Source organism: Sphingobium sp. AP49 (genome assembly GCF_000281715.2).
Lineage (GTDB): Bacteria > Pseudomonadota > Alphaproteobacteria > Sphingomonadales > Sphingomonadaceae > Sphingobium.
Genome location: NZ_CP124576.1, coordinates 289,335 through 403,924 on the forward strand (window position 1 = coordinate 289,335; position 114,590 = coordinate 403,924).

The 114,590-nt window shown below is 62.7% G+C and carries 99 protein-coding genes, 2 tRNA genes, 4 pseudogenes and 1 riboswitch (2 of these 106 cut by a window edge); of the genes and pseudogenes, 41 read left to right on the forward strand and 64 right to left on the reverse strand.

Features of this window, described 5'->3' with window-relative positions; all coding sequences use genetic code 11:
- On the forward strand, nt 1-437 hold the 3' portion of the coding sequence (locus PMI04_RS01380) for a CDC48 family AAA ATPase (RefSeq protein WP_193378287.1). The gene continues 1,852 nt to the left of window position 1, outside the view; the window shows 437 of its 2,289 coding nt (coding positions 1,853-2,289); the start codon falls outside the window, past its left edge; it ends in the stop codon at nt 435-437.
- Here PMI04_RS01380 and PMI04_RS01385 read toward each other — a convergent pair.
- A complete protein-coding gene (locus tag PMI04_RS01385) occupies nt 434-706 on the reverse strand; it encodes a hypothetical protein (protein ID WP_238535884.1) in 273 nt (90 codons plus the stop codon). The genes PMI04_RS01380 and PMI04_RS01385 overlap by 4 nt on opposite strands.
- Here PMI04_RS01385 and PMI04_RS01390 point away from each other — a divergent pair.
- The 3 genes from PMI04_RS01390 (at nt 657) to PMI04_RS01400 (ending at nt 4,056) form a co-directional block, all read left to right on the forward strand.
- On the forward strand, nt 657-1,223 hold the full coding sequence (locus PMI04_RS01390; RefSeq protein ID WP_238535882.1) for a methyltransferase domain-containing protein: 567 nt from the start codon (nt 657-659) through the stop codon (nt 1,221-1,223). The two genes, PMI04_RS01385 and PMI04_RS01390, sit on opposite strands and share 50 nt — an antisense overlap.
- A 113-nt stretch (nt 1,224-1,336) precedes the next feature.
- Nucleotides 1,337-2,437 carry a helix-turn-helix transcriptional regulator gene (locus PMI04_RS01395; protein WP_007706796.1) on the forward strand — a complete coding sequence of 367 codons (1,101 nt, stop codon included), beginning with the start codon at nt 1,337-1,339 and terminating at the stop codon, nt 2,435-2,437.
- A gap of 353 nt (nt 2,438-2,790) precedes the next feature.
- Nucleotides 2,791-4,056, forward strand: coding sequence for a glutamate-5-semialdehyde dehydrogenase (locus tag PMI04_RS01400; RefSeq protein ID WP_007706798.1), 1,266 nt, complete (start codon nt 2,791-2,793; stop codon nt 4,054-4,056).
- A gap of 117 nt (nt 4,057-4,173) precedes the next feature.
- Here the strand turns inward: PMI04_RS01400 and kdsA are convergent, their stop codons facing one another.
- On the reverse strand, nt 4,174-5,001 hold the full coding sequence (gene kdsA / locus PMI04_RS01405; protein ID WP_007706803.1) for a 3-deoxy-8-phosphooctulonate synthase: 828 nt from the start codon (nt 4,999-5,001) through the stop codon (nt 4,174-4,176).
- A gap of 5 nt (nt 5,002-5,006) precedes the next feature.
- On the reverse strand, nt 5,007-5,300 hold the full coding sequence (locus PMI04_RS01410; RefSeq protein ID WP_004209421.1) for a hypothetical protein: 294 nt from the start codon (nt 5,298-5,300) through the stop codon (nt 5,007-5,009).
- 21 nt (nt 5,301-5,321) lie between these two features.
- Here PMI04_RS01410 and PMI04_RS01415 point away from each other — a divergent pair, with 21 nt between their 5' ends.
- The 3 genes from PMI04_RS01415 to PMI04_RS01425 all read left to right on the forward strand — a co-directional run bounded on the left by PMI04_RS01415 (nt 5,322) and on the right by PMI04_RS01425 (nt 8,294).
- Complete coding sequence (locus PMI04_RS01415; protein ID WP_007706806.1) at nt 5,322-6,449, forward strand: hypothetical protein; 1,128 nt, start codon at nt 5,322-5,324, stop codon at nt 6,447-6,449.
- The gene (locus PMI04_RS01420) at nt 6,446-7,813 is read left to right on the forward strand and encodes a cytochrome P450 (protein ID WP_007706809.1); all 1,368 of its coding nucleotides are present in this window, start codon (nt 6,446-6,448) and stop codon (nt 7,811-7,813) included. The genes PMI04_RS01415 and PMI04_RS01420 overlap by 4 nt, the downstream gene beginning before the upstream one ends.
- Nucleotides 7,814-7,895: 82 nt before the next feature.
- Complete coding sequence (locus tag PMI04_RS01425) at nt 7,896-8,294, forward strand: Rap1a/Tai family immunity protein (protein WP_157178087.1); 399 nt, start codon at nt 7,896-7,898, stop codon at nt 8,292-8,294.
- Nucleotides 8,295-8,341: 47 nt separating this feature from the next.
- On the opposite strand, the gene PMI04_RS01430 is transcribed toward PMI04_RS01425, so the two are convergent.
- The 7 genes from PMI04_RS01430 to PMI04_RS01460 form a co-directional block, all read right to left on the reverse strand.
- Nucleotides 8,342-8,524, reverse strand: a complete 183-nt coding sequence (locus tag PMI04_RS01430; RefSeq protein ID WP_007706813.1) for a hypothetical protein — start codon at nt 8,522-8,524, stop codon at nt 8,342-8,344.
- Nucleotides 8,521-9,426 (reverse strand): transglutaminase family protein, encoded by a 906-nt coding sequence (locus PMI04_RS01435; protein WP_007706815.1) that lies wholly within the window; start codon nt 9,424-9,426, stop codon nt 8,521-8,523. The genes PMI04_RS01430 and PMI04_RS01435 overlap by 4 nt, the downstream gene beginning before the upstream one ends.
- Entirely contained in the window at nt 9,423-11,906 is a 2,484-nt protein-coding gene (locus tag PMI04_RS01440; RefSeq protein WP_007706818.1) for a circularly permuted type 2 ATP-grasp protein, read from the reverse strand. The genes PMI04_RS01435 and PMI04_RS01440 overlap by 4 nt, the downstream gene beginning before the upstream one ends.
- Before the next feature lie 3 nt (nt 11,907-11,909).
- Entirely contained in the window at nt 11,910-15,254 is a 3,345-nt protein-coding gene (locus tag PMI04_RS01445) for a transglutaminase family protein (protein ID WP_007706821.1), read from the reverse strand.
- A gap of 222 nt (nt 15,255-15,476) precedes the next feature.
- A complete protein-coding gene (locus tag PMI04_RS01450) occupies nt 15,477-17,573 on the reverse strand; it encodes a prolyl oligopeptidase family serine peptidase (RefSeq protein ID WP_007706824.1) in 2,097 nt (698 codons plus the stop codon).
- A 19-nt stretch (nt 17,574-17,592) separates the two neighbouring features.
- Entirely contained in the window at nt 17,593-17,862 is a 270-nt protein-coding gene (locus PMI04_RS01455; protein WP_007706828.1) for a hypothetical protein, read from the reverse strand.
- Nucleotides 17,859-18,248: a helix-turn-helix domain-containing protein gene (locus PMI04_RS01460; protein ID WP_007706830.1), complete on the reverse strand. Its 390-nt coding sequence runs from the start codon at nt 18,246-18,248 to the stop codon at nt 17,859-17,861. The genes PMI04_RS01455 and PMI04_RS01460 overlap by 4 nt, the downstream gene beginning before the upstream one ends.
- Nucleotides 18,249-18,353: 105 nt before the next feature.
- Here PMI04_RS01460 and PMI04_RS01465 point away from each other — a divergent pair, with 105 nt between their 5' ends.
- The 10 genes from PMI04_RS01465 (at nt 18,354) to PMI04_RS01510 (ending at nt 26,370) form a co-directional block, all read left to right on the forward strand.
- Nucleotides 18,354-18,977, forward strand: coding sequence for a flavodoxin family protein (locus PMI04_RS01465; RefSeq protein WP_007706833.1), 624 nt, complete (start codon nt 18,354-18,356; stop codon nt 18,975-18,977).
- A 178-nt stretch (nt 18,978-19,155) separates the two neighbouring features.
- Entirely contained in the window at nt 19,156-20,445 is a 1,290-nt protein-coding gene (locus PMI04_RS01470) for a hypothetical protein (RefSeq protein ID WP_283184837.1), read from the forward strand.
- Complete coding sequence (locus PMI04_RS01475; RefSeq protein WP_283184838.1) at nt 20,370-20,780, forward strand: DUF4261 domain-containing protein; 411 nt, start codon at nt 20,370-20,372, stop codon at nt 20,778-20,780. The genes PMI04_RS01470 and PMI04_RS01475 overlap by 76 nt, the downstream gene beginning before the upstream one ends.
- A 28-nt stretch (nt 20,781-20,808) precedes the next feature.
- Nucleotides 20,809-20,917, forward strand: a riboswitch (TPP riboswitch).
- 62 nt (nt 20,918-20,979) lie between these two features.
- Nucleotides 20,980-21,387 carry a DUF2065 family protein gene (locus PMI04_RS01480; protein WP_007706836.1) on the forward strand — a complete coding sequence of 136 codons (408 nt, stop codon included), beginning with the start codon at nt 20,980-20,982 and terminating at the stop codon, nt 21,385-21,387.
- Between the two features lie 11 nt (nt 21,388-21,398).
- Nucleotides 21,399-23,294, forward strand: coding sequence for a phosphomethylpyrimidine synthase ThiC (thiC, locus tag PMI04_RS01485; RefSeq protein WP_007706838.1), 1,896 nt, complete (start codon nt 21,399-21,401; stop codon nt 23,292-23,294).
- A 75-nt stretch (nt 23,295-23,369) separates the two neighbouring features.
- On the forward strand, nt 23,370-24,650 hold the full coding sequence (locus PMI04_RS01490; RefSeq protein ID WP_007706840.1) for a hypothetical protein: 1,281 nt from the start codon (nt 23,370-23,372) through the stop codon (nt 24,648-24,650).
- Between the two features lie 82 nt (nt 24,651-24,732).
- On the forward strand, nt 24,733-24,960 hold the full coding sequence (locus PMI04_RS01495; RefSeq protein WP_017500002.1) for a transcriptional regulator: 228 nt from the start codon (nt 24,733-24,735) through the stop codon (nt 24,958-24,960).
- Complete coding sequence (locus tag PMI04_RS01500; protein ID WP_007706845.1) at nt 24,960-25,352, forward strand: type II toxin-antitoxin system death-on-curing family toxin; 393 nt, start codon at nt 24,960-24,962, stop codon at nt 25,350-25,352. The genes PMI04_RS01495 and PMI04_RS01500 overlap by 1 nt, the downstream gene beginning before the upstream one ends.
- Before the next feature lie 50 nt (nt 25,353-25,402).
- Nucleotides 25,403-25,699, forward strand: a complete 297-nt coding sequence (locus tag PMI04_RS01505; RefSeq protein WP_007706847.1) for a hypothetical protein — start codon at nt 25,403-25,405, stop codon at nt 25,697-25,699.
- 269 nt (nt 25,700-25,968) lie between these two features.
- Nucleotides 25,969-26,370, forward strand: a complete 402-nt coding sequence (locus PMI04_RS01510) for a hypothetical protein (RefSeq protein ID WP_007706849.1) — start codon at nt 25,969-25,971, stop codon at nt 26,368-26,370.
- Nucleotides 26,371-26,398: 28 nt separating this feature from the next.
- On the opposite strand, the gene PMI04_RS01515 is transcribed toward PMI04_RS01510, so the two are convergent.
- Both PMI04_RS01515 and PMI04_RS01520 read right to left on the reverse strand, forming a co-directional pair.
- Entirely contained in the window at nt 26,399-27,058 is a 660-nt protein-coding gene (locus PMI04_RS01515) for a hypothetical protein (RefSeq protein ID WP_007706851.1), read from the reverse strand.
- Between the two features lie 141 nt (nt 27,059-27,199).
- Entirely contained in the window at nt 27,200-27,640 is a 441-nt protein-coding gene (locus PMI04_RS01520; RefSeq protein WP_037485666.1) for a hypothetical protein, read from the reverse strand.
- 147 nt (nt 27,641-27,787) lie between these two features.
- On the opposite strand from PMI04_RS01520, the gene PMI04_RS01525 reads away from it, so the two are divergent.
- Complete coding sequence (locus tag PMI04_RS01525) at nt 27,788-28,330, forward strand: hypothetical protein (protein ID WP_007706856.1); 543 nt, start codon at nt 27,788-27,790, stop codon at nt 28,328-28,330.
- Here PMI04_RS01525 and PMI04_RS01530 read toward each other — a convergent pair whose 3' ends face one another.
- Entirely contained in the window at nt 28,331-28,651 is a 321-nt protein-coding gene (locus PMI04_RS01530; RefSeq protein ID WP_007706859.1) for a hypothetical protein, read from the reverse strand.
- Nucleotides 28,652-28,922: 271 nt separating this feature from the next.
- On the opposite strand from PMI04_RS01530, the gene PMI04_RS01535 reads away from it, so the two are divergent.
- Complete coding sequence (locus PMI04_RS01535) at nt 28,923-30,767, forward strand: ABC transporter ATP-binding protein/permease (RefSeq protein ID WP_007706862.1); 1,845 nt, start codon at nt 28,923-28,925, stop codon at nt 30,765-30,767.
- 51 nt (nt 30,768-30,818) lie between these two features.
- Here PMI04_RS01535 and PMI04_RS01540 read toward each other — a convergent pair whose 3' ends face one another.
- The 3 genes from PMI04_RS01540 to PMI04_RS01550 form a co-directional block, all read right to left on the reverse strand.
- A complete protein-coding gene (locus tag PMI04_RS01540) occupies nt 30,819-31,424 on the reverse strand; it encodes a hypothetical protein (protein WP_007706865.1) in 606 nt (201 codons plus the stop codon).
- An 88-nt stretch (nt 31,425-31,512) separates the two neighbouring features.
- Nucleotides 31,513-31,911 (reverse strand): acyl-CoA thioesterase, encoded by a 399-nt coding sequence (locus PMI04_RS01545; RefSeq protein WP_007706868.1) that lies wholly within the window; start codon nt 31,909-31,911, stop codon nt 31,513-31,515.
- Nucleotides 31,911-33,983 carry a S9 family peptidase gene (locus PMI04_RS01550; protein ID WP_007706870.1) on the reverse strand — a complete coding sequence of 691 codons (2,073 nt, stop codon included), beginning with the start codon at nt 33,981-33,983 and terminating at the stop codon, nt 31,911-31,913. Before PMI04_RS01550 ends, PMI04_RS01545 begins: the two co-directional genes overlap by 1 nt.
- A 110-nt stretch (nt 33,984-34,093) precedes the next feature.
- Between PMI04_RS01550 and PMI04_RS01555 the strand changes: the two genes are divergently transcribed.
- On the forward strand, nt 34,094-35,875 hold the full coding sequence (locus PMI04_RS01555) for an aminopeptidase P family protein (RefSeq protein WP_007706873.1): 1,782 nt from the start codon (nt 34,094-34,096) through the stop codon (nt 35,873-35,875).
- A 6-nt stretch (nt 35,876-35,881) separates the two neighbouring features.
- Here PMI04_RS01555 and PMI04_RS01560 read toward each other — a convergent pair whose 3' ends face one another.
- Complete coding sequence (locus tag PMI04_RS01560; protein ID WP_157178088.1) at nt 35,882-36,019, reverse strand: hypothetical protein; 138 nt, start codon at nt 36,017-36,019, stop codon at nt 35,882-35,884.
- Nucleotides 36,020-36,133: 114 nt separating this feature from the next.
- Here PMI04_RS01560 and PMI04_RS01565 point away from each other — a divergent pair.
- Nucleotides 36,134-36,208: transfer RNA gene (locus PMI04_RS01565), tRNA-Thr, on the forward strand.
- 21 nt (nt 36,209-36,229) lie between these two features.
- On the opposite strand, the pseudogene PMI04_RS21250 reads toward PMI04_RS01565, so the two are convergent.
- The 5 genes and pseudogenes from PMI04_RS21250 to paoA form a co-directional block, all read right to left on the reverse strand.
- A pseudogene (locus tag PMI04_RS21250) lies at nt 36,230-36,592 on the reverse strand (DUF1294 domain-containing protein).
- Nucleotides 36,510-38,522, reverse strand: coding sequence for a TonB-dependent receptor (locus PMI04_RS01575; RefSeq protein ID WP_283184839.1), 2,013 nt, complete (start codon nt 38,520-38,522; stop codon nt 36,510-36,512). Before PMI04_RS01575 ends, PMI04_RS21250 begins: the two are co-directional and overlap by 83 nt.
- A 59-nt stretch (nt 38,523-38,581) precedes the next feature.
- The gene (gene paoC, locus PMI04_RS01580) at nt 38,582-40,798 is read right to left on the reverse strand and encodes an aldehyde oxidoreductase molybdenum-binding subunit PaoC (RefSeq protein ID WP_007715112.1); all 2,217 of its coding nucleotides are present in this window, start codon (nt 40,796-40,798) and stop codon (nt 38,582-38,584) included.
- On the reverse strand, nt 40,795-41,751 hold the full coding sequence (locus tag PMI04_RS01585) for a xanthine dehydrogenase family protein subunit M (protein ID WP_007715110.1): 957 nt from the start codon (nt 41,749-41,751) through the stop codon (nt 40,795-40,797). Before PMI04_RS01585 ends, paoC begins: the two co-directional genes overlap by 4 nt.
- Nucleotides 41,748-42,386 (reverse strand): aldehyde dehydrogenase iron-sulfur subunit PaoA, encoded by a 639-nt coding sequence (gene paoA / locus PMI04_RS01590; protein ID WP_007715108.1) that lies wholly within the window; start codon nt 42,384-42,386, stop codon nt 41,748-41,750. The genes PMI04_RS01585 and paoA overlap by 4 nt, the downstream gene beginning before the upstream one ends.
- Before the next feature lie 336 nt (nt 42,387-42,722).
- Here paoA and PMI04_RS01595 point away from each other — a divergent pair.
- The 5 genes from PMI04_RS01595 (at nt 42,723) to PMI04_RS01615 (ending at nt 49,589) form a co-directional block, all read left to right on the forward strand.
- Nucleotides 42,723-42,797 (forward strand) — tRNA-Gly (locus tag PMI04_RS01595).
- A gap of 380 nt (nt 42,798-43,177) precedes the next feature.
- On the forward strand, nt 43,178-43,780 hold the full coding sequence (locus tag PMI04_RS01600; protein WP_230588653.1) for a sigma-70 family RNA polymerase sigma factor: 603 nt from the start codon (nt 43,178-43,180) through the stop codon (nt 43,778-43,780).
- Nucleotides 43,777-44,775, forward strand: coding sequence for a FecR domain-containing protein (locus PMI04_RS01605; RefSeq protein WP_007715103.1), 999 nt, complete (start codon nt 43,777-43,779; stop codon nt 44,773-44,775). Before PMI04_RS01600 ends, PMI04_RS01605 begins: the two co-directional genes overlap by 4 nt.
- A 96-nt stretch (nt 44,776-44,871) precedes the next feature.
- Nucleotides 44,872-47,418, forward strand: coding sequence for a TonB-dependent receptor (locus PMI04_RS01610; RefSeq protein WP_238536012.1), 2,547 nt, complete (start codon nt 44,872-44,874; stop codon nt 47,416-47,418).
- Nucleotides 47,418-49,589 carry a prolyl oligopeptidase family serine peptidase gene (locus tag PMI04_RS01615; protein WP_007715099.1) on the forward strand — a complete coding sequence of 724 codons (2,172 nt, stop codon included), beginning with the start codon at nt 47,418-47,420 and terminating at the stop codon, nt 49,587-49,589. Before PMI04_RS01610 ends, PMI04_RS01615 begins: the two co-directional genes overlap by 1 nt.
- A gap of 8 nt (nt 49,590-49,597) precedes the next feature.
- Here PMI04_RS01615 and PMI04_RS01620 read toward each other — a convergent pair whose 3' ends face one another.
- The 15 genes from PMI04_RS01620 to PMI04_RS01690 form a co-directional block, all read right to left on the reverse strand.
- A complete protein-coding gene (locus PMI04_RS01620) occupies nt 49,598-51,250 on the reverse strand; it encodes an asparagine synthetase B family protein (protein ID WP_238536011.1) in 1,653 nt (550 codons plus the stop codon).
- A 68-nt stretch (nt 51,251-51,318) separates the two neighbouring features.
- Complete coding sequence (locus PMI04_RS01625; RefSeq protein ID WP_007715095.1) at nt 51,319-51,957, reverse strand: lasso peptide biosynthesis B2 protein; 639 nt, start codon at nt 51,955-51,957, stop codon at nt 51,319-51,321.
- A gap of 65 nt (nt 51,958-52,022) precedes the next feature.
- Nucleotides 52,023-52,160 (reverse strand): benenodin family lasso peptide, encoded by a 138-nt coding sequence (locus PMI04_RS01630; protein WP_004209709.1) that lies wholly within the window; start codon nt 52,158-52,160, stop codon nt 52,023-52,025.
- 317 nt (nt 52,161-52,477) lie between these two features.
- Complete coding sequence (locus tag PMI04_RS01635) at nt 52,478-52,690, reverse strand: DUF2274 domain-containing protein (protein WP_007715089.1); 213 nt, start codon at nt 52,688-52,690, stop codon at nt 52,478-52,480.
- On the reverse strand, nt 52,690-53,961 hold the full coding sequence (locus tag PMI04_RS01640; RefSeq protein ID WP_007715087.1) for a TrbI/VirB10 family protein: 1,272 nt from the start codon (nt 53,959-53,961) through the stop codon (nt 52,690-52,692). Before PMI04_RS01640 ends, PMI04_RS01635 begins: the two co-directional genes overlap by 1 nt.
- A complete protein-coding gene (gene trbG, locus PMI04_RS01645) occupies nt 53,961-54,968 on the reverse strand; it encodes a P-type conjugative transfer protein TrbG (protein ID WP_007715085.1) in 1,008 nt (335 codons plus the stop codon). Before trbG ends, PMI04_RS01640 begins: the two co-directional genes overlap by 1 nt.
- The gene (trbF, locus tag PMI04_RS01650; protein ID WP_007715083.1) at nt 54,965-55,648 is read right to left on the reverse strand and encodes a conjugal transfer protein TrbF; all 684 of its coding nucleotides are present in this window, start codon (nt 55,646-55,648) and stop codon (nt 54,965-54,967) included. The genes trbG and trbF overlap by 4 nt, the downstream gene beginning before the upstream one ends.
- 4 nt (nt 55,649-55,652) lie before the next feature.
- Nucleotides 55,653-56,942, reverse strand: a complete 1,290-nt coding sequence (gene trbL / locus PMI04_RS01655; RefSeq protein ID WP_007715081.1) for a P-type conjugative transfer protein TrbL — start codon at nt 56,940-56,942, stop codon at nt 55,653-55,655.
- Nucleotides 56,943-57,182: 240 nt separating this feature from the next.
- The gene (trbJ, locus tag PMI04_RS01660; protein WP_007715079.1) at nt 57,183-57,869 is read right to left on the reverse strand and encodes a P-type conjugative transfer protein TrbJ; all 687 of its coding nucleotides are present in this window, start codon (nt 57,867-57,869) and stop codon (nt 57,183-57,185) included.
- Nucleotides 57,866-60,352, reverse strand: coding sequence for a conjugal transfer protein TrbE (gene trbE / locus PMI04_RS01665; RefSeq protein ID WP_007715077.1), 2,487 nt, complete (start codon nt 60,350-60,352; stop codon nt 57,866-57,868). The genes trbJ and trbE overlap by 4 nt, the downstream gene beginning before the upstream one ends.
- Nucleotides 60,349-60,618 carry a VirB3 family type IV secretion system protein gene (locus tag PMI04_RS01670; RefSeq protein ID WP_007715075.1) on the reverse strand — a complete coding sequence of 90 codons (270 nt, stop codon included), beginning with the start codon at nt 60,616-60,618 and terminating at the stop codon, nt 60,349-60,351. Before PMI04_RS01670 ends, trbE begins: the two co-directional genes overlap by 4 nt.
- Nucleotides 60,618-60,920, reverse strand: coding sequence for a TrbC/VirB2 family protein (locus PMI04_RS01675; protein ID WP_230588660.1), 303 nt, complete (start codon nt 60,918-60,920; stop codon nt 60,618-60,620). The genes PMI04_RS01670 and PMI04_RS01675 overlap by 1 nt, the downstream gene beginning before the upstream one ends.
- A 29-nt stretch (nt 60,921-60,949) precedes the next feature.
- Entirely contained in the window at nt 60,950-61,936 is a 987-nt protein-coding gene (trbB, locus tag PMI04_RS01680; protein WP_007715070.1) for a P-type conjugative transfer ATPase TrbB, read from the reverse strand.
- 416 nt (nt 61,937-62,352) lie between these two features.
- Nucleotides 62,353-62,997, reverse strand: a complete 645-nt coding sequence (locus PMI04_RS01685) for an SOS response-associated peptidase family protein (protein ID WP_081491054.1) — start codon at nt 62,995-62,997, stop codon at nt 62,353-62,355.
- Nucleotides 62,998-63,120: 123 nt separating this feature from the next.
- Entirely contained in the window at nt 63,121-63,780 is a 660-nt protein-coding gene (locus PMI04_RS01690; protein ID WP_007715063.1) for an SOS response-associated peptidase family protein, read from the reverse strand.
- A gap of 130 nt (nt 63,781-63,910) precedes the next feature.
- Here PMI04_RS01690 and PMI04_RS01695 point away from each other — a divergent pair, with 130 nt between their 5' ends.
- The 3 genes from PMI04_RS01695 to PMI04_RS01705 are packed head-to-tail and all read left to right on the forward strand — an operon-like array spanning nt 63,911 to nt 69,454.
- Complete coding sequence (locus tag PMI04_RS01695; RefSeq protein ID WP_007715061.1) at nt 63,911-64,639, forward strand: hypothetical protein; 729 nt, start codon at nt 63,911-63,913, stop codon at nt 64,637-64,639.
- Nucleotides 64,563-66,104 (forward strand): DUF6504 family protein, encoded by a 1,542-nt coding sequence (locus PMI04_RS01700; RefSeq protein ID WP_081491053.1) that lies wholly within the window; start codon nt 64,563-64,565, stop codon nt 66,102-66,104. The genes PMI04_RS01695 and PMI04_RS01700 overlap by 77 nt, the downstream gene beginning before the upstream one ends.
- Nucleotides 66,101-69,454 (forward strand): error-prone DNA polymerase, encoded by a 3,354-nt coding sequence (locus PMI04_RS01705; RefSeq protein WP_007715057.1) that lies wholly within the window; start codon nt 66,101-66,103, stop codon nt 69,452-69,454. The genes PMI04_RS01700 and PMI04_RS01705 overlap by 4 nt, the downstream gene beginning before the upstream one ends.
- A gap of 24 nt (nt 69,455-69,478) precedes the next feature.
- On the opposite strand, the gene PMI04_RS01710 is transcribed toward PMI04_RS01705, so the two are convergent.
- Together PMI04_RS01710 and PMI04_RS01715 are read right to left on the reverse strand one after the other, a co-directional pair.
- The gene (locus PMI04_RS01710; protein WP_007715055.1) at nt 69,479-69,679 is read right to left on the reverse strand and encodes a DUF5818 domain-containing protein; all 201 of its coding nucleotides are present in this window, start codon (nt 69,677-69,679) and stop codon (nt 69,479-69,481) included.
- 1 nt (nt 69,680) lies between these two features.
- On the reverse strand, nt 69,681-70,511 hold the full coding sequence (locus PMI04_RS01715; protein WP_007715052.1) for a S1/P1 nuclease: 831 nt from the start codon (nt 70,509-70,511) through the stop codon (nt 69,681-69,683).
- Nucleotides 70,512-70,856: 345 nt separating this feature from the next.
- On the opposite strand from PMI04_RS01715, the gene PMI04_RS01720 reads away from it, so the two are divergent.
- The 3 genes from PMI04_RS01720 to PMI04_RS01730 are packed head-to-tail and all read left to right on the forward strand — an operon-like array spanning nt 70,857 to nt 74,673.
- Nucleotides 70,857-71,363: a 2Fe-2S iron-sulfur cluster-binding protein gene (locus tag PMI04_RS01720; protein ID WP_007715050.1), complete on the forward strand. Its 507-nt coding sequence runs from the start codon at nt 70,857-70,859 to the stop codon at nt 71,361-71,363.
- Nucleotides 71,360-72,343 carry a xanthine dehydrogenase family protein subunit M gene (locus tag PMI04_RS01725; RefSeq protein ID WP_007715048.1) on the forward strand — a complete coding sequence of 328 codons (984 nt, stop codon included), beginning with the start codon at nt 71,360-71,362 and terminating at the stop codon, nt 72,341-72,343. The genes PMI04_RS01720 and PMI04_RS01725 overlap by 4 nt, the downstream gene beginning before the upstream one ends.
- Nucleotides 72,340-74,673, forward strand: coding sequence for a xanthine dehydrogenase family protein molybdopterin-binding subunit (locus tag PMI04_RS01730; protein ID WP_007715038.1), 2,334 nt, complete (start codon nt 72,340-72,342; stop codon nt 74,671-74,673). The genes PMI04_RS01725 and PMI04_RS01730 overlap by 4 nt, the downstream gene beginning before the upstream one ends.
- A gap of 410 nt (nt 74,674-75,083) precedes the next feature.
- Here the strand turns inward: PMI04_RS01730 and PMI04_RS01735 are convergent, their stop codons facing one another.
- Nucleotides 75,084-76,586: an arylsulfatase gene (locus PMI04_RS01735; protein ID WP_007715037.1), complete on the reverse strand. Its 1,503-nt coding sequence runs from the start codon at nt 76,584-76,586 to the stop codon at nt 75,084-75,086.
- 527 nt (nt 76,587-77,113) lie between these two features.
- Nucleotides 77,114-77,758, reverse strand: coding sequence for a response regulator transcription factor (locus PMI04_RS01740; protein ID WP_007715035.1), 645 nt, complete (start codon nt 77,756-77,758; stop codon nt 77,114-77,116).
- A gap of 236 nt (nt 77,759-77,994) precedes the next feature.
- Between PMI04_RS01740 and PMI04_RS01745 the strand changes: the two genes are divergently transcribed.
- Nucleotides 77,995-78,714, forward strand: a complete 720-nt coding sequence (locus PMI04_RS01745; protein ID WP_037487425.1) for a hypothetical protein — start codon at nt 77,995-77,997, stop codon at nt 78,712-78,714.
- 783 nt (nt 78,715-79,497) lie between these two features.
- On the opposite strand, the pseudogene PMI04_RS01750 reads toward PMI04_RS01745, so the two are convergent.
- Nucleotides 79,498-79,923, reverse strand: a pseudogene (locus PMI04_RS01750) (IS66 family transposase zinc-finger binding domain-containing protein); the annotation flags it as partial.
- Nucleotides 79,924-80,308: 385 nt separating this feature from the next.
- Between PMI04_RS01750 and PMI04_RS01755 the strand changes: the two are divergent.
- Nucleotides 80,309-81,874, forward strand: a complete 1,566-nt coding sequence (locus tag PMI04_RS01755; RefSeq protein WP_007715030.1) for an arylsulfatase — start codon at nt 80,309-80,311, stop codon at nt 81,872-81,874.
- Between the two features lie 351 nt (nt 81,875-82,225).
- Nucleotides 82,226-83,601 (forward strand): annotated as a pseudogene (locus PMI04_RS01760) (IS1182 family transposase).
- 69 nt (nt 83,602-83,670) lie between these two features.
- Here PMI04_RS01760 and PMI04_RS01765 read toward each other — a convergent pair.
- A complete protein-coding gene (locus PMI04_RS01765) occupies nt 83,671-83,940 on the reverse strand; it encodes a hypothetical protein (protein WP_007715025.1) in 270 nt (89 codons plus the stop codon).
- 410 nt (nt 83,941-84,350) lie between these two features.
- Between PMI04_RS01765 and PMI04_RS01770 the strand changes: the two genes are divergently transcribed.
- A complete protein-coding gene (locus PMI04_RS01770; RefSeq protein WP_007715024.1) occupies nt 84,351-85,166 on the forward strand; it encodes an alpha/beta fold hydrolase in 816 nt (271 codons plus the stop codon).
- Nucleotides 85,163-86,806 (forward strand): c-type cytochrome, encoded by a 1,644-nt coding sequence (locus PMI04_RS01775; protein WP_007715023.1) that lies wholly within the window; start codon nt 85,163-85,165, stop codon nt 86,804-86,806. The genes PMI04_RS01770 and PMI04_RS01775 overlap by 4 nt, the downstream gene beginning before the upstream one ends.
- A gap of 8 nt (nt 86,807-86,814) precedes the next feature.
- On the opposite strand, the gene PMI04_RS01780 is transcribed toward PMI04_RS01775, so the two are convergent.
- From PMI04_RS01780 to PMI04_RS01810, 7 genes and pseudogenes are all read right to left on the reverse strand, one after another.
- Nucleotides 86,815-87,792 (reverse strand): hypothetical protein, encoded by a 978-nt coding sequence (locus tag PMI04_RS01780; RefSeq protein ID WP_007715022.1) that lies wholly within the window; start codon nt 87,790-87,792, stop codon nt 86,815-86,817.
- A complete protein-coding gene (locus PMI04_RS01785; RefSeq protein ID WP_007715021.1) occupies nt 87,789-88,883 on the reverse strand; it encodes a GNAT family N-acetyltransferase in 1,095 nt (364 codons plus the stop codon). The genes PMI04_RS01780 and PMI04_RS01785 overlap by 4 nt, the downstream gene beginning before the upstream one ends.
- The gene (locus PMI04_RS01790) at nt 88,880-90,019 is read right to left on the reverse strand and encodes a hypothetical protein (RefSeq protein ID WP_007715020.1); all 1,140 of its coding nucleotides are present in this window, start codon (nt 90,017-90,019) and stop codon (nt 88,880-88,882) included. The genes PMI04_RS01785 and PMI04_RS01790 overlap by 4 nt, the downstream gene beginning before the upstream one ends.
- Nucleotides 90,016-90,885: a ThiF family adenylyltransferase gene (locus tag PMI04_RS01795; protein ID WP_007715019.1), complete on the reverse strand. Its 870-nt coding sequence runs from the start codon at nt 90,883-90,885 to the stop codon at nt 90,016-90,018. The genes PMI04_RS01790 and PMI04_RS01795 overlap by 4 nt, the downstream gene beginning before the upstream one ends.
- Nucleotides 90,875-91,825, reverse strand: coding sequence for a hypothetical protein (locus PMI04_RS01800; RefSeq protein WP_007715018.1), 951 nt, complete (start codon nt 91,823-91,825; stop codon nt 90,875-90,877). The genes PMI04_RS01795 and PMI04_RS01800 overlap by 11 nt, the downstream gene beginning before the upstream one ends.
- 341 nt (nt 91,826-92,166) lie before the next feature.
- A complete protein-coding gene (locus tag PMI04_RS01805; protein ID WP_007715017.1) occupies nt 92,167-93,267 on the reverse strand; it encodes an MBL fold metallo-hydrolase in 1,101 nt (366 codons plus the stop codon).
- Nucleotides 93,268-93,593: 326 nt separating this feature from the next.
- Nucleotides 93,594-94,211 (reverse strand): annotated as a pseudogene (locus tag PMI04_RS01810) (IS110 family transposase); the annotation flags it as partial.
- A 106-nt stretch (nt 94,212-94,317) separates the two neighbouring features.
- Between PMI04_RS01810 and PMI04_RS01815 the strand changes: the two are divergent.
- Nucleotides 94,318-95,577 (forward strand): cation:proton antiporter, encoded by a 1,260-nt coding sequence (locus tag PMI04_RS01815; RefSeq protein ID WP_052028120.1) that lies wholly within the window; start codon nt 94,318-94,320, stop codon nt 95,575-95,577.
- A 285-nt stretch (nt 95,578-95,862) separates the two neighbouring features.
- On the opposite strand, the gene PMI04_RS01820 is transcribed toward PMI04_RS01815, so the two are convergent.
- The 9 genes from PMI04_RS01820 to PMI04_RS01860 are packed head-to-tail and all read right to left on the reverse strand — an operon-like array spanning nt 95,863 to nt 106,313.
- The gene (locus tag PMI04_RS01820; RefSeq protein WP_007715014.1) at nt 95,863-97,788 is read right to left on the reverse strand and encodes a PAS domain-containing hybrid sensor histidine kinase/response regulator; all 1,926 of its coding nucleotides are present in this window, start codon (nt 97,786-97,788) and stop codon (nt 95,863-95,865) included.
- 2 nt (nt 97,789-97,790) lie between these two features.
- Nucleotides 97,791-98,414 (reverse strand): chemotaxis protein CheX, encoded by a 624-nt coding sequence (locus PMI04_RS01825; protein ID WP_238536010.1) that lies wholly within the window; start codon nt 98,412-98,414, stop codon nt 97,791-97,793.
- Between the two features lie 14 nt (nt 98,415-98,428).
- Complete coding sequence (locus PMI04_RS01830) at nt 98,429-98,812, reverse strand: response regulator (RefSeq protein ID WP_007715010.1); 384 nt, start codon at nt 98,810-98,812, stop codon at nt 98,429-98,431.
- A 49-nt stretch (nt 98,813-98,861) separates the two neighbouring features.
- Nucleotides 98,862-99,125, reverse strand: a complete 264-nt coding sequence (locus PMI04_RS01835; protein WP_007715008.1) for a hypothetical protein — start codon at nt 99,123-99,125, stop codon at nt 98,862-98,864.
- A complete protein-coding gene (locus PMI04_RS01840; protein WP_007715006.1) occupies nt 99,122-101,047 on the reverse strand; it encodes a chemotaxis protein CheA in 1,926 nt (641 codons plus the stop codon). Before PMI04_RS01840 ends, PMI04_RS01835 begins: the two co-directional genes overlap by 4 nt.
- Nucleotides 101,031-101,876, reverse strand: coding sequence for a protein-glutamate O-methyltransferase CheR (locus PMI04_RS01845; protein WP_283184840.1), 846 nt, complete (start codon nt 101,874-101,876; stop codon nt 101,031-101,033). The genes PMI04_RS01840 and PMI04_RS01845 overlap by 17 nt, the downstream gene beginning before the upstream one ends.
- Before the next feature lie 17 nt (nt 101,877-101,893).
- Nucleotides 101,894-102,997 carry a chemotaxis-specific protein-glutamate methyltransferase CheB gene (cheB, locus tag PMI04_RS01850; protein ID WP_007715002.1) on the reverse strand — a complete coding sequence of 368 codons (1,104 nt, stop codon included), beginning with the start codon at nt 102,995-102,997 and terminating at the stop codon, nt 101,894-101,896.
- Nucleotides 102,994-104,391, reverse strand: coding sequence for a chemotaxis protein CheW (locus PMI04_RS01855; RefSeq protein WP_007714999.1), 1,398 nt, complete (start codon nt 104,389-104,391; stop codon nt 102,994-102,996). Before PMI04_RS01855 ends, cheB begins: the two co-directional genes overlap by 4 nt.
- Nucleotides 104,392-104,393: 2 nt before the next feature.
- Nucleotides 104,394-106,313: a methyl-accepting chemotaxis protein gene (locus tag PMI04_RS01860; RefSeq protein ID WP_007714983.1), complete on the reverse strand. Its 1,920-nt coding sequence runs from the start codon at nt 106,311-106,313 to the stop codon at nt 104,394-104,396.
- A 186-nt stretch (nt 106,314-106,499) separates the two neighbouring features.
- On the opposite strand from PMI04_RS01860, the gene PMI04_RS01865 reads away from it, so the two are divergent.
- Both PMI04_RS01865 and PMI04_RS01870 read left to right on the forward strand, forming a co-directional pair.
- Nucleotides 106,500-107,260 (forward strand): IS5 family transposase gene (locus PMI04_RS01865; RefSeq protein ID WP_086014455.1). Its coding sequence is split into 2 segments (ribosomal slippage): nt 106,500-106,824 and nt 106,824-107,260, totalling 762 coding nucleotides; the frame shifts between segments, so codons are not numbered across the junction.
- 150 nt (nt 107,261-107,410) lie between these two features.
- Complete coding sequence (locus tag PMI04_RS01870) at nt 107,411-109,771, forward strand: DUF3772 domain-containing protein (protein ID WP_007714977.1); 2,361 nt, start codon at nt 107,411-107,413, stop codon at nt 109,769-109,771.
- Nucleotides 109,772-109,784: 13 nt separating this feature from the next.
- Here the strand turns inward: PMI04_RS01870 and PMI04_RS01875 are convergent, their stop codons facing one another.
- The 4 genes from PMI04_RS01875 to PMI04_RS01890 are packed head-to-tail and all read right to left on the reverse strand — an operon-like array spanning nt 109,785 to nt 113,358.
- Nucleotides 109,785-109,985 (reverse strand): hypothetical protein, encoded by a 201-nt coding sequence (locus tag PMI04_RS01875; protein ID WP_157178191.1) that lies wholly within the window; start codon nt 109,983-109,985, stop codon nt 109,785-109,787.
- A gap of 26 nt (nt 109,986-110,011) precedes the next feature.
- The gene (locus tag PMI04_RS01880; protein ID WP_007714974.1) at nt 110,012-111,358 is read right to left on the reverse strand and encodes an Nramp family divalent metal transporter; all 1,347 of its coding nucleotides are present in this window, start codon (nt 111,356-111,358) and stop codon (nt 110,012-110,014) included.
- A 38-nt stretch (nt 111,359-111,396) separates the two neighbouring features.
- Entirely contained in the window at nt 111,397-112,386 is a 990-nt protein-coding gene (locus PMI04_RS01885) for a ferritin-like domain-containing protein (protein WP_007714972.1), read from the reverse strand.
- 24 nt (nt 112,387-112,410) lie between these two features.
- Nucleotides 112,411-113,358 (reverse strand): ferritin-like domain-containing protein, encoded by a 948-nt coding sequence (locus tag PMI04_RS01890; protein WP_007714970.1) that lies wholly within the window; start codon nt 113,356-113,358, stop codon nt 112,411-112,413.
- A gap of 167 nt (nt 113,359-113,525) precedes the next feature.
- On the opposite strand from PMI04_RS01890, the gene PMI04_RS01895 reads away from it, so the two are divergent.
- Nucleotides 113,526-114,236, forward strand: a complete 711-nt coding sequence (locus PMI04_RS01895) for a Crp/Fnr family transcriptional regulator (RefSeq protein ID WP_157178190.1) — start codon at nt 113,526-113,528, stop codon at nt 114,234-114,236.
- A gap of 105 nt (nt 114,237-114,341) precedes the next feature.
- On the opposite strand, the gene PMI04_RS01900 is transcribed toward PMI04_RS01895, so the two are convergent.
- A protein-coding gene (locus PMI04_RS01900; RefSeq protein ID WP_007714953.1) for a fasciclin domain-containing protein crosses the window boundary here: on the reverse strand, nt 114,342-114,590 show its 3' end. The gene runs 321 nt beyond the window's last position; only the last 249 of its 570 coding nucleotides appear in the window; the start codon falls outside the window, past its right edge — the gene reads right to left on this strand; its stop codon occupies nt 114,342-114,344.

Here is a 114,590-nt window from a genome sequence, read left to right on the forward strand (position 1 = left end):
TCGTCATCGGCGCCACCAACCGGCCGACCCTGGTCGATCCGGCGCTGTTGCGGCCGGGCCGGTTCGACGAGCTCATTTATGTGCCCGTTCCCGACCAGGCCGGGCGACGGCATATCCTGGCGATCCATACCGCCAAGATGCCGCTGGCCGCGGATGTCGATCTGGATCTGCTGGCGGCCCGTACCGAGCGCTTCACCGGCGCGGATCTGGAGGATCTGTCCCGCCGGGCCGGCCTCATCGCCCTGCGCCAGTCACTCGGCATCGAAGCGGTCACCATGGCCCATTTTGAAGCCGCGCTCGACGATACAAGGGCGTCGGTAACGCCTGAAATGGAGCGTGAATATGAGCAGATTCAGGCGACCTTGAAGCAAAGCGCGATGCAGATCGATCCGATCGGTTTCGTCTCGCCCGGGATGCTGCGCGCCCGCGAGAGCTAGGATAAGCGCTTCAGCGCGCGGCCAATGGAGTGAACCCATCCGCTGGCCGCGCGTTTCCTTGCCATGGCGCGCAATGCCGCTTGCCAGCGGCCGCCAATTTTGCGACGCCGCGAGGAATAGTCACACAGGCGGATATTGATGGCCTCCACTCCCTTTAAGGACAAGAAGAATACGGTGTCGAAGCCTAGGCAAGGCACCTCCTTTATCGGCCAGTGGGCCATGTTCTTCCGACAGTTCGTTAAACATCCCGGCATGATCGGTTCGGTCATCCCCTCCTCGCCGACGCTGGTCGCGCGCATGCTCGATGGCGTCGATTGGCAGCGCACCCGCCTGTTCGTCGAATATGGCCCGGGGCTGGGTACCTTCACCCATTCGATCCTGGAACGGCTGCATCCCGATGCGACCCTGCTGGCGATCGACCTCAATCTCGATTTTGTGGCCTATCTGGAATCGGAAATCCGTGATCCCCGTCTGCGCGTGGTCCATGGTTCGGCTGCCGACGTTCGCCGCTTCGTGATGGAAGCCGGCTATCAGCAGGCGGACTATGTCCTCTCGGGCATACCCTTCTCGACCCTGCCCGATGGCGTGGGTGACGCCATTTGCGCTGAAACCCGCTCGATCTTGCGCAACGGCGGTGCATTCCTCGTCTATCAATATTCGCGTTATGTCCGCCGGCTGCTGGATCCGCTGTTTGATCAGGTCAGCGACGAACTGGAATGGCGCAACATTCCGCCCTGTCGCCTGTTTCACGCCATCAAGGCAGAGGCGTTGGCCAAAGCGGCCTGAATCTGTCTAATCTGCATCAATATGGCCGTTGTCCGGCCGTTTTGTCGGGATCTGTCATTTGACACGCCCTTGATATTGGGCAAGCCTTTTCCGGGGGGAAAAGGGGTTTCGACATGGCGTCATACGCCGAAGGCAATGATCCGTGGGCCGATCTCTTCCTGTCGGCTGCGCTTGAGCCGGATCGATGGGACGATGCGATCCGGGCGATGGCACAGGCGACCGGCTCCCGGCATGGCCAATTGATCGGATTTGGTCCCGGGGCGGTCGCGTTCAACTGGATCAGCGATATTGACGACGGCATCATCGCCAAGACGGCGGTGATCGATACGGGGTCGCCCGATCTCAATTTCCGCGTCGCTGCCGATGCTATCCCCAATCGGCCGGATGTCGTGCACGAGGCGCATTACGACATGGCGCGCCAGACCCTGCGCAGCGATGACTATCTCGATCTGTGCGCCGATTATGACATTTTCGACGGATGCCAGACCCGCTTGTTGCGCGGTTCCGATATGATGATCGGTCTGGCGCTGCTGCGCGATCGCAAGGATGGCCGGACGAGTCAGGACCAACGCGATCTGTTCGCCCATATTGCGGGCCATGCGCGCACGGCGGTCCAGCTCCAGCGGGCAATCGAGCAACAGGGCTTCGCGCTGCTGGCCGGCACGTTCGAGGCCATGGACCGGGCATGCTGGCTGCTCGATGCGACCGGTCGGGTCAGCGGCATGACGCCGCGGGCCGAGGATATTCTGTCGACCAGCCGCATTCGCCTTGCCGATCGCTGGCTGGCGAGCGACCGGGCGGATGAAACCCGCGCGATCCTGCGGTCGGTGCGGGCGGTGGTCGATGCCCCGGCTCGCGTGGCCGATCCCATTGCCCTTGCGGATGATGAGGGTGGCGTCGGCATCATGCTCGAATTTTATCCGTTGCCGGCGCGGCCCTGGTCATTGCCGTTCGCCCCGCGTGCGATCGTGGTGGCGCGGGTGGGGGCGCCGACGGATCGCCATGTTCGTCTGCTGATGCGCATCTTTCGCCTCACCCCGGCCGAGGCCGATATTGCGATGCACCTTGCGGCGGGATTGTCGCGGGCGGAAATCGCCCGCCGGCGAGCGGTGTCGACGGAGACGCTCAAAGTCCAGCTACGCAGCATCTACGACAAGACGGGATGCAGTCGGGAGTCGCAGCTCGTCCGCATCGTCGGGCTGATCAGCAGCTGATCATTGCGGATAATATGTAATTTTAACCAGGCTTACCCCCTTTGGGGTATGTGCGGCGGCGATACAGCGCGTAGGTCGGCGGACGGAGGCAAGATTCTCTTGCCCGCCGGCGGCCGATCCATATGCGACCCATGGGTCGGCCGCCGGCAATCCCGTTGCTTCGCCAGGGTTCCGTTCCGCGACATTTTCGTGCTAAGCCGCTGCCGGATTTGAAGCATCATGCGAAAAAGTGGGCGAGCCGGAGTCGAGTACCTCCAGCTCGGGTTTTTCGCTTCAAACGATGCGACAACCAAAAGATGGATCACGCGACCTGCGTTGGATTTGACGCAGCGCGCGTTAGCGCGAGATTACCGATGAACGACCTGACGCAGACCCCCGAAATGCTGATCGCGCAGATGGGCGCGCGTGCGCGCCGCGCCGCCGCCCTGCTCGCGCCAGCCGGGGACGCGCAGAAGGTCGATGCGCTGCGCCGCGCGGCCCAGGCCCTGCGGGATCAGGCGCCCGCCATCCTCGCGGCCAATGCGCGCGACATGGACAATGGCATCGACAATGGCCTGTCCGCCGCGATGCTCGACCGGCTGCGGCTGGACGCGGACCGGATCGCCGCCATGGCCGCCGGCGTGGATCAGGTCGCGACGCTTGACAATCCGCTCGGCAGCGTGATCGACAGCAGCCTGCGGCCCAATGGTCTGGAACTCAGCCGGGTGCGCGTGCCGCTGGGCGTCATCGGCATCATCTATGAAAGCCGCCCCAACGTCACCGCCGACGCCGCTGCGCTGTGCCTGCGCGCCGGCAACGCCGTGATCCTGCGCGGCGGCAGCGAGGCGAAGGAAAGCAACCGCGCCATCCACGCCGCCATGGCAGAGGGGATCGCCGCCGCCGGCCTGCCCGCCGAAGCGGTGCAGCTTGTCCCCACCACCGATCGCGCGGTGGTCGGCGCGCTGCTGCGGGCGTCGGATTTCGTCGACCTGATCGTGCCGCGCGGCGGCAAGAGCCTGGTCGCGCGCGTGCAGGAGGAAGCGCGGGTGCCGGTGCTCGCCCATCTGGACGGCATCAATCACAGCTATGTCGACGGCGCCGCCGATCCCGCCATGGCGGAAAGCCTGGTGCTCAATGCCAAGCTGCGCCGGACCGGCGTCTGCGGCTCGACCGAAACGGTGCTGATCGACCGGGCCTACGCCCATGCCCCCGCGCTGGTGAAGGCGCTGCTCGACGCCAAGTGCGAAGTGCGCGGCGATGACGCGGTGCAGGCGATGGACGATCGCGTGCTTGCCGCATCGGACGAGGATTGGGACACCGAATATCTCGACGCCATCGTCTCGATCCGGCTGGTCGACGGCGTGGAAGAGGCGATCGCCCATATCGCCGCCCATGCCAGCCACCATACCGATGCGATCATCACCGAGGATGCGGCGGTGGCCGAACGCTTCCTCAATGCGGTCGACAGCGCGATCGTGATGTGGAACGCCTCGACCCAGTTCGCCGATGGCGGCGAGTTCGGCCTCGGCGCGGAAATCGGCATCTCGACCGGCCGCCTCCACGCCCGCGGTCCGGTCGCGCTCGAAGGGCTCACCACCTATAAATGGATCGTCCGCGGTCGCGGCCAGGCCCGACCCTAGGGGCCTTTTTCCGTTCGGGCTGAGCGAAGTCGAAGCCTCTGCCTGAGCTTGGCGAAGGCTTCGACTTCGCTCAGCCTTTTCCTTCGACAAGCTCAGGACGAACGGAGAGCGGGAAACCTACCCCTTCACCACCGTATCGATCGCCTTCAACTGCTTCAGCATCGGCCCGACCCAGTCGAGCTTCAGCATCACCGGCCCGTCCGACGGCGCATTGTCCGGGTCTTCATGCGCTTCGGCGAAGATCGCCGCCACGCCGGCCGCCACCGCGCTGCGCGCCAGCAGCGGCGCATAGTCGCGCTGGCCACCGGAGGCCGATCCCAGTCCGCCGGGCTGCTGCACCGAATGGGTGGCGTCGAACACCACCGGATAGCCCGTCTCCGCCATCACCGGCAGCGCGCGCATGTCGCTGACCAGCGTATTATAGCCGAAACTCGCGCCGCGCTCGGTCAGCAATATGCGCTCATTGCCGGTCGACGCGACCTTCTGCGCCACCGCCGCCATGTCCCAGGGGGCCAGGAACTGCCCCTTCTTGACGTTGATCACCGCGCCGGTCTTCCCCGCCGCGATCAGCAGGTCGGTCTGGCGGCAGAGAAAGGCCGGGATCTGCAGGATATCCACCGCCTGCGCCGCCGCCTCGACCTGTTCGGGGCCATGAATGTCGGTCAGCACCGGGCAGCCCAGCGTCGCCTTCACCTCGGCCAGGATCGCCAGCCCCGCATCGATGCCGACGCCGCGCTTGCCCGATACCGACGTGCGGTTCGCCTTGTCGAAGCTGCTCTTGAAGATGAAGGGCACGCCCGCATCCGCCGCCGCCTTGGCCAGCGCATCGGCCATGAACAGCGCATGGTCGCGGCTTTCGATCTGGCAGGGGCCGGAAATCAGGACGAAGGGCAGGTCGTTGCCGAAGGTGACCGGGCCGACCTTCACATGCTTGGGATCGCTCATGCCGCTCACTTGGGCGCCTTTGCGAAGCGGCGCAACAATTGTCCGCGCCACAGACCCTTGCCGGGATGATAATTCCAGCAGAACCAGCCAAAGGTCAGGCAGGCGAGCAGCGAGGGCAAAGCCATTGGGTCGCCATTGGCCTTCATATGGCGATAGAAGGTCATGTCGGCGCGCCAGCGGTCGCGTTCGCTGCCGCCGCCATTGATGCCGTACATATTGTCATGCTTCCTGCAACCGACATTCCGGTTGTATTTGCGATGGTCTATGAAATAGCAGTAGTCGCGTTCGGGCGTGGTCATGTCCCGATTAGGACCGGGGCAGTGCAGAAATTCAAGCGTAAAGTCTTTTATCTGGGTGGTTTCGATCCGCGCGGCGTCCGTTTCTATCACCAGCTCTATCGCGATCAGGCGGCCCGCTACACCGCGCTGACCGGCGACGCGGTGGAGGTCAGCGCGCGCCGCGCCGGCCCGGCCAACTCGGCGATCTGGACCGTCGCCAACGCCAGTGCCGGGGTCGAGACCGACTATGAATATCTCCGCTGGGAAGATTTGATCGGCAAGGTCTGGATTCGCCATCCCTTCACCCTCGCCTGGCGCGCTGCCCGTGCCTATGCCGGCCATGCCCGGCTGATGCAGTTCGGCCGGATGCGCAAATTGCGCCGCGGTCCGGTCATCACCATCCTCTATCCGCCGATCCTGGCCGTGCTGATCCCGCTGCTGCTGGCGCTGGTCCCGGCGCTGCTGCTGTCGCTCCTGCTGCCCTTCTGGGCCAGTGCGCTGGTCGGCATCGGCATCAGTGCCTTCTTCTCCGGCCGCATCCTCGACAAGCTGGTCGTGCCCTGGCTGCTGCGCTTCATGACCTATCATGGCGCGCTCGCGGCCGACGGGCCGGGCGACGAGCTTAATGCCCGGCTCGACCAGTTCGCCGCCCGCATCGCGGCGGAGCTGGACGGCGACTGGGACGAGGTCCAACTCGTCACCCACAGCGCCGGCACCATATTGGGCATGAGCCTGATGCGCCGCATCTTCGCGCTGCGCGGCGCCGCGCCGCTGCCCGACCATTTCGTCATGGTCGGCATGGGGCAGGTGGTGCCGGTGATCGGCCTGCGCCGCGACGCGCGCTGGTATCATGCCGATCTCAAGGCCCTGTCCGACCAGCATTTCCGCTATGTCGACATCAGCTCGCCGCCCGACGGCGCGGCCTATTACAACGTCAATCCGCTGCGCCTTGTCGCCGATCAATTTGCCGCGCGGGTGGACATGCTATCGCCGCGTTTCCATCTCTTCTACGAGCCGGAAAATTATCACGGGGGCTGGTCCAACAAATATGAGGCGCATTTCGATTATCTCAGGGTCGGCGACCGCCTGTCGCCGCTGGATTTCGTGAGCCTGACCGCCGGCCGCCGCACCGTGGACGAGGCTGTCGCCGCCTTCCGGACGATCCCATGAGCACGCCCTTCACGCCCCCCTATCCCGAGCCGCCCAAGGACAAGCGCGGCCTCTTCAAACGTTTCCTGCGTGGCTGGCACAGCTGGATCCATGTGCTGTTCGACAAAAGCTATACGATGAAGATGGGCGAAATCCGCATGCCCGGCCGCATCATGTATATCGCCAACGAACTGCCGCTGGTGGACAGGATCCTCAAGGGCGGCACCGCCTTCCCAAAGCATAGCGAACTGGTCCGCAATCTCGATCCGCTGATCGGCAATTCGGTCTTCTCCGCCAATGGTGAGGATTGGGAAAGCCAGCGGGCGATGGTCAATCCCGCCTTCGCCCATACCGCGCTCAATCGCTCCATGCCGCTGATGGTCGCCGCCGCCGACGATCTGCTCGCCCGGCTCGATGCCGCCGATCGGTCAAAGCCGGTCGATATCGACCCGATGATGACCCATGTCGCGGCCGACATCATCTTCCGCACCCTCTTCTCGCAGACGCTGGACGAGGAACGCTCCAACATCATCCACACCGCCTTCGGCCGGTTCCAGCGGCTCGCCCATTCCGCCTCGATGCTGCGCCTCTACGGCATCCCCGCCGGCTGGTTCGAGAAGCGCTCGAAAGGCCCGGCCCGCGCCATCCATGACGTGTTCCGCCCGATCGTCGAAGCCCGCTACGAGGGCTATCATGGCCGGGGCGAGGCGCCCCATCGCGACATTCTCCAGTCGCTGATCGAGGTGCAGGATGCGCAGACCGGCGCCCATTTCACCTGCGAACAGGTGATGGAACAGGTCTCGACCATCTTCCTTGCCGGTCATGAAACCTCGGCCAGCACCATGACCTGGGCGCTCTACATGCTCGCCGAATGCGCCCATATCCAGGATCGGGTCCGCGTCGAAGTGGCCGGCATCGCCGGAGCCGAAGCGCTGACCGCGCCAATGCTCAAGGATATGAGCCATGTTCGCAACATCTTCCGCGAAACGCTGCGCCTCTATCCGCCGGTCGCCTTCTTCCCGCGCGAAGTCACCTGCCCGATGGAAATGCGCGACAAGAGCCTTGAAGAAGGATCGATGCTGGTCGTCGCGCCCTGGCTGACCCAGCGCAACAAGGATAATTGGGCCTGCCCGCACGCCTTCGATCCCGACCGTTTCGATGATCCGGCCAATGCCGACATGGTGAAACAGGCCTGGTTCCCCTTCGGCCGCGGCCCGCGCGTCTGCGTCGGCGCCGGCTTCGCCCAGCAGGAGGTGATGACTGTGATCGCCTCGGTCATCCGCCGCTACAGGCTGACCATGCCCGCCGGCTTCAAACCCGAACCCATCAGCCGCCTCACCATCCGCCCAAGGACCGGCATGAAACTGTTGTTCGAGCGGGAGTGAGGACGGCCATATTCTCATCTGTTCGATCTGGCAGACTTGAGCCAGTTTGCCGCTTTTAATGATATACTATTGGGATCAACTGATGATTCTTGCCGTCGCCATTTCGATACCGTTGATTGCATTAGCCCAAGTGACCGATGTTAACGCGGAACCGAGTACAGACCTGATCGCTCAATGTCGGCAGGAGCAAGTTGAGAAGCGCACCGCTCGTTGTTCTGCCGATATTTCGCATATTCAGCGGTTATTTATGACCAAGTTTTACCGTGAACGTTTAGCGCCTCCGTTTTGTGTGCCGGAGGGCAGCCATCCGGCAACCCGCAGAGATGCGTTGCTGTTGGAGATTAATGAGCGGCCTCGGTTAGAAAAACTGTCCAAGGTGATGCTGGTTTTTGAAGTTTCCAAACGGCGGTTTCCATGCCCTAAGGGCAATAGTTGGTCACCCTATTATGTTATGGGGACGAAGGCTTTGGAGGTGCGCTAGACCGTTCTTGGGTTAAAGTTCCTGCCATGGCCGGTTGATGGCGTCGATCACTTCCCACCCTGAGCGGCCGGCAATTCCACCTGTACCTGCGTCGGGATCGGCGCGGCCATGATCGCGATCCCCGCGACGATCCCCAGCACGCCCCACACCCAGCGCTTCGCGCGCAAATCCATGACGCCGCGCGCCAGGCAGTAAAGGCCGGCCAGGACCAGGATGATGGCGGCGATCATGCGACTTCCTCTTTTGCTGTCTCGTCCTCGGGCACGACATCGACGGCAACGCTGATGCTCTGGCCCGATCCGCCGACGAACAGCCCGTCCATCGGCGCGACATCGGCATAGTCGCGGCCCATGGCGATGAACAGATGATCCTCGCCGGTGATGACGCCATTGGTGGGGTCGAAGCCGATCCAGCCGCGCGTCGGCCCGCACCACAGCATCACCCAGGCATGCATGGCGTCGGCGCCGACCAGCCGGGGCATGCCCGGCGGCGGATAGGTGCGCAGATAGCCGCTGACATAAGCGGCAGGCAGGCCGACGAGGCGCAGCGCCACCACCATCACATGGGCGAAATCCTGGCACACGCCGTGGCGTGCGGCAAAGGCGTCGGCCACCGGCGTCCCGGCATCGGTGGCGCTGGGGTCATAGGCAAATTCCGCCTTGATCCGCTGCGCGAGTTCCCATGCAGCCGCGACGATCGGCCGATCGGGCGCCAGCATCGCGCCCGCCCAGCTACCGATCGCGTCCAGCATCGGCGCGCGGGGCGAGGCATAGAGGAATTGCGCGGGGGCAGAGGCGCTGATGTCGCGATCCGCCAGCGCCGCGCGCGCCACCATGGCGATGCTGGGGTCGTCCGCCTGCGGCTGGATCGGCGCGCCGCCCGTCACCCCGGCGCGGAACCGGCTCTCGATCGTCAGTTGCCGCAATGGCTGGTCGATCACCAGTCGCTCGACATGCACCGGCCAGGCGCCCGGCCGCGCCTCGATCGACAGCGGCGCGGGATCGACGCTCAAGGCATAGTCGGCGGTCCATTGCCCGGCCCAGGCCATCGGCCGCAGCCGCAGATTGAAGCGGGCGACCCGCACCGGCGCGCTATAGCGTAATATGCTTTTGTGCCGGACATGGTAGATCATGACAGCAGTTCTGCGCCCTCGACCTTTTCCGTCTTGCGGACCTGCAGGAAATAGCGCTGGCCGATCGCGTCGGACAAGGCGAGCAGCCGGCTTTCGATATCGGTCAGCGCCGCCATGGTCAGCATGTCGCCGGTCAGCGGCGCCAGCGTCGCCGCCAGCGCGCCCGCCAACCGCTGCGGTTCCTCCGGCAGGCCGTCGCCGCGCAGCGTGGGCAGGGCAGCGACATGTTCGGCGATGCGCTGCGCCTGATAGGCGATCGAGCGGGGATTCTGCGGCTCCAGCGCGACCAGATCGCGCACCGGCGGCAGCGACGGGCCGGTCAAATAGCGGTTGCGATAGCTGATCTGGCTGTCATGCAGGTCGAGCAGCACGGTCAGGTCGTCGGCCGACGCCCAGTCGCTGCCCAGCAGCAATGTCAGCCGGCATCCGGTGATCGCCCGCTCGATCCGCCGCCCCATGTCATGGAAGCGCCAGCCCTCGGTGCGTGCCATATTCTCCGCCGCCAGCCCCGACAGCGCCGAAATCCGCTCGATCATGCGCGATGCCGCGTCCAGCAGCGTCTCGGTCACCGCCCCGTCGAAGGCGGGCAGCGGCAGGCGCACCAACCGCCAGAAATCGGTCGCCAGCCTGTCGCGCAGCCCCTCGCCGATATTGGCGGCCACGCCCATCAGCGCGCGCACGCTGCCCGGCCGGCGCGCATCGCCCAGCGCCTGCGCGCACAGCGCGCCGACCGGCTGCGCCGCGTTTCCGGTGGCCCCCCACAGCGCCAGCTGCCCCGCCAGTCGCGCCATGGTCGGCGAATCCGACGACGGCCCCATATCGACCTCAATCGATTCGCCCACCACCGCGCGGATCACGCGCAGCGTCATTTCGGTCCGTTCGATATAGCGGCCCAGCCAATAGAGATTGTCCGCCGCCTTGGCCGGCAACAGCCCGCCGATCCGCCGGATCGCCGGCGCGCCGCCATCGCCCAGCAGCGTGTCGGGCGGCACCGGCTGGCTGTCGATCACGCACATGTCGGCCGACATGTCGCCTTCGCCCATCAGCGCGGCGCGGATATCGCCATGGGCGGCCAGCCGCGCGAAGGCGCCCGGCATGATCCGCCATTGCCCGAGGCCATCGCGCGCCACGAACACGCGCAGGGTGAAGGGCAGGGGGGCCAGCCGCCCGCCGACGATCGCCGGGGTGGTGGACAGCTTCACCACTTCCTGCCCGACATAGTCCATCGGCCGCCGCGCCATTGCCTCCAGCAAGGTCGCGCGCTGGTCCGCGTCCAGCGTCGATCCCTGCACCGATCGCGCCGGGCCAAGCCCCGCCGCATCCCGGTCGAACGCTGAAGCCACCAGCAATGCGTCCAGATGGCCGGTCACATGGCCGCGCTCACGCTCCTGTCCGCACCACCAGGTGGCGATATTGGGCAGCAGCAATTCGGTGCCCAGCAGGGCCTTGGCCAGTTGCGGCAGGAAGGCGGCAAAGGCGCGCGCCTCGATCACGCCCGCGCCCGGCCAATTGCTGACCATCAGCCCGCCGCGCGCGCAGGCATCATACAGGTCGGGCACGCCGATCCGCGATTCCCCGTCGAACGCCAGCGGGTCGAGGAAGCGGCTGTCCATCCAGCGCCACAGCCCGTCGATCCGCTTCAGCCCCTCGATCGTGCGCACGAACAGGCGGCCGTCGCTGACGATCAGGTCATCGCCCTCGACCAGCATCAGGCCCAGATAGCGGGCCAGATGCGCCTGTTCGGCATAGCTCTGGTTGAACCGGCCCGGCGTCAGCAGGCCGATGCGCGGATCGGCGCGCTGGCAATCGACCGCCAGGCCCCGGCGCAGGTCGGCGAAGAAGGGCGCCAGCCGCCGCGTGTTCATCGCACCCAGCAGGTCGCCGGTCGCGCGCGACAGCGCCAGCCTGTTCTCCAGCGCATAGCCGACGCCGACGGGCGTGCGCACCCGGTCGGCCAGCACGCGCCATTCGCCGTCCGGCCCGCGCCCCAGATCGGCGGCATAGAAATGGAGATAATGGCCGCGCGGTGGCGCCGCCCCGGTCATCACCCGCCAATAATGCGGGCTGCCGGTCACCACCGCGGCGGGCAGCTTGCCCTCGCGCACCAGGCTCTGGCCGCTGTAGATGTCGCTGATCACCCGCTCCAGCAGCTCGGCCCGCTGCATCAGCCCCTGTTCGATCCGGGTCCATTCGCCCGCGCCGATCAGCATCGGGATCGGGCTCAGCGGCCAGGGCCGTTCCTGCTCGTCGCCGGTCAGGCGGAATGCCAGGCCCAGATCCTGCGCCTGCCGCTCGACATTGCCGGCCAGCGTCGCCGGATCGCCCTGTCCCTGTTCCGACAATCGATCCAGCATCGCCCGCCAGCGGGGCGCCATCTCCGCCGGCGCCCCGGCGAACAGGTCGCCGCCCGACGCGCGCGCCAGATAGTCGCCGGCCCAGCCGGACGCTTCGAGACCCGGCAGGACAGGCGAGTCGGTCATCGTCTAATATTCGGGATGCCTGAACCGAAGGTCCAGCGTCATCGGAAATTCGCTTGGGCTTTCGGTCGGCGGCATGTCGACGGGGCCGGGCGTATGGCCATGATCCTGGAACCGCGCCTTGCGCCGCGCCTCCGCCTCATAGCTGTTGATCGGCACATCGTCATAATTGCGCCCGCCTGGATGGGCGACATGATAGACGCAGCCGCCCAGCGACCGCCCGCTCCAACTGTCGAATATGTCGAAGGTCAGCGGCGCATTGGCGGGCAGATTGGGGTGCAGGCAATTGGCCGGCGCCCATGCCTTGTACCGCACGCCGCCCACCGCCTCGCCCGGCACGCCGGTCGGCGTCATCGGCACCCGCCGGCCGTTGCAGCTGACGATATGGCGCCTGGCGACCAGGCCGGACACGCGCACCTGCAATCGCTCGGTCGAACTGTCGACATAGCGCACCGTGCCGCCGATCGCACCGGTCTCGCCCAGCACGTTCCACGGCTCCAGCGCATGGCTGATTTCCAGCCCGACGCCGCCGGCCTCCACGCTGCCATGCACCGGGAAGCGGAACTGGCGCTGCGCCTCGAACCAGTTGGGATCGAAATCATAGCCCGCCTGGCGCAGATCGTTCAGCACCTCCAGGAAATCGGCCCAGACGAAATGGCCCAGGAAGAAACGATCGTGCAGCGCTGTGCCCCAGCGCACCAGATTGCCCTGCTGCGGTTCGCGCCAGAACCAGGCGGTCAGCGCACGCAGCAGCAATTGCTGGGCCAGGCTCATCTGCGGGTCTGGCGGCATCTCGAACCCGCGAAACTCGACGAGGCCCAGGCGCCCGGTCGGCCCGTCGGGCGAGAACAGCTTGTCGATGCAGATTTCGGTGCGATGGGTATTGCCGGTCACATCGACCAGCAGGTTGCGGAACAGCCGGTCGACCAGCCAGGGCGGCGGTAGCTTGTCCTCGCCGTCGCGCACCGGATTGGGCACCTGCGCCAGCGCGATCTCCAGCTCATACAGGCTGTCGTGCCGCGCCTCGTCGATGCGCGGCGCCTGGCTGGTCGGGCCGATGAACAGGCCGGAAAACAGATAGGAGAGGGAGGGGTGCCGCTGCCAGTAGAGGACGAAGCTCTTGAGCAAGTCCGGCCGGCGGATGAACGGGCTGTCGTTCACGCTCGCCCCGCCCAGCACCAGATGATTGCCGCCGCCGGTGCCGACCGACCGGCCGTCGACCATGAACTTGTCGGCGGTCATCTTCACCTCGCGGGCATCGTCATAGACGCCCTGGGTGATCGCCACCGTCTCGGCCCAGCTTGTCGCCGGCTGGATATTCACCTCGACCACGCCGGGGTCGGGCGTCACCTTCAGCACGTTGACGCGCGGGTCGGACGGCGGCGCATAGCCCTCGATCCGCACCGGGATGCGCGTCGCCTCAGCCACCTTCTCGACCTGCGCAACCAGTTCCAGATAATCATCCAGCGTCTTCACCGGCGGGATGAACACCGACAGGAAATTGCCGCGCGGCTCGACCGTGACGGCGGTGCGCACCGCCCCTTCGATGAAGATCTGTTCCTGCCGGTCCTGATGCTCGGCGGCGGCGACTTCGGACCGCTCGAACCGTTCCGCCGGCGCATTGGTTTCGGCTGCCGCCTCGGTGCGATAATCGGCCAGCGGTTCCCGCGGCTCGCTCGTGTCCTGGGGGTGGATATAGGGGAAATCGGACGGCGGCACATAGGGTAGGGTGCCCAGCGGCAGGCGATAGCCCAGCGCCGAATCGCCCGGCACCGCGAACAGCGCCTTGCGCCGCACCTTCCACACCTCGCTCTGCCAGCGCGGCGCGCTCGCCTGCGTCTGCCAGCGCTGGATCGGCAACACATAGCCGACCGTCTTGGAAAGGCCGCCCTCGAACGCGCGCACCATCCGGCTGCGCTCCTCGGGATTGTCGAACTTGGGGTCGCCCGGCTCGGTATTGGCGGGCAGTTCCGCCTCCTTCACCGACCAGGCCAGCGCATCCTCGAACACCGGCTGGACGAAATCCGTCTCGACCCCCAGCCCGTCCGCCATGGCGGTCAGGAAGCGGCCGGCATCCTCGGCGGTAATGGTCTTGTCGCCCGCCTCCGGCTCGCCCGCGATCAGCCCGGCATCGCGCCAGATCGGCACGCCGTCCGCCCGCCAGTAGATCGAATAGCCCCAGCGCGGCAGGCTTTCGCCCGGATACCATTTGCCCTGGCCATGATGCAGCAGCGCGCCTGGCGCGAACCGGTCGCGCAGCCGCCGGATCAGCCGGTCGGCATAGCCCGCCTTGGTCGGCCCCACCGCATCGCCATTCCATTCGCCCGCCTGTGGATCGTCGACCGCGACGAAGGTCGGCTCACCGCCGGTGGTCAGCCGCACATCCTGCGCGATCAGGTCCGCGTCCACCTGCTCGCCCAGCGCCATCAGCGACGCCCAGCGCCCTTCGGTAAAGGGCTTGGTGATCCGCACCGCCTCGGCAATGCGGCTGACATTCATCGCGAAATTGAAATCGACCTCGGCTGGTTCGGCCATGCCGCTGATCGGCGCGGCGGACCGATAATGGGGCGTGGCGCAGAGCGGGATATGCCCCTCGCCCGCGAACATGCCGCTGGTCGCGTCGAGCGCGATCCAGCCGGCGCCGGGCACATAGGCTTCGGCCCAGGCATGCAGGTCGACCACATCCTGGGTAACGCCCTTCGGCCCTTCGATCGGTTCCACATCGGCGACCAACTGGATCGAATAGCCCGACACGAAGCGCGCGGCAAAGCCCAGCCGGCGTAGCAACTGCACCAGCAGCCAGGCCGAATCGCGGCACGATCCGGTGCCGATGTCCAGCGTCTCCTCGGGCGTCTGCACCCCGGTTTCCATGCGGATGACATAGCCGATGCGCTGCTGCAGCTTGCTGTTCACATCGACCAGGAAGTCGATCGTCCGCCCCTCGAACGACGCATGCTGGGCCACCAGTTCCTCGAACAGCGGCCCCTGCATCTCGACATCATAATAGGCCGCTAGATCGGTCTCCAGCTGCTCGTCATAGCTGAAGGGGTAATTTTCGGCATAGGGTTCGACGAAGAAGTCGAACGGGTTGATGATATCCAGATCGGCCAGCAGGTCGACCTCGATCGAGAAATGATCGACCGGATCGGGAAAGACGATCCGCGCCAGCCAGTTGCCGTGCGGGTCCTGCTGCCAGTTGAGGAAATGGTTCGCCGGCTCGATCTTCAGCGCATAATTGGGCACCTTGGTGCGACTGTGCGGAGCGGGCCGCAATCTTATCACCTGCGGACCCAGACGGATCGGGCGGCTATAGCGATAGGCGGTCAGGTGGTGCAGCGCGGCCTTGAGCATGATGCGATCAGAAACCACGCTTTGCTGCAATGCAATGCGAAACTGTCGCTTCGCCAAAGATTCTCGCAATTTCCGTTCGCGTCAGCGCCTCAACGCACCGCCGTCATCCCCGCGAAGCGGTATCTCTCTCTCTTCTTCCTCCGCGCCTCCGCGTCTTCGCGCGAACCGGAAAAATTCACGCGGAGCCGCGAAGACGCGGAGATTGGGAGAAAGGGCTTCCCCCTATTTCCCCTCCAGCCTTTGGCTGAAATAGACCATCTGCATCGCCTGCAACCGCGCGCCCTGTTCGATGTCCGCATCGCCCGAATGGCCGCCGGCGGTATCTTCGTAAAACAGATAGGGCAGGCCATAATCCTTCAGCCGCGCGGCGAATTTGCGCGCATGCTGCGGCCCGACCCGGTCATCCTTGGTCGTGGTCCAGATATAGGGCGTGGGATAGGCCACCCCCTTGCGGATATTGGCATAGGGCGAAATCTTCTCGAGAAACGCCTTCTCCTCCGGCACCGACACGCTGCCATATTCATCGACCCAGGATGCACCGGCCGCGATCTGTTCATATCGGATCATGTCGAGCAGCGGCACCTGGATCACCACCCCGTTCCAGAGGTCAGGATGCTGGTTGAACTCCACCCCCATCAACAGCCCGCCATTGGACCCGCCATAGATGCCGAATTTCTGCGGGCTGGACAGTTTGCGCGCGAAGATATCCTGCGCCACCGCCGCGAAATCATCATAGATGATCTGGCGCTTGGTTTTGAGGCCCGCCTCATGCCAGGCCGGGCCGAACTCGCCACCGCCACGGATATTGGCCAGCACGAAACTATTGCCCCGCTCCAGCCACAGCTTGCCGGTGATCGCCGCATAGCTGGGCGTCATCGGCACCTCGAAGCCGCCATAGGCGGTCATGATCGTCGGCGTGCTGCCGTCGGGCGTCATCCCCTTCTTGTGGACGATGAAATAGGGGATCTTGGTTCCGTCGCTCGACCTGGCTTCAAACTGCTCGACCACCAGCCCCGCCGCATCGAAGCGCGCCGGCATCGCCTTCACCTGCACCGGTTTCGGGTCGGCCGCGTCCATCGCCCATAATGTCGTCGGCGCCAGGAAGCCCGCGACGCTCAGATAAACCTGGTCGCTCTTGTCGGATGCGGCGACCGTGCTGATCGTCGCATTGTCGGGCAGGTCGACCGGCTGTGCGCTCCATTCCTTTGCACCGCGCGCATAGACCCGCACCCGCCCGCGCACATTGTCGTTGAGGCTCAGCACGACCCGATTCTGCGTTGCCACCACCCCGTCGATCGACTGGCGCGGTGTCGGCGCGAACAGGATTTCGGGCGTCAGCACCCCACCATCCTGCAGGGCTTTCAGCGCCACGCTCGCCAGCGCCCCCGCCGGCACGGTCACGCCGCCGCTTTCCCACGCCTCGCTGGTCTGGATCAGGACCTGCCCATCGACCATGCCCTGCAACTGGCTCTTGGCCGGCAGCGTCAGCCGCTTCGTCCCCTGCGCCGTCAGCAGCCAGGTCTCGTTGCCGAAGAAGGTGACGCCGCGAAACAGGAAGGCCGCCCTATTGCCCTGTCCATCGCTCAGCAGGATCGGCATCGACATCAGCTGGTCGCTCGCCGCGCCGCGAAACACCTCCTGCGCCTCGTCCAGTGTCTGCCCGCGCTTCAGCGTCTTGATGACGAAGGGATAGCCCGACTTGGTCAGGCTGTCCGCACCCCAGTCGCGCGACAGAAGGAGCGTATCCTTGTCCAGCCACACCGCATTCTGCTTGGCATTGGCAATGTCGAACCCGCCCGGCATGAACCGGCCGTCGACCAGGTCGAACTCGCGCAGCCGCACCGCATCCTCGCCACCATCCGATAGCGCCAGCAGCGCGATCCGCTCCTCGGGGTCGAGGATGGTCGCGCCCTTCCAAACCCATTTCTTCCCTTCCGCCCTGGACAGCGCATCTAGGTCCAGCACCGTCGTCCAGTTGGGCGCGGCCGACGCATAATCAGCCTCGGACGTATAGCGCCACACGCCCTGCGGATGGTCGGCATCGCGCCAGAAATTATAGACGCGGCCATGGATCAGCATCGGCATCGCGATCCGGTCCTTGGCCGATGCGATCGCCAGCGCATCCCTGTAATAGCCGGCATAGCGCGGATCGCCCTGCAGCGTGGCGACGGTCGCCTTGTTCTCCGCCTCCACCCACTGCATCGCGCGCGGCCCGGTCCAGTCCTCCAGCCAGACGAACGGATCGTCGGCCGGAGCGGGGGCGGGCGCAGCAGCGCCGGTCAGCAGGGCAGCAGAAACCATCGTCAAAAACCTCTTCATTGCGCCCCCCTCATTGTCCTCAATCCTGCGCCAACTGCCCCCGCAGGTAACGCCGTCGCAGCACCGCGCCCGCCACCAGCAGCGGCAGCGACGCGGCACAGGCGATCAGCCCCAGCAGCATCGGCGACCAGCCCATCAGGCTGTGGACGCCAAAGGCTGATGGCAGGATCAGCAGCAGCGCGCCCAGGGTGAGCAGCCACAGCCCCCAGCGTCGCGGCCGAACCGCCACCATCCGCATCTCGTGCCGCAACGCCTTGCGCCGGGCCTTCTCGTCGGTGGCGACGCTCATGCCGCCTCCGCCTGGCGCGCGGCGAAATCGGCCCGCGCCTGCACCACCGCCGGATAGCTGCCCTCGATCCACTGGAACAGCGGCCCCAGCGCATCGCCCAGCGACACGCCCAGTGGCGTCAGTTCATATTCGACATGGGGCGGCACGGTCGCGAAGTCATGGCGCACCACCAGCCCATTGGCCTCCAGTGCGCGCAGCGTCTGGGTCAGCATCTTCTGGCTGATGCCGCCGATCCGCCGCTTCAGCTCGCCATTGCGTCGCACCCCCTGGCCGACCACCAGCAGGATCAGCAGGCTCCAGCGATCCCCGATCAGGTCCAGCAGGTCGCGGGACGGGCAATGCGCCTCGCACGGATCGATCCGCTCGGTCCATTCCGGCAGGCTCATGGGTAGGTACTCCAAGGTGCGTACTTCACTTGCAGTACCTAGGCATCCATCTTGGCGTCCGCAAGCCGGCTGCACCCTCATGACGTGCAACAAGGACATATGAAAATGAGCAAGATCGCCATCGTCTACCATAGCGGCTTCGGCCATACCGATGTGCTGGCGCGCGACGTCGCCCGGGGCGTCACCGACAGCGGCGGCGTCGCCGACCTGCTGCGCATTGACGGCCTCCAGGCCGATTTCGGCGAATTTTTCGATCGCCTCGCCGATGCCGATGCCATCATCTTCGGCTCCCCCACCTATATGGGCACCGTCTCCGCGCCGATGAAGGCGTTCATGGACGCCAGCGCCAAAGTCTATTTCACCAAGCAATGGAAGGACAAGCTGGGCGCTGCCTTCACCGTCTCCGGCTCGCCCTCGGGCGACAAGCTCAACACCCTGACCAGCCTTGCCATCTTCGCTGCCCAGCATGGCATGCTGTGGATCGGCACCGGCCAGAATCCGGGCAATAATGACGATGAAAGCGCCGCGACCGACGCCGAAAACCGCCTCGGCAGCTTCATCGGCGCCATGGCCCAGGCGGCCAATGACAGTCCCGATGTCACGCCGAAAGCCGGCGACCGCGCCACCGCCCGTTCGCTGGGCCGCCGCGTGGCCCTGGCCGCCACACGCTGGCGCGCCGGCGCCGCGGCTGTTCCTCTAGGGGCGATCGACATTCAGATGATGACGTGACGAAAATGGTGGTTTTCTGTGACCCGGAGCGCAGCGTACTAAAAGTACGTGAGCACCGGAAGCGCGGGAAACCGCCATTTGCAGGCCGTCAGGGCTGAATGCCGATTGACCCTAACCCGATCTTAAACCCGATCGGCTATCCCGCGCGCATCTTCGTTCTTCCAGGCAGGCGCATATCGTGGCGATCATTGTCTTCACCCGGCCCGTTCCCTTTCCGATCGCTTCGCTGCGCCAGCTTCTTGCCGCGCAACTGCCGCTCTACAAATGGACCGTGGGCGAGGATGATGATGGCGGCGCGGAAACCATGGGCCAATGGGCCGATGCCCAGCTGATCTGCGGCCGCACCGACGCCAGCATCGTCTTCTGCGAGCTGTTCGCTCGCGCCCAGCCCTTTGCCGGCGATGCGCCGGTGCATCGCTGGCATCTGGAGCTGAAGCGGCCGACCACCGACAATGACGTGATTGCCCATCGCATCCTGTTGCTCGTCGCCGCGACCGTGATGCTGGCCGACGATGGCGCGCTGTGCCAGTTGCTGCCGGGCGGCGGCTGGCTGTCGAGCGACGACATGATCCGCGCCACCCGCGCGCTGCTCGCTGGCGAATCGCTTGAAAAGCTCGCCCAGTTCGGCCGCCCCGCCAGCGCCTTTGCCGGCAGCGCGCCTGCGCCGGTTGCCGCGTCCGTGCCGCGCCCGGCCGGCCGCTATGCCGGGCTAGCCCCGGAACAGGCGATGTCGCTGGGCCAGATGGACGAAAGCTTCGCCCGCATCCTGCGCGAAAAGGGGATGGGTGACATTGCCGACAGCATGGGCCTGGCCGCGCCGCCGGCCTTCGCGCATGAACGGCCCCGGGCCGATCGCCTGCCGACCATGGTGCTGCTCGCCACCCAGCCGCTGATTCTCGACTGGGCATTGGTGCAGGAAGGGATCGGCGCGATCGACCCGCGCGGCGACTGGACGCTGTCTGAAACCGGGCTCAGTCATGGCGTGCTGGCCGGGCGCGGGGCGACGATCCGCATCGATACCCATCATGCGCCGCTGCCCGCCTACCTCATGGCCCAGGCCCAGGCGCGCAGCCACGGCCTGACCGAAGAGGATAAGCGGCTGCTCGCCACCCATCGCCTGCATCACAGTGTCAGCGTCGATCTCGATACCCGCGCCGCCGATTTCGTCGATGTGCGCCAGTCCGCCAAGGTGGCGACCTTGCTGATGGGGCTGGCGGCCAAGCGGCAGGGCTGCATCGGCCTGTTCAACGCCGGCGTTGGTACGGTGATGCCGGTCGCGCGCCTGCAGCAGCAGGTCGGCATATTGGGCAGCGACGAAGTGCCGATCACGCTCTGGACCTGGTGCGCCTTTGAATCGATCCAGCCCGACGCCATCTCGATCTCCACCGGGGCATGCTGCCCTTCACCGGCTATGAAGTGGAATTGTGGAATGCGCCGGGTACGCTCGAACAGGTGGCGGAGCGGCTGAACGGGGTGCTGCGCTACCTGCTCATCAACGGTCCGGTGATCAGCCATGGCGACACGATCGGCGATCATGCCGCCGACCGCTCGACCCGCTGCTTCCTGGGCGACAGCCGCGCCGATCGCGGCGCGGATGTGGTGCCAGCGATGCTGCTCGAATTTGACGGTGTGTCCGGCGATACTGCCGTCCGTCCGCGCGCCGACCTGCCGCAGGCGGCTTCGGCCATTGCGCCGCCCATTCCTGCCGCCGCCAGCGCACCGGCGATGCCTGCGCCGTCCCGTGCTACGCCCGCCGGGCTTGGTCGCCGCGCGCCGGGGGGCTTCGGCCGCAAGGGGCTTTAACTCTCCATCCGCTTGCGCTATCGCAGGCACATATCCCCGGGGGACCGTCCGCAGACGGTTGAGAGGCGGCTTTGTGGCCGCGACCCGCTGAACCTGATCCAGTTGACACTGGCGTAGGGAGGGAGTGGCTCTTGCCCGTAACAGGCTGTCCGCGCCCATCCTCCGCCCAAAGATATGGCGAATAGGAGGACGTCTGCGCATGGACACGATTTCCGTACTCACCCTGCGCCTGGCTGAAGCGATCGGCCTCTACATGATCGTCATCGGCATTGGCGGCCTGGTCGCGCCGCAACGCTGGCGGGCGATGATGGACGATCTCCAGCGTTCGCCCGGCCTCGTCATCGCGCTCGGCTTCCCGGTCTTCGCCGTCGGCGCCGCGCTCGTCCTCATCCACAGCATCTGGACCGATCCGCTGGCGATCATCGTCAGCCTGATCGGCTATGCCGCCCTGATCGAAGGGGCGCTGCTGCTCGCCGTGCCCGGCCCGCTGATCCGCATCGGCCTCTGGTCGCTCCATTTCACCCGCGTCTGGGCGATCGTCTCGATGCTGCTCGGCCTCGCCCTCTTCCTCGCCGGCCTCACCGGTCGCGCCACCATTTCCGTCTGAAAGGCAGTTCCATGGCAGATGTCCCCGCCCGCACCGAAATGCGCGTTACTACGGGAGCCATTCGTGGCTCGAAGAAGATCCATGTCGGCCCGCGCAAGGTCGCCATGCGCGAGATTCATCTGGAACCGGGCAGCGGCGAGCCGCCGGTCCGCGTCTATGACACCTCCGGCCCCTATACCGATCCCGACGCCCGCATCGACATCATGGCGGGGCTGCAGCAGTTGCGCCGCGACTGGATCCGCGAACGCGGCGATGTCGAGGACTATGACGCGCGCGCGATCCAGCCGGAGGATAATGGCCTGAAGGGTCCCGACCGCTCAGGTGGAGTTCAGCCTTTCCCCAATGTCGTGAAGCGCCCGTTGCGCGCCAAGGCCGGCGCCAACGTCTCCCAGATGCACTATGCCCGTCGCGGCATCATCACCCCGGAAATGGAATATGTGGCGGAACGCGAGAATCTCGGCCGCGCCCGCCTCGCAGACTATGTCCGCGACGGCGAAAGCTGGGGCGCATCGATCCCCGACTATGTGACGCCGGAATTCGTGCGCGATGAAGTCGCGCGCGGCCGCGCGATCATCCCGTCGAACATCAACCACCCGGAATCCGAGCCGATGGCGATCGGCCGCAATTTCCTGGTGAAGATCAACGCCAATATCGGCAACAGCGCCGTCGCCTCCGACGTCGCGGCCGAAGTCGACAAGCTGGTCTGGTCGATCCGCTGGGGCGCCGACACGGTGATGGACCTGTCGACCGGCCGCAACATCCATGACACGCGCGAATGGATCATCCGCAACTCGCCCGTGCCGATCGGCACCGTCCCCATCTATCAGGCGCTCGAAAAGGTCGGCGGCATCGCCGAGGACCTGACCTGGGACATTTTCCGCGATACGCTGATCGAACAGGCCGAACAGGGCGTCGACTATTTCACCATCCATGCGGGCGTCCGCCTCGCCTATATCCCGATGGCGGCAAAGCGCGTCACCGGCATCGTCTCGCGCGGCGGATCGATCATGGCGAAATGGTGCCTGGCGCACCACAAGGAGAGCTTCCTCTACGATCATTTCGACGAGATCACGGAGATCATGAAGGCCTATGACATCGCCTATTCGCTGGGCGACGGCCTGCGCCCCGGCTCCATCGCCGACGCCAATGACGAAGCGCAATTCTCCGAACTCTACACGCTGGGCGAACTGACCCACCGTGCTTGGAAACAGGATGTGCAGGTGATGATCGAAGGGCCGGGCCATGTGCCCATGCACAAGATCAAGGAGAATATGGAAAAGCAGCTCCAGGTCTGCGGCGAAGCGCCCTTCTATACGCTGGGGCCGCTCACCACCGACATCGCGCCGGGATACGACCATATCACCTCGGGCATCGGCGCCGCCCAGATCGGCTGGTATGGCACGGCGATGCTCTGCTACGTCACGCCCAAGGAGCATCTGGGCCTGCCCGACCGCGATGACGTGAAGGTCGGCGTCGTCACCTACAAGCTCGCCGCCCACGCCGCCGACCTTGCCAAGGGCCACCCCGCCGCGCAGGTCCGCGACGACGCGCTCAGCCGCGCCCGCTTCGAGTTCCGCTGGCGCGACCAGTTCAACCTGAGCCTCGATCCCGACACGGCCGAACAATATCATGACCAGACCCTGCCGGCCGAAGGCGCCAAGAGCGCCCATTTCTGCTCGATGTGCGGCCCCAAATTCTGCTCGATGAAGATCACGCAGGAAGTGAGGGATTTCGCCGCCAAGAAGAACCAGCCGGCGGATGGCTTCCTCGAAGCCGGCTTGACGGGCGCCGAAGTGGCCGAAGCCAGCAAAGCCGCCGCGCTGAAAGGCATGGAAGAGATGAGCAAACTCTTCAAGGAAACCGGCAGCGAACTCTATATGGGCGCCGGCGGCAGGGAGCATGATTGAGTAATCACTCCCCCCTTGCGCTTCCCGTTGGCCCGATTAATCAGGCTGACGGGGATTATTGGGGGGAGAGTTTTCGTGCGTTATCATTCTGTTGCCGCCATCATTCTGGCGGCGGCCTTGCCGTGCCATCCGCTGCTTGCGCAGAATATGATGATGGTCCCGGTCGGGGGCGGCACGGCGACGCCGGTGCCGCAGGCCCCGGCGATGGATCCCAAGGACAGTCCGGAGGAGATCGCACGTGATTCTGCGCGTGACCTCACCGGTAGCCGTTTCTACAACAAACCGGGCGCGACCCGGGCCGATTATGATGCGGCATGGCAGGATTGCCGTCTGATCGCGCGGGGCTCGCGCACGCCTTCGGGCACTGTGCCCTATTATTATAATCCGGCCGTCATCTCGCCGTTGGCTGCAGGTGTGGGCGCGGGGCTTGGCGGCCTGATCGCCGGCGCGATCATCGAAGGCGAGCAACGTCGCGCCAATCGCCGCAGCTGCCTGCTGATCCGCGGCTGGCGTCAGGTGGAATTGCCCGCGCAGGAAGCGGTACGTGTCGCCGCGCTCAGCGAGGCGGATCGCAGCAGCTATTTCAACGGCATCGTCGGTGCAACGGATGTGCAGGGGGACGTGACAGCGCGGACCAGCTTCACGCCGCCCAGCGATCCGTCTTTCCTGCTTGATGGCCCACTGGCCGGGCCATCCACGCTGTTCCTCGGCAAGAAGGTTGATCCGGCCGCACCGCTGACATTGGCGCCGGGTGAAGGTGCGGTCGTCATCGCCTATCGTCGCACGGGCAAGCCATTCAACGGACACGGTTTCGTTCAATTCGCCCGCTATGATGCCGCCGGGAACGACCTGATCTATCAGCCCAAGGACTGGAAGAAAAAGGGAGACAAGACCAGCTATTTGTCATTGGCTGGCAGTGCGAATGGCAAGGCGCCCTATGAAGTCCAGATCATCCGGTTGACGGCTGGCGATTATGTGATTTCCGACACGGGCCTGGGTCGGATTTCGACAGGGGGCTCCAATTGCTTCGGCGCGCCGACTTTTCATGTCAGCGAAGGCGAAGTGGCCTATATCGGAGACTTCATTCCCGTCGTTGGCGCAAAGGCTGCGGATGGAACAAAATTCTACGGCATCACTTACGCCTCGCACATTGAGGACGCCCGACAGGCGCTGGCCGCGCAGCAGGCCGATATCGCCAAGCTGCTGAAGCCCGCGAAAATGCATAATGCGGCAACCTACGCCTGCTCCGGGACAGTCATGAATCGTTGGGACATACCCGGGGCGGATGGCGGGGCACAGATTGCCGCGACGCCGGCCGTTGCTGGTTCCGACGTGCCGATCGCTCCGGCATCCTGAGCGCGCGCGAGGGAAAGCACCAAGAGCCGTCCTCATAACGGCGGCTCTTGGTATGGCAGGGCGGACATGTTATAACTTTCGTATGAACGCTCCCCTCAAGATCACGAAGATCGGCAACAGCGCCGGTGTGATCCTGCCCAAGGAATTGCTGGCGCATCTCCAGGCGGCGGCGGGCGACAGCCTTTCGGTTGTCCTCACGCCGCGCGGCATCGAACTATCGGCCGCCGAGCCGGATTTCGAGGCGCAGATGGCCGCCGCACGGGAAGTCATGGCGCGGCGCAAGCGGGCGCTGCGCGAACTGGCGAAATAATGGCCCGGCCCGATTGGGTCTGGATCACGCCCGCCGTGGCGGAAGCCGCCCATGCCGAGCAGATTGCCGAACATGGCGGAGGCGGCGATGCGCTGCGCGATCGCGGCCTGTTCGAAAGCGCGATGGCGCGGCCCCAACAACTTGCCCATTATGGTGAACCGGATGCCGCTGACCTGGCGGCTGCTTACGCCTATGGGCTGGCGCGCAATCATCCCTTTGTCGATGGCAACAAACGGATTGCGGCGGTGGTCAGCGAAACCTTCCTGCTGCTGAATGGTCATGCCCTGACCGCGACCGACGCCGAAATGGTCGTGGCCTTCATGGATCTGGCCGCCGGCACCCTGTCGGAAGAAGAACTGGCCGACTGGTTCCGCCACCATCTCGCGCCCTGACGCTGCGCCGCCCCTGTCCTACACGGCGATCCTCTGATCTACCCTGGGGCATGACACAGCACATCCCCGCTCGCCCGCCCGCGCCGATCGCGCCGGCTATCTTCACTCCCGCCCGCTGGACCCCGGCCCGGCAACGCACCTTCCTGACCGCCCTCTACCAGAGCGGCAGCGTGGCCCAGGCCGCGCGCATGGTCGGCATGTCGCCCTCCAGCGCGCATCGCCTGCGCCGCCGGCTCGCCGGCACCGCCTTCGACCGGGACTGGAGCAACGCGCTGGCGCTCCATGCCCAGGCGATGGCCGACCCGATCGCCACCCAGCTTCGCCCACAGGCCGCGACGCGTCGTTGAGGAAAATTGGTGCAAAACAGGTGCAATAGTGTCGCGTCACCGGGGCTTTGTGGGCGCATGATGCGTCGCCCCGGTGGCGCGTATTGATGCACGACAGGCGCGTGGGTGACGCGCGACCGGTGCAAAAGCGGCGCAAATCCCCCGAAAAGGCCGATAACGCTGTGAACTTCGGGCGTGACCCTGGGCCTTTCGCCATGAGCCGCCTTGCAGGATCGCGGAAAATATGAGAACAAATAACGAACATGATTCGTCCTCAGGGGAGGAAGTCCATGGTTCATCGTCTCACATCGCTTTTACCGCTGCTGCTCGCCGCGATCCTTGTCGGCATGCCCGGCCCGGCGGCGGCCAAGCCTGATTTTTCCCATGTCACGTCGCGTGAGCAGGCGGAGGCGCTGGTGGCGACCGGCGCCCTGGTGCGCATCTATCTCTTCCCGATCCGTCTGGGCGGGCCGAAGCGCAAGGCGAATATCAGCTATGTCCCGCCGGGGGCCGGCGCGGCGCTTGACCAGATTACCGGCACACTACAGCGCTTCACCCGGCAAGGGCTGGTCGACCGGCTGGAGGTCATACCCGAATATCGCGGCACCAGCTTCGTACCGACGCGCATCAATATATATGCCACCCATAGCGGGCAGGAGGGCGGTTTCCACCCGAGCATCGAGATATGGTGACGGTCGGCGCGGGCCAGGTGCTGCCCGCTCAGGCCTCCAGCATGCGCAGGCTGCGGCGCTTCTTCCAGTCCAGCACCACCTGGATGCGCATGCTCCAGCTGCCGTCCCATTCGACCGCCAGCCCATGCGTTTCCAATTGCGTCGCGATCCGCCGGCCGATCTCCAGCGCCGCCGCCTCGCCCGCCGCGCAGGCGCCATAGTTGAGGTACAGGCCTTCGCCCTCGACCGCCGCCTCGGTGTCCTGCATGTGGAAAAAGGCATAGCCCTCGGCCGGGCGGCCTTCGCCGATCGCTTCCTCGATCTCGTCCCAGATCTCGGTCGCGCCGCAATTGCCGCAACAGGTGAAATTCTGCCGCGCGATCACGCCCTCGGCCTCCAGCGCGGCAAAGGCGGCGTCCAGCCGGTCGCAATCGGTCATGTCGGGCCAGGCCTTCTCGGCGGCACGATGCTCGGCCAGCGCCTGGCGCAGCGCGGCCGAAGCCTCGCGCCGCAGGGTCGGGGCGGGCAATTCCTCCTCGAACGCATCATGGGCGGCGGTCAGCACCGCGTCATCGTCGTGAAATCCGCCGGCGACATCGCGCCATACCTGGTCGCGCAGCGCCGCGAGCGGATCATAGGGGGGAAGGGCGGGTTGTTGCTCGGGGGCGTTGGTCTTGCCGAAGATTCGATTCCACAATGCGCCGAACATGCGTTTGCCAGCCTCCCGCGATGCACCGTCCTGTCCGCAACATGGCGCGTCCGAAGGCAAAGGAAAAGGGGGGAATTGACCGATGAATCGCGACAGCTTCACGGTCCGCCGCAGCGATGCCCCCAAATGGCCTCCCGATCGTTACGGCGCGGGTTCCAGCACCACGTCCCAATGGTCCTCGGTCACCGCCATGCGCCTGGCCTCCTCGGCATCGAACGCCGCCTTGTCGGGGAACAGACGCGCCTTGGCCGCCGCCATCGCCGCCTTGTACGCTTCGCCGGCGCCCACGCCGTCGGCGCCATGCTTGTAGACGATGGTGGTGCGCACGTCCCACCGCGTGCTGCCGCCCATATGGGTGAAGGGCATCTCCACCGTGACATCGTTGATAAAGCCCTGCCGCATCATTTCGCGCAGCAAGGCTTCGTGCTGTTTATGATAGGCGGCCAGGAACTGGCCCATGCCGCCCCATTTGACGCGATAATAATTTTCCACCTTCAACGGACCATCGGCGGGCGCGGCCGTCTGGGCGGTGGCAGGCGTGGCAGCCAGGCCGAGCAGGATCAGGACAAGGGGCAGGCGCATCGCGGCGGGAACCTTTCGGGACAAAGGGAAGGACTGCCCTTCCAGACGGATCAGCCGCAGATTTCCGCGCCCTTTGGTGCAATCGCGCTTGCCCCGCATCGCGCAAGGCTCCACCATGACGCCACTTTATCCAGCGAAGGACCGCCGATGACCCGCCCCCGCCTCTGGACCGTCCTCACCTTGTCCGCCGCTCTGGCCGCCTGCAGCGGCGACAAGACGGCACCTACCAATAATGCGGTCGAAAATGCTTTGAATGCAGCGGCCAATGCCGCTGAAAATGCCGCCGCCAATGCCGTCAACGCCACCAATATCGCGCCACCCACGGCCAACGCCTTCGGCAAATATGTCGGCAAATATCCGTTCGACAAGGTCGGTGCCCATAGCTGGGCCGACGATCCGGCCGTGACCAAAGCGGTGGAAACGGCGGTCGCCGACAAGGCAGTGCGCAAATGGGTGCTGGACGATGCCGGGCCTTCCTCGCCGATCGGCACCATCGATGGCAAGGTGGCGGCCTGGTCGTGCCAGACCCATAATTGCGGCCCGCACCAGTGGCTGACCCTGGTCGATCCGGCCAGCGGCACGGCCGAGATCTGCTATTATGACGAATCCGTCGATGCCCAGTCGACCCGCTGGTTCAAGGCCGGCAAGGAGGAGAAGCGTCCAGGCAAATGTCCCGAGATCCCGAGCTGATCAATCCGCCCGCTCCCGCGCCTTGACCTTTCGCACCTCGGCGAGCTGGCCCATCAATATGGCCAGCGCGTCGCGCTCCGCCTGGGGCAGGTCTTTGGCCTCGAAATGGCGGATTAGCACTTCCAGTGCATCGCCGATCCGGCCGATCTGCCGGCCATAGCTGCCGACCTCGTTCAGCACCGCCCGTTCCATGTCCGGCCGTGCCGTCTGGCCCAGCGCGATATTGACCAGGCCGACCTGCCCGCCATTTTGCGTCCAGGTCAGGGGATTGATCGCCTGCCACAATTTCTCGGGTGCCAGCGCAATGCTGAAAGGTTCCATGCCGTGCTCCTTGTCGGGGAAGGATGACGGAGGCGAAGCCTGCCATGGCCGCCGCATCGGGGCAAGATGCTGTCCTACAGCGGCCCGCCCCGCTATTCTTGCTACCCAACCCTCGACTTTTCGATAGGATCAGCGGGGCGCAAGAAAATGTCAGAATGTGCGGGAAATGTGCGAAGTTAAGCGGATGATCTCCAACAAGGGATGCTTTTGCGTGGCCGGCCGGATGCCCGTGCCACTGGATTGCTACCGGTCATGCTCTAAATAGCAACAAATGCCCCCAGCCACGCCCGATTCCACGCCCCTTCCGCCCGCCTGGGCCACTTTGCGGCGCTTCATCCCCTATCTCTGGCCGGCCGACGCGCCGGCCTTGCGCCGCCGCGTCGCGATTGCGCTGGCACTGGTTGCGCTGGCGAAGGTCATCACCCTCGCCATGCCCTTCGCCTATAAGGGCGCGATCGACCGGATGGCGCCGGGGCTGGAGCCGGCCGCCGGCCTCGCCATGGCGCTGGTCGTCGCCTATGCCGGCGCGCGCTTTGGCGGCGTGTTGTTCGACAATCTGCGCAACGCCATTTTCGAGAAGGTCGGGCAGGAAGCGGGCCGGCGCCTGGCCGACGACGTCTTCGTCCATCTCCACCGCCTGTCGCTGCGCTTCCATCTCGACCGCCGCACCGGCGCCGTCACCAAGATCGTCGAACGCGGCACGAAAAGCATCGATACGATGCTCTATTTCCTGCTGTTCAACATCGCGCCGACGGTGCTGGAACTGCTCGCCGTCTGCGCCATCTTCCTGGTGAAATTCGGCCCCGGCCTGGTCGCCGCGACGCTGGTCATGGTCGCCCTCTATATCTGGTTCACCCGCCTCGTCACCGAATGGCGCAACCAGCTTCGCCGCGACATGGTGGACATGGACACCAGCGCCGTCGCCCATGCCGTCGACAGCCTGCTCAATTTCGAGACGGTCAAATATTTCGGCGCAGAGGAGCGCGAGGCGCGGCGCTACGGCACTGCCATGCGCCGCTATGCCAAGGCGGCGGTAAAGTCGGAAAACAGCCTCGCCTGGCTCAATATCGGCCAGTCGCTCATCACCAACCTGATGATGGGCGGGGCGATGGCCTATACCGTCTGGGGCTGGAGCCGGGGGCAATTCTCCACCGGCGACGTGGTGCTGGTGAACACGCTCCTGTCGCAACTGTTCCGCCCGCTCGACCTGCTCGGCATGGTCTATCGCACCATCCGCCAGGGCCTGATCGACATGGAGGCGATGTACAAGCTGATCGATACTGAGACGGAGGTGGCGGACGTGCCCGGCGCCCCGGCGCTGCAGGTGGCCGGTGGCGCGGTCCGTTTCGACAGCGTCCGTTTCGGCTATGATCCTGAGCGCGAAATCCTCCATGGCGTCAGCTTCGCGGTGCCGGCGGGCAAGACGCTTGCCATCGTCGGTCCCTCGGGCGCGGGCAAGTCGACCATCGCCCGCATCCTGTTCCGCTTCTACGATATCCAGGGCGGCACCGTGTCGATCGACGGGCAGGATATCGCCGCCGTGAGCCAGCAGTCGCTGCGCGCCGCGATCGGCATCGTGCCGCAGGACATGGTCCTGTTCAACGACACGGTCGGCTATAATATCGGCTATGGCCGCGAAGGCGCGAGCCAGGACGAAATCGAGGCGGCGGCCAAGGCGGCGTCGATCCATGATTTCATCATGAGCCTGCCCCAGGGCTATGACACCCGCGTCGGCGAGCGTGGCCTCAAGCTGTCGGGTGGCGAGAAGCAGCGCGTCGCCATCGCCCGCACGCTGCTGAAAGACCCGCCGGTGCTGGTGCTGGACGAAGCGACCAGCGCCCTGGACAGCCGCACCGAGACCGAAATCCAGACCGTGCTGCGCGACATCAGCCGCAAGCGCACGACATTGGTGGTGGCCCATCGCCTGTCGACCGTGGTCGATGCCGACGAGATCATCGTGCTGGATGCTGGTCGCATTGTCGAGCGTGGGCGTCATGCCGATCTTGTCCGCGCCGACGGCCTTTACGCCACCATGTGGGCGCGCCAGGCGACCGAGCGCGACGATATGCCGCAGGAGCCGGGCATAGAGGATATGTTCGAGATCGCCCCGCAATAGAAAACGCCCCCTCCCGCTGGGGGAGAGGGCGTTCGGATATCGTGACGATCGTCAGTTCTGCGTCGTCACCGTTGTGGTCGTACGCTCGGCAACGGTGGTCGGCGCGGCCTTCTTCTTGACCACGGTGGTCGTGCGCTTCTGCGCGGTGCTCCGCGACGGCGCGGCCTTGACCGTCTCGGTGGTCACGGTGGTGGTTGGTGTGGTTGCCGCTGCCAGCGAGGCGGACGTCTGCGCTGCCCGGGCATCGGCGGCGGCCGACGCGGCGGCCTGTTCGGCGGCACTGGCACGGGCATTGGCAGCATCGGCCTGCTGCTGCGCGCTGGCGGCGCTCTGCGCCTGGATCTGCGCGTCGGCGTCGGCCTGCTGCTTATTCTCGCCGATCGCCATGTCGGCGGCCTGCTGGGCATCGATGGCGGACGCGATCGCCTTCTGCTCCTTGCCGCTCTTCAGCTCTTCCTGTGCCAGGCGCAGCGACGCCTGGGCGCGGGACAGCAGGTCGGGCGATGCGTTGAGCTTGGTGGCTGCGTCGATCTTACCCTGTGCCTGGGAAATGGCGGCCAGTGCCCGTTCCTCGTCACCGGCCAGCGCCGGAGTCGTTGTCAGAAAAAGGGCGGATGCAGCCAATAGGCTGCCAATGACGGACCCATTCTTATACATGTTCTTCTCCTGTCATTATCTTATGACGGCTCGAAAAACGTGCTTGTCTATCGACAAGTTCCTCCGGCTGGCGAAGTCCAGTCTCGCTTCATCCCTCGATGAAGTTGGCCGCGACTTCCGCCGGTACCCGCATCAGCCGGCCGCTCTCCTTGTGGATCATCGCCCAGGTCGATTTGGCGGACACCTTCACCTTGCCATCCGGGCCGGTGAACTCGATCAGCCGGTCGAACCGCGCGCCGCGCGGTCCTTCCGGTATCCAGGTGCGGCCCGATACGACATCACCCTCGGTCACATTGCCGCGATAATCGACCTCATGCCGGGTCACGACCCAGATATAGGCCTCGACATGGGCCGGGTCGGCATCGGTCATCCAATGTTCGACCGACAATTGCTCCATCCACTGCACCCACACCGCATTGTTCACATGGCCCAGCACATCGATATGCTCGGGCCGTGCGGTGAATGGCTTGGTGAAGCTCGATGCCATCAGCCTTCCACTCCCAGCTGCCACAGGATGAACGCAAATTCCTCGGCGGTCTCGTGCAGGCTCTCGAACCGCCCGGACTTGCCGCCATGGCCGGCGCCCATATTGGTCTTGAGCAGCAGGATATTGCCGTCGGTCTTGGTCGCGCGCAGCTTCGCCACCCACTTGGCCGGCTCCCAATAGGTGACGCGCGGATCGTTGAGGCCGGCGGTCACCATCAGCGGCGGATAGGCCTGGGCACTGACATGGGTATAGGGATCATAGCTCTGGATGGTACGGAACGCGGCCTCGTCCTCGATCGGATTGCCCCATTCGGGCCATTCGCCTGGCGTTAAGGGAAGCGTCTCGTCCAGCATGGTGTTGAGCACGTCGACGAAGGGCACATGCGCCACCACCGCGCCCCACAGCTCGGGATCGCTGTTGATCACTGCGCCCATCAGTTCGCCGCCGGCCGATCCGCCCGAAATGCTGATCTTGCCTTTGCTGCTATAGCCCAGCGCGATCAGCCCCTTCGCGACATCGACGAAATCGGTGAAGGTGTTGGTGCGCTTGTCGAGCTTGCCGTCGAGATACCATTGCTGGCCCAGGTCGTCGCCGCCGCGAATGTGGGCGATGGCAAAGGCGAAGCCGCGGTCGAGCAGCGAGAGGCGGCTGGTCGAAAAGCCCGGCTCCATCGCCAGCCCATAGGCGCCATAGCCATAGAGGTGCAGCGGCGCGCTGCCGTCACGGGGGAAGTGGGCCGGATAGACGATCGACACCGGAATCTCCGTGCCGTCGCGCGCCGGGACCAGCAGCCTTTCGGTGGCATAGCGACCGGCATCATAGCCACTGGGGATCTCCTGGACCTTCAGTACCTCAAACCGGCCATCGGCCAGATGATAATCATAAATGGTGTCGGGCGTGACCATCGATTCATAGCCGATGCGCAACTTGGTTACGTCATATTCGGGATTATCGTCCAGGCTGGCGGAATAGCTCGCCTCGGGGAAGGGCAGGCGCTTGGCGCTGTGCGTCGCATAATCGCGCAGCTCGATCTGGTCGAGCCCGTCCAGCCGCCCTTCGGTGACGTAGAAGGTCTTGAACAGGGTGAAATCGGTCAGGTAGAAATGGGCGTCGGCGCCGATCACCTCTTCCCACTGGTCGGGCGTGTCCAGCGACGCCTTCACCAGCCGGAAATTGGGATGGGTGTCGTTGGTCTTGATGTAGAGCGTGCCTTCATGCTCATCGACGTCATATTCGCGGCCGGCCTGGCGCGCGGAGACGAGCAGCGGCGTCGCGGTCGGGTTGTCGGCGGGCACCAGCCAGGCTTCGCTGGTCACATGGTCGCCGGTCGCGATGACGATCCATTTTTCCGAGGAGGTGAGGCCGATCGAGACTCGAAAGCCTTCGTCATCCTCATGGAACAGCTCGACGTCGCTGGCGACATCCTGGCCCAGCCAGTGCAGCCGGGCATTGTCGGTGCGCCAATTCTCGTTGGCGAGGCCATAGAGCAGGCCCTTGGAATCGCTGGTCCACACCAGCGACGACAATGTGTCGGGAATGACTTCGGGCAATATCTCGCCCGAGAAGAGATCCTTGATCCGCGCCTCGAACCGTTCGGAGCCATTGGTGTCGATCGCATAGGCGAGGTAGCGGCCGTCGGGGCTCACCGACATGGCGCCAAGACGAAAATAGTCATGGCCCTGCGCCAACGCCGGTTCGTCCAGGATCAACTGGTCGTCACCGCCTGCTGCGGGCTTGCGATACCATTTGCGATATTGTGCCCCGGTCTCGAACGCGCGCCAGTAGATATAGTCGCCATCCTTCTGCGGGACCGACGCGTCATCTTCCTTGATCCGCCCCTTCATCTCCTGGAACAGCGTGTCGAGCAGCGGCTTGTGCGGCGCCATCGCGCCCTCGAACCAGGCATTCTCGGCCTCCAGATAGGCCAGCACATCCTTGTCCTGGACGTCGGGATAGCCGGGGTCGCGCAGCCATGCGTAGGGGTCGTCCACCGTGATGCCATGATGCGTGAAATTGTGCGGGCGGCGCTCGGCGATCGGCGGGGACAAGGGGGGCTGCATTTGATCGGTCATTAACTATCCATGGTCCAGACGGGGGCTGCGCTGGAATAAGCGCGCCGGCCCCTCTATGTTGTCGGCATTATGGCCAACGCAAGAGGCCGGAATGATCCAAGGGAAGTTCGATGTCCAGTTATGAAGATCGCCTGAAGGCCCTGCGTGCCCAACTGGTACGCCAGAAGCTTGATGGTTTCGTGGTGCCGCTGACCGACGAGCATATGAGCGAATATGTCGGCGCCTATGCCCAGCGGCTCGCCTGGCTCACCGGTTTCCAAGGCTCGGCCGGCAGTGCCGTGGTCCTGCCGGAGGCGGCGGCGATCTTCGTCGACGGCCGCTATACGCTGCAGGTGCGCGAGCAGGTGGACGGCGCCCATTGGCAATATGAAAGCGTGCCGCAGACCTCTATCGCCGCCTGGCTGAAGGATCATGCGGGCGAAGGCGCGCGCATCGGCTATGATTCCTGGCTGCACACCCGCGCCTGGGTGCAGCAGGCAACACAGGCCCTGGCGGACAAGGGCGCGGAGCTGGTGGCAGTCGACACCAATCCGGTCGATGCCGTCTGGCCCGATCGCCCGGCCCCCAGCGACGCCAAGCTGGTGGTTCATGAGGACCGCTATGCCGGCAAGAATGCGGCCGAGAAGCGTGCCGATATCGCTGACTGGCTGGTGTCGAAGAAGGCGGATGCCGCCGTCCTCTCCGCGCTCGATTCGATCGCCTGGGCCTTCAACATCCGCGGCAAGGATGTTGAGCGCACCCCGGTCGCGCTGGCCTATGCCATCGTCCATGCCGATGCCACTGCCGACCTCTATGTCGCGCCGGAAAAGATGGACGAGGCGGTTGCCAAGCATCTGGGCAACGCCGTGCGCATCCATGACCGCGCCGCATTTGCCGATGCGCTGGCCGACCTCAAGGGCAAGACTGTCGTCGCCGATCCCGAGCGCGCTGTTGCCGCGATCTTCGAGGCGCTCGACGCCGGCGGCGCACAGATACTCAGCCTGCGCGATCCCGTGGTCCTGCCCAAGGCGATCAAGAACAGCACCGAGATTGCCGGCCATAAGGCGGCACAGGCGCGCGACGGTGCGGCGCTCAGCCGCTTCCTCCACTGGATCGCGGTCGAAGCGCCCAGCGGCGGGCTAGACGAATTGAGTGCGGCCGACCGGCTGGAAGCGTTCCGCCAGGATACCGGCCTGCTGCAGGACCTGTCGTTCGATACGATCAGCGGCGCCGGCCCCAATGGCGCCGTGGTCCATTACAAGGTCGAGGAGAAGACCAACCGCCCGATCGAGACCGGCAGCTTCTATCTGGTTGATTCGGGCGGCCAATATCGCGACGGCACCACCGACGTCACCCGCACCATTGCCATCGGTACGCCGAGCGACGAGATGAAGCAGCGCTTCACTCTGGTATTGAAGGGCCATATCGCACTTGCTCGCGCCACCTTCCCGGTCGGCACGCGCGGCGGCCAGCTCGACGTGCTGGCACGTCAATATCTGTGGGCGCAGGGGCTGGATTATGCCCATGGCACTGGCCATGGTGTCGGCAGCTTCCTGTCGGTGCATGAAGGGCCGCAGCGGATCGCGACCTTCGGCGGTGGCGACGAACCGCTGGTGGCAGGCATGATCCTCTCGAATGAACCCGGCTATTACAAGACCGGCGAATATGGCATCCGCATCGAGAATCTGGTGCTGGTGGAGGAACGGGCGACCGCCGGCGGCGAAAAGCCGATGCTGGGCTTTGAAACCCTGACCTTCGCGCCGATCGACCGCAACGCCATCGCCACGGATCTGCTCGACGCGGGCGAACGTGGCTGGGTCGATGCCTATCATGCACAGGTACTGGCCGTGGTCGGGCCGCAACTGGACGGCGAGGCTTTGGCCTGGCTGCAGGCTGCCTGCGCCCCGCTATAAGGCGAATCAGTCCTTCGGCTCTGGCGCGGGGGCGGGCTCAGCCTCCTCCCGCGTTACCTCCCGGCTCTGGGCCTTGCGGCGACGCAGATTGTCGCGCAGCGCCTGCGCCAGCCTGGCTTTCTTTTCGTCCTGGGTTTCGCTCATGCCGCACGCATAAGCAAAATGCATTATCCGCCGCAACCCGCCTTGACATGAGGCGAGCAGGCGGCCATAGGCCCGGCCTCCGAAGCGCATGGCGCGACGGAGACGAAATAGAGTGCTGCCGTAGCTCAGTGGTAGAGCGCATCCTTGGTAAGGCTGAGGTCGGGAGTTCAATCCTCCCCGGCAGCACCATTTCTTCCCCCAATTGACAGATCAGAGCATCGCCCATCCGGCGAGGCCTAGCCCTTGCGCGATGGCGATCAGCCATAGCAGCCGGACAAAGGGTTGTTTGCGCGTCTTGTGACGAAAGAGATGGCGCGCCGAGAAGGCGCCCGGCGTCCCGCCAGCCAGCGCTCACAGCAGCAATGTCTTCTCGGGAATCCGCCGGCTGCCTTGCCGCGCCCGCCTCTTGTCGAACCCGAACAGCATGAAGACCATCAGATTCGCCAGCAGCAGCCAAAAGGCGACGAAAGGCAGGATGGGATGAATCAGCTCAGCCGCGCACGGTGACACCGAACCAGAGCGTCCTGGGTGTCCCCAGGTCGATGGACCCACCGGCATTGCGGGTAACGACATCCTCGTCGAACAGATTTTCCCCGCGCGCGACCAGGCTGATGCCATGGCCGATCGGCAGCCGGGCGATGGCGTCGAGCGTCAGCGCATCGGGCAGCACATCGCTCTGCAGATCATCCTCATATTGCTTGCCCACATAGCGCAGCGTGGCCGACAGCTCCGGCCCGGCTTTCGGCGCCCAGGCCAGGGTCGCGCTGGCCGAATGGCGCGGCACCTGCGCCGGGGCGAAGCCGTCGAACGTCATGCCCGGTGCATCCACCTTGCTGGGGCTATAGGCATAGGAAGCGAGCAGCGAGAAATCGGCCGGCAGTTGCGCGCTGGCGGTCAGTTCCACGCCCTTCGCCACGATCGCGTTCACATTCTGCCGCTTGCGGGTGACACTGTCGATGGTGACATTGGCGATCGCATCGTCGAGCCGGTTGTAGAAGAGCGTGGCGGACAGTTGCACGCCCGATGCCGGGGTCAGGTCGATGCCTCCCTCCACGCCTTTCAGCTTCTCGGGCTTCAAGGCTTCATTGGCCCGGGTGGTGATCGGAAAGACGACGAAGGGGCGATAAAGCTCGTTGAGCGTCGGCAAACGAAAGCCGCTATAGGCCGCCCCGCGCAGCGCCACCGCATCGCTGACATGGTAGAGCGCGCCTGCCCGGCCTGAGAACTCCCAGTCGGAGCGATTGGCGTAGGTGCTGTCCTGCGTCACCACGCCGACCGCACTGACCGCCTTGTAGAAGCCGTTGCGGATCGACCAGCGATCGGCCCGCACCCCGCCGGTCAGGACAAGATTCCCAATCGTCCAGTCATCCTCGGCAAAGGCGCCGGTCGTGATCTGGTCGCCGCCGGCATGGCGGCGCGATGTCAGCGGGTTGCTGGCGAGATTGGCGTTATAGGCATCCTCAAACATGTCGCCGGTGGCAAAGCGGGTGTCGACGCCGATGCGCAGCACATGGTCTTCGCCGACCGGCGGGCGCAGCTCGATCTTGCCGCCGATCCCGGTCGAGGGGGTGTTGCGCTGGTCGAGCGACTTGCGGAAGCTGGTGGAGGAGATGACGATGTTGGAGAAGTTGCGCGCCTGGAGATAGGCGAGCGCATCGACCTGCCAGCGACCGCGCGCAATATAGCGGATGCTGGCATCCTGGCCCTGGCTCATGCTGTCGGCGCCGGCAAAGCGCAGGGTGCGGTTGTCCTGGAACAGGGTGCCGCGAAACTGGATTTCCGAGGTCGCATCGATCGGCGCGACCGCGCGCAGATTGGTCGACCAGCTGTCATAGGCGGCGGGCACGGTGGCGGCGACGCGCTGGTCCCTGGGCGTGGTCTGGAAGCCGTCGCCCCGGTCCCAGCGGCCCGACAGCGACACATAACCACTGCCCAGGTCGGGCGCGATGCTGGCGGACAATTCGGTCGCGTCCTTGCTGCCATAGAAGGCGCTGGCGCCGAAGACCGGCATCTGCTCGCGGGTGGCGCTGGCCAGCTCGATCGTGCCGGCGACCGCGCCCGCGCCAAAGGCGCCACTCCCCCCGCCGCGCGTCACTCGCACCAGCGCCAGCCGGTCGGGCACCAAAGCCGAGAAAGGAATATAGCCGAAGAAGGGATCGGCGACCGGCACGCCATCGAGCAGCACCAGGGTCCGGCTCGACGCATTGCCGCCCAGTGCGCGCAGCGTGGCGCCCTGGTTCGAGGGATTGGAGGCGCGGCTGTCGGACCGGCGGAACTGCTGGAAGCCCGCGACATCGGCCAGCACGCTCTCGATCCGCCCCGACGCCGCATCCGCCAGCCGATCCCGGTCGATCACCACCGATCCATAGGCCGGCGTGCCTGGCGGCAAGGACAGGCCGCTGCCCGTCACCACGATCGAGGTGGCCTCATCGGCCGTCACATCGGGCGTCTGGGCAGCGGCGACGCCGGGCAGCGCGCACAGCATCAACGGCAGGATTTTCATGAAGCGCGTCCCTTTGGTCCGATTTTGCATCGGGGACTAGGAAGCGCAGCCCTCTACTGTCAAGCCGCGACCACCGGCATGCCCGCATGCAGCAGCTTGTCGATGGTCAGCGGATAGTCGCGCAATCGGATGCCGGTCGCATTATAGACCGCATTGGCCACCGCCGCGCCGGCACCGCATATGCCAAGCTCGCCGACGCCTTTGGCCTTCATCGGCGAGCTTTTGTCGTCCAGTTCCTCGACGAACAGCACATCCTGTTCGGGAATATCGGCATGCACCGGCACCAGATATTCGGCCATGTCATGATTGACGAAGAAGCCGAAGCGAGTGTCGACGTCGAGCGCCTCCATCAGAGCCGCCCCCGCGCCCATGGTCATCGCGCCGATCACCTGGTTGCGCGCCGATTTGGGATTGAGGATGCGGCCGGCGGCAAAGGCGCCACCCATCCGGCGGATGCGCACCTCGGCCGTGTCGATATCGACGCCAACCTCGCAGAAATGCGCGCCGAAGGTCGCCTGGGCATAGCGTTTGGCCAGGTCGCCAAACTCGATTCTGTCCTCGACCCACAGCCCGTCACGTCCGGCGAGCGCGCTCAGCGTCTGTGACTGGTTGCCCATCTTCACCAGCCCATCCTCGAACCGCGCGTCATCGATCGGATAGCCGGCCTTCTCCGCCAGCTTCGACCGCATTGCCATGGCAGCGGCATAGACGCCTGCGGTCGAGCTGTTGGCGCCCCATTGGCCGCCTGAGCCGGCGGAGGCGGGAAAGCGGCTGTCGCCCAGCCGTACCGTCACCGCGTCGATCTCTATGCCCAGCACTTCCGCCGCAGTCTGGGCCATGATGGTGTACGTGCCTGTGCCGATGTCGGTCATGTCGGTCTCGACCGTCACCCGTCCCCGACTGTCGATGCCGATGCGCGCGCCCGAATCGGTCGTGATATTGTTGCGGAAGGCGGCGGCCATGCCCATGCCCACCCACCAACGCCCGTCGCGCACCTGGCCGGGGCGCGGATTGCGCTTGCTCCAGCCGAACTGCGCCGCCCCGGCGCGCAGGCATTCCACCAGCTTGCGGCTGGAAAAGGGCCGTTGTGGTCCCGCTTCGGGATCATATTGCACATCGTTGCGGATGCGCAGTTCGACCGGGTCCAGTCCGCAGGCCTCGGCCAGTTCGTCCATCGCCACTTCCAGCGCCAGCATGCCGACCGCCTCGCCCGGCGCGCGCATCGCATTGCCCTCCGGCAGGTCGAGCACCGCCAGCCGATGCGCGGTGATCCGGTTGGCGCCGCGATAGAGAAGGCGGGTCTGCTGCGCCGCCGTTTCCGGGCCACCGCCGGGCAGATCGCCCGACCAGACCTCATGTGCGATCGCATCGATCACGCCATCCTTGTCCGCGCCCAGGCGGATGCGCTGGATCGTCGCGGGACGATGGGTGGTGTTGTTGGGGATTTGCGGCCGGGCGATCGCGACCTTGACCGGCCGCCCGATCTGCTTTGCGCCCAAGGCCGCCAGCAGCGCATCGGCGCGCAGGAACAGCTTGGCGCCAAAGCCGCCGCCGATATAGGGCGCGACCAGCCGGACATTCTCCTTGGGAATGCCCAGCGTCCGGGCCATGTCGCCCACGCTCCAGGCGATCATCTGGTTGGCGGTCCACAACGTCAGCTTGTCGCCGTTCCAGGCCGCAGTCGTGGCATGGGGCTCCATCATCGCATGGCTGTGGTCGGGGGTGGTATAGAGCTGGTCGATCTGCACTGCCGCCCGGGCAAAGGCACCGTCGAAATCGCCGACCTTCGTGTCCGCCGGCGATCCGAAACTCGCCGGTGGCATTGTGCCGTGCAGCCTTTCGGCCTTCAGGTCGAACCGGCCCTGTTCGGGCGCATAGTCGATCCGCACCAGCCTCGCCGCGTCGCGTGCATTTTCCAGCGTGTCGGCAATCACCAGCGCCAGCGCTTGCTCATAATGTTCGATCGCCGGACCACCCAGCAGATGGGCGGTGTTGAACCGGCCCTTGTTGAGCTTGCCGGCATTGGCATGGGTGACGATGCCCAGTACGCCCGGCGCCGCCTCGGCTGCGCGCAGATCCATCGACCGGATTTGCCCCTTGGCGATCGCGCTGCCGACGATCCAGCCATAGGCGGCATTGGGCGCGGCATCATGGCGTTCATAGGCATAGGGGGCGGTGCCGGTGACCTTGGCGGCGCCGTCGATCCGGTCATGCGGGATGCCGACAACGCGGCCGCGGTCGATCGGGTTGGGGCCGGCTGGCGTGTCGAACTTCATGCCCGTGCCTCCTGCTGGCGATAGAGCGATGCCAGCGTCTGGGCCAGCAATGCCTTCTTGAAGTCATTATGCGATGTGGTGCGGGCGCCGGCCAAAGCAGCGTCCGCAACGGCCTTGGCTCCCTGGGACGCGGCCGCGTCGGCGCCGTCCACCCGCCATGGCTTGGGCGCCACGCCGCCAAAGGCAAAGCGCGCCTGCCCATCCTTGCCGAACACTGCGGCCACCGACACGAGGGCAAAGGCATAGGACGCGCGGTCGCGCACCTTGCGATAGACATGGGTGCCGCCAAGGGGTTTGGGCAAGGTCACCGACAGGATCATCTCGCCAGGTTGCAGGGCATTTTCCACCTGCGGCGTATCGCCGGGCAGGCGGTGGAAATCGGCGATCGCAATCGTTCGCTTTGCACCGCCCGGCGCCATCGTCTCGACCTGCGCATCCAGCAGCCGCAGCGCCACGGCCATGTCGCTCGGGTTCTGCGCGATACAGGCGTCGCTGACGCCGACGATCGCCAGGCTGCGGCTAATCCCCTGCATCGCGCCACAACCGCTGCCCGGCCGCCGCTTGTTGCAGGGCATGCGCGTGTCGTAGAAATAGGGGCAGCGGGTCCGCTGCAGCAGATTGCCGCCGGTCGTCGCCTTGTTGCGCAGCTGGCCCGATGCGCCAGCCACCAGCGCCCGGCTGAGCACTGCATAATCACGCCGCACGCGCCCGTCGGTGGCCAGGTCGGTATTGCGCACCAATGCGCCGATCCGCAGCCCGCCCTCCTGCGTCGGCTCGATTTTATCCAGCCCCAGATGATTGACGTCGATCAGATGCGCCGGCGTTTCGATCTGCAGCTTCATCAGGTCCAGCAGATTGGTCCCGCCAGCGATGAAGCGGGCGCCCTGGATCGACGCCACTGCCTTGACCGCCGCTTCGACGCTGGCCGCGCGTTCATAGGTGAAGGGCCTCATGCCTTATCCTCCCCGGCGACATCGCGCATGGCGGCAATGATGTTGGGATAGGCGGCGCAGCGGCAGATATTACCGCTCATCCGCTCGCGCGCCTCCGCATCGGACCAGGCGACATGGTCCAGGTCCTGCGTCACATGGCTCGGTACGCCGGCCGCGATCTCTTCCAGCACGGCGACGGCCGAACATATCTGTCCGGGCGTGCAATAGCCGCACTGATAGCCGTCATGGACGATGAAGGCGCGCTGCATGGGATGCAACTGCTCGGGCGTGCCCAGCCCCTCGATGGTGGTGACTGCTTCGCCCTCGTGCATGACCGCCAGGGTCAGGCAGCTGTTGATCCGCCGCCCCTCGACGATCACCGTACAGGCGCCGCACTGGCCATGGTCGCAGCCCTTCTTGGTGCCGGTCAGGTGCAGATGCTCGCGCAATGCGTCCAGCAAGGTCGTGCGGGGGTCGAGTTGCAGATGCACGTCCCGTCCGTTCACACGCATGTCGACAGCTGTCATGCGGCCTCTCTCCTGCTCCGGGGTGGGTCGGGGCGCTGCGGCGCCTTGTGCGATGGCGGGGACCGCAGCAGCGGTCGCCACGGCGCTGCCCTGCAGGATGTGGCGGCGCGTAAAACCGTCAGACGTCATTGGAAGACTCTCCTCTCGCCCCATATGCCATACGAAAAGCGGCTGCGATCGATCCCTGTCAGGTTTGGAAATGTCGGAACGTGGAGAGACTGGCAGATCGGCGTCACGGGTCAAGTTGTAGCGTCGCATCCGTGATTCGACGATTCATCCTCCTCGCGCTCAGGACATCCGGCAGTGGCTTTAGGAGGATGATTGTCTGAGTAAGCGAAAATGCCCGGGGAATAGGGGTTTGGGAAAGTTTTTCATTTTTCTGCAATTCTGCCCTTGCCGATATCGGAAACCGCTGCTAGTTCGCCGCCACCCGCCGAGAGGGACACACTCTCCCGGCCGCCAAGAGCGGGCGTAGCTCAGGGGTAGAGCACAACCTTGCCAAGGTTGGGGTCGAGGGTTCGAATCCCTTCGCCCGCTCCAGAATTCTTCAATAAAATCAAAGAATTCTGGCCCGCCGGGGCCGATCGAAACCGCTTATTTTTCCTTCGAAAATCGCAAAATAAGCGCATGGTAAGCATGTTTGCGGCTAGGTTCCGCTGTGCTTTTTTCATCACAGTTTACCAGCCTCCTGATCGCAGCGGCTACCTTGCGCAATCGATTACATGCCGCCATCATCGTGACGTGAGGAAATCCGAAGAGTGCCTCGCAAGCATACCTGCCAAGCATAATTTACGTCGGTCCACGAAGGACGGACGGCCGCCTAGAGATGACAGTGGCATGTCGAACCGCGGCATAGCGCAGGGGAAAGCAAACAGTCGGGCAACTGCCCGATGGCAGTTGCTGTCGCCTGGATTTGACTTGTGCCCTCTCAATTCCCTTTCCCGTGCCATCGTCCGCCTAGGTCCGTATCCTCTGGATGCCACAATAGTCCCGCCGATGGGACGCCGGCATCCGTCGCCGTTTCTCCGCCGGCCGAAAGCCTTGCGCAAACTTTCCAGACCGAGCGAGCCGGGCTTCTGCGCTATCTGGGCAAACGCGCCGGATGGGATGCCGCACCTGATCTTGTCCAAGAAGTCTTCGTGCGCGCCGCAAGCAGCGAGCAGGCGGGACGGCTCATAAATCCTGCCGCGTTCGTCAGACGAATTGCCCGCAATTTGCTGATCGATCGAGCCCGAAAGATAGGACGTGATAATGTCGTCATCTTTCCACTCGACGAGCAGCGAGATGTCGTCGCGCAGCCAGAGCAATGCCTCAATTTGGAGGCGTCCGATCTGCTACGCCTATACGAGAATGCCGTCGATACGCTTCCCGAAAAGACCCGCCGTGTATTCCTGATGCACCGGGTGGATGAAATGAGCTATCGCCAAATCCATGAGCGATTGGAAATCAGCGTCGCGACTGTGGAATATCACATGGTGAAGGCGCTCGCGCATATCAGCCGCCACGTGGACGCGGCGCGATGAGCGACCTGGATGGTGACGATGGCGTCGACCGCGATGCCATCGAAGAGCAAGCTATCGCCTGGTTCCTGAATCTGCGCGCTCGTGAACCGGGGGCGGATACCTCGGATCTCGACGCATGGCTGGATCAGTCTGCCGATCATCGACGGGCCTATGAGCGGGCTCGATATCATTTCGAGGCTTCAGAGATACTGAAGTCATCTGTCCGCCATGGCAAAAAGAAGCCGTTACATTCCCGCACATTTTTCCTCGGCCTAGGAATTGCAGCAGCACTTGCGCTGGCAATAGCTCTAGGCGCGACCTTCACGTCGAACCAGCATCTGCGGACCGCCATCAACGAGGAAGCTGCGCCGGCGCGCATGCGTGCGCCGCGGCATCAGATCCGCGCCGTAGCGCTCGCCGACGGCTCCGATCTCACGCTCGATGCCGCCAGCCAGATCGAAGTTGCAATGACGAGGAGAGAACGTCGAATCCGGCTCCTCGAAGGGAAGGCTCGTATAGCCGTGAGCGCAGACCCTCGCCCCTTCATTGTCGAGGCTGGTTCAGGCGAACTTACGGCCAATGCCGCAAGCTTTGATGTGGATATGGCTGCCGATGGTCAAATCGAGGTCGCCGTCCTGTCGGGTGAGGTAGAATTACGCAGGTTGCTGCGCCCCGCGGTGTTGAAGAGGGTAGCCCCAAAGATGCAGGCCGGGCAAAGCTATGGCTATCTTGCAAGCGACTTCACACCAATTGCGGTCGGACAGGACGACACCGATCGGCGTGACTGGCCTAATGGCTGGACCGAATATCATTCCGCGCCCCTGTCGGAGGTGATTGCGGATGCCAATCGATATGCAAGGCAGCCGATCGAGCTCGATGAGCCAACCCTGGGCAATCTGCTGGTTTCGGGACGGTTCCATATTACGGATAGCGACCACTTTGCCGAGAGGATCGCCTCTCTTTTCGGACTTGCTGCAGTCCACCGCCAAGGCACCATTCACCTGCGCAAGAGATAAAATATTTTGATCGACGACTAAGGTCGTACCAATTGCAACGTCAATCCCCCCCAGACGCGCCGATGTGGCGGGTCGGCAAACGCATTGGGGGGAACAATGTCCGTCACGAAGGTTCAAACGATTGCATTGCTCATGGCTGGCGCGGCAGAGGTTATTTCAATCCCAGCAACATGGGCCAAGGACGATCCGGCTATCGTCATCGACTTGCCTGCGCAGACGCTCGACCAATCTCTGCGCGCCGTTGCCTCGAGCGCTGGCTGGGAAATTTACATGTCTGCCAGCGATATCGAGGGCATTGCCGCTGCCCCGCTCAAAGGCAATCTGACACCGAGTGAAGCTATTGGTCGGCTCCTCAAAACCACCGACCTCGAAGCTAAGATCGTGGATGGAGCCGTGATCATCCGCTCGAAGTCGATCAGCGATGAAAATTCGAGAGACATCATCACCGTCACCGGCAGCCGGATTACCGGGGCGCCGCCGTCGGCTCCCGTTCGCGTCATAACGGCCGAAGATATGCGTCGTGGCGGACAAGCGGACTTGGGCGAGGTCATACGAAGCTCGCCGGTGAATTTTGGCGGAGGGCAGAATCCCGGTGTCGGCACCAGCCAGGGCAACAGCGACGTCAACGTCAACGGATCATCGTCCCCCAACCTGCTCGGCCTGGGCCCTAATGCCACTTTGACGCTGCTGAATGGCAACCGCCTCAGCTACACCGGTCTTAATTCTGCCGTCGACATCAGCGCCATTCCCGCAACTGCAGTGGATCGTGTCGAAATCATCACGGACGGCGCTTCGGCGATTTACGGCGCCGATGCCGTGGCCGGCGTCGTCAATGTCATTCTGAAGCGCGACTATGAAGGCGTCAGCGCGCTGGCAAGAGTCGGGGGTTCGACCGATGGCGGCAATTTCCAGCAGCAATATAATCTGACGGGTGGCGCCAAGTGGGCCGGAGGCGGAATTCTCGCCGTTCTGGACCATTCGTCCAACTCCGACATTCCAGCATCGAGCCGTTCCTACGCCAAAAGCATGGCGACGGATTCATCGCTTTACCCCAGGCTCGGGCGCGATAGCGCGCTGATAAGCCTCTTCCAGGACATTGGCAGTCAGCTGAAGGCCAATGTCGACGTGATGTACAAGGACGGAAGGCAAGATGTGATCGCCGGCTTCCTTGAGGGACAGCCGCACACCGCCAGCGGCGCGGCGGTCCGGGCAGACACCCGGTCGTGGCTTGTCGCCCCGTCGCTTACGGCCAGCCTTGGCGCATCCTGGAATCTGCATCTCCTGTCGTCGTTCGGCGCCGACAAATCCCAGACTCATTCGGACATCTTCGCGGGAGGCTCGGTTTATGGGGCAAGTTATCGGCAATATGACAATGATGCTCAGTCGATCGAATTGAACGGCGACGGCCCGCTTTTCAGCCTACCGGCCGGCGAGGTTCGCGTTGCATTGGGCGGCGGCTATCGCCGTACCGGCATCGAACTGACCACCACCACATTGGGCGTCACGAGCAACGCCTTCAAGCAGCACAGTGAAAACGGATTTGGTTTCGCCGAACTGCTGGTCCCGATCCTTTCGCCAGCACAGAATTCCCGGCTGGGGCGTGCGCTTCGGCTGACGGGAGCATTCCGCTACGAGGCGAACTCAGGCACGGATTCCGTCGCGCTTCCGAAATTGGGGCTCGTCTATGAGCCATTTGATGGCCTGGCGATAAAGGGTAGTTGGGGCCGCTCATTCCGCCTCCCGACCCTGTATCAGCGATATGGAAGCTACTCCGCCGTCCTATATCAGACCGCCAGATATGCCACGGGCTTTCCAGCCGACTCGACCATGATAATCTTGGGGGGCGCGAACGCCGACCTGAAACCCGAGAAATCGGAAAGCTGGACCTTCTCGGCGGAATTCCGTCCAGTCGAACATCCCGAATTCACCGGCAGCATCAGCTTTTTCCATTTTGATTACACCGATCGTGTTGCAACGCCACTGACGTCTGCGATCGGCGTACTCAACAATCCGATCTATAACAGCCTCGTCACGCTCGACCCGTCCACCTCCTTGCAACAGTCGCTGATCAGCGGTGCAGCGATCGGTCTGCAGAATGGCACGACCGGCACTTATGATCCCAGCCGGGTCGTCGCAATTCTGGATGGCCGCGACCGAAACATGGCACGCGAGATCTACAAAGGCATCAGCCTTTCCATGCGCTACCTGATCGGAGACCCGGATCGCGAGGCGCTCGATCTCAGCTTCGATGGCAATTGGATCGATAGCAGCAGGCAATTGTTCGACGGCCTGCCGACGGTCGATCTTTCCGGCACCATATTCAACCCGCCCAAGCTCAAGGGCCGGGTTGGTGCCAGCTATGTCACACCGCGGCTCACCCTCTCTGCATTCACCAATCTGAGTTCAAGCATTCTCGATAACCGGAGGCTGCCAGCTTACCGCCTGCGCGCGCTCGCGACCCTAGATCTTTCTGCCATCGCCAAGGTGGGAGGCGGCTTCGAATTGGGCGCTAATATGCAGAATGTCTTCAACGCCAAGCCCCCGTTGATCGTCACAGGCTCTGGTTATGACACGCCCTTCGACACGACCAATTACTCCCCGATTGGGCGCTTTCTCTCCATCCAGATCCGCCGGTCGTGGTGATGTTGATGCGCGTGGGAACATGCCTGACCATCTTGCTGACACTCGCGGCGGCACAGCCGATGGTGGGCCGTACGGTCGCGGCTCAAGGCCGCTCCTGGACCATGGACGACATATTGGCGATCCCTGCAGTGGCCGGCACCGCGCTGGCCGATGACGGACGAACGCTTGCCTACATCCTTCGGGTCGCAAACCGAAAGGAGAACCGCACGGAGTTCGAACTCCATGTGACCAACTTCCAGCCGGATGGAGACAGGATCCTTGCCCGTTCCATCTGGATGGAAAGGCTCCAGGCCGTTCCCGGCAAAATGGCCTGGAGCCTATTGATCGATCAGGGACAAGGCGTTCAGCTCTATCAGTTCGGCAACAACGGCGCCATGCAAGCCCTTGTCGTCAATCCCGAGCCAGTCCTGGTCGGATCAGCCGATGGTGCACAATTCGGCTATGGCTTCACCGGGCCAGTACGCTTTGGCCTTGCCTATTATGACTGGTCACCCGACGGGCGTCGGCTCTTCTACTCACTGCTGCGCGCGGAGGACGAAAAGGGAGAAATCCGGCATGATGAAGACGTCACGCGGCTGACCATCTATCGGCGACGAGGCCCGAGGGTCACGGCACATTTCTTCCTGAAGGAGGATGGTGGTCCGCCGCTCTGGATCGCTGACGTTTTCGGCCCTGATCGGGTTGGGCGCTATATGGGCGGCATGCCGATCTGGCACGATGATGCGCTCGACTACGCACTTCAGGCAGACAATCTCAATGTGCCCCATATCCAGCGTTACCGCTGGCGGTTCGAGGATCGCAAAAGCCGCCCTCTTGACGAAGGACCCGCGCTGTTCGCCGATCGCATCGCGGGACCTCATGACGGAACGGTCGCGATCGAGCGCGTCAACCAGCAGCGTCGCTTGAGAGAGCGAACAATCGATGGCCGCTTGATCGACTATGGGGTGCTTGATGCCACATTGTCGGACGCTCGATCCCCTGGACATTGGCGATCTCCAGACGGGAGTGTGGCACTCATAGCAGTCCGCTTCACGAGCGCGGGCCGCTATGGCCTGATCCGCCTAGATACTGCTGGCAGAGTGGCGCGGATCGAGGTTCCTGAAAGCCTGACCCATTGCAGCTTCGCGCCCAGCCTATCCGTAGGCGTCTGCGCGCGCGAGGGTGTGACGCGGGCGCCATCCTTCGTACGGGTCACGGTCGGCACAGGAAGGATAGAAGCGCTTCAACCCCTGTCGCCGCGACATGATGCGATTACGCCGCTTCGCGTGGAAACCCGCATCCTGACAAACGCCTACGGATACCGTGCGCGAAGCCTGATCATTTATCCTCGAGCGTATAAATCCGGGCAGCGCTACCCCGCTGTGCTTGTCACGCATGGTTCCGACGCGGATGAACGGTTCGGGTCGAAGGATATACAATGGGATTATCCGATTCAGCTCTTCGCTGAACGCGGATATATGGTCATACTGGCCAATGAGCCCGACGTCTCGCAAAGTGACGAGCTGGTAAAGGCTTCGGCAGATCGCAACATGTGCGGCGGGGCAACGCCGCCTGCGGAAATACAGCGCCTGGGTTGGCTCAATCAAATTGAGAGCTTCCGTGTAATATTGCATGCGCTTGATACAGAAGGCCTGATCGATCCCAGGCATGTCGGCATTGCAGGGTACAGCTATGGCTCCCAGATCGCGAATGTTGCCGTCACCCAGGCTGATCTGTTTTCAGCTGCATCCAGCGGCGATGGGGGGTTCCTCGAACCAACCAGCTATCGCACGCACCAATGTGTCTACCGGGCTATCTATGGCGGGGCTCCTGGCGATCCTGTTGCCCAGCCAAATTATGCCGCTTTGGCCCCTTCCTATCGAGCGCGCTTCGCTCAGGCGCCCGTGCTGCAGCAGATCGCCGAACCACATGAGTCCGCGATCGATTTCCATCAGGCATTGCGCGCTGCGCAGATCCCCTCGGAAATATCACTTTATCCCGGAGAGAGCTGGGCGTCGGACGAGACGCATTTTTTCCATCTGCCCTCAAATCAGCTGGGCGCCATGGCGGAGAATCTGGAGTGGTTTGATTATTGGCTACGGGATCTTCCACCCTCAGCTGGACCGGATGGCGCGCGACGCGCGCGATGGGAGGCCATGCGGCTTGCGCGGCCCAAGTCAGGCGATCGATGATCGCCGAGCTAGCCGGCCCACTGGCGAGCCCAGCTTTCCACCCCGGCAAGACCGAGCAGGCGGCGGGCATCCGCTCGGTCATAGGCCGGTCTGCCTGACGGCGCATCCGGCGGCGGCACAGCGCATATGAGGTCATGCTCAGCGAGGAAGCCGGACTTGAGGAAGGACAATATCTTGCGCTCATTGTCCCAATAATATCGGTCGAGAAAGCCCGCCGGCCCGCCTTTGGTCCGGCGGGCGGTAATGGCAGGCGGCAGATCGGACGAAAAGGCGCGGCGCGCCATGGAGCGATCGATCCCGGCTTCCACCCATTGCCAGCTGGGTATGCCCAGGCAGACCTCCATGACCGACTGGGCCAGTAACGGCGCTATTGTCGGCGGCTGGAAGCGCCGGTCATGAAAGCCTTCATAGCCTACAGCTCGGGATAATGCGCGAATATGCGCGGCTGCGCCGGGTGCGAGGCCCTCGGGCGGTGTCAGCCAAGGATGGATAGCGATCCTTTCCTTCGCCGCATCCAATCTCTTGATGTTGAGAAAGCCAGGAGTGCCTTGCGCTGCCTTGCGCGGACCACGTGCGAGATGCCGCAAGATATGAAGCAGAATGGTGGCATAGGAAGCGTCGTGCAATCTCGAAACATCCTGGATCGACGCGATAACAGCCTTGGCGCCAGCTGCGTCTCGATAGCGATCGAGGATCGGCACAATCGAATGGGTCATTCCAAAGACATTATCCCCGCCATGGCCCGTGAAGAACGCTGCAATATTATGTTGTGCTGCAACCATGGCCTGGGCCTTGGCAGTGCTTTGGGCATAATGGGCCATCAGCGGACGCGCAGTATGTGCGACAATGGGCTGCTCAAAATCGATGGCATCCAGGTCATAAGGATAGATGTCGAGCGGCATGTCGAGCGCTTGGGCAACAAGCTGCGCATAGTATGTCTCATCACCCTCGCGGTCGGCCCAACGCATGTGGAAGCCCCGAGGCGAAGAAGTCGCCCCGGCGAGCCCCGCGCAGACGATCGAAGAATCCAGTCCACCCGACAGGCCCGACGAGATCGAGGCGAACTCACCAGCCCAAGTTTTGATCGCGTCGAGAACGGTGGCGCGCAGATGTTCGATCGAGGCAGGGCCAAGGCGCGCACGACCGGCTATATAGTCCCAAGGTTGCCAGAGAAGGTCCGAGCGCTGCTTTGATGGCCCGATGTGTAGCCGCCCGCCCGGCACAATTTCCCGCACTCCGCAGAGGCATGTCTGTTCGCCAGCGTGGAACGGATGCCACATGTGGACAAGCAGCGCGTCCAGATCGACAGATATTCCATCTGATGCCGCGAAGGGAGATGTGCCCACCTGAGGCGCAATGACGATGCCCCCGTCAATCTCTCTCCAAAAAGCCGGCAGACCACCGGAGGGATCGCGGATTATGACGATGTCGCCGCCAGCAATCTGGAAGATGGCGACATAACTGCCCCAATAATCGCGTATCAGACTTTGCCCATGGGTTATGATGGCCGCATTGGTTTCGGCCGCGTTGAGCTCTTTGATCCGTCGACTGGGTAGCGCCTTCGTAAACAGATGCCCGATTATCGCGCCCTGCGTGCCGATCATCACGACAGGGTCGGACGTCCAAAGGTTGATAGGCACCGCGAGCGGCACCTTTGACATCTGGTCTGTCGCTGCACCTTTAGATCCGACAGTCGCGCAGCGGACATAAGCCAGATAGCGCGACGCACTCATCTCGCCAGGATGGGTTCGAAAGCGGCGATCCGATCGACTCTGTCGGCCATCAGCCTGTCTTCGCACTGAACCCAACAATGCGCCGCTATCGGCAACTGTACGCCAATGACCAAGGTCGCCTGGTGGCCGAAGCGTCGCAACATCCGCGAAATTGCGATGCTGCGCGCAAGACAGTGATTATCGAGCGGCAGGAACTGCCGCAGGAGGTGGAATGCAGCTGCGACCATGGCTTCGCTGAAGATTGGCAGTGTCAACCGCGGCTTTCCTGCCCCCTCCCGGACGCGATCCAAGATGGTCCGCAGCGCGTCGCGACGAACCTGAATCACAGCAATGGACAATGCAACAAGTGCCACTGGTGCCAAAAGCCAACCATGCCTGAACTTGATCAGATCCAGATGACTGCATGTCGGAGCTACGGGTGCCGCTGCGCCTTCTGCGACCATTATGCCTGGATCGAGCAGTCCTGCTCGGACCAGGGCCCCAATGTCCTCAGGGCCCGGCTTCATTGCGAGGAGGGCGGTCAGATGGTCTCTGGTTGGCCCGCGGACAAGCTGATATCGCTCGCTCGCAATATTGAGAATTACGGGCGTCTGTCCGATCAGGCAGGCATGTAAATCTCGTCCTATCTGTCGCATTGCGATTTCCTTCCGCAAATCAAAAGGGCGCGCCGCTTTGGATGAGCGGCGCGCCCTTTCGACCTTCAGTCTTCGTCGGAAATGCCGGAAGCCTTGTACAGCGTGCCGTTGCCATCATCCTGGCCGATCAGCAGTACGCCGCGGGTGAGTTCGACTGCATCTCCCAGATCGACGATATCCTGCGAATGTGCATCACGTTCCATGGTCATTCTCCTTCAAATCAGCGACTCCACGTCGCAATTCGAAAGATTTCACGGAAACAATTCACCATCCATTTTATAATTACATTATAATTTATGAACAATTATCCAGATGCCACGGGGGTGTGCTAATAGTGACCGAGCAGTGAGGGCGTGCGTTGGGCACACGCACTGACCCCTTTAGCCTTTCAGCCTGGACATGCGGGCCAGTCGCCCGGTCACCATCCACAATTGACTTTGTGGATGAAAGAGGGTGCGCAGCTCTACTTCACTGCGCAAGCGCAATTGCCCCCACATTGATGCCTATCGGGCTTTTGCTTTCAAACATTACGTCTGAAACCCCGATCGCTGGCCATGAAACGCTCCAGCATCGGGCCGATCAACCGCTCAATTGCCATGGGATGGGTCAGTCCGGTGTCGCTGGCATGGATGCGCGCATAAGCCGTCAGATCCCGATGTACCGCAGCGGAAAGTTCGACCGAGATTTTGACTGGCTTATCATCCTCGATCGGTCCTAGCTTGAGTTTGACCATCACTTCTGCCCTTCCCATGGTTCCAATATGATGTCTCGCTTCACCATCACGCGCAGAGGATGGCCAGGTCTGATGGTGAGTGTCGGAGGAATCGTCAGTTGCCGCCCGATGATCTGTCGGCCTGCCTGACTGATGCTGTCCTGCGTGCCATATCGCAGCGCTCGCACGAGACTTCCGTCATCGTCGGCCATGACCTCGGTCCCCACGTTCAACAGGGTCGAGATGAATGCTGCGCCGAGCAAGCCGGCCCAATGATTGTCCACACCATCCTGCAGGCCCGACCTGCCGGACTGATCGGCGCCCTGAAGCCGGTCGAGCAGAATCGAACGGCTGTCGGGAAAAATAAGGCGGTCCCAAGCGATCAATATCCTCTGCTGTCCCGCTGCGGTCGCACTGTCATATTCGCCGATCAGCCGAGACCCTTGCGGGATGAGCAGGATCTGGCCCGACGGGCTATCATAAACATTTTCCGTCACCTGCGCGGTGATAAGGCCGGGAAGATCGGATCGGATTCCTGTGATCAGCGCAGCAGGGATGACATTGCCCGCCTGCACGACATAGGGCGATGCCGAATTCGCAACGCGCTGTGTGCTTGCCTCGGCGATAGCGACAGGCGCCAGAAACGTGCGCCTATTCGTATCGGCGGTTCGGGACTGGAGGGGCTGGCTTTCAGCTTCTGCCCTCGGGTCCTGGGGCGCTCTGGCCTCCGCCGGCAGCACGCCGTCCGGTTCCTTCGCCCTTGCAACCGTTGGCGCTGAGGCAAGAAACAATCTGCTCGATAGCGCGGCCTCACGCATGCTCCTCTGGCGCTCTCGCTCTTGCTGGCGCGCCGTCAGGCGCTCATCGCTGGGTGGCGAGCGGCCGGGGTTCGTCAGACTTGGCTGTTGTTGCGCTTCAAGCAGCGGCTGTCCCGGGACGTCGGTCAATGGCGTCCCCAATTTGGGAATTTTGGAATAGTCGTCGGGTGCTGACGCAATGGTTTCGGCTTTGATGCGGCCGTGCGAGACCGGTATGTTTTCGACGCCCTCGATCGTCTTTGGCCGCAGGGCATAGATCAATGTTCCGGCAATGCAGATGCAACTGACGGCCGCCAGAAGCCCGATCGCTTTCCGGGACAGACGCATGGCCGGCGGCGAGGCCGCCCGCAACGCAACCGCCTTAGAATTTTTGCCTTTTGATACATTGGCGGGCGGGATGTCATCGTGTTTATCGATCTCGACTTGGTCCTCGACCTTGTCGCCCGGCTTGCTGCTATTTTCTGCGCTGCTCATTATCGGCTTGCCCGATGAACTGGCTTCGGGTCGATCCGTTCGATGCGCACCAGCTTGCTGGTTTTCTTGTCCCCAAGCCTCAGTTCCGCTGCGCTGAAAAGGCGATCGACGATCATGAAGTGCCCCTGCACGCGGTAATTAACGAGCTCGGCCGATCCTGACGCACCCGTGACAAAAAGCGGTGGCATTTCGCCGGTCGCGATGTCCGAGGGAAACTCGATCAAGACCTGACGGCCATCGTCAAACGCACGCAGCGGGCGCCAGGCAGGCAGATCCCCTTTTATCTGGTAACGGAAGTTCAGGGATGCCAGATCCAAGCCCGTCGCGACCGGCGCATTGCGGCTTTCCTGCGCCGCTGCAGCTTTCAATGCGAACAGCGCATCCTGTGGATAAGTCCAGGACACCGATGCCATGTAGGTCGATGGCGTCCCGTTCAGTTCGAGATGGTAGGTGCGTCTGTTCGTGTTGATGATGAGGTTGGTGGCGATATCGCCTCTCGTCGGCTTCACCAGCACATGAACGCGCAGCGAGGAACCACTCCCGCTTATGGTGTCCCCGATGATCCAGCGTACAGTGTCGCCGGCGGCGATCGGACCGGCGCCTACAAGTTCCTCGCCTTCCTGTAGCATGATGTCGGTAACTTGCCCGGGCGCAGCATAGACCTGATAGAGCGCGCCATCTGCAAATGCATAGCGCTGCATAGCATTCACATAATCGCCCTGACTGGGCTGGATACGAGCCGCTGCGTTGGCTGATTTCACACCGCGCTGGGGCGCAGCCGGCAGCGTCCGGACGACATGCGGCACAGGCTTGAGCTGCCCCGGCAGCGGCATGGGAACCGGAAGTGGCACGACTTTGATTGTGGCGTTGTTGGAGGAGCGCTTTGCCGCTGCCATTTCTCCGCTGTCCTGCGCATATGCGGGCGCCATCGACAGAGGCGCGACCATGAACGCGACCAGGAGGGGTGTGGCACCGCCGGCAACCAGGGAGGGGCGAGGGTTTGTCACTGTCCGAACTCCTTTGACCAGTTGAGGGCATCGACGAAGATTCCGAGCGGGTTTCTGGTGAGGACGTCCTCGGATTGAGGAGGCTGGAGCGCCACGGTCAGGATTGCCGACCACCGGCTGGTGTCGCTCAATATGCCCTGCTCATAGCGTCGTTCGACCCAGGCGATCCTGAAGCTGTCATCCGAGGCGCGGATGACGCTCGATATCTCGACTGCCACCTGAATTCGCCCGACCTTGGTGAAAGGATCATCGCGCCGCACGTATTCGCTCAGCGCTGCCGCCCCCCTGTCGGTCGTGAAGTCATAGGCGCGCAGCCAGTTCTGACGCAGGATGATGGGATCCGTCGGCAGGCTCCTGACCTGCTCGACAAAGCGGGCAAGATGAAAGGCGATCTGGGGATCCGTCGGGCGATAGTCGCGCGTTGCGGGTGCCACCGCCTGCGCTTGGCCAAGCTTGTCGACCTCGACGATCCAGGGCGTCACGGTTCCGCGCGCCATTTGCCACAGCAGCCCGATGCTCATCGTCGTCGAGAGAGCGAGGCTGGCGAAGAAAGCCAGGCGCCAGTTGCGCGCCTGCACGCGTGACGAACCAATCCGGTCATCCCAGACCTGAGCGGCCCGCTGATATGGGGTCACTGCTTCGGGCGACTTTCCATAATGGACCGATGTTCGCTGGAACATGATGTCAGTTCCTTTCGCTGATATCCGGGCCGGCGCCGCCACCATGGCTGTCGCCGCTTTTGAGCGTCTGGCTGGCGACTGTGGCGCCGTGGCTGATCATCTGGCGCCGCTTCATAGCCACGGCCCAATGCGGCACATGGCCGGCGCCCTCCTGGGCGATCGCGCCTGAAGGCTGTCCTGTGGCGCCTGAACGTCCTTGGGCAAAACCGTCCTTGAGGCCGGCGGCGCTGTTGCGCAGCGGCGAGGCCAGCGATGCCGCAGCGCTCTTTGCAACCTCTGCCAGACCACCGCCCACCGCGGACGCGCCGGATTTCCCGCTGGCGCCGGCTGAATAGGCCCGCGTTGCGGCGCCAGCGATCCGGGCGCCGCTCGCTGCCGCGCTGCCTGCCGCGCTTCCGATGGCGCCGGCTGCCAGCCTTCCACCCGCGCCGGCTGCTGCCAGGGTCGCCGCCGCTGCGACCGCCGTACCCGTTGCGCTCCCGGCGCCAAGCTGCGGACCGCCCGAGACGATCCCATTGGCTATGCCGGGACCGAAAATGCCCAGCCCCAGGAGCGTCAATGCAGCAAGGGCTATCGACATCACCTGTGCAAGGTCCGGTTCGGTGGGGATGCCAGCGGTTGTAAAGCGTGCGAACAAGCGCGTTCCAATCCCGGTTATCACCGCAAGGACAAGCAGTTTGATCCCGGACGAGATCACATGCGCGAGCACGCGCTCGACCATGAAAGCAGTTCGACCAAAGAAGGCGAAGGGGAGCAGGACAAAGCCCGCGAGCGTCACCAGCTTGAACTCCACGATCGTCACGAAAATCTGGATCGCGAGGATGAAGAAGGCGAGCACGACGATCAGCCAGGCAAGGAGCAGGATCATGATCTGGACGAAGTTGGTGAAGAGACCGACCGGACCCAACAGGTCGGCCGTCGCATCGAGCAGTGGTGCGCCGGCATCGAGGCCAGTGGCGGCGACCGTACCGGGTTTCAGAAAATCGCCGATCGCCAGTCCGCTTCCCGAAGCCTTGAGCCCTAATCCCGCAAAACTCTGGAACAGGATCGTCGCAAGCGTTGAGAAATTGCCGATGATGAAGGCGAACAGGCCGATATAGAGCGTCTTGCGGACAAGACGCTGGAGGATGTCCTCGTCGGCGCCCCACGCCCAGAACAGGGCGGCAAGCGTCACATCGATGGCGATGAGACTCGAGGAGAGGAAGCCGACCTCACCACCCAGCAAGCCGAAACCGCTGTCGATATAGGTGGTGAAGACGAGGAGGAACTCGTCGATGACGCCTGTGTCGGTCATCGCGGGCGATCCGACGCAAAGAAGCGGCGTCGCCTCTCTTCCCAGATCGCCAGGCACGCTGCGTCCGGCTGCGCGACCGTGCGGCACTGGGGCGGGATCGGCGCGGCAGGAGGATTGGCCTTCTGTGGACGGACCGTGGCTGCTGGTTCGGCCGCTCGGTCGCGCGCCATGACCATTGTCAGCGCAACGATCATTCCCGCAGCAGCGCAGCATAATATGGCGATGCCCGGCCGCCGCATGTCAATTGCCCCGGAACCGGCGGAAACGCTCGCGCGACTCCGCTTCGACCGCCGCCTGCTGCGCGGCCGCCAGCGCCTGAGCCCGGCCTTGTGCCGCAGATATTGCCGTCAGATCGGCAAGCTGCTGAGCCTGGAGCGCCAACATCTGGTTTCCCGCTTGCGCGACCTGCAAGGCACCGGTTGCTGATTGGCTCGCCCCCATCAAGCGCTCCATGCTCGACTGCGCGCCATCAAGATTGCCGACCACGCCGGCCTGTACGCGCATGGCATCCTGCAACGCGTCGACGCTATCGTGCCAGCGGGCGTCGGCATTCGCGACCATCTGGGCAGCATCGCCGCGCAGCACGGCGCCCGAGTAGCGGGTTGCAAAGACATTCTGGACGTCCTGCACATCATAGGCGATGCGCTGCGCACTCGCGAGCAGGCGACGGGTCTGGCCTATTTGTGCCTGGAGTGTCGACAATGTCGAAAGCGGAAGGCTCGTCAGATTCCTTGCCTCATTGAGAAGCGATGTGGCCTGGTTCTGGATCTGCTGAATCTGATTGTTGATCTGCTGGAGTGCCCGGGACGCCTGCAGGACGTTGGAGGCATAGTTGGTCGGATCATAGACCACTAGAGCTTGCGCAGCCGGCGGGATCATGATTGCCATCGGCGCCATCAAAGCGATCAGGACAAAGCGCTTCTTCATTGGGAAAGCTCCTCGACATGGGGAAGGATCTGCTGCTCAGGATCCACCGGTGGCGCGATATCGATGTGCGCGAGAAGGTCTGCCGCCCAGTCCAGGCCCCTTTGTGTCAGCCATCTGGAGGCAAACTGCTCCCGTCCGACCAGATCGAGGATGTCGCTGATCGAGCGATGATCCTGCTTGGAAGAGACGGCGGTGAAGGCGAGCGCGACCTCACCCAGACCGAGCTCGAACAGGCGATTGCCGCGCCGGGACTGGCAATAATAGTCGCGCTTGGGCGTCGCCCTGCTCAATATCTCGATCTGGCGATCATTGAGGCCGAAGCGAGAATATATCTGCGTGATCTGCGGCTCTAGGGCGCGCTCATTGGGCAGGAAGATACGGGTTGGGCAGCTCTCGATAATGGCCGGCGCAATCGCGGAGCCATCAATGTCCGAAAGACTCTGGGTGGCAAACACCACGCTCGCATTCTTCTTGCGCAAGGTCTTGAGCCATTCGCGCAGTTGCTCGGCAAATTGCGGATGATCGAGCACCAGCCAGCCTTCATCGATCAGGATGAGGGTCGGACGACCATCGAGATGTGCTTCGATTTTGTGGAAAAGATAGGCCAGCACGGGCGCTGCGGCAGAGGAGCCGACCAGACCTTCGATCTCGAAAGCCTGGACCGATGCCGATCCCAGATTTTCGCTTTCTCCATCGAGATAATTGCCCCAGGAGCCTCCCTCGCAATAGGGGATCAGAGCTTGTTTGAGGCGCTGTGTCTGCAGGAGCGCTGCCAGACCCGACAGCGTGCGCTCGGCGATCGGGGCCGATGCCAGCGAATTGAGCGCCGTCCAGAGATGATCCTTGTCGGCCGGATCGAGCGCAATGCCTTCCGTTCCAAGAAGAGCAGCAATCCATTGCGCAACCCAGCTTCGTTCAGCCGGCTGGTCGATCCGAGCCAGTGGCTGAAGCGCAATCCTTGGGCTGGCTTCCTGACCTGCATCGATCTGGCCCCCTAGATCGCACCAGTCTCCGCCCATTGCTAAGATGGCGGCGCGGATCGACCCGCCAAAATCGAAGGCGAAGATCTGGCTACCGGCATAGCGACGGAACTGCATGGCCATCATGGCGAGCAGTACCGATTTGCCTGCGCCGGTAGGGCCGATGACGAGGGTGTGACCGACATCGCCGACATGAAGTGAGAGGCGGAAGGGTGTGGATCCCTCGGTCTTGCCGTAGAGAAGCGCCGGACCATCGAGATGTTCGTCGCGCGCGGCGCCTGCCCACACCGCGGACAGCGGAATGAGGTGCGCAAGGTTGAGCGTGGTTATGGGAGGCTTGCGGACATTGGCGTAAACCTGGCCAGGCAGGCCACCCAGCCATGCCTCGACGGCATTGACGCGCTCGATCGAACAAGTGAAGTCACGCCCCTGGATCACCTTTTCCACAAGCCGCAGCTTGTGCGATGCCTCGGTCGGATCACGGTCCCATACCGTTACGCTCGCCGTTACATAGGCTATGCCAGCATGATCGGCGCCCAGCGCCTGAAGCGCCATGTCTGCGTCAGCGGCCTTGTTCGCAGCGTCGCTGTCGAGCAGGACAGACTGCTCGTTCGTCATCACCTCCTTGAGGATTGCGGCAAGAGACTTGCGCTTGGCAAACCATTGCCGCCGGATTCGGGTCAGCAATCTGGTCGCATCATTCTTGTCGAGCATGATCGCTCTGGTCGACCAGCGATAGGCAAAGGCCTGCGCGTTAAGCTCGTCCAGGAGACCGGGGAAGGTCGACGTCGGAAAACCGGTGATGGTGAGGGTGCGCAGATGATGGTCGCCAAGGCGCGGCTCGAAACCGCCGGACAGGCCCTCATCGGCAAGAAGCGCATCGATATAGGCCGGTGTTTCGGGAACGCGAACCCGCTGGTGCCGGGTCGAAATGCAGCTGTGGAGGAAAGTCAGCGTCTCGCCATCGTCGAGCCATCGGACTTCAGGCATGAAGCCGTCGAGCAGATGGATCAGCCGATCTGTCCGGTCGGCAAAATTTCGCAGGTGGGTCAGGGGGTCGAGTGGGCCTTTCACTTGCCCTTCATAAAGCCAGGATTCCGCCCTCGAGATTTCCTCGGCCGGCGGCAACCAGAGCAGGGTCAGGTAATAAAAGCTCTCGAAATGGACGCCGGCCTCGCGAAACTGCGCGCGGCGCTCCATGTCCACCAGAGCCGATGCCCGGTCGCAGAACAGGCCTTGGGGATAGGCTTGCGCGGGTAGACGCTGCGCTTCCACGAACACGGCCCAGCCTGATCCCAGGCGTCGCAGCGCATTGTTGATTCGCGCCGCGACGGCAACAAGTTCTGCGGGCGTCGAGCTGTCGAGATCCGGGCCCCGGAACCTGGCCGTACGCTGGAACGACCCATCCTTGTTGAGGACGATGCCCGGTGCCGCCAGCACCGCCCAGGGCAGGAAGTCTGCCAGGCAGGCCGACGTCGATCGATATTCCCGCAATGACATCATGGCTGCATCCATCCGGGATATTTGAGATGGCGGCGGGCCACATCCACGAACTGTGCGTCGTTGCGCGTGGCCCAGACGGCGAGGAAATGGGCGATGGCCCACAGGGCGAGGCCCAATATCCAGAGCCGAAGACCAAGTCCGACCGCACCTGCCAGCGTACCATTGACGATCGCCAGCGAGCGCGGCGCCCCGCCCAGCAATATCGGTTCGCCCAGCGCCCGATAGACAGGCGTATGGAAGCCGGGCGTGGTGTCATGGTCCTGCATCAGATGAGCGCCCCGCCGCCGAAGCTGAAGAAGGACAGGAAGAAGCTCGATGCTGCAAAGGCGATGGAGAGGCCGAAGACGATCTGGATCAACCGCCTGAAGCCACCCGATGTGTCGCCAAAGGCAAGGCTGAGCCCCGTGACGATGATGACGATGACCGCGATGATCTTGGCAACCGGCCCTTCGATCGACTCGAGGATCGACTGGAGCGGTGCCTCCCATGGCATGGACGAGCCGCTGGCATTTGCTGGCGCCGCTATCAGCATCAAGGCGATGCAGGCTGCGGTGGGCATGGCACGCATCCGCGAGGCGCAGCGATTGAGGGAATGGGTCATGAATCTTCTCCTGAGCTGGAGGCATGGGAAATCAGGCGATAATTGCCGGTCGCGGAATCAAGGCCTGTCACCCAGGCCAGTTCGGTGAGGCGTCGGCCCTGGGCATTGCGATCAAGGACCGCGATGAGATTGACGGTTTCTGCGATGAGTGCGCTGGGCACCGTCACGACCGCTTCCTGGATCAGCTGTTCGAGCCGGCGGAGCGCGCCAATGGCGGAACCGGCATGAAGCGTCGCGATGCCGCCGGGATGGCCGGTTCCCCAGGCCTTGAGCAGATCGAGCGCCTCTGCCCCGCGTACTTCGCCAATGGGGATGCGGTCAGGGCGCAGACGCAAGGCCGAGCGCACCAGATCCTGCAGCGATGCTATGCCATCCCTCGTCCGCATGGCGACCAGATTGGGCGAGGCACATTGCAGCTCACGCATATCCTCGATGAGGACGATCCGATGCGGCGACTTGGCGATTTCGGCGAGAAGGGCATTGGCCAGCGTCGTCTTGCCCGACCCAGTGCCGCCCGCAATGATGATATTGGCACGGTCGGCAACAGCACGCCGCAGCACTGTCGCCTGTTCATGCGTGATCACCTGCGCTGCGACATAGTCGTCGATCGTGAAGATCGCGGTCGCTGGCTTGCGAATGGCGAAGGTCGGCGCCCTGACAATCGGTGGGAGCAGCCCCTCGAACCGCTCTCCCGTTATCGGCAATTCTGCCGACACGCGCGGCGATCCTGAATGTGCGTCCACGCCGACATGATGGGCAATGAGGCGAATGATGCGTTCTGCATCCTCTTGTGCCAGCCTGATGGCGCTGTCCGACATGCCCTCGCCCAGCCGATCTACCCAGAGGTGACCGTCCGGATTGAGCATGACCTCGATGACGGCCGGATCCTGGAGCCACCGCCCGATATGAGGCCCCAAGGCTGTCTGCAGCATGCGCGCGCTGCGCTGGGGCTTTCGGACAGCTATTGTCGCGGTCTCAGACATGCTTCTTCCCATCTGATGGCGATGCCGGACCGCCGATGGGATGATTAAGAGACGCAGAAAATGGCGGGTTTCAACAGATGTCTGCGATCATGAAGCTATGGCGAAGAAAGACAGGCGCTGGCGTAGGATGCTGATCGCACACCGCCCATATCGTCGACGATTCTTCGTGCCGGAGCCATTGGCGGTAGTTGATACCGGTTCGGCGGCTGGCCCCAAATGCGGCCAATCATCTCACTGGATGGTGCCGCCAGCGGCAAGAGCGTCAAGACAATCTGCGATCGCAAGCCAGCGCAGCACGCCAGCCTCATCCCCCGCAATGGCAAGGGCTTTCACGCGCCCTGCGATAAACTCCGCTGCTCCGGTGCCATGTTGGCGGTCCACGGCGAGAGCCGCGGCCCAACGTTCCATCTCTCGGGTCATAGGAGTGACGGAGCCTCGGCCACCGCCTTCTTCTTCACCCAGAGTTCGCTGGTGCGCGTCATCTCGATCAACGCATCGGGAAAGCAGCGGTCCTGAAATGACACCGCGTCATCAAATGAGCCGTGAAGCCACCGCTCATAATCTTCCGGCATGAGAAGCACCGGCATGCGATCATGCACAGGCCGGATGGCTTCGTTGCAATCGGTCATTACGCCCGAATAGACAGGCCCCCATTCATCGCTCACGCGCCAGAGCCCCGCCCATGCAAAAATCGGCTGTCCCTTCACATTGAACCAGGTCCGCGTCTTGGCGCCCTTCACGCCTTCCGCTTCCGCAAAGGCCGTTAGCGGGATGAGGCAGCGCCATGGCGGCTTGGCCGCCAGGCCTTTCCACATCGGCTTGGCGAGATCGGCGATATTATTGACGGGTTTGGGCTTTGCCGTCGGCGACATGCCCTTGAGGCGCAACGGAAAGCCCCAGGTCATCGACTGCATGATGCGCTGCCCGGCTTCCTCCCGGATCACGAGGCCCGGCGTGCCGGGATAGACCTCGTCACCGGCATTAGACATGACCGGATTTGCCACGCCAAAATGGGCGGCCACCTCGGCAGCGCTCAGACGCTCGGTGTAGAGATTGCAGATGGCTGACCTCCTGTTCGAACGGGGCGGCTGGAGCAGCTGGTGATTCCAGCTTCATCCTATCATGGCGCGAGAGACGGGAAAGCCGCCTATCTGTCAGGACGGCCGGCAAACTTCTCGCCCCGACTACAGCAGAAGAGCCTGCGCCTGCGTTCCGGGCGGCGGTGCCTTGCTGCGCCAGCTATCCTCGGTTTGCTGCACGTTCATTCGCTCGGCTGCAAAAGGTGGCCGGAACAGAAACCGGATCACATCCTGGATACCGCCACGCAGCCAGGCGTCATAGTCATGGGGGTCGAGCAGCACCGGCATTCGGTCGTTGGTCGGCGGGATCGCGGCATTGGCCTCCATCGTCATGCCGGCATAGACCGGCCCCTCGCTCAGCAGATTGCGGCAGAAGCCGGCCCAGGCGATGATCGGCTGGCGCTTCACCGAAAACCAGGTCCTGGTCTTGGCACCGGGCACGCCATCGGGATTGGCAAAATGGGTGAGCACGATAAGGCAGCGATAGCGCGGATCGACCACCATCTCCTCCCACATTGGGTTGGTGAGATCTGCGACAAGGCCGATACGTCCCGCTTCTTCGCCCCGTGCCCGCATATCCTTGGTCAGCCGCGGAAAGCCCCAGGTCATGGACCGCAACAAGCGCCGGCCACCCTTCTCGAAGACGACCAGGCCCGGCAGCCCTTCAACCGTCTCTTCGGGCACCGCGACCGACGGCAAGGGATCGACCCCGAAATGCGCCGCGATCTCGGCGATGCTGGCTCGCGCGCAATGCAGCCGTGACATGATGGGACCTCCTTGCCGGGACTCGAAGCCATCGTCTTAACATAGAACATATGAAGAACGAAATGCCATTGACTCCAATGTCGGATTGGAGCGAACAAATAGAGAACGTATTTTCGAGTCCCTGCCGCCCATGTCCAGAACCGCCATCCTCGACGAACTGCGCGCGCGCATCGCGCAGGTGGAAGCGGTGGGCGGTCTGCATCCGGTGCTTCCCTTCGGCATCGACGCCATCGACCATCATCTGCCGGGCGGCGGCATAGCGACCGGGGCCCTTCATGAGGTGGCCGGAAGTTCGGACCTTGCCGACGATGCAGCCGCCACCATCTTCCTGGCCGGCATTCTAGCGCGGTCGCAGGGCCAGATCATCTGGTGCCTCCACTGGCGCGACCTGTTCTCGCCGGCCCTGCATCTCGCCGGGCTCCACCCCGATCGGGTCATCTTCGTGGAAGCGGGCAATGACACCAATGTCCTCATCGCGATGGAGGAATGCCTGCGTCACCCCGGCCTTGGCGGCGTCGTCGGGGAACTCAAGAAAATGTCGCTGACCGCTTCGCGCCGGCTGCAGCTGGCAGCCGAACAATCGGGCGTGCTGGCCATGGTCTTTCGCCGCGCCATGCCCCCTGAAAGCCAGGCCGAGGGCAGCGCCGCGCTGACCCGTTGGCGGGTGCGGGCCGTGCCCAGCCCGGCGCTGGGTTTCCCCGGTCTCGCGCGTCCGCGCTGGTCGCTGGCGCTTGAGCGCGCGCGCGGCACCGAACCCCAAATCTGGACCGTAGAGGGAAGCGATGAGACGGGTTGTCTCGCTGTTCCTGCCGCGCTGGTCGACGGATCGTATCCGTCGCAAAGCCGGCAGGCCGCCTGAAGGCGGGCCGCCGCCCCTCGTCACCGCCCATGCCGACCATGGCCGCCGTCTGATTGCGGCCGTGGACGAGGAGGCGCGCCGGCTTGGCATAGCCGTCGGCATGACGGTGACGCGCGCCCGGTCGCTGGCGCCGGACCTAGACGTCGTGGATTCCGATCCCGAGGGCGATCTTGAAGGCCTGCGCCGGCTCGCTCTGTGGGCGGGAAAGCGCTATTCCCCGATCGTCGCGCCCGATCCACCCGATGGCCTGTGGATCGATATTACCGGCTGCGCCCATCTCTTCGAGGGCGAAGTGCCACTCCTCAAGGACATGATGCGCCGGGTCAGTGGCTCGGGCCTCGCCTGCCAGGTCGCGGTCGCCGATACGCCGGGCTGCGCCCATGCGGTGGCACGGTTTGTGCCATCAGGACGGCCGAACATCATCGAGGCCGGCGCCACGCGCGCCGCGCTCTCGATCATGCCGGTGTCGGCGCTGCGCATCGAGCCGGGCGTCGCGAGCGAACTGCGCCGCATGGGGTTCGAGCGAATCGAGCAGCTGATCGCCGCGCCGCGTGCGCCGCTCGCCAAGCGGTTCGGCCGGCAGCTCTACAAAAGGCTCGACCAGGCCCTGGGCCAGGTGCCTGAACCCATCGATCCGATCTACCGCGCCAGCTTGCCGCGCGTGCGGCGCAGCCTGCTCGAGCCGATCGGTACCGCCGATGCCATCGCCCAGGTCATCGCGGACCTGTGCACCGATCTTGCCCGCCTCCTGCTGCGCGCGGGGACAGGCGCGCGCCGGCTCGACCTTCATTTCGAGCGGGTCGATGGCGCCCGGCTGGCGGTGCGGGTCGGGACTGCTTCCCCCTCGCGCGATGTGCGTCATTTGGCAAAGCTGCTCTCCCAGAAGATCGAGACGATCGATCCGGGCATGGGGATCGAGGCGATGGCGCTGGTCGCGTCGCTCACCCAGCCCATGGCGGCCGCGCAGGTCGGGAGCGTCCTGGCTGGCGAGGATCGCGGGCCGGATCTCACCGCGATCGTCGATGCGCTCGCCAATCGCTTTGGCGCGCGCAGCCTCTATCGCTCCGCGCCGCGCGCGAGCAGCATGCCCGAACGCGAAGTCGGACATGTCGCGCCCCTCTCATCAGCCGGTGGCGCTGGCTGGGCCGATGATCTTCCCCGGCCTGCCCGCATGCTGGTCCCGCCAGAGCCGGTCGACGTGATGGCGATGCTGCCCGATCATCCGCCCGCCATGTTCGTCTGGCGGGGGCGGCGCCATCGGATCGCCCAGGCCGATGGGCCAGAGCGCCTGCATGGCGAATGGTGGCGTGAGGGCGGCCATGAGGCGGACACGCCCTATGCCGTGCGCGATTATTTCCAGGTCGAGACGATGAGCGGCGCGCGCTACTGGCTGTTCCGCATGGGCGATGGCGAACAGGCGTCCACCGGCCCGATGCGCTGGTTCATCCATGGTGCCTTTGCATGATGTCCGAGGATGATCGCGCGGACGAACAGGCGGATGATCTTGAGGGCGCCCGCTATGTCGAGCTGCAGGTCACCAGCCATTTTTCCTTCCTGCGCGGTGCCTCCAGCCCCGAGGAACTGTTCTCGGCAGCCGCGCTGCTGGGTCTGCCCGCGCTCGGTGTCACCGATCGCAACAGTCTTGCCGGCGCCGTGCGGGCCTGGGACGCACAGAAGGTCACCGGCTGCCGGGCGATCATCGGCTGCCGTCTGGACCTTGTCTGCGGCACTTCCTTGCTCGTCTATCCCACGGACCGGGAGGCCTATTCGCGGCTCTGCCGGCTTTTGAGCATCGGCAAAGCCCGTGGCGGCAAGGGCAGCTGCCATCTCGACTGGTCGGACGTGACGGACTGGGGGGAAGGAATGATCGGCATATTGGTGCCCGACCGCGCCGATGCAGCGTGCGAGGAGGCGCTCGACCGGCTTGCTGCCATCTTCGGGGCCCGCGCCTATCTCGCCCTTTCGATCCGGCGCCGGCCGCGCGACGCGATCCGGCTGCGCGATCTTGCCCGCCTCGCCGCGCGCGCCGGGGTGCAGACCGTCGCCACCGGCGACATTCTCTACCATGCGCCCGCGCGACGGCTGCTGCAGGATGTGGTGAGCTGCATCCGCGAAAAATGCACGGTCGACACGCTGGGGCAGCGCCGCGAGCGTTTTGCCGACCGGCATCTCAAATCCGTCGCGGAAATGGAGCGGCTCTTCACCCGCTATCTTGGCGACGTGACGCCCCTGCGCCGCAGCGTCGAGATCGCGCGGGCCTGCCGCTTCGAGCTTGGTCAGCTCACCTACACCTATCCCGACGAGATCGGGGAAAGCGGCCTTACCCCCCAGCAGGAATTGGAGCGCCTCACCTGGACAAAGGCGCCGGGCCGCTATCCTCATGGGATTCCCGGCAATGTCCGCGAACAGCTTTCCCATGAGCTGAGGCTCATCGGCGATCTGGCCTATGCGCCCTATTTCCTCACCGTCCATTCGATCGTCCAGTTTGCCCGATCGAAGGATATTCTCTGCCAGGGGCGCGGCAGCGCCGCCAATTCGGCGGTCTGCTTCGTGCTCGGCATCACCTCGATCGATCCGGTCAAATCCGAACTGCTCTTCGAGCGCTTCGTGTCGGCCGAGCGGCGCGAGCCTCCTGATATCGACGTCGATTTCGAGCATGAGCGGCGCGAGGAAGTGATCCAGTGGATCTATCAGACCTATGGCCGCGAGCGTTCGGCGCTGACCGCCGTCATCTCCCGCTTTCGCGCGCGCGGCGCTGTGCGCGAGGTGGGCAAGGCGCTGGGCCTTAGCGAAGACATGCTGTCAGGCCTTTCAAGTCAGGTCTGGGGCTGGGCCCGCGATGGGGTCGAGGCGAAGCATGCACAGGAGCTCAACCTCGACACGAGCGACAAGCGCCTGGCGCTGACGCTCGAGCTTGCCCGCACCCTCATCAATACGCCCCGGCACATGTCCCAGCATCCCGGCGGCTTCGTTCTGACCCTGGGACGGCTCGACGAACTGGTGCCGATCGAGCCCGCTGCCATGGCCGATCGCCAGATCATCGAATGGGACAAGGATGATATCGATGCGCTCGGCTTCATGAAGGTCGATGTGCTGGGCCTTGGCATGCTGGGCTGCATGCGCCGCGCCTTCGCTCTGCTCGAGGATGACAAGGGCATCGCAATGAACCTAGCCTCCATTCCCCATGATGATCCCGACACCTTTGCGATGATCCGCAAGGCCGATACGCTGGGCGTCTTCCAGATCGAGAGCCGGGCGCAAATGGCAATGCTGCCCCGGATCAAGCCGACCAAATTCTATGACCTGGTGGTCGAGGTGGCGATCGTGCGCCCGGGCCCGATCCAGGGTGACATGGTCCATCCATACCTGCGCCGCCGCGAGGGCAAGGAGGCGATCAGCTATCCGACGCAGGAACTGCGCCGGGTGCTGGAAAAGACCCTGGGCGTCCCCCTCTTCCAGGAACAGGCGATGCGCGTCGCGATCGAATGCGCGGGTTTCACGCCGTCGGAGGCCGATCTGCTGCGCCGGGCGATGGCGACCTTCAAGCTGACCGGCGGCGTCTCCCATTTCCGCGACAAGCTCATCAACGGCATGATCGCGCGCGGCTATCAGCGCGATTTTGCCGAACAGACCTTCAAGCAGATTGAGGGCTTTGGCTCCTACGGTTTTCCCGAAAGCCACGCCGCCTCATTTGCGCTCATCGCCTATGCCTCTTCCTGGATGAAATGCCATCATCCCGACGTCTTCTGCGCAGCGCTCCTCAACGCCCAGCCCATGGGCTTCTATGCGCCCGCACAGATCGTCCGCGACGCGCGCCAGCATGGGGTCGAGGTCCGTCCCATCGACGTCAATCACAGCCGCTGGGACTGCACGCTCGAGCCGACCCAGGGCCGCTATCATGCGTTAAGGATCGGCCTGCGCTATGCGCGCGAGCTCAAAAATGCCGATGGCGCCGCTATTGTCCTGGCGCGGGGCAATGAACCCTATGCCAGCGTCGAGGAAATCCAGCGCCGGGCCGGCGTCAGCGGCCGCGCGCTCGACCGGATCGGCCATGCCGGTGGCTTTGGTTCGCTGGCGCTCTCGCGCCGCGCTGGCCTCTGGGAGGTGAAGGGTCTTGGCGAAGAAGCCTTGCCGCTCTTTGCCGCCGCTGACGCGCGGGCGGGCAAATTGCGCCCCGAAGCGATCGAGCCGAACGTCCTTCTCCCGCAGATGGGCGAAGGCGAGGAAGTGGTGGAAGATTATCGCGCGATCGGACTTTCGCTGCGCGCCCATCCGCTCGCCTTCCTGCGCGACGAATTGGCGCGCCGGAAGATAGTGACCTGCGCCGCGCTCAAGGATATTCGCGACGGGCGATGGGTCAATCTCGCCGGCCTCGTCCTCCTGCGGCAGAAGCCGGGTTCCGCCAAGGGCACCATGTTCATCACCCTCGAGGATGAGACCGATGTCGCCAATCTCGTCGTCTGGCCCAATCTCTTCGAGAAGCATCGGCGCGTGGTGCTGAGCGCCTCGATGATGGGCGTGCGCGGTCAGGTCCAGAAGGAGGGCGAGGTCATCCATCTCATCGCCCAGCGTCTGGAGGATCTCTCGCCTCTCCTCGCCAGCGTCGGCCAGCGGGAGGATGTCGCCAGCATCTATCAGGTCAGCCGCGCCGATATCGTCAAAAGCGCCATGGCCCCCGATCCCCGCGATGCGGCGAACAGGCCTCTTGGGCGCGGGGCCCGCGATCTTTACGATCCCGATCTGCGCCTTGGGTCCGGCATCATTCCGGGACAGCCGACAGAGGGTATCAAGGTGAAGACACGGGATTTTCGCTGAAAGGCGGCAAGCCGCCAATGCGGCTCAGGCCGGCTCGATCTGCTCGACATCGAGCATGTCGAAATCGGATCTCGTTCCCACGACCCGGACCTTCTGGCCAATAAGATGCCGGCAGGATCTGGGGCAATCGAGCCGCCATTCCCCGCCATCAGCCACACGCAGCACGGGATAGGGATCGCCGCCAAGCAGGATGCCGATCAGTTCGTGCCGCGTGCCGCGTGGCATGTCATTTGTGCCTTGCGGGCTTGCGGGGAGTTTGAGCCTGGGACGGGTTCTGGTCCTGCGGATTCTCGAACACCCAGTTGAGATAGGCGGCGATGCGGATACCACCGCGCTTGAGCCGATCATCAAGCTCGAGACGGTGCTGATAGGCATAGTCCCAGGACAGGCTGGTATCGGTGGGATAGATGGTCTTGCGCAGCGCGATGCTCTCGCGGATCCAGGTGCCTGGATCGCGAACATTCCAGGCGATGATCTGCTGCGGCGTGATCGCGCGCGCCAGCCAGTCGGCGAGTTCGGAATAGGAGAGCGATCGCTGTTCGATCATCGCACTGTCCCAGACCGAATGGAGATTGGTCGAGCGACCGAACCAGCTCACCTTCATGTCATTGCCACCCCGGTCGTTGCCGCCGCCGGCATGAAGTGGCTGATGCAGGTCGCCGATAATATGGACGACAAAGCGCAGGGCCAGGCGCTTGTCGTCCATTGAGGCCGCAGGATCACGCAGCGTCGCGGTGAAGCGGGCAAGCGCGCTCATCGCGTCGCCTTCGGGCGGCGCGTCGGCGCTCGTATAGGCGTCGCCCTCGCGCACGGTCACATAATGCCATGGGCTGGCCTGCTTCTGCCAGAAATCGGCAGGGTCGGATTTCATGTCGTCCGGCCAGGTCGCAGCCTGTGCCAGATCTTCGTCCCCCAGGAGAAGCTGGACATTGGCGCGGGCCAGGCCGCTCAGGTTCCGGTCGGCAATGGCACCGGTGACGCGGTGGCCGATGGGCCCCCAGGCAAAAGCCGGCGAGGTGATCGAGAGAAGGATTAGAGGTAGAATGAGTTTGCGCATGGACGCACCATTAGCGCGTCTCAACGCATGATCCAGCAATTCGATTCTGGATCCATTTGGAAGGCTACGGCTCTCGACCATGGGGCGGTCAGACACAGGGTTCTGAACCCGTGCCGCTTGTCGGCCTGTCAACTATCGCCCTGCATTCCTGACGCGACACCGCGCACTTCTGCTTCCAGAAAGGTGGCGCGATCATGTCGATCATCGCTTATGCGGGCGGTAGCTTCCAGCCCGATTGATGAGAGGCCGATCGGCAATCGCATCTGGAAAATGCTGTCGATGGGCCCGAAACCTCGATCCGCGCATTTCTACATCGTTTACGCACCCGACTATGGGGAGTGATGGATGAGCATCCTTGTAAATGGCGCCTTGGCCGAGTGTCCTGAAGACCCTCGTGTTTCCCTCCTCGACTTTCTGCGGGAGCATCAGGGCCTCACCGGATCGAAGAAAGGCTGCAATCAAGGAGCATGTGGCGCCTGCACCGTGCTGGCAAATGGGGAGCGGATCCTCTCCTGTCTCGCGCTCGCCGTTCAATATGAGGGGCAGGAGATCATCACGATCGAAGGCTTGGGAACGGCCGACAATCTGCACCCGCTTCAACAGGCCTTTGTCGAGCATGACGGTTTCCAATGCGGCTATTGCACGCCGGGACAGATATGCTCTGCAGTGGGGATGGCCGCCGAACTGCAGCGCGGCGTTCCCAGTCACGTAACGCAAGCGCTCGACACCGACAGCATAGGGATGACGCGCGACGAGGTTCGTGAGCGGATGAGCGGTAACCTGTGCCGCTGCGGCGCGCATAATGGCATCGTCGATGCGATCCTCGAGACGTTTGCGGAGGTCACCGAATGATCCCCTTTACCTATCATCGCGCCGCCACCGCCGACGAGGCGCTGCGACAGACCGGTAACGGCGTCCGCTATCTTGGCGGAGGAACAAACCTCGTCGATCTCATGCGGGAAAATATCGATCGTCCATCGACCTTGATCGATGTGACAGGTCTCGACACGGGCATAGTCGAGCAATCCGATGGCGGCATGCTGATCGGCGCTGCGGCGCGCAACACTGCGGTGGCCGAACATCGCGCCATCCGCGAACGTTATCCCCTTCTTTCCCGCGCGATCGTCGCCGGAGCCAGTGCGCAGATTCGCAATATGGCGACCGTCGCCGGCAACATCCTGCAGCGCACCCGGTGCCTCTATTTCTACGACCAGGATGGCACGCAATGTAACAAGCGCATCCCTGGAAGCGGCTGCGATGCGATTGGCGGCTTCACCCGAAATCATGCAATTCTTGGCGCATCCGATCATTGTATCGCCACCCATCCATCGGACATGTGCGTGGCCTTGGCTGCGCTTGACGCCGCTGTGCATGTGCGAGGACCCAACGGCGAAAGAAGGATTGCGTTCGCTGAGATTCATCGCTTGCCCGGCGAGCGACCCGATATCGACACCAATCTGCAGCAGGGCGAACTCATCACCGCAATCGAACTGCCAGCCGTGCCATCCACTGCGCGCTCAACCTACCGCAAGGTCCGTGATCGGGCGAGCTATGCGTTCGCGCTGGTGTCCGTCGCGGCTGTCCTCGATGTGGAACAGGGGCATGTGCGGCACGTCCGGCTGGCGCTCGGCGGCGTTGCCCATAAGCCGTGGCGTGCAGCCAGAGCGGAAGCGCTTTTGCGTGGATCACCTGCATCGGTGGATGCCTTCATCAAGGCAGCCGCGGAGGAACTGTCCTATGCCCGGCCGCTCCGGGACAATGGCTTCAAGGTCGCGCTCGCGCAGCGGACGATGGTCGCTGTACTCACGCAGTTGATGGAGGACATGGCATGAGCCTGATCGATAGCGGCAAGGCGTTGGCGCAAGGCCTGATGCAGGGCGCTATGGCGAAGGTAGTGGCGCTCGCGCCAGATAGCTGGATGCCGGGAGGCGAACCCGATCCGCTCATCCGTCACCAGCATGGTCATGTCGGCAAGCCTGTCTCGCGCATCGACGGGCCACTCAAGGTGACGGGGGCTGCTCCTTTTGCGGCGGAGTTTCCTCTGGAAACCATGGTCTACGCCGCCATCGTCTACAGCAGGATCGCGAAAGGTCGCATCACCTCGCTCAATGTCGAAACGGCTGAGAGCGCGCCCGGCGTCCTGCTCGTGATGACCCATCGTAACGCGCCAAGACTAAAGCCTGCCCCCCTGTTCATGAGTGATCCCAAGGCCGCTGCGGGCGACAGCATTCCCGTCCTGCAGGATGAGAAGATCTACTGGAACGGTCAGCCTATCGCCATCATACTTGCTAACACGCAGGAGCAAGCGGACCATGCCGCCGGCCTGATCGATGTGGACTATGCGGCCGAGCCGGCGGAGACCGACTTCCACGCGGCGATCGCCAGGGGGACCACCCAATCGCAATTCATGGGCCAGCCGCTGCATGACGAGGTTGGCGATGCGCAGGCAGCTTTCGAAAAGGCCGCCGTCAAGATCGACGCGGCCTATTCGACGCCGCGCCACAATCATAATCCCATCGAACTTCATGCCGTCACGCTTTCGTGGGAGGGCGACACACTCCGCATCCATGATGCGCAGCAGGCGGTCGCGCATTCGGCCTGGACGCTGGGGCAGGTGTTCGATTTGCCAGCCGACAAGGTCGTCATTACATCGCCTTATGTCGGCGGCGGTTTCGGCAGTAAAACGCTGTGGCAGCATCAGATCATTGCGGCCGCAGCGGCGAAGCTTGCCGAGCGACCTGTCCGATTGATGCTGACCCGAGAAGGTGTCTACCGCACCGTTGGTGGTCGCTCGCCGACCGAGCAGCAGGTTGCTCTGGGCGCGACCGCCGAAGGGAAGCTCACCGCACTCATCCATCGCGGTGTGACGGCAAAGACATCGCACAATGTCATGCCCGAACCATTCATCCTCCCGACGCGAAGCGCCTACGCCGCGGAGAATATCCTGCTGGACGTCCAGCATGTCGAGATCGACATGACCAGTAACACATTCATGCGCGCGCCAGGCGAGGCAGTGGGCACCTTCGCGCTTGAATGCGCGATGGACGAACTGGCCGAGAAGCTCGGTATCGACCCCATCGAGCTCCGCTTGCGCAACGAGCCGGAGAAGGACCCGATATCCGGTCTGCCCTTTTCAGCGCGGCATATTGACCAGGCATGGCGCGACGGGGCCGAGCGCTTCGGGTGGAGCGCACGCAACCCTCTGCCAGGCATGCACCAGGAAGACGAATGGCTGATCGGCATGGGATGCGCCACCGCCACCTATCCCTATTACCGCATGCCCGGCGGCGCAGCCCGCATCACCCTGTCTCGCGCCGGCCATGCGACGATCGACATTGCCGCGCACGAAATGGGCATGGGTACGGCCACGGCGCAGACGCAGGTGATAGCCGAGCGACTGGGCCTGCAGATGTCACAAATCCAATTCAACTATGGCGACTCAACCTTGCCTGGGCTGGTCCTTGCAGGCGGATCGCAGCAGACGGCATCGATTGGCGCGTCGGTGATTGCAGCCTACAACAAGCTGGTCGCGCAACTGCTGGCACTGGCAGGGAATGACTCGCCTCTGGCGGGGCTGAAACAGGCAGAGTTGGGAAGTCGGGATGGCGGCCTAGCCAGCCTGGAAGATCCATCTCGGTACGAAAGCTATGCGTCGATTCTCTCTCGCGCCCAGCGCGACGCTGTCGTCATCGAAGCCGAGCCGCCCATGCCGCTCGAGACCATGCACTGGTCGATGCACAGCCATGGCGCCATGTTCTGCGAAGTGCGGGTCAACATGATTACGGGTGAACCGCGCATATCTCGCTTCCTGGGATCGTTCGACTGCGGCCGCATCCTCAATCCCAAGACTGCGGCGAGCCAGTTCAGAGGTGGCATCATCATGGGCCTGGGCCTCGCGCTGATGGAGGAAGCACAGTTCGACGAGCGGAGCGGACGGATTATGAACCCCAGCCTCGCTGAATATCATATGCCCGTACATATGGACGTTCCGGAAATCGATGTCATCTGGACCGACATACCCGATCCCCACACACCCATGGGCGCGCGCGGCGTCGGCGAAATTGGTATCACCGGTACCGGGGCTGCGGTCGCCAACGCGATCTACAATGCGACTGGGAAACGCGTGCGTGATTTGCCGATCACGCTCGACAAATTAATTTAGGATATCATTTGATGGCAACGCCGGCTGCGATGACGGCAAATGGGACATTCGGGAAGGTCCGCTTCAGAATATCGAACCGATGTAACCAGCCATTCCCGCCATGCGGGCCGCAGATAATCTATCAGCTATACAGTGCCACTCTGCGCTGTTCGGCTGGATTTTCATAGGCTGGAAAGCGGCCATTCTGACACGCCATATATCAACCGATAGGAGCGACCAAGCGCAGCGCGAAATCATTGTCGACGAGCAGGCGACTGTGCATGGGATCTCGCACGAAGCGGTGATCCGACGTACGGCGGAACGGAAGATTGTCGTTCCCAGCGACTATGGCGCTCACCTTGAGCGACAAGAAAGCAGGGCGGCAATCGAAGTTGCCACCCTGCAAAATAGTTGGACTTACCTCATGATGATCAGGCGCCGCCTGATGCGCCTTGCGTCAACTTATCCATCACGGATTCAAGGTTGAAGCTCGCCGCCTTCTGGGCTGGCGGGAACTCTGCGAAGGTCGCCAGGAACTGGCCGACGATGGTCTGTGCAGGCACCAGCAGGAATGCGTGATCGAGCAGCCAATCATAATAGGTGTTCGACGTGCGGTCCGCGCGTTCGTAAGGGTCGGTGCGCATGTTGAAGATCTTGGGCAGGCGGAGTTCCACGAACGGCTCGGCCCAGATCCGCAGGGTGCCTTCGCAACGCTGCTCCAGGAAAACCAGCTTCCAGTTGTGATAGCGCAATGCGACGACATCAGCATCGTCGTTGAAGTAGACGAAGCCGGGGCGTGGGCTTTCCGTTTCCTTGCCGGTCAGGAAGGGCACCATGTCGTACCCGTCGAGATGCGACTTGAATTTGTGTCCGTCGAGCGTCGCGCCCTTCTTGAGGTCTTCCTTGACCGTCTTGTTGCCAGCCACGGAGAGGAGCGTCGGGAACCAGTCAAGGTGCGAGACGAGCCCTGTGCACTTCGAGCCTGCTTCGATCTGACCGGGATAGCGCACGATGCAGGGCACGCGGTACGCACCTTCCCAGTTCGAGTTCTTTTCGCAGCGGAACGGCGTGGTGCCGGCATCGGGCCACGAGTTCTGGTGCGGGCCGTTGTCTGTCGAATAAAGGACAAAGGTGTCGTCAGCCACGCCGAGCTCGTCGAGCAGGTCGATCATTTCGCCCATGTTGAGGTCATGATCGATCATCACGTCGTGATATTCGGACTGCCACAGGCCGGATTGGCCGAGGCTGGAATCCTTGGCATGGGTGCGGAAGTGCATATGGCTGGTGTTGAACCAAAGGAAGAAGGGTTCGCCAGCATCGACCGAATCCTTGATGAAGCGCTTGGCTTCCTTCAGAAATTCCTCGTCGATCGTTTTCATCCGTTCTTTGGTGAGCGGACCGGTATTCTCGATCTTCTGCCCGCCCTTGCCGTCGGCCCAGCAGTGTAACACGCCACGCGGGCCGTACTTTTTACGGAACTCGGGGTAGAGATCAGCGGGCGGATAGTCGCGCAGTTCCGGTTCTTCCTCGGCATTGAGGTGATAGAGGTTGCCGAAGAATTCATCGAAGCCGTGCATAGTCGGCAGGTGCTCGTCCCGGTCGCCCAGGTGGTTCTTGCCGAACTGGCCTGTGCGGTAGCCTTCGTTCTTGAGCCCGCGGGCAATAGTGGGGATTTCCGCTTTCATGCCGAGCGCTGCGCCGGGAAGGCCCACCTTGGTGAGGCCGGTGCGCATGCCGGCCTGGCCGGTGATGAATGAGGCGCGACCGGCGGTGCAGCTCTGCTCCGCGTAGTAATCGACCATCATCATGCCTTCCTTGGCAAGTCGGTCGATGTTAGGGGTTTCGTAGCCCATTACGCCGTGGGAATAGCAGGACAGGTTGTCCCGGCCGATATCATCCCCCCACAGGATTAAGATGTTCGGTTTCTTCGCCATGCCCTAGCTCCGTTCAAGTGGTCTCAAAAACATTATTAAGGGCCCACCGGAGGCGACCAATCAGGATTAACCCCTAGCCTAGCCGCGACATCCCCCGATGTGATCTGCAATGCGCATCAATCCGCGGAATGCTTCGGCGGGAGAGACCTTTCACGCGCCAATTGGGAACGGCTCGCATTGGTCGCTTGTCGCCCTTTGCTTTCCGCCCGGCGGATAGGAGCTAAGTTACTTTGGCTTCCGAAAACGGACTGCCGCCCACCGGCCAGGGACGGCCCGACCGTAATCGGCTGTGGTGGACGCCAATTAACGCTTCGAATGTCGATCAGGTGTAGGCTGGATCGGCCGTTTCAACGCATCATCCAGCGAAAGCCAAAATTTACCTCACTTGGGAGGAGCCATATTCAAATTCAGGCGACGAAAATCTCCATTAACCGCAGCGAGACTGGCGTCCAACATCGTGAAAATGATGAAAAAAGATCAGAACCAAACGATTTTCTCTCCTGTGCAAACCGATAAAAGTATATAAATTAGTTTACAGTAATGGAGTTTCTAATAGCATAGCGAACCAAATCGGCGGTAGTTTTAAGCTCCAGCTTCCGCATTGCAGAGGCCCTATGAGTTTCAACCGTCTTTTTGCTGATATTTAGGCAAACTGCTACCTGTTCATTTATTTTTCCTTCCGAGACAAGTTGGACCACTTGCCTTTCCCTAGAAGAAAGGATGCCAAAAGAATCGTGTTTACCACTGACAACTCTATCAATAAAATCAACTGCAAATTGATCTGAAAAATAATTACGCCTCAACGATACCGAATTAAGCGCTTCACAAAGCTTTAATGCTGGATCCTGCTTAAGCACAAACCCCTTTACGCCCAAACCGTATGCATCAGCAACTATTCCGTCACATTTTCTCGCTGTGTAAATTATCATTTCCATATGAGGAAATTCATTACGCAGGTGGGTTATCAGTTGTATGGCATTTATGTCTGGCATGAAGCAGTCGAGGATGGTTATGTCGGGTGACGCATCGCGCGCAACGCTGATTGCATCTTGTCCGCTTGTCGCCTCTCCAACGATATGCCACGAAGCTTGACTGCCAATTATGCTACGCATGCCAGCGCGTAGAACTTCGTGATTATCCGCAATTAATACACGATCGAGCTTCCTAGCCATGACCCGCCTCCTGATTCATGCCTAGGTATTTTCTTCTACCAATTAATCCTAAATCAGTATCGGTAGTTTCCCTGAGCGATGCGGCAGCCTGTAGCATGAACGGCAAAATTAGGGGCGTGGTAAGATTCTCATTTCCCGCCCCCCCTTGTGCGATTTTCTAGAGCAATGGCTTCGAGACAGTTTATTTACTTTTGTCGCATTTATGAAATGATGTGCTTGGCGGACGAATACGATCGATGGAGATGACCAAGATGGCTGTCTGTCCTCGCTGGGCAAAAAATCACGCTGATCGCGTTTTTGACCTTGTGGAAATGAATGGCGAGCACATCGTTCAAAGCATGATCCGACATTGCCCCAACGGTACGTCAACACGCAATTTCAAGCGCGCATGCTTGGCTCTCCCGGATTCGAGAATCATCCAGCGCAAACGCGACCTGCTGATTGGGTGGCGCCGTACGCAGATTCTGGAGGACGAGCGGGAGGGAAGCGATGCGACGATTTCGCTCGTCAGTTTTACACCTTCGCAGGGGCCATTTGGGGTCGTTTTACAATATAAAATCATGGGCCTTTTCATACACAAGCACGCGCTCGCTCGCCTGTTTGAGCGAGCGCTCCAGGCTCCGGAGGCTGTGGCGTCGAGCTTGCTCCAACCCCATTTCGTAAATTCTTTTCCTGCGCTGGAGGCCGAAAGCGCGAATCCAGGCTTCGCGACACCCTTCAAAGACGGCAAGTTTGTCGGATCGGTAGAGTGGGTTCGAGACTCGCAGGGAACGATGACTTTGGTTTTCGGGATACGGTCCTGGCTGCCCGATGCCATCTCGACTTTCACATGGACGAAAAGCGAGAACCGCAGCCTCCGGAAGGCCATGGAGATAAACCGCCGGAATTACGTACTGAGCATGCTGGCCGGTGAGATGCCTGCCAGGCATGCAGGACCGGATTACTTATACGTTTGAAGCCGGGACGCATATCGGACGAGTGAGCAGCGGGATTGCGATCATATTGGAGCCACAACTCTGCTCCTTCAAATGGTGACCATCGGTAGGGAGGCAGTTTGAAATCTACCTCTGCTTCTCCGGGTAAGACTGATGACTATCGCTGCCGCATCTCGGTATCAGAGCGGGCAAAGTTGCGGCCGCAATATGGAATTACCAGCCGGTAAGTCGACATTCCGCCATCAGCCAGACTTGGGCAGCCAAAAATGGTATTGCGGGCTGGCCGCACCTAGGAACGGAAACTCGGCTTATGAATGGCCGGAGAGTGTCGAAGGCTGGAAGTGGTAGCTACGCTCCCTTTGTTGCGTACGCATCCGGTGAGACCGCGGCTACTGACGGTTTGCTGGGGATTTGGCATCTTATTTGCCGAGAAATGCCTCGACGCCTTCTTGAGCTAGCAAATCGCGGAACGCGGCGTCGGCATCGAGGTCGGTGGGAAAGAGACCGCCCCAGGCCGTCGAGGTTCCGTGCTCGTTGACCACCTCAAAAGACCAACCCCGCTCTGTGGCGAGCCGCACGATGTTGATGGTCAGCCGTACGCCTGCCTGTTCGATGGACCGCCAGAAAGAGGATTCAATCAGTTCGGGTTGCGGGTCAAATTCCTTGGGGTGATGCTACGAGATCACGGCTCCAGCTTCAACGCTGTTGGTTTCCAATTTCATGGGAGCAGATCGCCAAGCCGATTAGCCGGATGACCGGCGATGCGGGTAAGTACGTCGGCGAACCGCTCGGCCTAGCGATTGAGGGCTGGTGCTGCCCGTACTCCTCGAACAGCAGCATGGCGAGGAAGCTTGGTGCAGCCCAGCCACGCGGCACGACCGGGAATGGCGCAAGCGGCTGCATGATCTTCTCACAGTCACGGCAGGAGAACTTCTCCCGCACGGTCTGGATGGCTTTCCCGGCGCGAGGGACCACCTCCAGCGTCTCGGTCCCTCGGTCCTCGCCCAGCTTCGACAGGCGCACGCCGCCACAGGCCGGGCAGGAACAGGGCGCCGGAACGACGACGAGCTCGCGGGGCAAATGGTCGGGGAAGGGCTTCATGACCGGCCTCTTGCGCTCAAAGGCTGTGACGTTTGTCGCCTTTGCTGCGGCGGTCTCGGCGGCCAGATCATCTTCGGCAGAGCCCGCCTCCAGATCTTCGAGCTCAAACTCCATCTGCGCGAGCAGCCGATCTGCCGCATCCACTGCTCCCAAGCGTGCTCTCGAGAGCGTTCTTAAGAGCAGGCCCCTACATCACGACAAGGCGCGTCTCGCCGGATGGATACGACTCTCGCGGGGTCGGATTGCCATATGGGCCTGCTGATGATGGAGAAGCGGCTGTCCGCAATCGTCGCAACGACGCAGCAAGCTAAGAAGGCTACGCCAAATGCTTGTGACGGGCACTCAAAACTGGCCCTTCAGGGACTTGGTGACATTGAACGGCGTAAGGAGGCAGACTCTGCTAACCTCCGGGGAAACCCCGATAGCCGGTTCGCATTCAACCTGTAGTTTTTCCTCACCGAGATGCGGACGGCAATCATCGTCATTGCGCTGCGGCAATTCCTTGGAGGTCAAAATGGCAGAGAAGAAGCCCAACATTGTGCTGATTTTGTCAGACGATTTCGGCTACGGTGATGCTGGCTGCTATGGCGGCGGCGAAAATCGCGGCGCGCCCACACCGAACATCGACCGAATGGCGGCAGAAGGGATGCAATTCCTTTCCTTCTATGCCCAGCCGAGTTGCACGCCGGGCCGCGCAGCGGTGCTAACGGGCCGCATTCCGAACCGTTCGGGCATGACTACGGTAGCTTTCCAAGGCGATGGCGGCGGACTTCCCGCAGCCGAATGGACTCTGGCTTCGGTGCTCAAGACCGCAGGCTACAAGACGTTCTTCACGGGCAAGTGGCATCTTGGCGAAGACGACTATGCGCTTCCCAATGCCCACGGGTATGACGTGATGAAGCATTGCGGCCTCTATCACCTCAATGCCTATACTTACGCCGATCCTGAGTGGTTCCCTGAAATGGATCCGGAACTGCGTGACATGTTCACGAAAGTCACCAAAGGTTCGCTATCTGGCAATGCTGGTGAAACGCCTAAGGAAGATTTCAAGATCAACGGCCAGTACGTCGATACTCCGGATAAGGGCGTCGTGGGCATTCCCTATTTCGATGGATATATTGAACGGGCTTCGCTCGATTATCTCGATACCGTCAAAGACAGCGATGAGCCGTTCTTCATGCACATAAATTTCATGAAGATGCACCAGCCTTCGATGCCGCACCCCGACTTCAAGCACAAGTCGATGGCGAAATCGAAATATGCCGACTCGATGGTCGAAAACGATGCCCGCATCGGCGCGATCATGGATAAACTTCGCGAACTGGGTCTGGAAGAGAACACTTATGTGTTCTGGACCACGGACAACGGCGCATGGCAGGACGTCTATCCCGACGCCGGTTTCACCCCCTATCGCGGCACCAAAGGAACTGTTCGTGAAGGTGGCAACCGTGTTCCCGCCTTGGCATGGGGGCCGGGCATCAAGGGTGGCAGTAAGAACTCGGACATCGTTGGTGGGCTTGATTACATGGCGACCTTCGCGAAGCTGGCCGGAGTTGCCCTGCCAACCGAGGATCGTGAAGGTGAGCCAATCATCTTCGACAGCTACGACATGTCGCCGATCCTGCTCGGCACGGGTAAGTCCGACCGCAAATCTTGGTTCTACTTCACCGAAGACGAACTGACGCCGGGAGCGGTTCGGAGCAACCAATTCAAGGCCTGCTTCAACTTGCGCGGCGACAACGGCGCTCATACAGGCGGGCTTGCAGTCGATACCAATCAGGGCTGGAAGGGGCCGGAAAGCTACGTGGCGACAGTGCCGCAGCTGTTCGACCTGTGGCAGGATCCACAGGAGCGCTACGATATCTTCATGAACAGCTTTTCCGAACACACCTGGGCGTTGGTCACTATCAACAAGGAAGTGAAGGAATTGATGCAGACCTACGTCAAATATCCGCCGCGCCCACTCCAGTCCCAAGGATATTCCGGCCCGATCACACTTACCCAGTATGAACGGTTCAAGCACGTCAAGGATCAGCTTGCCGAGGGTGGCTTCCATATCGGTTTTGCAACTGGTGCATAACAATATTCTTGTTTAATCAACGGGTGGCCCGTCGATGGACGGGCCACCCTTCCCATGAAATGATTATATGTTGTGATGCCGGTCAGGCGCTAGCCTAGGTCGTGAGCCCATTAAATTGCGTGGTCTAGCCGTCGCCGCTGGGATGGCAGCTATCCGCGCTTGCACGCCGGTAACCAGACATTCGCCTACCGGCCAGTTCTGAAGGGCGTAATCAGGTTAGCCGACGGTCCGCTCCTGGAACGCGGAAATTTGCGGCTGAGTGTCTTAAAAGGGTCGATAGTGTTGAAAAACCCGGCCTTGCAGTAATGGCGCGGTCCTGATTCACTGGCCTTGTCGTTAGGAGACAGGCTCATGATGGGTGATCCGACGGTGATGCAGGAGGCGCTTTTCTACAGCTTCAGCCTGGAAGATCATGTTCCCCAGAGCCACCTGTTGCGGGCGGTGGATCGCTTCGTTGATCTGGACGGCATCCCAGAGAAGCTGCGGCCCTTCTATAGCGATACGGGCCGGCCCTCGATCGATCCTGAACTGATGATCCGGATGCTGCTGATCGGCTACTGTCTGGGAATCCGGTCTGAGCGGCGGCTGTGCAAGGAAGTGCATCTCAATCTGGCCTATCGCTGGTTCTGCCGCCTCGGTCTCGACGGATCCGTGTCCGATCACTCGACATTCTCGAAGAACCGGCACGGCCGCTTCCGGGACAGTGATCTGTTGCGGCAGTTGTTCGAGATGACCGTCTCGCGCTGCATCCAGGAAGGACTGGTCGGTGGCGAAGGATTCGCCGTGGACGCCAGTCTGATCAAAGCCGATGCCAATCGCCAGCGCGGCGTTCCCGGCGATGAGGGGCTGCCGCCGGATATCATCAATCATGCTGTTCGGGAGTATCTGGAAGTGCTCGACGAGGCCGCCTTGGCGCAGCGCCGCCCGTCACGCCCAAATATCTGTCGCCGGCTGATCCAGCGGCCCGCTGGACCGGCGCCCATGGCGGGCAGGCCTTCTTCGCCTACAGCACCAACTATCTCATCGATCTGGCCAACGCCGTGATCGTCGATGTGGAGGCCAGCACCGCCATCCGTCAGGCTGAGGTAACGGCGCAGCGAACGATGATCGACAGGACACAGGAGCGCTTCGGCATCTGGCCCCGGCGGTTGGCTGCCGATACCGGCTATGGCGATGCGGCCAACCTTGCCTGGCTCGTCCATGAGCGGGGCATCAAGCCGCACATTCTCGTCTTCGACCATGTAGGCCGCAGGACCGACAGCTTCCAGCGCACCGCATTCCGCTATGACCACCGGAACGATCTCTATGTCTGTCCCGGCGGCAAGCACCTTGTCCAGCATCGCAGGGACTATGCCAGCCCACGGCCCGGCGTCGATAAGGATGGCTTCATGCGCTACCGCGCCAGCCAACACGACTGTCAGGCCTGCACCCGCAAGCCCCAATGCTGTCCCGGCCAGTCCATGCGCAAAGTCGCCCGGTCAATCCATGAAGGCGCGCGCGACCTGGCAAGGGATCTGTCCCAGACCGACGCCTATGTCACATCCCGGCGCGAGCGAAAGAAGGTTGAAATGCTGTTCGCCCATCTCAAGCGTATCTTGAAGCTCGATCGCCTGCGCCTGCGAGGACCAAATGGCGCAAAAGACGAGTTCTAACTCGCGGCCACAGCCCAGAACCTGCGCAAGCTTGCGAAACTCATTCCGATCCAGTCGGCTATTGCCCCAGCGTGACACCGGGAGCCGACTTCCCCCCAACGTCAGAAGCTGACAATCACTGACTTCTTCAACACTATCGGTCGTTCAGCGCCGATCGAACGCGACCGTTTCGCTTGCTGCAAAAGACGGGCTAGCGACGGCTTCATACCAATCAGCGCGAAAGCCCGGCAGAGCCGACAAGTGCGCGATCAGTTCAGCCCAACCTTTCGCCTCCTCATGGAATGTCGAAACACAACCAGCCACTTCAACATCGCAGCAGATCAGGTCGGTCGTGATCTCGTCCCGCTTGTAGAACACGACAGCGTCGATATCGGTCAGCGGCAGTTGCGCGAGGATCGCGTTTGTAATGATCATAGCGACATGCTGCCTTGCTGGATCAACGTCTGCAATCAGGAAACAAGAAAGCAGCCATAAACGGCAATTTCTGGTCGACCTTCTCCAAGCGTTATTCTCTCGGCCAGAGGAGGCATGTCATGGGATTGAACCCTCTGCCCGTGAACGAGTGTCGTGGAATGCTGTTGAGAACCTTCTACGCTGGCAGAAGATACAGAAATCTAAGCTCGCCTGTCTCCTTGTCGCAGCGAAGAGTCAGCACTTATCCGATAGACAAATCACCATTTTTTTCCGCTCGGTAGGCCGCAGCGACCTCCAGAAGCGGGCGCAACGGTAAAGTAATCTTTGGTCTGCTACAGGAAGTTCCCGTTCTTGATGATGCCTGCTGTACAGGCCGGGTATGGAAAGAGCACCGGCTGGAACCGAACAATATGCGGAAGCTAGGGATCGGACAGAATGAGATTGTCCGGATACAGGATAGCGGCGGACCGTGCCCCCCACTCATTCTGTTGCATGGCCTCGCCAATTCGCTCGAAATATGGGAACGGGTCCAGCCCCGCCTGGCTCACCGTTTCCGGCTGATCGCGTTCGACTGGCCCGGATTTGGTGAATCGTCGCGACCGCGTGGTCGCTATGATGGTCGCTTTTTTGCGACGCGGCTGGCAGCGGTGATGAACGCGCTCGACATAGAACGGGCGCATCTCGCCGGCTATTCGATGGGAGCGAGCGCAATATTGCATTTCTCGGATCATAATGCCGACCGGATCGATCATGCCATCCTAGCCGCACCCGGCAGTTTCGGTCGCCGCGTGCATCCCCTGATGCTGGCGGCCGCTATGCCGGGCATCGGCGCCTGGCTGGCGCGGCCCCACCATCGCAACAACCGGACGACCTTACGGCTTGCCATTCATGATCCGTCGCAGGTGACGAAAGATTTGCAGGATCGTACCGATCGCCATGCCGCGATTGCCGGTAGTGCCCGAACCTTCCACAGTGCCCTTACGGCTGGCGTGGGTCTCTTGGGTTCTCGCGGCATTACAAATATGGCGCGGCGGGCACAGGCCTTTCCCCGGCCCGCCCTGTTGCTGTGGGGAGCGAATGATCGCGTCTTTCCCGTTCGCAACGCTGCCCGCGCCCTGCGCCTGATGCCGGACGCACGGCTGACAATGATTCCGGAATGTGGGCATTATCCGCAATGGGAGCAGCCGGACGCCTTTTGCGATGCGGTGGAGCATTTCCTGCCATGAAGCGACGCTACCGGATAGCGATCGGGGCGGTCGTACTCACGGGATGCGCGGGCACCGCCCTTTGGATCGGCGCGCGGCCGGTCAGCGAAGCCTCCTCCCGTCCGCTGCTGCCGCCGGATGCCGACATGACTCAGCGCGGCGCAGCCGCCTTTGTCGGAGCCGGCTTTGGCGGCATTTCCCAGGCCGCGCTTCAGCGCAATGCGGTCCCCTGGCGTCTGACCGCCGCTGCATTGGTGCTGGAGGAGCAGCGCCGCGGTCCGGCAGCGCGGATCGATCAGGCAACGCTGCGTCGGGTGATGATGCGGTTCGGCTTTCTCTATCCAGCCGGGCTCGCCAATCTACCCAAAGGCGTGGAGCGGCCGCCTAGCGACATGCCCCTGGGCATCACCTGGGGCGATATTGCACCAATCGGGGGAACCCGAGTTCGTGTCGCCAATCTCGGTTGTGCCGCCTGCCATGCAGGCGTGACCTATGGTGCCGATGGTGCGCCGCGCCGTGACATAGCAATGATCGGCATGCCCAACAGCTCGATCGATCTGGAGGCCTATGTCCAGGCCGTCTATGTCGGACTGAGCCGTCATGCCGGATCGCCCCATTTGATGGCGGCGGCGGAGGCGTTGTTCCCGGACATGGACTGGCAGGAACGGGCCAGCCTGCGCTGGATGATCCTGCCACTGGTCCGACACCGTTTGGCGGCATTGAAGGGGCAAGGGCGAGCAATGCCTTTCCCTAACGGATCACCAGGTAGTACCAATGGCGTTGCCGCCTTGAAGCTGGCGCTGGGTAGCCCCTTGCTCGGCGGCGGCCCGGCAGACAGAGGGGTGGTGTCGATCCCCGATCTGGGCGGGCGGGCCTGGCGGACAAGCTTGCTGACAGACGGCGCCTACCGGATCCCGGCTGTTCAGCCCGGCCAGCCCACGATTGCGCCAATGATTGACGATGCGCATCTGGATGCGCTGGCCGCGATCACTAGTTTCTTCACGGTCCCCAGCATGGGGGTCCATCCGGACGATGCGCGCGACGGGATCAAGGATGCTCGGGCCATATTCGACTGGTTGGGCAGCTATCATGCGCAGCCGTTCCCCGGTCCGGTCAAGAGGGCGGCCGCGCAACGCGGCGCTGCCATCTATGCACGGACCTGTGCCAGCTGCCATGGCGACTATGGCTGGCGGGGCGATCGGCCCACACTGATGCGTTTTCCCAATTGGATAGGCGACGTCGGCACGGATGCGCTGCGTGCAGCCGTATTCGATCGATCGCTGGCGCAGGCCGTCGACCGCACCTCCTATCGCGCGACCATCGCCGTGCGGACCGGCCAGGGCTATGCCGCGCCACCGCTGAGCGGATTGTGGGCATCGGCCCCCTATCTCCACAATGGGTCGGTGCCGACACTGGCGGCCCTGCTTACGCCATCAATGCGGCCGCGCCGCTTCATGGTTGGCGGCCACGCGCTGGATCTGACGGCGGTGGGACTGAAGCTGAATGTCGATGGCCGTTATCCGGCCGGCTATCACCCCTTTTCGCAACCGCAATGGATCGACACGCAGGTAGCCGGGCTGGGCAATGGCGGCCACGTCCAGGGGGCCGAGCTGGACCTCGCGGACAAACAGGCGTTGATCGAATTTCTGAAACTTCTCTGACCCGGATCTCAGATCAGCAGATCCCGCAACGGCAATCGCGCGCGCGGATAACCGGCCCCGGTTCGACGACCGATGCGAAAGGCGCTGACCAGCCGATGATCGGCCAGGACGCAATGATCGGCAAGCAGCTGCGCAGCCATCGCCTTGTCGTCGGCCAACGCCGCCAGCACCGCCGCGCTCATGCCAAGACCTTCGATTTGCAACCAGAGCCGCAGGAAACGGCGACCGCTCACAAACGGATCTTCGTCTGCCGGGCGGTGAAACAGCAGCACACCGGCTGCGCCTGCCAGCTTTGCCCCTTCGGCAAGCAAAGTGGGCGCGAGCCTTACCCGATCAAACAGCGCAAAAGCGGGGCCAAGCACCAGATTGGCGCCGTGGGCCTCGACCGGGGACAAGGCCATCGCTTGCGCATTGAGGCCATCGCGAGACCATGAAGGATGACGGCGGGAAAGGCGCATCCAGCTCCGCAATTCATGGCGGAAAGGCGCATCCTGCATGAAGCCGTAACTGGCGCGGTCGAACTGGCGCGCCAACCGAGCAAGGCTGTCTGAAGCTGTGATTGGCGTGACATCGGGCGCTGCCAATGTCTCTGTCGCCTGCCGGTCGGCAGCCGTCGGAGAGGAAAAAGCGCCTCTCCACGATGCACGTTGATCGAGGCTGGCTACAAGCGGATCGGCAACACCGCCCGGCCGCAAATGGTAGCGAACGATCGGTCGGAAAGGCTCCGGCAGGTCCGGCAGCATCTCGTGATCTTCAATAAGCGCCAGCCCCTGATCCGCAGCGGCAAGATGGAGCGCTTCGGCGGCGGCGCCCAGACTGATGGCCGCATCATTGCCCCCGGGATCGCCGACCGAAAGGCGGCGGCTCCGATCCTCCGCCAGGACGATGGCATTATCCTCGACCCGCCACCGTGCGGGCTGGACATTGTGTACGCTGGGCGCGGCGGCGGCGCGGACGATCAACGCGTGCAGCAGGGCCGTATTCATGCGAGCGTCTTTCGGAAGAGGTGCAGGCGGTGCAAGCGTCGTGCGCCCAGCCTTTCCATCTGGCGCAGGCTTGCCGCGTTCTGGTCCGCAATCCACGTGATGCCCAGTTGTCGATATCCCGCGCCGCGTAGCGCGCCGATGGTCCGTGCCAGCATCGCCCCCATCAGCCCGCGTCCGTGCCGGTCCTGGGCCACCGAATAGAAGATGATGACGGCGCGACGGCGACGCAAGCGATAGCGCAGGAAATGCAAGGGCGTCAGCCAGCTGATGCGCGATCGGGTAGCCCGCAGAAAGCCATTGAGATCGGGAATGCAGATGATCGTGCCGACCGGCCTGTCGCCGTCCATCAGGACAGAGGAGAGCCGCGGATCCAGAATGGACGACATTTCGCCCGCCTGAAACTGGAATTCCTCGGGGGTGAGCGGGACGAACATCGGGTTGTCTGCGAACCCGTCATTGAGCACCGCCCGCGCGTCTTCCATCCGCTCGGGAAAGTGGCGCTGGACGATCGAGGCGAAGCGGAAGGCGGGATTATCGAGCGCTGCAGTGTCGGGCAACCGAGCCTCGGCAAGGTCCAGCTCGAAGGTCGTCATGGGGAAAAAGCGGGTATATCCATTGGCTTCCAGCAGAGTCGGAACATGCGGCGGGTTCACCACCATGTCGGTATAGCCTGTCTGCTCATATCCGCCCGTCATCACGCCGCATTGCTGCATGGCGGTGAGGTTGAAATTGCCAACGAGTTCCGATTGGCCGTGCTGACGCGCAAAATCTTCGGCCGCATCGAGAAGCCGCCGCGCCGCCGGTGCGTCGTCAGCGCAATCGAAGAAACCGAATTGGGCGCGGCGCGTCCCATGCCGCGCATTGGACTGTCCATGGATGTGCGCGATGATCCGGCCGATGGGGCGTCCGTCCCGATGGGCGGTCCAGAAGCGGAAGGGATTGCCGGTCTGCCAGAGCGGATTCTTCGCCGGGTCGAGCATCCGGTCGATATCGCTATGCAGCGGCGACACATAGCCGGTTTCAGATGCATAGGCATTGAAGGGCGCATCGAAAAATGCCCGACGATCGCCTTCGCGTAAATCCAGTGTCATGTTGCGGTTTCCAACAGTCGAGCGGCGACTTCCAATTCTCCGTCGATGCGGGCATCGGCCAGTCCATTGGCGGAGATTGCGAGAAAAAGTGGTGGGGCGACGGACAGTCGCAGCAAATGGGTAGCGGCATGACGATCCAGCAGCTCGCGCGTGGCTTGGGTCAGAAGCGGATCGGACAAGCCAATCCTCGCACTCAACAACCGATATTGCGCAAGTTGTGCCAGCGTTTGCGCGGGAAAGTCAGCCAGCTGCCCGGCATGGAGCAGTTGACCGCGCGCGAGCAGAGGATGAGCAGAGAGCAGCCCGTCGCGGGACGCGTCGGCCGGCATGGCAGCCAGCGCGCGGGATATGCTGCCCGCCGCATCATCGCGCAGGTGCAACCGCTCAATCAGGATGACGAGCGCAACCATCGCCGTCGCACAGGCTGCGATCGTCATGGCCTGTGTCGCGGTTATCATGGCCATGGGCAGCAGTATGATGGTGCCGCCGCCCGTAGCGATCAGCATGTCGGCGACCAGCATCCGGGGACGACCGCTGCCCGTAGCGAGGCGCGATGCAGCGAGAACCAGAATGAGCGCCGCAAAGGTGCCGCCGCGCACAGGCAGGTCAGGGAAAAGCAGCGCAAAGTCCGTCAGAACGAGCGGCAGGGCAAGGGCCAGTGCCAAGGCGAGCATGTCGGCCGCCTGCCGTTCCGACAGAGCAAGGCCCCGCCGGTCACGCAACAGCAGGAAGAGGATGCAAAGCAGCATCCCCGCCTGAAATGCTGCTAGCGCCATCACGGCCGGGGCGGTCCAGACCAGGCCAAGGGTCAATGGCAGGAATGACAAGGCCAGCGATCCCGACAGCGCCGCCAATTTTATGATCGGCGGCGCATGGCGACGAACCAATTCCTCTGCCAGACGCAAGGTGGCAAAGGGCAACCAGGCTGCCGTCAGCATCAATAGGGCCGCAACCAGTCCGGACTGCCAGGCGCCATAGATCAGCCGCAACCCCAGCAGGATTGCCACCAGCCGATAGATCAGCCGAAGCCGGGCCGACACGGTGGAATGGCGCGCGGTGGACGCGATGCCGCGTGACGCGGCCAACGTCGCCACGATCGCGATGCCGGTCAGCAACTGGTCTGGTCGCACCATCATCCGATCAATTTGCGCATGAAGCGACGCACCAGCGCCCGTTTGGCCCATGCGAGTGGTGGCGATAGCGGTCGTTCGATGCGCATTGCATGGGGATTGAGGAAATAGCCGCGATGATCGGCGCCGCCCGGACGGTTCAGGATGACGCGAATGGCCTCCTCTGCCATCAAGGTGCCAGCCATCGTGACCATGGTCGAAAAGGAGAAGCGCGACCGCTTGCCCGATGCCACATCGGCGGCAACCTCCAGGTCGACATATTTGTGCGAACTGCTGTGCGTGAGCACATATTCGATTTCCCGCATTAGGCATTCTACGGCCATGTCGCGGGTGATGGCGGTCCAGGCAATATTGCAGGTGGGATAGCCGAGCCGCTCCTCAAGCCGGGGGTCCTGCGGCCGCACCACCGTGACCGATGGCAGCGGCGACGCATAGGCGTCGATCAAAGTGCGGCCATGATCGCGCGCCTTGCGATAGAGTTGCGCGCCAGCAGCGGCATCGTCCGTGCCGTTGATGGCGACGGTGACACCGGGTAATATCCGATCGAGCGCTTCGGTCCATTCCGCGCCCAGTACCTTGAAATGCGCCTGCGGATTGATCTGCAGCGCCAGGTCCCGCGCTGCCTCTGCCTTGGGGCGGCCGATCGTGTCGGCCCAGCAGAAAAGCTGGCGATTGAGGTTGGAAACCTCGAAGATGTCGATGTCCGCAATGACGAAATGGCCGACGCCCGCCCTGACCAGCGCCGTCAATGCTGCCCCGCCCATGCCGCCGACACCGGGTATGAAGACGCGGGCTTCGCGCAACCGCTCCTGCTCCGCTTCGGTCACGAAGCCCCGGTTGCGCGTCGTCATCTCTGCATAATCAAAGGGCATCGCGATAAGGCCTCAAGCGTCGGAGGGGTTTGCTGGCGTCCAGCCATTGCAGCAGCGGCGCGACCAGCGTGGCGGTCACGATCATCATCGCTTGCACCGCCAATTGCGGCAGGGCCGAACGGGGTACGCTGCGCGCCAGAAAGCGCTGACCGGCGGCAAGATCGATCATCCCGATCTGCAGGACATCATCGCCACGCCCATAGTCCAATGCCTTATGGCAATAGGCATTATAGTCATCTTTGCGGTGCTTGGCGGCGACGGCAAAGCTCTTCTTCAGATTGTCGGAGCCGCCGGTATATGCGTCGGTGATGACTTGCCGGTCGAGATCGAAGCCGGCATCGTCGCCTACGCCAAAGGCGGTACGATGTGTCTGCATGATCTGATAGGCCAAATGGCGGTGAGTGAAGCTCTGGTCTGTGCCCTCCTGCGCCGGAAATACCTGGCTGAAGGTTTCCGATACCATGCCCACCACGGCGGGGACCTGTGTGACGCTACTGATCCAAAGCGGGCGCAGGCGACGTCGCAAAAAAAGGGCAAAGCAGGTCAGGCCATAGAGAATCCAGGACAGGCCGCCGCTCCGTTCCTGCGGATCGACCATCACGAGCCCCAAATGCAGAACCTGCTCGGTGCGACCTGCCTGGGTCACGGCAAGCAGCGGCATCGCGTTGAAGGCTACGGGCATTCCGTCGCTGCGTCGCCGGACCAGGGTGATGACACTGCGGGACCAGGCCTGAGCATCAGGATCGAACAGCCCATAGTCTAGGTCCTGACCGGCCAGGCAGGCGCGGACGACAGTACGGCACTCGGCGATCAGCAGGGCCAGCGCGTCGTTTGTCATCCATTCGCCGGGGCGATCGACAATCTCGACATGATGGTCTGCGCTGGCGTTAAAGGCAGTTTTCAGATGCGGATTCTGTAGCGAGCGCAATAGAAACAGCATCAAACCTCCGATCACCGCAGCTAATCATTAAAATGGTTGAAGCGCTTCTATCCTGCTAAATATTCACAGTTGGTGATCGGTTAAGATCGTTTGCCTCACAAGGTGATTGTCAAATTTTCTTTCTCATCGGCAATCAGGCTGCTGTCGCATACTCGTGATCCGCAGACATCGTCGGCTAATCCCCGCCCCGTGAGCGTGTAGGGACCAATTCATGGCAGACAGCTGGCGGGGACAAGGGGCTGTCACGAGCATAGCCATCAAAATAGCGGACGTTCGGCAATTGGGAATGAAAATTGGGAGGCTGAGTGTCTTGAAAGGGTCGTTCCGAGAAGCTTTCTATATCACGCTGCGAACACGAGTTCCGTCCCGACATAGGGACGGATGACTTTCTGCGGCATTACGCGCAAGGCCTCCTGGATGAAGACCTCGCCGGTACAATGCATCGGAACGATGTAGGTTGGGTCTATTGTCACCAGCTCCGCGACGGTCCGTTTTGCCTCCTCCTCAGTTCGCGGGCGGACGAGATGAAAGCCGCCAACAATGGCGTGGACCTTCTCGACACCGGAAATCTTCTGCGCCTGCCTTACCGAATTGAGCACCCCGCGATGACTGCAGGACGCGATCACCACCAACCCGAGATCCTCCACGATGTAGAATGTCGCGAGCTCGTGTTCGCCGTCATCAGGCAATTGCGCGGCCTCTCGTTTTCCCGGCGCCAGAAATGCTTTGTCGCATCCCTTTCCGGGCCGCATCTGCGTGGGAATGGCCGCACGCTCGAAACCAAGCAGAGGAATATTGCCAGTCGTCAGCGCCTGCCCCGCAACCACCTCTGGCTGTGATGAGATTTTCAAGTCGAAGCCCGCGTCCAGAAGGGCGCGCCGATCGAGGCTGCCCATGAGCGGCGGGGGATTGCCGATCATCGCCAAGCGTTCGCAGAATGCTTCCTCGCCGCCTACGTAGAGCGGGATCGCACGCCGTGCGCCTTTCCCAAAAAATCCCGGAAACCCGCCATAATGGTCAAGATGGCCATGGCTCAAAACGGCAGCGTCGATCTTGGCAGGATCGATCCCCAGCAGCGTCAGGTTGTTCCTGACAGTTTCGGGGGCATAGCCAAAGTCGACAAGCACTACCGCACTCTTGCCCTCGCGGTGCGACGTTGCAAGAAGCGAAAGCCCGAACTCACCGCTCAAAGCGCGCGGTGCCATTCGCGCCTTACCTTTGTCGCCGGTGTTGCGAACCACCTTGAGCCCTGGCAACGTCAGATCGGGTAGGAATGGGCCAAAGGTTGCGTTATCCACTAGGACCTGGATCGTAACGGCGTCGACTTCCGGTTTGGTTGCTTCGGCAAAGGCCGGAGCGAGCGCAAAAATGGTTGATGAACCGATCGCTCCGCCAAGAAAGCTACGTCGGCTCAGTGCACCAATCCCATTTACATGATCCATCCCGTGCTCCCGTGATCGATATGTACTCGCATAAGCGCAACCCAAGATATGCGGAACGTCCTCTGTGGATGGCTCCCGCGTTGCAAGTGCAATTTGATGTCTTGGCGAATTGGTCGGGTGCAGTCTTCTGTCCGGCCTGTTGATGCAGTCGATAGAAACTGCTGGCCCTGATGGAGGCCGCGAACAAGGTCCCATTCTGCTTATCAGGCTATGATGCCTTCGACGTTCCTCTGGTTTTCCTGTTCCCGGTCTGACCGGTATCGCCATCACATCGCGTCGCTCCCACAACCTCGTGAAGCTGATTCTTCAGCTAATCCCTCGTTCCGTTACGCTGCCAGCATCGCCTCGGGTGTTCGCCTATAGACGTCACCCCTTACCATGACTGCCCAGACGATGCGTGCCGTTTTGTTAGCCATGGCCACCGTTGCAACTCTCACGGGTTTTCTGGCTAGCAGCGCGATGAAATGCGGGTTCGCAGTTTCAGGTCTCGATCTGGCATAACGGACCAGTGCGGTCGCGCCGATAACGAGCAGCTTTCGGAGATATCGATCGCCCATTTTGCTGATGCGCCCAAGGCGCTCTTTGCCGCCACTCGAATTCTGGAGTGGCGTCAGCCCGAACCAGGCAGCGAACTGGCGGCCGGATTTGAAATGGCTCGGATCAGCTACCGATGCAGCTAGTGCTGTGGCACCGACCGGACCAATGCCGGGAATGGTCGCAAGGCGCCTTGCAACATCATCGCTCCGCGCCAAGGCGGCAAGCGCTCGATCGATCTCGCGCAGTTGCGCATGAATATTGAGGATTTGCTGCGATAGCATGCCAACGATCCTGACAGCTGCGATCGGTATGTCTGGCGCCTCGCCATCGACGACTTGTCGCGCCATCTGGAGCGCCCGCTCTATCCCTTCCGGAATGTCGATGCCGAGCTCAACCGCGCTCCTTACGGAGCCGACGCTAGAGCTTGTCGGCGATTCTAATTGTGCGCTGAACCGCATAGCGGGAAACGACTTGGCTATAAGGTCGTTGGTTCGGGATGGACCTCCCATCGTAGTGCCGGAACCCTATATCCTTGTCTTGAGCGGAGCCGGGCTGCTTGTCGCGCTTGTCGCATGGCTCCCGCTGGCGCTTCGCCAGTTGCCACTCTCCCTGCCGATCGTCTGCATCCTGATCGGAGCGGGGCTCTTTTCGCTGCCCGTCATTCCTTTTGATGTTTCGCCGCGCTCCTGGCCCGAAGTCACGGAACGGCTTACCGAGTTCGTGGTGATCATCGCGCTGATGGGCGCCGGACTAAAACTCGACCGGCCCTTCGAGTGGCGACGCTGGGGCGTGACCTGGCGCCTTCTAGGCATCACGATGCCGCTCGGCATCGCCGCGATCACCCTGCTCGGCTACGCCCTTGGCCTCGGCTTGATCGCAGCCCTATTGCTCGCCGCGAGTCTGGCCCCGACCGATCCGGTGCTGGCCGCGGACGTCCAAGTTGGGCCACCGCGAACCGGCGAGGAGGACGAGGTGCGCTTCGGCCTGACATCTGAAGCAGGGCTCAACGACGGCCTCGCCTTTCCTTTCGTGCACCTGGCCCTTGCGATCGCGCTGTCGCAGACAAACGGCGAGCCATGGTTGGTCAAATGGCTTAGCTTCAATGTGGCCTGGGAGATCGTGGGCGGGATCGCCGGGGGCTGGCTGGTCGGCCGGCTGTTCGGATGGCTCACCTTCCATATTCCCGCCAAGACCCAGCTCGCGAAGACGGGCGACGGTCTCATCGCGATCGCGGCGACCTTGCTGTCTTACGGCATTACCGAGATGCTGCACTGCTACGGCTTCCTCTCCGTGTTCGTCACCGCGCTGACACTGCGTGCGGCACATCGCGACCATGAATTCAACGAGCAGATGCATGACCTGACCGAGCAGATCGAACGGCTGGCCATGATGGGACTCCTGTTGCTGTTCGGCGGTGCGCTTGTCGGCGGCCTGCTGTCGCCGCTGACCCTCCCGGACATTTTTTTCGTTCTGCTGGTCCTGTTGGTCGTGCGCCCGGCAACCGGGCTGATAGGCTTGTGGGGCTTCAACGCGAGTGTCTCGGAGAAGCTGGCAATCGCGTTCTTCGGCATCCGGGGCGTCGGCTCGCTCTATTATCTGGCCTATGCTTTGAAGCGGAGCGACTTCCCCTTCCCGGATCGACTATGGGCGATTATCGGTCTGGCCGTGCTCGTGTCGATCCTTCTGCATGGGCTGACCGTGACGCCCGTCATGCGATGGCTCGACCGTAGCCACGGTCGCGATCCCGATACCGGGCACCCCGTCAATCACTAATATGACCAACATGCTGGACCAGCGCCGGCGATCGTCGTGCGCTCCCATCGTGGGTCTGAGTTTCAACGGCTTGGCCCAGACGTTTCCGACCTTATGCTGGCCGCTTCAATCTCTTCAAACCTGTAGCGTGTATGCGTGGAAACAAGGCGCTCCACCAGTCGCTATCGCAGCAGCGCCTCGGAGCTGGCCTTTCAGCGGCCGCTCGAGCGGGCAATTCCAATAGCTAACGGTCCGGACCCCGGAGGAAAAATGGGCGCTGAATGGCCGCAGAGGGTCGGCGGAAGGCTATCCAGCCATCGCCGCGGCAATGGCTTGATCAAGCATTGCCTGCCCAAACGGTTTGCCCAGTCGTACGATCCGCTGCTGGGAACCTGCTGGTACGTCACCATATCCACTAGCAAGAATGATTGGGAGATCGCCCCGTATGTCCGTGATCTGGTCGGCCAGCTGCGTTCCAGTCATCTGCGGCATAGCTTGATCGGTGATGACAAGGTCGATGTCCTCATGTTGCCGAACAAGAGCAAGGGCCTCCTCGCCGGAACTAGCTTCCAGAACCTCATGCCCCAGATCCTCAAGCAGTGCCGCCGTGTTCATCAGGATAAGGAAGTCATCGTCGACCACCAGGATTTTCAGCCGCCCAGTAAAGGATGATATTACTTCGCGTTCAAGGGCCGCCGGTGCAGCATCTTCCTCGGCCGCTGGCAGCCACAAGGTTGCGGTTGTGCCATGCCCGACAGTGCTATCAAGCGTAAAGCCGCCCTCCAGCTGCCTGGCCAGTCCATGTATCATCGAGAGCCCGAGACCAGTGCCCTTGCCGACACCCTTCGTCGTAAAAAAGGGTTCTGTTGCATGGGCAAGAGTCGCTTCATCCATGCCAATGCCGGTATCGATGACAGACAGGCCGACATAGGTACCGGGCGAAAGGCCATCGGATGGAATTTCGCTCGCGTCACGACACTGTGCTACCACTCTTATGGCGCCCCCCTCCGGCATGGCGTCCCGTGCATTGACGGCCAGGTTCAGCAACGCCAGCTCCAACTGGTTGCGGTCTGCCAATACTGGGGGAAGCCGGTCGGGGAATTGCAGATCAAGAGACCAGGCCGGTCCCAAAGTGCGTTCGATCAGTTCTCGCACGTCATCGACCAGTACCGACACGTCGATGCGCTCCGATGCGAGATCCTGACGGCGGGCGAATGCAAGCATGCGCTGAGTCAGAGCCGCCCCGCGCTCAGCGCCCTGCTGTGCGTTTTCGATCAGCCTGCTGGTGTGAGGATCGGCCGGAACGCGCTTCTGCAGAAGCGTCAAGCTGCTGGTGATCGCCATCAGGAGATTGTTGAAGTCGTGCGCGATGCCACCGGTGAGCTGCCCCACCGCCTCCATCTTCTGCGCCTGCCGCAGGGCGTCTTCAGCCTGCTGCCGGTTTGCGACCTCCTGCGCCACACGACTTTCCAATGTATCATTGAGTTCACGAAGCGCTGCTTCATGTTCCTTCGCCACCGTGACATCGTAGATGACGCCGATCAGGCGAAAGCCGGCACCCTCACGCATGATTTCCCCGCGCCGGGCGACCCAGCGCATCGCGCCATCGTCGTTGCGCTGTATATAGAACTCCGCGTCCAGACTTTCCGGAATCGCTCCCTCACGATGGCTGGGAATCAAGAGGGTTTGTCGCCCCCGCAGTACGCCGTTGATCGTCTGCACTGGCAGGACTGAAGCGGGATGGAGGCCGAGAAGGCGGCAGAATTCGTCGGAGACTACGGCAGTGGCATAGCCATCGACATATTCGAAGGTACCTACACCGCCTGCGGTCTGGGCAACGCGGAGCCGTTCCTCGGTCCGCTTGCGCTCGGTGACGTCAACAAGAATGCCGGTGAACCGAACGGGCTGATCATTATCGTCGAGATGGCATTGCCCTCGAGCATGCATCCACAGCGTGACGCCGGCAGGATCGACGACGCGAAATTCCTTGGAGAACAGTTCCGCGCCGGACAGGATGCCTGCCACTGCGATGCGGATGCGGGCACGATCGTCGGGATGGATTGCCAGAAAGAAGCTGCTGGGGGGTAGATTGTCCGCAGAGTGCGGATCGATACCGGATAATTCCGCGAAGTGCGCATCAACCGACAATCTATCGGCGACGATATCCCAGTCCCATGTTCCGCTTGCACCCGCCGCCGCAAGAATTGACCCGATATGCTCTGCTTTGATCACGATCAGATGCCGTCCTCGCCGACCACCCGCGCAATGAATTCTCCCAGCAGCTCCTTCAGCATCGCCAGCGACGGCAAGTCCATGATCATTGCAATATAGCCACGAATGTCCCGGCTGCGTACCGCGAAGTCGATGTATAGGAAGAGCACAAGGCCATCCGTGGCGCCATTCTCATCAACTTCAAACAGGCTGGCACCAGATCCGCGCAGAACTTCCGGGATGGTCATTGTGAGCGAGCGGCGAAGCATGTTTGCCATCGTCGCAAGACAGCTGTTCAGTATGACATTGCCGGTTTCGGCAAGGGCTTCCTGCTCCATATCCACCACATCCTGCGCGGATAGCTCGCCGCCCGTCACAGCCCTCACGAGTTCTAGGCTGTTCGTCTCCGGAAAGATCAGCAGCGCGCGACCGGAGAACGGCCCGGCGAAATCCTGGCGCACAGCAACAAGATCGCTCACTTCCCGTTCGCTGATCAGGCGCGCGGCCCGCTTCTGGCTCACAACCTCGATTGAAGGGACCGACAAAAACACCTGGTCGCCGATCATCTTGCGTAGGCTGGAGGCTGCGCGACTGACGCCGATATTGACGATTTCGGTTAGGGCGTCGCGCTCCAGCTCGGCGAGCACTATGCTTTGTGGGATCACGCGCGCTTCGATCGAAGACGGAGGGCAGCACCCGAGAGAAAGGGTTCCAGCGCGTCCGTAGTCACTGGCTTGGCGACGAAGCCCGCACCGATCTCACGCGCACGCGCAATGATCTCGTCCTGGATGTTGGCGGTGATGATGGCGATCGGCATGTCAGGTCGCAGAACGTGCAACTCGGCAGCAAGTTCAAGTCCGTCCTTCTCGGGCATGTTGAAATCAATCAGGGCGACGTCGACCGACTGCCCGGAAATGAGTTCCAGCGCCTGATCGGCGCTACCGGCCTCGATTTTCTGCCACTCCGGTTGCAGCTCCGCCAACGCCTTGCCCGCGACGATCCTCGCCAGCTTGCTGTCATCAACAATAAGAACCGTGGCAGACATCGCAAACTCCGAAGGCAAGGAACATACCCGCTTTATTTAGCTACGACTGCTAGGCAGTTTTAGGCTGCCTGTCGCTATCTGAAAGGATCGGGCGAAAAATATTTTGCTCCAGAAAAGGTGAATCCGGCATGCTTCGAATGGCCGGGCGGAGCGCGAACAGAATTTGTGCGACGGCCATATGGAGCTTCTGGACGCCGGCGGCGTCCACCACCGCTCCGGGATGCTCTTGCAACGCCAGCAACAGCCCTTCCGCATCCTCGACGCCGCAGCGACCTTCCAGAACGATGGCATCTTCGGTCTGGCGCACCGTCATGCCGCCAACTCCTGCAGGTCAAGAACAAGCAGAACGCCGCCATCGCCCATGAGGGCGGAACCGATGATGCCTCTTGCGGCTGACAATAGGCCCCCAGGCGGACGTACGATCGTCTCGACGCGTTCCGCGAAATTGTCGACACGCAGCGCCACTGGCTCGCCACCGCTCTGTGTGACCACCAGCTTGGCATGAGGACTGTCGAACAGACGAGCGTCGAGCAGGGTGGCGAGGTCGAGGACGGGGACTGTCCGCTCGCGTAAGACGCAGGCGACACCCTTACCGACCGGCAGCAGCGCTGAACGGTCGATGCGAACGGTCTCCACAACCTGATCGAGCGCTATGCCATAACGCTCACCGCCCACCTCCACGATCAGCAACCGGGTGATGAGGGCATTGGTAGGCAGGCGCAGGCGGAAAATAGTGCCTCTGCCGACGATGCTGTCGATCTCAATCGTGCCGCGCAACCTGTCGGTGGCGGCTTGCACGGCATCCATGCCGACACCCCGGCCCGACACTTCGGAAACGGCTGCGGCGGTTGAAAAGCCGGGTGTGAAGATAAGGCGTAATGCCGTTGCATCGGTCATTTTGTCGGCGACATCCTGAGACAGGAGGCCACGCGTTACGGCAAGCTGCCGGATACGGACGGGATCAATGCCGGCGCCGTCGTCGCTAAGCGAGGCGATGACCGCCTCCCCATCCCGCTTGAAGCTGAGCGTTATGGCCCCGTCGGCGGGCTTTCCCGCCGCTCTCCGCATTTCGCCAGCCTCTATGCCGTGGTCGAGGGCATTGCGGACCAGATGAAGCAATGGTTCGAACAGGCCGTCGGCGATCTGCTTGTCGACCTCGATCCGATCCCCGGTGATGGTCAGCGCAACCGTCTTGCCCAGACTCTGCGCGATTTCCCGTGTGAGACGGGGGAGGCGTTGGAGCGCCGGACCGAGGGGGACCAGCCGCACGGCGCTGAGATTGCGATGAAGCGAGCTCGTCGCCCGTTCGATGGTCGCCTGCACCGTTCGCAGGCGCGCTGCAAGAGCGCGATCGATGGCCTGTGCCTCTTGAGCGAGTGGGGTAAGTGCGTTGATCGCCACGACAAGATCGCCCAGACCATCCGCCATCGCATCCACCCGCGCGGGTGAGACACGGAGCAGGCTCGTCTCGGTTCGGCGCGCGCGCGTTTCATCCGTCTGCGTTTCAGGCGCGACCTCGCCGAACTGTACCTGATCGGGTTGAAGCCGAAAGGCCTTACGCACAGCATCAAGTGAGGCTGCGCTCAGGCCCTCGATTATGCTGAAACATGAAAATGGCTCTATTGCCAGAGTGTTGGGCCAGGTGCCATTTGCCGGGAGCAAGCCGATGGTTAGAAGATCGGGAACAGCTTCAACAACCGCTAAGGGATCTTCACCACGGAAGAAACATCCCACATCAGGCGTGTAGCGAAAGGCGACGAGGCTTCCAGAAGCCTGCGCAATGACGTCTGCTTCCCTGATTGAAAGCTCAGCGATCCACCTTTGTTCCGCGGCCTCCTCGCTGACTGGAACCTCCCCGATCTTCGGGTTAAGCTGGGCAATCGCCCGTCTACTAACAGCCGGAGCATCCTCTCCCAATCGACCGTCGCGCTCCATGTCGTCGATCCAGCGGTCGACGTCGTCAAGGCAGGCGATGAGCGCTGAGATCCGGGCCGCGTCGAGGATGGAACCGCCTCTACGTGCCCCATCCAGAAGGTCCTCTGCTGCATGGAGGAGCTGTTCGGCTAGGCCGAGGCCGAACACCGCCACAGAACCCTTTAGCGTGTGGACTGCCCTGAAGGCACTATCGATGGCGGCAAGGTCGGTCGGATCGCGTGACAAGGTCGCAAAATCTTTGCTCGCCTGCGCGACGAGTTCGCGACCCTCGATCAGAAATTGTTCAAGTAGCTCGTCCATCACGGCTTACGATAAACGATTGCGTCCGGAAGGCGAGAGAGGGTGAAGCGATCGGAGATGCGCCCCATGGATTCGCTGTGGCCGAGGCATATGGTCCCGCCGGATTTAACGCCTCGAAGAGGTTGTTCGCCGCGATCAGACGGGAGTTGTCGTCAAAATAGATCAACAGGTTCCGGCACAGAATGACATCGAACAGACCCAGTCCGCTCAGACTGGTTGCGTCGATGATGTTGGCAGTGGCAAAGCGCACGGACTCCCGCAGATCCTGAATGATGCGACGGCGATGCGCTTGTTCCGGCTCGAAATAGCTTTCGCGTACGGTGTCGGGCAGGCGGGAAAGCGCCCGTTCCGCAAAATAGCCTTCCTGCGCCCTGGCAAGAGCGCTCGTATCTATGTCGGATCCAATGATTTCGACATTATATGCGTCCACCAGGGGCCAGTTTTCCAGAAGCCAGAGAGCGATGGAGTAGGCTTCCTCGCCTGTCGAGCAGGGCATCGACCAAATGCGTACAAGTTCGCCCGGCCGCTTGTTCCGGACCAGTTCGGGGAGAATGTCGCGCGAGAGGGCCGCGAGTTGATGCTCCTCACGATAAAAATAGGTCTCGTTGATGGTGAAGGCGTTGATCAGCGCCTCGCGCTCGGCCAGATGCCCGCCGACATAGCCGAGATAGGCCTTGGCCGTCGTAATATTGGTGCGCTTCATCCGTTCGGTAATGCGGCGCTCGATGTAATAGCGCTTGTTCTCGCCGAAGATCATGCCCGTCCAGCGGTAGAGCAGCGTGCAGACCGCTGCCAATTCCTCTGGCGCGAGAAAAATCGGTGTCTTCACGGTTGAGGGGGCATCGCTCACGCGGGCAGGAGAGCTGCGAGCGCGTCGGCGATTTGGTCGAGTGGCCGGACGATCGCCGCACCATTGGCCCGCACCAGCGCGCCGGGCATGCCCCAGACCACTGCACTGCTCTCCGCCTCTGCCATGGTGAGGCCACCCGCTGTCTTCAACCTTGTCATTGCTGCCGCTCCATCCGCGCCCATGCCGGTCATCAACACGCCAAGCAGCTTGTCGGGCGCAACGACACGCATTGCACTGTCGACAAGCCGGTCCACACTGGGGTGCCAGAAATAATCTTTACTGCTGGGAGCCGGGAGCGCCACGAGACGGCCGTTGCGGCGCGAGAGGATGAGATCCGCGTCGCCCTTGCCGATATAGGCATGGCCTGGCAGCAGCGTTGTCGTTCCCACGACCTCCTGAACGGTCAGCGCACTTATCCGGTCGAGCCGGCGCGCAAGCGGCCCGGTGAAGCTGGCAGGCATGTGCTGCGCAACCAGGATCGGCCAAGGGAAATCTTCTGATAATCCGCCGAGTACTTTATCGAGCGCCGGCGGCCCGCCGGTCGAGCAGCCGACGAGAACGACACCCCTTTCACCGTCCGTGCGGGAAAGCGGCGGCAGGGGCGCGGTATCATCCCGTATCGCGCGGGCAGCGCGCTTTCTGCGACTGGCCAGATTGCCACTGCTGCGGGCACGGACGCGTTCCTGAAGGCGCATGGTGCGGGAAATACGCGCTTTCGATGCTGCGCGCACTTTGTCGACCAGATCGTCGGCTATGGCGTCGATTTCGAGCGACACGGCTCCCTTGGGCTTGGCAATGAAATCGACTGCGCCAAGCGCCATTGCCTCAAGCGTTTCCTCGGCACCATCCTCTGTCAGAGAAGAGACCATGACGACAGGGCACGGGCGCATCACCATGATCTGGTCGAGGCAGGCCAGCCCGTCCATTCCTGGCATATTGATGTCGAGGGTTATCACATCCGGTGCGACGTCGGCCAGCATCGCCAGCGCCTCTACGCCGCTCCGCGCGGCAGTCACTTCGAAATCGCCCGCCGATGAGAATATCTCCGTCAGCAGACGTCGCATCAGCGCCGAATCGTCAATGATCAGCAATCGGGTCACGGCGTCCTGGTCATGCCCTTCTTGCCCAGCTTTGCCAGCACGTCTTGCTCGGCCCGGTCGAGAAGTTCCTGCGGACTGATGATCAGAACAAGATCGTCGCCGCCGCCGAGCGCCGCGACACGATCGAAGATTCGTGTGCCCGCCCCCCCCATGTCGGGAGCTTCGCGAAGGGCGCTTTCGTGCACCAGGGCAACTTCAGATACGGCGTCCACAATGAACCCTGCAATCAGCGCGCCGATACGCACCACGATTACGCGCGGCTTTGCGCTTTCAACCGCCGTGCCGTTGAACCGTCGTGCCTGGTCGATCACGGGGATGACCTTGCCGCGCACGTTCATGACCCCCTGCACGAAATCGGGCGCCTTTGGCAGGGGCGTAAGGCGCGATGGCAAGGGAACGACTTCCTCTACCGCATCAATGGGCAAGCCAAAGCTGTCGTCGCCGATGCGGAACAGCAGAAACCGCTCGCTTCCTTCGCTGGCCGCGCTGCCTGTCATCTCGCCTTGTTCCTTGCCATCGCCCTGCAGCAGCCTCGCCATGATATCCTCGCGCAGCAACTTGTCCGCTGCAAGGACGGACAGCAGGCCCTGGCCTTCCCCAAGGCGGCAGATCGCCTGGATCCGCGCTTCCGCACCGCCTCTGTTCAGCGCTTGCGGAACGGGGTCGATATCGGTTTCAGCTACGTACATGACGGACTGCATCGCTTCGACCAGCAGGCCAACACGGTGCGTCCCGATCCTGACGACCACGACCCTTGCATGGTGGTCGACGGCGCGCGGCGGTAGTGCCAACAAGGCCGCGAGCGACAGGAGGGGCAGAACCGCACCTTGCAACAACATGGTGCCCATGACGACCGCGTCGGAGTGCGGCATCCGGGCAATATCCTCGGGGGCGCGCACGATCTCCTCAACATGGGACACCGGCAGCGCGAAAGCCTGAGAGCCGACGGTGAGGGCGACGAGGGGTACGGACTCGTGCCGGGCAGTGCGATCAGCCGATGCCACGACACGTTGGCTGGATCGGCGCTGACGTTTTTCGGGCACTGCCCGCGCGACCAGTTCTGCAATGTCGACAGCGGAGACATCGTCAACGGTGCGATGGTCCGCAAACTGTTCCACGCTCGTAACGGCGAGCCCGACAAGGCCGCCCTCATTGACGACGATCACCCGCTGGCATTCACTCCTGTCCTGACCGATCAGCCGCCCGACGGAGATCACCGGGATAACCGTGCCGCGCATATTTGCAACGCCCAGCAGTGTATCGGATGCGTAAGGGACCCGCGAAATCCTCGGCATCGGAAGGACTTCCTGTACCTGCGCGGCTGGCAAGCCCAGACGCCTGTCGCCGACGGTGAACGCCAACAATTGGCTGGAAGGATGCGGAGCGGCTGGCAAGCTCAGCCCTCTTGCACGGCAAGGACGGTGGCGATGGACGCAATTTCCTCGATTGCCGCCGCCAGCGCTTCCGCCCCCTGCGCCTGCTGGCGCGCTGCCGCGCTCGCTTCCCGCACGGCCGCCGCCGCAAGGTCGGCTGCTTCGGCGATCTGGCTGGTGCCGCTATGCACCTCCCGGACCGACCGCAACATGGTATCGGCATTCGCCAAGATAACCCCGTTGGAGGCCTGCGCGCCCTCCAGTTCTGCCATCACCAGTGCAAAGCGCTCCACCATGGCGCGGTTGCGAACAATTTCTGCCTCTGCGGCTCCGACGACCTGATCGAGATCGCGGCGGACGGACACCATCTGGTCCTGGATCGTGCGGACAATATCCTTGGTCCGCTCGGCACTGTCTGCAGCATCACGCGACAGCTTACGGATATCGCCTGCGACTGTTGCAAAACCCGCCCCGGCGTCCCCGGCACGGGTCGCCTCGACCGCTCCGCTTACCGCTAGCATATTTGTCTGCACAGAGATCAGGGCGAGTCCATCGGCGATCTTCTCGATCTTGCGCGAGGTATCGTTGAGAACCGCGAGAAGTCGCAGCACGCCATTGATCTCTTGCAGCGCGGCGCCGACGCCGTCGACTAGGCGCTCCATCATTGCACGGCCTTCCGTCACCGACATCACGATCGCGACGATCCGGGCATTGGCGTCTTCGGCTCTCGTCTGGGCAAGGCGAGCGGATTTTTCGATCTGGCTCATGGCAGCGTTGGCCTGAAGCGTCGCGGATGCCTGAACCTGCGTTCCCCGGCTGATCTGTTCGAGAGCGACAAGAATCTGGCCGGACGCGCCAGACAGTTCCTGCACCGTTGCGGACAGTTCCTCCGCTGCGGCCGCGACCTGCTCGACGATCATTTCACCGGTGTTGTCTTGTAATTGCTCGGTGAGGTCGCCCAGCGCCTCTGCCGTCTGCTGGCTTTCCTCCAGCGAGGAACCTTGTTGTTCAATGGCCTGTTGGGCCTCCGCAGCTGCTGCGGACTGTTCCTCCGCGGCGCTCGCCACCTGCTCCGCGCTGCGCTCCGCCTCACGGGTGGCGCTATCCGCCTCTACCGCTGTCTGCAGGATATCCTGCATATTTAGCCCCAGCGCGGCGAGATCATCGCGGGCAGCCTTCAGTCGCGCCACGACCTCATGGCCGAGGCTCGCTTCGCTCGTCGCCTGCATCGACGCCGCGCGAATCTTCTCCGCGATATGTTTGACTTCGCTGCCAATATTGGCGGAGAGGCGCCGAATGTCGCTCGCGCTGCTTTCTGAATTCTCAGCTAGCGCGCGTACCTCGTCCGATACGATTGAAAAGCCGGCACCGCTGTCGCCGGCCCGAGCCGCTTCGATGGAGGCATTGAGAGCGAGCAGGCTGGTCTGATCCGAAACATCCGCGACATAGACGCCTATTTCGTCGATGGTAACGGCTGCCTCTTCCAGAGTGACCATCAAGTCGACGGTGGAAAGCTGCCGCTGTGCGCTCAGTTCGATAGCGGCGACGGAGCCCTCGATCTGCGTACTGATTTCAGCGAAGCTGGTTTGAACCGCCTCTGTCTGACGACGGGATTCTTCAGCACGGCTTCGCGCATCACGGAAATTTGTGCCAAGCGCGGCGATCAGGCCAAGCGATTCCTGCGCCGCGCCTGCCGCCTCCTCGGCTCCACTCGAAATCTGGTCCATCGTCCGCTGCAACTCAGCCGCCGCGGCCGATGCCTCACCCAATCCGCTCGCCAACTCCTGTGTCGCCTGGTCGATGCGCTCTGTAGGGGAGAGCGATTTGCGCTTCACGGCCTGCCGGCGAGAAGGCTTGGGTTTGACCGATGGTGTTTCGTCTGCTGGAGCTTGCGTCGTGGCCTTCGCACGAGAGCCAAGGGTCGATTTCTTTACCAGCGCCATAAGCTCTCTCATTATGCATGCAGAACGCATTGGCTTACGCCAACAAAGGCGGCGCTACCAGAGTTGGATTGAGACGTCAGACATCGCAAGCGCAGGCACGCAGGCGCCAGCACTTTGAAGAGCTAGGGTCAGGACCCATTGATATAACCGGCTCGATCTGATTCAGGCTCCGCGAGGAGATTGAAGATGAGCGACCTGTATTGGCTCACGGACGAGCAGATGGCTCGGCTTGAGCCCTATTTTCCGAAGAGCCATGGCAAACCGCGTGTCGACGATCGCCGGGTGTTGAGCGGGATCATTTTCGTCAACCGGAATGGGTTGCGCTGGCGGGATGCACCAAAGGACTATGGGCCGCACAAGACGCTTTACAACCGCTGGAAGCGGTGGGGTGACAAGGGCGTTTTCCTTCGGATGATGGAAGGTCTGGCAGCGCCTCAGGCTTCCGAACGCAGGACGGTTATGATCGACGCAACCTATCTCAAGGCCCACCGTACGGCATCGAGCCTTGCGGTAAAAAAGGGGGCGCGGGACGCCTGATCGGACGCACGAAAGGTGGTATGAACACCAAGCTCCATGCCGTTACCGATGCGAACGGTCGTCCGATCAGTTTCTTCATGACCGCAGGGCAGGTCAGCGATTATATCGGTGCCGCTGCCCTGTTGGACGAACTGCCCAAAGCCCAATGGTTGCTCGCTGATCGCGGCTACGATGCCGACTTGTTCCGCGATGCTTTGCAGGAAAAGGGTATCACCCCCTGCATCCCCGGTCGCAAATCCCGGAACAAGGCCGTCAAACACGACAAGCGCCGCTACAAACGGCGCAACCGCATCGAGATCATGTTCGGCCGCCTCAAAGACTGGCGACGGGTCGCGACGCGCTACGACCGATGCGCCAACGCCTTCTTCTCGGCAATCGCCCTCGCTGCCACCGTCATCTTCTGGCTTTGATCAGTGAGTCCTGAGCCTAGCGTCCGGCCTGATTTCTGTCTGTGCGCTGTGGACCTGAACCACCGCCGACCATAGAGAGGGCGGCAACGTCGCGCAGAAAATGGGTGGTCCTTGTTTCGACACGATCAGGCAATTGATCCAATCCGGCATATGTATGCCCTGCTGATGGCCATGCTGCTGGTCCTGAGCCTTGGCCTGGCCAGCCCGGTGTGGGCACAGGCGGACCTGGCGACGGATACAGCAACCCGGCTGGCACAAGCGGAAAAGGATGTGCGCTCGGCCGACCAGAGCCTCGACACGCGCATGGATGCCGATGATCGCAAGCTGCTGCTGGCAAAAGTGTTGGCGGCCAAGACGGCCGCATCAGACGTTGCTGGCGATTTGCAGGATCAACTTGCCCTGCTCGATGCCAAGCTGACGGGGCTGGGCACCGTCGCGGCGGAGAGTAGCGAAGCGCCCGATATCAAGCGCCAGCGTGCGGCCCTGACGCGGCAGCGGTCCGCGATCGATTCCGCGATCAAGCGCGGCAATCTGATCGGTGTCGAGGCGCAGCAACTGGCCGACGAGATCGAACGGAGCGAGGCGGAGCAGTTTAGCGAGAAAATCACGACCCGCTCGCCATCGCCCTTGTCGCCGGGATTCTGGTTCGGGCTTGGCCATGCCTTTCCCCGCGACTTGCGGCGCGTGGCCACTTTTCTGGAGACGGGCCGGATGCAGGCCGCAGAGGCGCTGCGCGATCATAGGCCCTGGCATGCGCTGGCGGGCCTGCTGCTGGGCCTGCTGATCGTCGGGCCAGGACAGGTCGCCGCGCGGCATATGGGGCAGCGCATGCTGACCGAGGGTGTGCCGGGGCGGCGGGTGCGGCGCTCCACATATGCGCTGTGGCGGGTGGCGGTCGGCACTTTTGCGCCGTTGCTGGCGGCGCTTTCAATCGCGCAGGGATTGCGCTGGTCCGGACTGGTTGCGGATCGGTGGGAGCCATTGCTCGGCGCGTTCGTAGGCGGCTGCGCCTTTAGCGGCTTCACCTTCTCCGTGCTCGGTGCGCTGTTGATGCGTAGCCGGCCATCCTGGCGGATCGCGGCAATCAGCGACAATGGCGCGACCAGACTGCGACCCTACAGTCTCCTGCTGGCGCTGCTCGCCTTCCTCGGCGTGATCTACGCGCAATTCAATGTGTCCGTCGGCGTGAGCAAGGCGGCGCAGGAAGCGACGCAGGCGGTCTTCGCCCTGCTCCACATCCTGCTGGTCAGCGCGGTCCTCGTCACCGTGGCGCGTCTGCGGGCAGCCAAGATGGAGGCCGAGGACGCCGATCGTAATGAGAGCGTCAGCGGCCTTGTGAGCCTGGTCGCGTGGATCGTCGTCGCGGTGGCGACGATCGCCCTGCTGCTCGGCTATTTCAGCCTCAGTCTCTTCCTGTTGCAGATGGTGAGTTGGGCGACGGTGCTGGGATCGGCGGTTTATCTGCTGATGGCGGCGATCGACGATCTGGCGACGACGATATTCGACCGGTCCAGCCGCTTCGGCATGGCGTTGGTCCGCAGCCTTGGCCTGCGCGGGAGCGCGGTCGAGCAGTTCGGCGTCCTGTTGTCGGGGCTGTTGCGGCTGGCGGTGCTGTTGATGGGCTGCTCGTTGCTATTGTCGCCATTTGGCGCGGGCAACGTCGCCAGCCTGTTCAGCCGGCTCGGCGCGCTGGCGCAGGGCTTCGAGGTCGGCGGCGTCGCGGTCTCGCCCGGCGCCATCCTGCGCGGCATATTGGTACTGCTGATCGGTCTGGCCCTGGTGCGCGGGTTCATGCGCTGGCTGGAGCGACGCTATCTGCCGGTCACTGACCTTGATGGCAGTGGTCGCAATTCGGTCAGTCTGGTCGCGCGCTATGTCGGCACTGCACTGGCGGTGATCTGGGGGCTGGCCTCACTCGGGATCGGGATAGAACGCATCGCTATCCTGCTGTCGGCCTTGTCCGTCGGCATCGGCTTTGGTCTTCAGGCGATCACGCAGAATTTCGTGTCTGGGCTGATCCTGCTTGCCGAACGGCCGATCAAGATTGGCGACCTGGTTCGCGTTGGCCAGGATGAGGGCGATGTGAAGCGGATCAGCGTGCGATCAACCGAAATCGAGCTACCCGACCATTCGACCCTGATCGTGCCCAATTCAGAACTCATCACCAAGACTGTGCTCAACAAGACGCTGGCCAGCCCGCTCGGCCGGATGCAGATCCAGTTTTCGGTGCCGATCGAAACGGATGCGGACAAGGTGCGGGATATTGTGCTGGCGACCTATGCCGACGAGCCGGCGGTGCTGGCCGAGCCCGCCTATTCCCTATTCATCGATTCGATCGCGGACGGCCGCATCTTCTTCAACAGCTTCGCCCATGTCGCCAGCCCGCGGGCGGCCTATGGCGCCCGCAGCAATGTCTTCACCGTCCTGCTGCGCCGGTTCCGCGAGGAGGGGATCGAGATCGGCACGGTGCCCCAGCGCATGGAACTGATCAACATGGACCGCCTGGACTGAGGCTTGACCTGCTTCAGACTGGCGTGGTGGCGCCATTCTCTCCAATATCCTGCATGCGTATGGCGACCTGATAGGCAGCTTCATAGGCGAGCGTTGCGAACATCAAAGTCAGTGCCAATGGCAGGATGCCGTCGTCTACTATGATCGCGGTCAGAAGCAGGCTGGCAGCTGCCGCCATGAAGCTGATGCGCACCAGCCGGGACCGCATGGGCATATTCGGTCGCATGTTTCATCCTCCCTTCAAAAGAAGAAGTCGAACAGAAGCTTGATGTTGAGGCTGATGATGATGGCGGAGATCACCCATGCCATGAGCTTCAGCCAGGATGGATTGACGAAGTCACCCATCAGCTTGCGATCGCTGGTAAATCTGACGAGCGGGACGACCGCAAAGGGCAGTTGCAGGCTGAGCACGACCTGGCTGAGGACCAGCAAGCGTGTCGTGCCCTCGGATCCATAAAATATGGCAACGATCACGGCCGGGACGATCGCGATCAGGCGGGTGATCAGCCGACGCGCCCAGGCTGGAACGCGCAGATTGACGAAGCCTTCCATCACGATCTGGCCAGCCAATGTGGCAGTAATCGTCGAGTTCTGCCCCGAAGCCAGCAAGGCCAAGGCAAACAGGGTGCTGGCGATACCCGCGCCGAGCATGGGCGCGAGAAGTCGATGAGCGTCCTGGATCTCGGCCACGCCGGTCATCCCGGCCACATGAAAGGTGGATGCCGCGAGGACCAGGATCGCGCCATTGACGAACATCGCCAGCATCAGCGCGATCGTGCTGTCGATCGTTGCGAAGGTGACGGCTTCGCGCTTGCCTGTTGCGTTGCGCTCGAAACTGCGGGTCTGAACGATGGCGGAGTGGAGATAGAGATTATGCGGCATCACGGTCGCGCCGATGATGCCGATCGCGATATACAGCATGGCCGGGTTGGTGACAACGCTGGCGCTGGGCACAAGGCCTGCGCCAATTGCGGCTATATCGGGTCGGGACAGCAGCAACTCCACTGCAAAACAGCCTGCAATGACGATCAGGAGCGCGATGATGAACGCTTCGAGCTGGCGAAATCCGCGTTGCTGCAGGAACAGGATGAGCAATACGTCAGCCGCAGTGAGACACACGCCCATGACCAGCGGTATGCCGAACAGCAGTTGCAGGGCGATAGCCGTCCCCACCACTTCTGCCAGATCGCAGGCGATGATCGCCACTTCGCACAGAACCCACAAAGCAGCGCGGACCGGCGGGCTATATTCGGCGCGACAGGCCTGGGCCAGGTCCATGCCGGTGACGATGCCGAGTTTTGCCGCCAGCGATTGCAGCACCATTGCCATGATGCTCGACAGAAGGATGACCGACAGCAGCGTGTAGCCGAAGGCCGATCCCCCCGCGAGGTCGGTTGCCCAATTACCCGGGTCCATATAGCCGACGGCGACGATATAGCCGGGGCCGGCAAAGGCGCCGATCTTCTTCCAGATGCTGCCGCCAGCCCGCGGCACCGCAACCGTGCGATAGGAGCCAGGCAGGCTGGGCCTGATCTCCGGCATCTGCGTGAACGGTAACGCAATGTCGGCGGGTGGCGGCGGCGTCATCGATCTTCCCCTTTTCTTTTTGAACGCAAGGCCCTTCGCTATTGAGCAGTGCTCATGTTGAGGGTCCCGTTGAGACCGTTGGGGAAGAAACCGCCCTTCTGCGCGGCGAGCTTCGTCAGATAGACGATGTTGAGCACCTCACCCGTCGAGCGGCTGTAGGCGATGCCATCGGCGTCGGTGGGCACGATGTTCGATGCGCCGCCCGTCGGGCTGATGCCTTGATCCTTGTCAGCCGAACCATCCAGGCTATCGCGTGCGTCGGATATCTTGTCGGCCGATGTCCGAAGCGAAGGCGTATCCACGCCCTTGCCATAAAGCACCGTTCTGACCAGGCCGGCATGATAGGCTTCCGCCGCCAGGATACCGGCGGCCGCCTCCAGGAAGGTCTTGTTGGTGATGAGCGGCGATGCGCCTTTATAAGCCGTGACCCCGACATCCTCGAAGATGAAGGCGCCGAGCAGGAAATTCTCGTCGCTCGCATAGGGATCGAAGCTTTGCCCGGCGGAAATCAGGCCTGCCGCCTGTGCCGCAGCGGAGAAGGCGCCGGTTGCGCTGGCGCTGATGTCGATGGCGGGCTGAGCAACCGCTGTCGAGCCGATGGCCGAGCGCAGAAATTCGACATGGGCGCGTTCGTCGGCCGCGATTTCCCGCGCATAGCGGGCGATCAACGGATCGACGAACGCGACCTGCCGCCCGCCGGTAACCGCGCCCGGAGTGCCCGCGCCGCCCAATATGGTGCTGGGCAGGCCCGATCCGAAGGCTGCAAAATAATAGAATTGCGCCTCGAGATATTCGAGGTTGAGGGCAAAGTTCAGGACATCGCCGTCCGTCACGCTCGGTGTTGGCGTGGGAGTCGGCGTTGGCGTGGGAGTTGGCGTGGTCGTGGCATGATCGTCGTCACAGGCGGACAACATGCTGGAGCCGGCCGCCAGCACGGCCGCCGATCCCGCCATGCGCAGGAAGTTGCGCCGTTGATCGCGGCGCTGCGCGCGCGCGGCAAAGGCTTCGAGCATCAGATCGTCTTTCATGGGATGTCTCCGTCGGAAAGGGGCTCAGTTCGCCGCGCTCATGTTGATGCTGCCGTTGACGCCGTTGGGGAAAAAGCCGCCCCGGGCCGTCGCCATGTTGGTGAGATAGGCAATGTTGAGGACCTGCCCGGTGGTCCGGCTGTAGGCGAGGCCATTGGAATCGAGCGGCACGATGTTCGACGCGTCGCCGATATTGGCGATGCCCTGGTCCAGATCGCTGGAGCCATCCAGGCTATCGCGAGCCTTGGAAATGGCCTCGGTCGCGTCGATCAGCGCGGGTGTCGCGATGCCCTTGCGATAGAGCGAGGTTCGCACCAGCCCTGCATGATAGGCTTCGACAGCCAGGATGCCGGCTGCCGCTTCCAGATAGGTCTTGCTGGTGATGAGCGGCGCCGCGCCCTTGTAGGCGGTGACGCCGACATCCTCGAAGATGAAGGCGCCGAGCAGGAAATTCTCGTCGCTGGAATAGGGATCGAAGCTTGCGCCACCGCTGATCAGGCCTGCGGCGCGCGCGGCTGAGGAGAAGGCGCCATTAGGATCCGTGCCGACATCGATCGCAGGCTGGGCCACGACTGCCGTGCCCAGATTTTTGCGGAGGAAATCGACATGCGCGATCTCATCCTGCGCGATTTCCTTGGCATATTGGGCGACGACCGGGTCCGTGAAATTGACCTTGCGCCCGCCCGTCGCCGTCCCGGCATTGCCGCTGCCGCTTGTATATTTGGTGTCGATCGGGGTGCCGAACACCGCGTAGGAATAGAAATTCGCCTCGAGATATTCGAGGTTCAGGGCGAAGTTCAGTATGTCGCCATCCGACGGCGCGCTCTGTGCCATGGCCGACTGGCTGCTTGCCGCAAATCCGGCACTCCCAAATGCTGCCATTGCCCCGAGGGTACGGAAGAAGTCGCGTCTCTCTTCGCGCCGCGTCGCCCGCCGCTCCAATGCCTCGATTGCCAGAATATCATCGGTCATCCCTTGATCCTCCGCTGCCTGATGGTCGTGAAGCGCAGAGCGCGCGTCATCGGCGGGCAAAGACGATCGCCCCTCGTGAGGTTCCTTTTTCATGCCGAGAAAAATTATCTGCGTACGCCGACGTACAAGAATGCATCCAGGGCAATCATACGACCGTATCTGCGGGCTTGGTCATTGCAGATTGCGAGGCGCGCTTGGTCGCAGGCATTCAAAGAGAAAACGCGAACATCTTTTTGCGATCCTTGTCGGCGCCGGACTATGCCAGCATCAGGCCGCATCTCTCGCGCGCGACATTTCCCGCGCGATCCCTGATCGTGCCAGCGCGATCACGGATAGAATATCTCGACTTTCCCGAGCATGGCATCCTGACGCTGAACGCAGAGGCAAACAGGAAACTAGCCTGTTTGACCGCCCTTGTAGGGCGGGAGGGTTTTGTCGGCTGGCCAGCTCTGATGGACCATGGCGCGTCGCCCTATGACGTTCGGGCCGGTGGGCAAGGCGTGACGCTCCTGCGGCTTGCTGTTGCGCCAATGGCCGCACGCGTCGAGGAACGCAGCACATTACGATCCAGCATCCTGCGGTTCGTCCATATGGTGATGCTGCAGATGCACGCGACCATTTTGTCGAGCAAGACTGATCCGGTAGAAAGGCGGCTCGCGCGCCTGATCCTGATGCATCATGACCGCGCCAGTGGCGATGATCTCTTCATGACCCATCAGGATATGGCCGAAATGCTCGTTGTTCGCCGTGCCAGCGTTACGGATGCCCTCCATGTCATGGAGGGGCACCGACTGATTGCCAGCATTCGCAACCATATCATCATGCGTGATCGCCCTGGCCTGTGCCAGATCGCCGGCCAGGCTTACACTCCGCCTTAGGCGCGCCATGCCTGCAAGGACGGGCTGAGCTCTGATCCAAAGTGAAGGCCGCCGATCAGGCATGATCGGCGGCCTTCTGCAATCCAACTCACGCGGTTGATCGGGTCAGGGCATCAGCACCGTATCGACCACATGAATGACACCGTTGGATTGCATGACATCGGCGATGGTGATCCTGGACATGCCGCCCTTGGCGTCGGTCAGATACCAGGCCCCGTCCTTTTCCCAGGCGGTCAGATTTTCGCCTTCGACCGTCTTGAGCATGGCCTTGCCGCCATTCATCCTGGCCTTGGCCGCAATGTCCTTCGCGGTCATGCGGCCGGCGACCACATGATAGGTCAGGATCTTCGTCAG

What these genes read in the sequence shown, in the direction of transcription:
- PMI04_RS01390 (WP_238535882.1), top strand. Translation starts at nt 657, where the DNA reads ATGTTCTTCCGACAGTTCGTTAAACATCCCGGCATGATCGGTTCGGTC.
- PMI04_RS01385 (WP_238535884.1), bottom strand. Translation starts at nt 706, where the DNA reads ATGACCGAACCGATCATGCCGGGATGTTTAACGAACTGTCGGAAGAAC.
- PMI04_RS01395 (WP_007706796.1), top strand. Translation starts at nt 1,337, where the DNA reads ATGGCGTCATACGCCGAAGGCAATGATCCGTGGGCCGATCTCTTCCTG.
- PMI04_RS01400 (WP_007706798.1), top strand. Translation starts at nt 2,791, where the DNA reads ATGAACGACCTGACGCAGACCCCCGAAATGCTGATCGCGCAGATGGGC.
- kdsA (WP_007706803.1), bottom strand. Translation starts at nt 5,001, where the DNA reads ATGAGCGATCCCAAGCATGTGAAGGTCGGCCCGGTCACCTTCGGCAAC.
- PMI04_RS01410 (WP_004209421.1), bottom strand. Translation starts at nt 5,300, where the DNA reads ATGACCACGCCCGAACGCGACTACTGCTATTTCATAGACCATCGCAAA.
- PMI04_RS01420 (WP_007706809.1), top strand. Translation starts at nt 6,446, where the DNA reads ATGAGCACGCCCTTCACGCCCCCCTATCCCGAGCCGCCCAAGGACAAG.
- PMI04_RS01425 (WP_157178087.1), top strand. Translation starts at nt 7,896, where the DNA reads ATGATTCTTGCCGTCGCCATTTCGATACCGTTGATTGCATTAGCCCAA.
- PMI04_RS01430 (WP_007706813.1), bottom strand. Translation starts at nt 8,524, where the DNA reads ATGATCGCCGCCATCATCCTGGTCCTGGCCGGCCTTTACTGCCTGGCG.
- PMI04_RS01435 (WP_007706815.1), bottom strand. Translation starts at nt 9,426, where the DNA reads ATGATCTACCATGTCCGGCACAAAAGCATATTACGCTATAGCGCGCCG.
- PMI04_RS01440 (WP_007706818.1), bottom strand. Translation starts at nt 11,906, where the DNA reads ATGACCGACTCGCCTGTCCTGCCGGGTCTCGAAGCGTCCGGCTGGGCC.
- PMI04_RS01445 (WP_007706821.1), bottom strand. Translation starts at nt 15,254, where the DNA reads ATGCTCAAGGCCGCGCTGCACCACCTGACCGCCTATCGCTATAGCCGC.
- PMI04_RS01450 (WP_007706824.1), bottom strand. Translation starts at nt 17,573, where the DNA reads ATGAAGAGGTTTTTGACGATGGTTTCTGCTGCCCTGCTGACCGGCGCT.
- PMI04_RS01455 (WP_007706828.1), bottom strand. Translation starts at nt 17,862, where the DNA reads ATGAGCGTCGCCACCGACGAGAAGGCCCGGCGCAAGGCGTTGCGGCAC.
- PMI04_RS01460 (WP_007706830.1), bottom strand. Translation starts at nt 18,248, where the DNA reads ATGAGCCTGCCGGAATGGACCGAGCGGATCGATCCGTGCGAGGCGCAT.
- PMI04_RS01465 (WP_007706833.1), top strand. Translation starts at nt 18,354, where the DNA reads ATGAGCAAGATCGCCATCGTCTACCATAGCGGCTTCGGCCATACCGAT.
- PMI04_RS01475 (WP_283184838.1), top strand. Translation starts at nt 20,370, where the DNA reads ATGCTGCCCTTCACCGGCTATGAAGTGGAATTGTGGAATGCGCCGGGT.
- PMI04_RS01480 (WP_007706836.1), top strand. Translation starts at nt 20,980, where the DNA reads ATGGACACGATTTCCGTACTCACCCTGCGCCTGGCTGAAGCGATCGGC.
- thiC (WP_007706838.1), top strand. Translation starts at nt 21,399, where the DNA reads ATGGCAGATGTCCCCGCCCGCACCGAAATGCGCGTTACTACGGGAGCC.
- PMI04_RS01495 (WP_017500002.1), top strand. Translation starts at nt 24,733, where the DNA reads ATGAACGCTCCCCTCAAGATCACGAAGATCGGCAACAGCGCCGGTGTG.
- PMI04_RS01500 (WP_007706845.1), top strand. Translation starts at nt 24,960, where the DNA reads ATGGCCCGGCCCGATTGGGTCTGGATCACGCCCGCCGTGGCGGAAGCC.
- PMI04_RS01505 (WP_007706847.1), top strand. Translation starts at nt 25,403, where the DNA reads ATGACACAGCACATCCCCGCTCGCCCGCCCGCGCCGATCGCGCCGGCT.
- PMI04_RS01510 (WP_007706849.1), top strand. Translation starts at nt 25,969, where the DNA reads ATGGTTCATCGTCTCACATCGCTTTTACCGCTGCTGCTCGCCGCGATC.
- PMI04_RS01515 (WP_007706851.1), bottom strand. Translation starts at nt 27,058, where the DNA reads ATGTTCGGCGCATTGTGGAATCGAATCTTCGGCAAGACCAACGCCCCC.
- PMI04_RS01520 (WP_037485666.1), bottom strand. Translation starts at nt 27,640, where the DNA reads ATGCGCCTGCCCCTTGTCCTGATCCTGCTCGGCCTGGCTGCCACGCCT.
- PMI04_RS01525 (WP_007706856.1), top strand. Translation starts at nt 27,788, where the DNA reads ATGACCCGCCCCCGCCTCTGGACCGTCCTCACCTTGTCCGCCGCTCTG.
- PMI04_RS01530 (WP_007706859.1), bottom strand. Translation starts at nt 28,651, where the DNA reads ATGGAACCTTTCAGCATTGCGCTGGCACCCGAGAAATTGTGGCAGGCG.
- PMI04_RS01535 (WP_007706862.1), top strand. Translation starts at nt 28,923, where the DNA reads ATGCCCCCAGCCACGCCCGATTCCACGCCCCTTCCGCCCGCCTGGGCC.
- PMI04_RS01540 (WP_007706865.1), bottom strand. Translation starts at nt 31,424, where the DNA reads ATGTATAAGAATGGGTCCGTCATTGGCAGCCTATTGGCTGCATCCGCC.
- PMI04_RS01545 (WP_007706868.1), bottom strand. Translation starts at nt 31,911, where the DNA reads ATGGCATCGAGCTTCACCAAGCCATTCACCGCACGGCCCGAGCATATC.
- PMI04_RS01550 (WP_007706870.1), bottom strand. Translation starts at nt 33,983, where the DNA reads ATGACCGATCAAATGCAGCCCCCCTTGTCCCCGCCGATCGCCGAGCGC.
- PMI04_RS01555 (WP_007706873.1), top strand. Translation starts at nt 34,094, where the DNA reads ATGTCCAGTTATGAAGATCGCCTGAAGGCCCTGCGTGCCCAACTGGTA.
- PMI04_RS01560 (WP_157178088.1), bottom strand. Translation starts at nt 36,019, where the DNA reads ATGAGCGAAACCCAGGACGAAAAGAAAGCCAGGCTGGCGCAGGCGCTG.
- PMI04_RS01575 (WP_283184839.1), bottom strand. Translation starts at nt 38,522, where the DNA reads ATGAAAATCCTGCCGTTGATGCTGTGCGCGCTGCCCGGCGTCGCCGCT.
- paoC (WP_007715112.1), bottom strand. Translation starts at nt 40,798, where the DNA reads ATGAAGTTCGACACGCCAGCCGGCCCCAACCCGATCGACCGCGGCCGC.
- PMI04_RS01585 (WP_007715110.1), bottom strand. Translation starts at nt 41,751, where the DNA reads ATGAGGCCCTTCACCTATGAACGCGCGGCCAGCGTCGAAGCGGCGGTC.
- paoA (WP_007715108.1), bottom strand. Translation starts at nt 42,386, where the DNA reads ATGACGTCTGACGGTTTTACGCGCCGCCACATCCTGCAGGGCAGCGCC.
- PMI04_RS01605 (WP_007715103.1), top strand. Translation starts at nt 43,777, where the DNA reads ATGAGCGACCTGGATGGTGACGATGGCGTCGACCGCGATGCCATCGAA.
- PMI04_RS01610 (WP_238536012.1), top strand. Translation starts at nt 44,872, where the DNA reads ATGTCCGTCACGAAGGTTCAAACGATTGCATTGCTCATGGCTGGCGCG.
- PMI04_RS01615 (WP_007715099.1), top strand. Translation starts at nt 47,418, where the DNA reads ATGTTGATGCGCGTGGGAACATGCCTGACCATCTTGCTGACACTCGCG.
- PMI04_RS01620 (WP_238536011.1), bottom strand. Translation starts at nt 51,250, where the DNA reads ATGTCAAAGGTGCCGCTCGCGGTGCCTATCAACCTTTGGACGTCCGAC.
- PMI04_RS01625 (WP_007715095.1), bottom strand. Translation starts at nt 51,957, where the DNA reads ATGCGACAGATAGGACGAGATTTACATGCCTGCCTGATCGGACAGACG.
- PMI04_RS01630 (WP_004209709.1), bottom strand. Translation starts at nt 52,160, where the DNA reads ATGGAACGTGATGCACATTCGCAGGATATCGTCGATCTGGGAGATGCA.
- PMI04_RS01635 (WP_007715089.1), bottom strand. Translation starts at nt 52,690, where the DNA reads ATGGTCAAACTCAAGCTAGGACCGATCGAGGATGATAAGCCAGTCAAA.
- PMI04_RS01640 (WP_007715087.1), bottom strand. Translation starts at nt 53,961, where the DNA reads ATGAGCAGCGCAGAAAATAGCAGCAAGCCGGGCGACAAGGTCGAGGAC.
- trbF (WP_007715083.1), bottom strand. Translation starts at nt 55,648, where the DNA reads ATGTTCCAGCGAACATCGGTCCATTATGGAAAGTCGCCCGAAGCAGTG.
- trbL (WP_007715081.1), bottom strand. Translation starts at nt 56,942, where the DNA reads ATGACCGACACAGGCGTCATCGACGAGTTCCTCCTCGTCTTCACCACC.
- trbJ (WP_007715079.1), bottom strand. Translation starts at nt 57,869, where the DNA reads ATGAAGAAGCGCTTTGTCCTGATCGCTTTGATGGCGCCGATGGCAATC.
- trbE (WP_007715077.1), bottom strand. Translation starts at nt 60,352, where the DNA reads ATGATGTCATTGCGGGAATATCGATCGACGTCGGCCTGCCTGGCAGAC.
- PMI04_RS01670 (WP_007715075.1), bottom strand. Translation starts at nt 60,618, where the DNA reads ATGCAGGACCATGACACCACGCCCGGCTTCCATACGCCTGTCTATCGG.
- PMI04_RS01675 (WP_230588660.1), bottom strand. Translation starts at nt 60,920, where the DNA reads ATGCGTGCCATGCCCACCGCAGCCTGCATCGCCTTGATGCTGATAGCG.
- trbB (WP_007715070.1), bottom strand. Translation starts at nt 61,936, where the DNA reads ATGTCTGAGACCGCGACAATAGCTGTCCGAAAGCCCCAGCGCAGCGCG.
- PMI04_RS01690 (WP_007715063.1), bottom strand. Translation starts at nt 63,780, where the DNA reads ATGTCACGGCTGCATTGCGCGCGAGCCAGCATCGCCGAGATCGCGGCG.
- PMI04_RS01695 (WP_007715061.1), top strand. Translation starts at nt 63,911, where the DNA reads ATGTCCAGAACCGCCATCCTCGACGAACTGCGCGCGCGCATCGCGCAG.
- PMI04_RS01700 (WP_081491053.1), top strand. Translation starts at nt 64,563, where the DNA reads ATGAGACGGGTTGTCTCGCTGTTCCTGCCGCGCTGGTCGACGGATCGT.
- PMI04_RS01705 (WP_007715057.1), top strand. Translation starts at nt 66,101, where the DNA reads ATGATGTCCGAGGATGATCGCGCGGACGAACAGGCGGATGATCTTGAG.
- PMI04_RS01710 (WP_007715055.1), bottom strand. Translation starts at nt 69,679, where the DNA reads ATGCCACGCGGCACGCGGCACGAACTGATCGGCATCCTGCTTGGCGGC.
- PMI04_RS01715 (WP_007715052.1), bottom strand. Translation starts at nt 70,511, where the DNA reads ATGCGCAAACTCATTCTACCTCTAATCCTTCTCTCGATCACCTCGCCG.
- PMI04_RS01720 (WP_007715050.1), top strand. Translation starts at nt 70,857, where the DNA reads ATGAGCATCCTTGTAAATGGCGCCTTGGCCGAGTGTCCTGAAGACCCT.
- PMI04_RS01725 (WP_007715048.1), top strand. Translation starts at nt 71,360, where the DNA reads ATGATCCCCTTTACCTATCATCGCGCCGCCACCGCCGACGAGGCGCTG.
- PMI04_RS01730 (WP_007715038.1), top strand. Translation starts at nt 72,340, where the DNA reads ATGAGCCTGATCGATAGCGGCAAGGCGTTGGCGCAAGGCCTGATGCAG.
- PMI04_RS01735 (WP_007715037.1), bottom strand. Translation starts at nt 76,586, where the DNA reads ATGGCGAAGAAACCGAACATCTTAATCCTGTGGGGGGATGATATCGGC.
- PMI04_RS01740 (WP_007715035.1), bottom strand. Translation starts at nt 77,758, where the DNA reads ATGGCTAGGAAGCTCGATCGTGTATTAATTGCGGATAATCACGAAGTT.
- PMI04_RS01745 (WP_037487425.1), top strand. Translation starts at nt 77,995, where the DNA reads ATGGAGATGACCAAGATGGCTGTCTGTCCTCGCTGGGCAAAAAATCAC.
- PMI04_RS01755 (WP_007715030.1), top strand. Translation starts at nt 80,309, where the DNA reads ATGGCAGAGAAGAAGCCCAACATTGTGCTGATTTTGTCAGACGATTTC.
- PMI04_RS01765 (WP_007715025.1), bottom strand. Translation starts at nt 83,940, where the DNA reads ATGATCATTACAAACGCGATCCTCGCGCAACTGCCGCTGACCGATATC.
- PMI04_RS01770 (WP_007715024.1), top strand. Translation starts at nt 84,351, where the DNA reads ATGCGGAAGCTAGGGATCGGACAGAATGAGATTGTCCGGATACAGGAT.
- PMI04_RS01775 (WP_007715023.1), top strand. Translation starts at nt 85,163, where the DNA reads ATGAAGCGACGCTACCGGATAGCGATCGGGGCGGTCGTACTCACGGGA.
- PMI04_RS01780 (WP_007715022.1), bottom strand. Translation starts at nt 87,792, where the DNA reads ATGAATACGGCCCTGCTGCACGCGTTGATCGTCCGCGCCGCCGCCGCG.
- PMI04_RS01785 (WP_007715021.1), bottom strand. Translation starts at nt 88,883, where the DNA reads ATGACACTGGATTTACGCGAAGGCGATCGTCGGGCATTTTTCGATGCG.
- PMI04_RS01790 (WP_007715020.1), bottom strand. Translation starts at nt 90,019, where the DNA reads ATGATGGTGCGACCAGACCAGTTGCTGACCGGCATCGCGATCGTGGCG.
- PMI04_RS01795 (WP_007715019.1), bottom strand. Translation starts at nt 90,885, where the DNA reads ATGCCCTTTGATTATGCAGAGATGACGACGCGCAACCGGGGCTTCGTG.
- PMI04_RS01800 (WP_007715018.1), bottom strand. Translation starts at nt 91,825, where the DNA reads ATGCTGTTTCTATTGCGCTCGCTACAGAATCCGCATCTGAAAACTGCC.
- PMI04_RS01805 (WP_007715017.1), bottom strand. Translation starts at nt 93,267, where the DNA reads ATGGATCATGTAAATGGGATTGGTGCACTGAGCCGACGTAGCTTTCTT.
- PMI04_RS01830 (WP_007715010.1), bottom strand. Translation starts at nt 98,812, where the DNA reads ATGTCTGCCACGGTTCTTATTGTTGATGACAGCAAGCTGGCGAGGATC.
- PMI04_RS01835 (WP_007715008.1), bottom strand. Translation starts at nt 99,125, where the DNA reads ATGACGGTGCGCCAGACCGAAGATGCCATCGTTCTGGAAGGTCGCTGC.
- PMI04_RS01840 (WP_007715006.1), bottom strand. Translation starts at nt 101,047, where the DNA reads ATGGACGAGCTACTTGAACAATTTCTGATCGAGGGTCGCGAACTCGTC.
- PMI04_RS01860 (WP_007714983.1), bottom strand. Translation starts at nt 106,313, where the DNA reads ATGGCGCTGGTAAAGAAATCGACCCTTGGCTCTCGTGCGAAGGCCACG.
- PMI04_RS01870 (WP_007714977.1), top strand. Translation starts at nt 107,411, where the DNA reads ATGTATGCCCTGCTGATGGCCATGCTGCTGGTCCTGAGCCTTGGCCTG.
- PMI04_RS01875 (WP_157178191.1), bottom strand. Translation starts at nt 109,985, where the DNA reads ATGCCCATGCGGTCCCGGCTGGTGCGCATCAGCTTCATGGCGGCAGCT.
- PMI04_RS01880 (WP_007714974.1), bottom strand. Translation starts at nt 111,358, where the DNA reads ATGACGCCGCCGCCACCCGCCGACATTGCGTTACCGTTCACGCAGATG.
- PMI04_RS01885 (WP_007714972.1), bottom strand. Translation starts at nt 112,386, where the DNA reads ATGAAAGACGATCTGATGCTCGAAGCCTTTGCCGCGCGCGCGCAGCGC.
- PMI04_RS01890 (WP_007714970.1), bottom strand. Translation starts at nt 113,358, where the DNA reads ATGACCGATGATATTCTGGCAATCGAGGCATTGGAGCGGCGGGCGACG.